General features: G+C 61.3%; 104 protein-coding genes and 2 tRNA genes (2 of these 106 cut by a window edge). 48 read left to right on the forward strand and 58 right to left on the reverse strand.

The window, feature by feature from the left end:
* From HKD28_RS03940 to infC, 3 genes are all read left to right on the forward strand, one after another.
* Positions 1–47 carry the end of a glycosyltransferase family 2 protein gene (locus tag HKD28_RS03940; RefSeq protein ID WP_194267031.1) on the forward strand. 1,009 nt of this gene lie to the left of the window's left edge, so the window shows 47 of its 1,056 coding nt (coding positions 1,010–1,056); its start codon lies beyond the left edge, outside the window; its stop codon occupies positions 45–47.
* A 113-nt stretch (positions 48–160) separates the two neighbouring features.
* Complete coding sequence (gene thrS, locus HKD28_RS03945) at positions 161–2,098, forward strand: threonine--tRNA ligase (RefSeq protein ID WP_194261169.1); 1,938 nt, start codon at positions 161–163, stop codon at positions 2,096–2,098.
* Positions 2,099–2,251: 153 nt separating this feature from the next.
* On the forward strand, positions 2,252–2,773 hold the full coding sequence (gene infC / locus HKD28_RS03950; protein ID WP_194253940.1) for a translation initiation factor IF-3: 522 nt from the start codon (positions 2,252–2,254) through the stop codon (positions 2,771–2,773).
* Between the two features lie 77 nt (positions 2,774–2,850).
* On the opposite strand, the gene HKD28_RS03955 is transcribed toward infC, so the two are convergent.
* The 13 genes from HKD28_RS03955 to HKD28_RS04015 all read right to left on the reverse strand — a co-directional run bounded on the left by HKD28_RS03955 (position 2,851) and on the right by HKD28_RS04015 (position 15,909).
* Complete coding sequence (locus tag HKD28_RS03955; RefSeq protein ID WP_194267032.1) at positions 2,851–4,365, reverse strand: tetratricopeptide repeat protein; 1,515 nt, start codon at positions 4,363–4,365, stop codon at positions 2,851–2,853.
* A gap of 99 nt (positions 4,366–4,464) precedes the next feature.
* Positions 4,465–5,202, reverse strand: coding sequence for an SIMPL domain-containing protein (locus HKD28_RS03960; RefSeq protein ID WP_194267033.1), 738 nt, complete (start codon positions 5,200–5,202; stop codon positions 4,465–4,467).
* A 70-nt stretch (positions 5,203–5,272) separates the two neighbouring features.
* Positions 5,273–5,617, reverse strand: coding sequence for a hypothetical protein (locus tag HKD28_RS03965; RefSeq protein WP_194261166.1), 345 nt, complete (start codon positions 5,615–5,617; stop codon positions 5,273–5,275).
* Positions 5,618–5,675: 58 nt separating this feature from the next.
* A complete protein-coding gene (locus tag HKD28_RS03970; protein ID WP_194267034.1) occupies positions 5,676–7,094 on the reverse strand; it encodes a sensor histidine kinase in 1,419 nt (472 codons plus the stop codon).
* A 6-nt stretch (positions 7,095–7,100) separates the two neighbouring features.
* Positions 7,101–7,781 (reverse strand): winged helix-turn-helix domain-containing protein, encoded by a 681-nt coding sequence (locus tag HKD28_RS03975; protein ID WP_011252400.1) that lies wholly within the window; start codon positions 7,779–7,781, stop codon positions 7,101–7,103.
* A 101-nt stretch (positions 7,782–7,882) separates the two neighbouring features.
* A complete protein-coding gene (locus HKD28_RS03980) occupies positions 7,883–8,092 on the reverse strand; it encodes a hypothetical protein (protein WP_194267035.1) in 210 nt (69 codons plus the stop codon).
* Positions 8,085–9,341, reverse strand: a complete 1,257-nt coding sequence (locus HKD28_RS03985) for a S1C family serine protease (RefSeq protein WP_194267037.1) — start codon at positions 9,339–9,341, stop codon at positions 8,085–8,087. The genes HKD28_RS03980 and HKD28_RS03985 overlap by 8 nt, the downstream gene beginning before the upstream one ends.
* Positions 9,342–9,416: 75 nt before the next feature.
* A complete protein-coding gene (gene hrpB / locus HKD28_RS03990) occupies positions 9,417–11,915 on the reverse strand; it encodes an ATP-dependent helicase HrpB (RefSeq protein ID WP_194267456.1) in 2,499 nt (832 codons plus the stop codon).
* A gap of 129 nt (positions 11,916–12,044) precedes the next feature.
* A complete protein-coding gene (locus HKD28_RS03995; RefSeq protein ID WP_194267039.1) occupies positions 12,045–12,875 on the reverse strand; it encodes an NADPH-dependent oxidoreductase in 831 nt (276 codons plus the stop codon).
* A gap of 22 nt (positions 12,876–12,897) precedes the next feature.
* Positions 12,898–13,437: an adenine phosphoribosyltransferase gene (locus HKD28_RS04000; RefSeq protein ID WP_146861550.1), complete on the reverse strand. Its 540-nt coding sequence runs from the start codon at positions 13,435–13,437 to the stop codon at positions 12,898–12,900.
* Positions 13,438–13,514: 77 nt separating this feature from the next.
* A complete protein-coding gene (locus tag HKD28_RS04005; protein WP_194267041.1) occupies positions 13,515–13,865 on the reverse strand; it encodes a response regulator in 351 nt (116 codons plus the stop codon).
* A gap of 13 nt (positions 13,866–13,878) precedes the next feature.
* Positions 13,879–15,147, reverse strand: coding sequence for a multidrug effflux MFS transporter (locus HKD28_RS04010; RefSeq protein ID WP_194267042.1), 1,269 nt, complete (start codon positions 15,145–15,147; stop codon positions 13,879–13,881).
* 51 nt (positions 15,148–15,198) lie between these two features.
* Positions 15,199–15,909, reverse strand: coding sequence for a TVP38/TMEM64 family protein (locus HKD28_RS04015; RefSeq protein WP_235993286.1), 711 nt, complete (start codon positions 15,907–15,909; stop codon positions 15,199–15,201).
* A gap of 190 nt (positions 15,910–16,099) precedes the next feature.
* On the opposite strand from HKD28_RS04015, the gene HKD28_RS04020 reads away from it, so the two are divergent.
* The 3 genes from HKD28_RS04020 to HKD28_RS04030 all read left to right on the forward strand — a co-directional run bounded on the left by HKD28_RS04020 (position 16,100) and on the right by HKD28_RS04030 (position 17,707).
* Entirely contained in the window at positions 16,100–16,903 is an 804-nt protein-coding gene (locus HKD28_RS04020; protein WP_235993287.1) for a PadR family transcriptional regulator, read from the forward strand.
* 51 nt (positions 16,904–16,954) lie between these two features.
* Complete coding sequence (locus HKD28_RS04025; protein WP_194267043.1) at positions 16,955–17,332, forward strand: hypothetical protein; 378 nt, start codon at positions 16,955–16,957, stop codon at positions 17,330–17,332.
* 81 nt (positions 17,333–17,413) lie between these two features.
* Entirely contained in the window at positions 17,414–17,707 is a 294-nt protein-coding gene (locus tag HKD28_RS04030) for a putative quinol monooxygenase (RefSeq protein ID WP_194261158.1), read from the forward strand.
* Positions 17,708–17,710: 3 nt separating this feature from the next.
* Here the strand turns inward: HKD28_RS04030 and HKD28_RS04035 are convergent, their stop codons facing one another.
* A complete protein-coding gene (locus HKD28_RS04035) occupies positions 17,711–18,223 on the reverse strand; it encodes a hypothetical protein (RefSeq protein ID WP_194261157.1) in 513 nt (170 codons plus the stop codon).
* 78 nt (positions 18,224–18,301) lie between these two features.
* The gene (locus HKD28_RS04040; RefSeq protein ID WP_194267044.1) at positions 18,302–18,880 is read right to left on the reverse strand and encodes an NUDIX domain-containing protein; all 579 of its coding nucleotides are present in this window, start codon (positions 18,878–18,880) and stop codon (positions 18,302–18,304) included.
* Positions 18,881–18,930: 50 nt separating this feature from the next.
* Here HKD28_RS04040 and dinB point away from each other — a divergent pair, with 50 nt between their 5' ends.
* The 3 genes from dinB (at position 18,931) to HKD28_RS04055 (ending at position 21,919) form a co-directional block, all read left to right on the forward strand.
* Positions 18,931–20,022, forward strand: coding sequence for a DNA polymerase IV (gene dinB / locus HKD28_RS04045; protein ID WP_235993288.1), 1,092 nt, complete (start codon positions 18,931–18,933; stop codon positions 20,020–20,022).
* A 116-nt stretch (positions 20,023–20,138) separates the two neighbouring features.
* Positions 20,139–21,332: an MFS transporter gene (locus HKD28_RS04050; RefSeq protein WP_194267459.1), complete on the forward strand. Its 1,194-nt coding sequence runs from the start codon at positions 20,139–20,141 to the stop codon at positions 21,330–21,332.
* 32 nt (positions 21,333–21,364) lie between these two features.
* Positions 21,365–21,919 carry an LOG family protein gene (locus HKD28_RS04055; protein ID WP_062107559.1) on the forward strand — a complete coding sequence of 185 codons (555 nt, stop codon included), beginning with the start codon at positions 21,365–21,367 and terminating at the stop codon, positions 21,917–21,919.
* A 25-nt stretch (positions 21,920–21,944) separates the two neighbouring features.
* Here HKD28_RS04055 and HKD28_RS04060 read toward each other — a convergent pair whose 3' ends face one another.
* Complete coding sequence (locus HKD28_RS04060; RefSeq protein ID WP_194267045.1) at positions 21,945–22,421, reverse strand: GAF domain-containing protein; 477 nt, start codon at positions 22,419–22,421, stop codon at positions 21,945–21,947.
* Between the two features lie 221 nt (positions 22,422–22,642).
* Between HKD28_RS04060 and HKD28_RS04065 the strand changes: the two genes are divergently transcribed.
* The gene (locus HKD28_RS04065; protein WP_194267047.1) at positions 22,643–24,118 is read left to right on the forward strand and encodes a mannitol dehydrogenase family protein; all 1,476 of its coding nucleotides are present in this window, start codon (positions 22,643–22,645) and stop codon (positions 24,116–24,118) included.
* Positions 24,119–24,203: 85 nt separating this feature from the next.
* On the opposite strand, the gene murA is transcribed toward HKD28_RS04065, so the two are convergent.
* From murA to HKD28_RS04105, 8 genes are all read right to left on the reverse strand, one after another.
* Positions 24,204–25,460 (reverse strand): UDP-N-acetylglucosamine 1-carboxyvinyltransferase, encoded by a 1,257-nt coding sequence (murA, locus tag HKD28_RS04070; protein WP_194267049.1) that lies wholly within the window; start codon positions 25,458–25,460, stop codon positions 24,204–24,206.
* A 39-nt stretch (positions 25,461–25,499) separates the two neighbouring features.
* Positions 25,500–26,051, reverse strand: a complete 552-nt coding sequence (gene dcd, locus HKD28_RS04075) for a dCTP deaminase (RefSeq protein WP_099285777.1) — start codon at positions 26,049–26,051, stop codon at positions 25,500–25,502.
* Between the two features lie 89 nt (positions 26,052–26,140).
* Positions 26,141–27,055, reverse strand: a complete 915-nt coding sequence (locus HKD28_RS04080; RefSeq protein ID WP_328749054.1) for a DMT family transporter — start codon at positions 27,053–27,055, stop codon at positions 26,141–26,143.
* 6 nt (positions 27,056–27,061) lie between these two features.
* Positions 27,062–27,241, reverse strand: a complete 180-nt coding sequence (locus HKD28_RS04085; protein ID WP_194261151.1) for a hypothetical protein — start codon at positions 27,239–27,241, stop codon at positions 27,062–27,064.
* A complete protein-coding gene (locus tag HKD28_RS04090) occupies positions 27,231–28,415 on the reverse strand; it encodes a glycosyltransferase family 4 protein (protein ID WP_194267051.1) in 1,185 nt (394 codons plus the stop codon). The genes HKD28_RS04085 and HKD28_RS04090 overlap by 11 nt, the downstream gene beginning before the upstream one ends.
* Before the next feature lie 191 nt (positions 28,416–28,606).
* Positions 28,607–30,826 carry a pyrroloquinoline quinone-dependent dehydrogenase gene (locus tag HKD28_RS04095; protein WP_194267052.1) on the reverse strand — a complete coding sequence of 740 codons (2,220 nt, stop codon included), beginning with the start codon at positions 30,824–30,826 and terminating at the stop codon, positions 28,607–28,609.
* Positions 30,826–31,206, reverse strand: a complete 381-nt coding sequence (locus tag HKD28_RS04100) for a glycerol dehydrogenase (RefSeq protein WP_194261148.1) — start codon at positions 31,204–31,206, stop codon at positions 30,826–30,828. Before HKD28_RS04100 ends, HKD28_RS04095 begins: the two co-directional genes overlap by 1 nt.
* A gap of 151 nt (positions 31,207–31,357) precedes the next feature.
* Complete coding sequence (locus tag HKD28_RS04105; protein WP_194267053.1) at positions 31,358–32,506, reverse strand: hypothetical protein; 1,149 nt, start codon at positions 32,504–32,506, stop codon at positions 31,358–31,360.
* A 282-nt stretch (positions 32,507–32,788) separates the two neighbouring features.
* Between HKD28_RS04105 and dnaK the strand changes: the two genes are divergently transcribed.
* The gene (gene dnaK, locus HKD28_RS04110; protein ID WP_194261146.1) at positions 32,789–34,693 is read left to right on the forward strand and encodes a molecular chaperone DnaK; all 1,905 of its coding nucleotides are present in this window, start codon (positions 32,789–32,791) and stop codon (positions 34,691–34,693) included.
* Between the two features lie 145 nt (positions 34,694–34,838).
* Positions 34,839–35,981, forward strand: coding sequence for a molecular chaperone DnaJ (gene dnaJ / locus HKD28_RS04115; RefSeq protein ID WP_194267054.1), 1,143 nt, complete (start codon positions 34,839–34,841; stop codon positions 35,979–35,981).
* 72 nt (positions 35,982–36,053) lie between these two features.
* Here dnaJ and aroE read toward each other — a convergent pair whose 3' ends face one another.
* Entirely contained in the window at positions 36,054–36,908 is an 855-nt protein-coding gene (gene aroE, locus HKD28_RS04120; RefSeq protein WP_194267055.1) for a shikimate dehydrogenase, read from the reverse strand.
* Positions 36,909–37,007: 99 nt separating this feature from the next.
* On the reverse strand, positions 37,008–37,475 hold the full coding sequence (locus HKD28_RS04125) for an RrF2 family transcriptional regulator (protein WP_194267057.1): 468 nt from the start codon (positions 37,473–37,475) through the stop codon (positions 37,008–37,010).
* Between the two features lie 80 nt (positions 37,476–37,555).
* On the opposite strand from HKD28_RS04125, the gene HKD28_RS04130 reads away from it, so the two are divergent.
* On the forward strand, positions 37,556–38,737 hold the full coding sequence (locus tag HKD28_RS04130) for a globin domain-containing protein (protein WP_194267060.1): 1,182 nt from the start codon (positions 37,556–37,558) through the stop codon (positions 38,735–38,737).
* Positions 38,738–38,739: 2 nt separating this feature from the next.
* Here the strand turns inward: HKD28_RS04130 and HKD28_RS04135 are convergent, their stop codons facing one another.
* The gene (locus tag HKD28_RS04135; protein ID WP_194267063.1) at positions 38,740–39,345 is read right to left on the reverse strand and encodes an FMN-dependent NADH-azoreductase; all 606 of its coding nucleotides are present in this window, start codon (positions 39,343–39,345) and stop codon (positions 38,740–38,742) included.
* A gap of 91 nt (positions 39,346–39,436) precedes the next feature.
* On the opposite strand from HKD28_RS04135, the gene HKD28_RS04140 reads away from it, so the two are divergent.
* Positions 39,437–39,874: a winged helix-turn-helix transcriptional regulator gene (locus HKD28_RS04140; protein WP_235993289.1), complete on the forward strand. Its 438-nt coding sequence runs from the start codon at positions 39,437–39,439 to the stop codon at positions 39,872–39,874.
* Positions 39,875–39,898: 24 nt separating this feature from the next.
* Entirely contained in the window at positions 39,899–40,645 is a 747-nt protein-coding gene (dapB, locus tag HKD28_RS04145; RefSeq protein WP_194267066.1) for a 4-hydroxy-tetrahydrodipicolinate reductase, read from the forward strand.
* 62 nt (positions 40,646–40,707) lie between these two features.
* Here dapB and HKD28_RS04150 read toward each other — a convergent pair whose 3' ends face one another.
* Positions 40,708–41,496, reverse strand: coding sequence for an SDR family NAD(P)-dependent oxidoreductase (locus HKD28_RS04150; RefSeq protein ID WP_194267068.1), 789 nt, complete (start codon positions 41,494–41,496; stop codon positions 40,708–40,710).
* A gap of 337 nt (positions 41,497–41,833) precedes the next feature.
* Here HKD28_RS04150 and metK point away from each other — a divergent pair, with 337 nt between their 5' ends.
* From metK to HKD28_RS04185, 7 genes are all read left to right on the forward strand, one after another.
* The gene (gene metK, locus HKD28_RS04155) at positions 41,834–43,018 is read left to right on the forward strand and encodes a methionine adenosyltransferase (protein WP_099285788.1); all 1,185 of its coding nucleotides are present in this window, start codon (positions 41,834–41,836) and stop codon (positions 43,016–43,018) included.
* A 28-nt stretch (positions 43,019–43,046) separates the two neighbouring features.
* Positions 43,047–43,742, forward strand: coding sequence for a tRNA (guanine(46)-N(7))-methyltransferase TrmB (gene trmB, locus HKD28_RS04160; protein ID WP_194261330.1), 696 nt, complete (start codon positions 43,047–43,049; stop codon positions 43,740–43,742).
* A 49-nt stretch (positions 43,743–43,791) separates the two neighbouring features.
* The gene (locus HKD28_RS04165; RefSeq protein WP_194261137.1) at positions 43,792–45,432 is read left to right on the forward strand and encodes an electron transfer flavoprotein-ubiquinone oxidoreductase; all 1,641 of its coding nucleotides are present in this window, start codon (positions 43,792–43,794) and stop codon (positions 45,430–45,432) included.
* 106 nt (positions 45,433–45,538) lie between these two features.
* A complete protein-coding gene (locus tag HKD28_RS04170; protein ID WP_194267461.1) occupies positions 45,539–46,288 on the forward strand; it encodes an electron transfer flavoprotein subunit beta/FixA family protein in 750 nt (249 codons plus the stop codon).
* Complete coding sequence (locus HKD28_RS04175) at positions 46,288–47,193, forward strand: FAD-binding protein (protein WP_194267071.1); 906 nt, start codon at positions 46,288–46,290, stop codon at positions 47,191–47,193. The genes HKD28_RS04170 and HKD28_RS04175 overlap by 1 nt, the downstream gene beginning before the upstream one ends.
* 135 nt (positions 47,194–47,328) lie before the next feature.
* Entirely contained in the window at positions 47,329–48,036 is a 708-nt protein-coding gene (lepB, locus tag HKD28_RS04180; protein ID WP_194267074.1) for a signal peptidase I, read from the forward strand.
* A 60-nt stretch (positions 48,037–48,096) separates the two neighbouring features.
* Positions 48,097–48,173, forward strand: a tRNA-Pro gene (locus HKD28_RS04185).
* A gap of 128 nt (positions 48,174–48,301) precedes the next feature.
* On the opposite strand, the gene HKD28_RS04190 is transcribed toward HKD28_RS04185, so the two are convergent.
* Together HKD28_RS04190 and hemH are read right to left on the reverse strand one after the other, a co-directional pair.
* A complete protein-coding gene (locus HKD28_RS04190; RefSeq protein ID WP_194267077.1) occupies positions 48,302–49,612 on the reverse strand; it encodes a glycoside hydrolase family 68 protein in 1,311 nt (436 codons plus the stop codon).
* A 352-nt stretch (positions 49,613–49,964) separates the two neighbouring features.
* Positions 49,965–50,996, reverse strand: a complete 1,032-nt coding sequence (hemH, locus tag HKD28_RS04195; protein WP_194267079.1) for a ferrochelatase — start codon at positions 50,994–50,996, stop codon at positions 49,965–49,967.
* 458 nt (positions 50,997–51,454) lie between these two features.
* On the opposite strand from hemH, the gene HKD28_RS04200 reads away from it, so the two are divergent.
* Positions 51,455–51,877: a host attachment protein gene (locus HKD28_RS04200; protein ID WP_194267081.1), complete on the forward strand. Its 423-nt coding sequence runs from the start codon at positions 51,455–51,457 to the stop codon at positions 51,875–51,877.
* A 26-nt stretch (positions 51,878–51,903) separates the two neighbouring features.
* On the opposite strand, the gene HKD28_RS04205 is transcribed toward HKD28_RS04200, so the two are convergent.
* From HKD28_RS04205 to HKD28_RS04225, 5 genes are all read right to left on the reverse strand, one after another.
* Complete coding sequence (locus tag HKD28_RS04205; protein WP_194267462.1) at positions 51,904–52,989, reverse strand: anhydro-N-acetylmuramic acid kinase; 1,086 nt, start codon at positions 52,987–52,989, stop codon at positions 51,904–51,906.
* Between the two features lie 29 nt (positions 52,990–53,018).
* Positions 53,019–53,906, reverse strand: coding sequence for an N-acetylmuramic acid 6-phosphate etherase (locus HKD28_RS04210; protein ID WP_194267082.1), 888 nt, complete (start codon positions 53,904–53,906; stop codon positions 53,019–53,021).
* Positions 53,903–54,970, reverse strand: coding sequence for an aspartate-semialdehyde dehydrogenase (locus tag HKD28_RS04215; RefSeq protein WP_194261130.1), 1,068 nt, complete (start codon positions 54,968–54,970; stop codon positions 53,903–53,905). The genes HKD28_RS04210 and HKD28_RS04215 overlap by 4 nt, the downstream gene beginning before the upstream one ends.
* Before the next feature lie 23 nt (positions 54,971–54,993).
* Positions 54,994–55,632 (reverse strand): 2OG-Fe(II) oxygenase family protein, encoded by a 639-nt coding sequence (locus HKD28_RS04220; RefSeq protein ID WP_194267083.1) that lies wholly within the window; start codon positions 55,630–55,632, stop codon positions 54,994–54,996.
* A gap of 80 nt (positions 55,633–55,712) precedes the next feature.
* The gene (locus HKD28_RS04225) at positions 55,713–56,036 is read right to left on the reverse strand and encodes a hypothetical protein (protein ID WP_194267084.1); all 324 of its coding nucleotides are present in this window, start codon (positions 56,034–56,036) and stop codon (positions 55,713–55,715) included.
* A 175-nt stretch (positions 56,037–56,211) separates the two neighbouring features.
* Here HKD28_RS04225 and HKD28_RS04230 point away from each other — a divergent pair, with 175 nt between their 5' ends.
* Positions 56,212–57,174, forward strand: a complete 963-nt coding sequence (locus HKD28_RS04230; protein ID WP_194267085.1) for an alpha/beta hydrolase — start codon at positions 56,212–56,214, stop codon at positions 57,172–57,174.
* A gap of 73 nt (positions 57,175–57,247) precedes the next feature.
* Positions 57,248–59,902, forward strand: coding sequence for a 2-oxoglutarate dehydrogenase E1 component (locus HKD28_RS04235; protein ID WP_194267087.1), 2,655 nt, complete (start codon positions 57,248–57,250; stop codon positions 59,900–59,902).
* Between the two features lie 22 nt (positions 59,903–59,924).
* Here the strand turns inward: HKD28_RS04235 and HKD28_RS04240 are convergent, their stop codons facing one another.
* Together HKD28_RS04240 and HKD28_RS04245 are read right to left on the reverse strand one after the other, a co-directional pair.
* Entirely contained in the window at positions 59,925–60,086 is a 162-nt protein-coding gene (locus HKD28_RS04240) for a hypothetical protein (protein ID WP_194261356.1), read from the reverse strand.
* A gap of 111 nt (positions 60,087–60,197) precedes the next feature.
* Positions 60,198–60,273 (reverse strand) — tRNA-Lys (locus HKD28_RS04245).
* A gap of 152 nt (positions 60,274–60,425) precedes the next feature.
* Between HKD28_RS04245 and arfB the strand changes: the two genes are divergently transcribed.
* Together arfB and HKD28_RS04255 are read left to right on the forward strand one after the other, a co-directional pair.
* Complete coding sequence (gene arfB, locus HKD28_RS04250) at positions 60,426–60,848, forward strand: alternative ribosome rescue aminoacyl-tRNA hydrolase ArfB (protein ID WP_062031087.1); 423 nt, start codon at positions 60,426–60,428, stop codon at positions 60,846–60,848.
* A gap of 343 nt (positions 60,849–61,191) precedes the next feature.
* Positions 61,192–63,834, forward strand: a complete 2,643-nt coding sequence (locus HKD28_RS04255) for a TonB-dependent receptor plug domain-containing protein (RefSeq protein ID WP_194267090.1) — start codon at positions 61,192–61,194, stop codon at positions 63,832–63,834.
* 55 nt (positions 63,835–63,889) lie between these two features.
* On the opposite strand, the gene HKD28_RS04260 is transcribed toward HKD28_RS04255, so the two are convergent.
* The 4 genes from HKD28_RS04260 to gyrA form a co-directional block, all read right to left on the reverse strand.
* Positions 63,890–64,033: a hypothetical protein gene (locus tag HKD28_RS04260; protein ID WP_207728846.1), complete on the reverse strand. Its 144-nt coding sequence runs from the start codon at positions 64,031–64,033 to the stop codon at positions 63,890–63,892.
* Positions 64,034–64,252: 219 nt separating this feature from the next.
* Positions 64,253–64,738: a peptidylprolyl isomerase gene (locus HKD28_RS04265; RefSeq protein ID WP_086649281.1), complete on the reverse strand. Its 486-nt coding sequence runs from the start codon at positions 64,736–64,738 to the stop codon at positions 64,253–64,255.
* A gap of 31 nt (positions 64,739–64,769) precedes the next feature.
* Positions 64,770–65,300, reverse strand: coding sequence for a pantetheine-phosphate adenylyltransferase (coaD, locus tag HKD28_RS04270; RefSeq protein ID WP_194267463.1), 531 nt, complete (start codon positions 65,298–65,300; stop codon positions 64,770–64,772).
* Entirely contained in the window at positions 65,281–68,070 is a 2,790-nt protein-coding gene (gene gyrA, locus HKD28_RS04275; protein WP_407925763.1) for a DNA gyrase subunit A, read from the reverse strand. The genes coaD and gyrA overlap by 20 nt, the downstream gene beginning before the upstream one ends.
* Before the next feature lie 281 nt (positions 68,071–68,351).
* Here gyrA and HKD28_RS04280 point away from each other — a divergent pair, with 281 nt between their 5' ends.
* Positions 68,352–71,426, forward strand: coding sequence for a Hint domain-containing protein (locus HKD28_RS04280; protein ID WP_194267097.1), 3,075 nt, complete (start codon positions 68,352–68,354; stop codon positions 71,424–71,426).
* A gap of 138 nt (positions 71,427–71,564) precedes the next feature.
* Here the strand turns inward: HKD28_RS04280 and ssb are convergent, their stop codons facing one another.
* Positions 71,565–72,149, reverse strand: a complete 585-nt coding sequence (ssb, locus tag HKD28_RS04285) for a single-stranded DNA-binding protein (protein WP_194261122.1) — start codon at positions 72,147–72,149, stop codon at positions 71,565–71,567.
* A gap of 132 nt (positions 72,150–72,281) precedes the next feature.
* On the opposite strand from ssb, the gene uvrA reads away from it, so the two are divergent.
* Together uvrA and HKD28_RS04295 are read left to right on the forward strand one after the other, a co-directional pair.
* Positions 72,282–75,326 carry an excinuclease ABC subunit UvrA gene (gene uvrA / locus HKD28_RS04290; RefSeq protein ID WP_194267100.1) on the forward strand — a complete coding sequence of 1,015 codons (3,045 nt, stop codon included), beginning with the start codon at positions 72,282–72,284 and terminating at the stop codon, positions 75,324–75,326.
* 151 nt (positions 75,327–75,477) lie between these two features.
* Positions 75,478–76,128, forward strand: coding sequence for a TrmH family RNA methyltransferase (locus tag HKD28_RS04295; RefSeq protein WP_211586757.1), 651 nt, complete (start codon positions 75,478–75,480; stop codon positions 76,126–76,128).
* Between the two features lie 45 nt (positions 76,129–76,173).
* On the opposite strand, the gene trhO is transcribed toward HKD28_RS04295, so the two are convergent.
* Positions 76,174–77,115, reverse strand: a complete 942-nt coding sequence (gene trhO, locus HKD28_RS04300) for an oxygen-dependent tRNA uridine(34) hydroxylase TrhO (RefSeq protein ID WP_194267103.1) — start codon at positions 77,113–77,115, stop codon at positions 76,174–76,176.
* Between the two features lie 167 nt (positions 77,116–77,282).
* Between trhO and HKD28_RS04305 the strand changes: the two genes are divergently transcribed.
* From HKD28_RS04305 to HKD28_RS04320, 4 genes are all read left to right on the forward strand, one after another.
* Positions 77,283–77,768 carry a hypothetical protein gene (locus HKD28_RS04305; protein WP_194267104.1) on the forward strand — a complete coding sequence of 162 codons (486 nt, stop codon included), beginning with the start codon at positions 77,283–77,285 and terminating at the stop codon, positions 77,766–77,768.
* Entirely contained in the window at positions 77,752–78,981 is a 1,230-nt protein-coding gene (locus HKD28_RS04310) for a DUF6056 family protein (protein WP_194267107.1), read from the forward strand. The genes HKD28_RS04305 and HKD28_RS04310 overlap by 17 nt, the downstream gene beginning before the upstream one ends.
* A 10-nt stretch (positions 78,982–78,991) precedes the next feature.
* Positions 78,992–80,332: a guanine deaminase gene (gene guaD, locus HKD28_RS04315; protein WP_194267110.1), complete on the forward strand. Its 1,341-nt coding sequence runs from the start codon at positions 78,992–78,994 to the stop codon at positions 80,330–80,332.
* A 178-nt stretch (positions 80,333–80,510) separates the two neighbouring features.
* Positions 80,511–81,488, forward strand: coding sequence for a DUF3034 family protein (locus tag HKD28_RS04320; protein WP_194267113.1), 978 nt, complete (start codon positions 80,511–80,513; stop codon positions 81,486–81,488).
* 120 nt (positions 81,489–81,608) lie between these two features.
* Here the strand turns inward: HKD28_RS04320 and HKD28_RS04325 are convergent, their stop codons facing one another.
* From HKD28_RS04325 to HKD28_RS04345, 5 genes are read right to left on the reverse strand one after another with little or no spacing between them, the layout of a single operon-like run.
* A complete protein-coding gene (locus HKD28_RS04325) occupies positions 81,609–83,012 on the reverse strand; it encodes a nucleobase:cation symporter-2 family protein (RefSeq protein ID WP_194267116.1) in 1,404 nt (467 codons plus the stop codon).
* A gap of 9 nt (positions 83,013–83,021) precedes the next feature.
* Entirely contained in the window at positions 83,022–83,354 is a 333-nt protein-coding gene (uraH, locus tag HKD28_RS04330) for a hydroxyisourate hydrolase (protein WP_086649290.1), read from the reverse strand.
* Positions 83,351–83,875, reverse strand: coding sequence for a 2-oxo-4-hydroxy-4-carboxy-5-ureidoimidazoline decarboxylase (gene uraD, locus HKD28_RS04335; protein ID WP_194267119.1), 525 nt, complete (start codon positions 83,873–83,875; stop codon positions 83,351–83,353). Before uraD ends, uraH begins: the two co-directional genes overlap by 4 nt.
* A complete protein-coding gene (puuE, locus tag HKD28_RS04340; protein WP_194267122.1) occupies positions 83,872–84,771 on the reverse strand; it encodes an allantoinase PuuE in 900 nt (299 codons plus the stop codon). Before puuE ends, uraD begins: the two co-directional genes overlap by 4 nt.
* 14 nt (positions 84,772–84,785) lie before the next feature.
* The gene (locus tag HKD28_RS04345) at positions 84,786–86,246 is read right to left on the reverse strand and encodes a SidA/IucD/PvdA family monooxygenase (protein WP_194267126.1); all 1,461 of its coding nucleotides are present in this window, start codon (positions 86,244–86,246) and stop codon (positions 84,786–84,788) included.
* A 174-nt stretch (positions 86,247–86,420) separates the two neighbouring features.
* Between HKD28_RS04345 and HKD28_RS04350 the strand changes: the two genes are divergently transcribed.
* The 3 genes from HKD28_RS04350 to HKD28_RS04360 all read left to right on the forward strand — a co-directional run bounded on the left by HKD28_RS04350 (position 86,421) and on the right by HKD28_RS04360 (position 90,527).
* On the forward strand, positions 86,421–87,344 hold the full coding sequence (locus HKD28_RS04350; RefSeq protein ID WP_194267128.1) for a LysR family transcriptional regulator: 924 nt from the start codon (positions 86,421–86,423) through the stop codon (positions 87,342–87,344).
* Positions 87,345–87,537: 193 nt separating this feature from the next.
* On the forward strand, positions 87,538–89,895 hold the full coding sequence (locus HKD28_RS04355) for a TonB-dependent receptor (RefSeq protein WP_194267131.1): 2,358 nt from the start codon (positions 87,538–87,540) through the stop codon (positions 89,893–89,895).
* A 101-nt stretch (positions 89,896–89,996) separates the two neighbouring features.
* A complete protein-coding gene (locus HKD28_RS04360) occupies positions 89,997–90,527 on the forward strand; it encodes a cupin domain-containing protein (RefSeq protein WP_235993290.1) in 531 nt (176 codons plus the stop codon).
* A gap of 30 nt (positions 90,528–90,557) precedes the next feature.
* Here the strand turns inward: HKD28_RS04360 and HKD28_RS04365 are convergent, their stop codons facing one another.
* Together HKD28_RS04365 and HKD28_RS04370 are read right to left on the reverse strand one after the other, a co-directional pair.
* Complete coding sequence (locus tag HKD28_RS04365) at positions 90,558–92,654, reverse strand: protein-disulfide reductase DsbD family protein (RefSeq protein WP_235993291.1); 2,097 nt, start codon at positions 92,652–92,654, stop codon at positions 90,558–90,560.
* A gap of 126 nt (positions 92,655–92,780) precedes the next feature.
* Positions 92,781–93,872, reverse strand: a complete 1,092-nt coding sequence (locus tag HKD28_RS04370) for an SDR family oxidoreductase (RefSeq protein WP_235993292.1) — start codon at positions 93,870–93,872, stop codon at positions 92,781–92,783.
* A 109-nt stretch (positions 93,873–93,981) separates the two neighbouring features.
* Here HKD28_RS04370 and HKD28_RS04375 point away from each other — a divergent pair, with 109 nt between their 5' ends.
* From HKD28_RS04375 to HKD28_RS04395, 5 genes are all read left to right on the forward strand, one after another.
* Complete coding sequence (locus HKD28_RS04375) at positions 93,982–94,371, forward strand: winged helix-turn-helix transcriptional regulator (protein ID WP_194261107.1); 390 nt, start codon at positions 93,982–93,984, stop codon at positions 94,369–94,371.
* 138 nt (positions 94,372–94,509) lie between these two features.
* Positions 94,510–96,918 (forward strand): mechanosensitive ion channel family protein, encoded by a 2,409-nt coding sequence (locus HKD28_RS04380; protein ID WP_194267150.1) that lies wholly within the window; start codon positions 94,510–94,512, stop codon positions 96,916–96,918.
* Between the two features lie 221 nt (positions 96,919–97,139).
* Positions 97,140–97,448 carry a hypothetical protein gene (locus HKD28_RS04385; protein WP_194267151.1) on the forward strand — a complete coding sequence of 103 codons (309 nt, stop codon included), beginning with the start codon at positions 97,140–97,142 and terminating at the stop codon, positions 97,446–97,448.
* A gap of 15 nt (positions 97,449–97,463) precedes the next feature.
* Entirely contained in the window at positions 97,464–97,688 is a 225-nt protein-coding gene (locus HKD28_RS04390; protein ID WP_194267152.1) for a hypothetical protein, read from the forward strand.
* A gap of 16 nt (positions 97,689–97,704) precedes the next feature.
* Positions 97,705–98,445: an RNase A-like domain-containing protein gene (locus HKD28_RS04395; RefSeq protein ID WP_194267153.1), complete on the forward strand. Its 741-nt coding sequence runs from the start codon at positions 97,705–97,707 to the stop codon at positions 98,443–98,445.
* 38 nt (positions 98,446–98,483) lie between these two features.
* Here the strand turns inward: HKD28_RS04395 and HKD28_RS04400 are convergent, their stop codons facing one another.
* Positions 98,484–99,707: a YncE family protein gene (locus tag HKD28_RS04400; protein WP_194267154.1), complete on the reverse strand. Its 1,224-nt coding sequence runs from the start codon at positions 99,705–99,707 to the stop codon at positions 98,484–98,486.
* Positions 99,704–100,561, reverse strand: coding sequence for a creatininase family protein (locus HKD28_RS04405; protein ID WP_194267155.1), 858 nt, complete (start codon positions 100,559–100,561; stop codon positions 99,704–99,706). Before HKD28_RS04405 ends, HKD28_RS04400 begins: the two co-directional genes overlap by 4 nt.
* 138 nt (positions 100,562–100,699) lie before the next feature.
* Between HKD28_RS04405 and HKD28_RS04410 the strand changes: the two genes are divergently transcribed.
* Positions 100,700–101,197 carry a DUF2721 domain-containing protein gene (locus HKD28_RS04410; protein ID WP_194261100.1) on the forward strand — a complete coding sequence of 166 codons (498 nt, stop codon included), beginning with the start codon at positions 100,700–100,702 and terminating at the stop codon, positions 101,195–101,197.
* 283 nt (positions 101,198–101,480) lie between these two features.
* Positions 101,481–101,618, forward strand: a complete 138-nt coding sequence (locus HKD28_RS04415; RefSeq protein WP_156474507.1) for a hypothetical protein — start codon at positions 101,481–101,483, stop codon at positions 101,616–101,618.
* A 54-nt stretch (positions 101,619–101,672) separates the two neighbouring features.
* On the opposite strand, the gene HKD28_RS04420 is transcribed toward HKD28_RS04415, so the two are convergent.
* A complete protein-coding gene (locus tag HKD28_RS04420; protein WP_194267157.1) occupies positions 101,673–102,920 on the reverse strand; it encodes a multidrug effflux MFS transporter in 1,248 nt (415 codons plus the stop codon).
* Positions 102,921–103,068: 148 nt separating this feature from the next.
* Positions 103,069–104,097, reverse strand: coding sequence for a phosphate ABC transporter substrate-binding protein PstS (gene pstS / locus HKD28_RS04425; RefSeq protein WP_194267159.1), 1,029 nt, complete (start codon positions 104,095–104,097; stop codon positions 103,069–103,071).
* A 331-nt stretch (positions 104,098–104,428) separates the two neighbouring features.
* Between pstS and HKD28_RS04430 the strand changes: the two genes are divergently transcribed.
* From HKD28_RS04430 to HKD28_RS04445, 4 genes are all read left to right on the forward strand, one after another.
* The gene (locus HKD28_RS04430) at positions 104,429–106,156 is read left to right on the forward strand and encodes an OprO/OprP family phosphate-selective porin (RefSeq protein WP_194261097.1); all 1,728 of its coding nucleotides are present in this window, start codon (positions 104,429–104,431) and stop codon (positions 106,154–106,156) included.
* 148 nt (positions 106,157–106,304) lie between these two features.
* Positions 106,305–106,838, forward strand: a complete 534-nt coding sequence (locus tag HKD28_RS04435; RefSeq protein WP_194267468.1) for a GlcG/HbpS family heme-binding protein — start codon at positions 106,305–106,307, stop codon at positions 106,836–106,838.
* A gap of 161 nt (positions 106,839–106,999) precedes the next feature.
* On the forward strand, positions 107,000–108,919 hold the full coding sequence (locus tag HKD28_RS04440) for an AsmA family protein (RefSeq protein WP_194267161.1): 1,920 nt from the start codon (positions 107,000–107,002) through the stop codon (positions 108,917–108,919).
* A gap of 66 nt (positions 108,920–108,985) precedes the next feature.
* The gene (locus HKD28_RS04445) at positions 108,986–110,311 is read left to right on the forward strand and encodes a UDP-glucose dehydrogenase family protein (RefSeq protein WP_194267163.1); all 1,326 of its coding nucleotides are present in this window, start codon (positions 108,986–108,988) and stop codon (positions 110,309–110,311) included.
* Positions 110,312–110,334: 23 nt separating this feature from the next.
* Here HKD28_RS04445 and HKD28_RS04450 read toward each other — a convergent pair whose 3' ends face one another.
* The 4 genes from HKD28_RS04450 to HKD28_RS04465 form a co-directional block, all read right to left on the reverse strand.
* The gene (locus HKD28_RS04450; RefSeq protein ID WP_241009395.1) at positions 110,335–111,744 is read right to left on the reverse strand and encodes a sugar porter family MFS transporter; all 1,410 of its coding nucleotides are present in this window, start codon (positions 111,742–111,744) and stop codon (positions 110,335–110,337) included.
* Positions 111,745–111,952: 208 nt separating this feature from the next.
* A complete protein-coding gene (gene cysC, locus HKD28_RS04455; protein ID WP_194267165.1) occupies positions 111,953–113,833 on the reverse strand; it encodes an adenylyl-sulfate kinase in 1,881 nt (626 codons plus the stop codon).
* A gap of 2 nt (positions 113,834–113,835) precedes the next feature.
* A complete protein-coding gene (gene cysD / locus HKD28_RS04460) occupies positions 113,836–114,630 on the reverse strand; it encodes a sulfate adenylyltransferase subunit CysD (RefSeq protein ID WP_099285886.1) in 795 nt (264 codons plus the stop codon).
* A gap of 77 nt (positions 114,631–114,707) precedes the next feature.
* Positions 114,708–115,343: the 3' portion of a phosphoadenylyl-sulfate reductase gene (locus tag HKD28_RS04465; RefSeq protein WP_194267167.1), read on the reverse strand. It continues 45 nt past the right edge of the window; 636 of the gene's 681 nt are visible here — the last part of the coding sequence; the start codon falls outside the window, past its right edge — the gene reads right to left on this strand; the stop codon is at positions 114,708–114,710.

Genomic DNA, 115,343 nt, shown 5'->3' on the forward strand with positions numbered 1-115,343 from the left:
CCGATGATGCGCCGCCTCTGGTGATCCAGACGGACAAAGCGACCTGAAAACGGTTCGACTGTTCGTCTGGGGGTTGCGGCGGGACGGGGATTGAGGCCATTTACCCGTTCATTTTTCGGCAGAGCGATCTGCCGGTCCCACTCGCACAGGAGCGATCTCCATGCCCGCCATCACACTCCCCGACGGAAGCGTCCGCACATTCGACGGGACGGTGACGGGCACGACGATCGCCGCCTCCATCGGACCAGGCCTCGCCAAGGCCGCCATGGCGATGGAAGTAGACGGCAAGCCCGTCGATATCAGCACCGAAATCAGCAGCGACGCGTCCGTCAAGTTCGTCACCCGCAAGGATGAGGACGCGCTGGAAATGATCCGCCATGACGCGGCGCATGTTCTGGCTGAAGCCGTGCAGTCCCTGTGGCCTGAAACGCAGGTCACGATCGGGCCGAGCATCAAGGACGGGTTCTATTACGATTTCTCCCGCGAGAAGCCGTTTACCCCAGAGGACTTCCCGGCCATCGAAGAAAAGATGCGCGAGATCGTGGCGGCCAACACGCCGTTCGTCCGCGAGGTCTGGGACCGTGACGAGGCCATCCGCTTCTTTGAAGAGAAGGGCGAGGACTTCAAGGCCCAGCTGATTCAGGACCTGCCGGAAGACGAGCAGATCTCGATCTACCGTCAGGGCGAATGGCTCGACCTGTGCCGTGGCCCGCATCTGCGCACCACCGGCGATGTCGGCACGGCGTTCAAGCTGATGCGCGTGGCCGGGGCCTACTGGCGCGGCGACCACCGCAACCCCATGCTGACCCGCATCTACGGCACCGCCTGGCGCGACAAGAAGGAGCTGGACGCCCATCTCCTGCGCCTTGAGGAAGCCGAAAAGCGCGACCATCGCCGCATCGGCCGCGAGATGGACCTCTTCCATATTCAGGAAGAAGCCGTCGGACAGATCTTCTGGCACCGCAAGGGTTGGCGTCTCTACACGGTCCTTCAGGACTACATGCGCCGTGCGCAGGAGCGGAACAACTACGAAGAAGTCCGCACTCCGCAGCTCGTGGACCGTGCACTCTGGGAGGCTTCGGGCCACTGGGACAAGTATCGCGAGAACATGTTCATCGCGAGCGTCGAGGACGAAGACAAAACCCTCGCGCTGAAGCCCATGAACTGCCCGTGCCACGTGCAGATCTTCCGCCACGGCCTGCGTTCCTATCGTGAACTGCCGCTGCGGATGGCCGAATTCGGCGCGTGTCACCGTTACGAACCGTCGGGCGCGCTGCATGGCATCATGCGCGTGCGCGGCTTCACGCAGGACGATGCCCATATCTTCTGCACGGACGACCAGATCGCGGACGAAACCGCCAAGTTCGTGGCAATGCTGGCCGAGGTTTACACCGACCTCGGATTCGAGAGCTTCCGCGTGAAATTCTCGGACCGTCCGGAAACGCGGGCGGGTTCGGACGAGGTCTGGGATCGGGCGGAAGGCGCGCTCAAGAAAGCCTGCGAAATCGCGGGCGTCGAGTACGAATACAATCCGGGCGAAGGCGCGTTCTACGGCCCGAAGCTGGAATTCGTGCTGACGGACGCCATCGGCCGTGACTGGCAGTGCGGTACGCTTCAGGTGGACTATGTCCTGCCGGAACGTCTGGACGCCTCTTATATCGGCGAGGACAGCAACCGTCATCGTCCGGTTATGCTGCACCGCGCGATTCTCGGCAGTTTCGAGCGCTTCATCGGCATCCTGATCGAGCAGTATGCCGGCAAGTTCCCACTCTGGCTGGCACCGACGCAGGTTGTCGTAGCGTCCATCGTCTCCGATGCCGGCGATTATGCCAACGAAGTCGCCGCGACGCTGAAGGCAGCGGGACTCCAGGTCGAAACCGACATCCGCAGCGACAAGATCAACGCCAAGATCCGCGAACACAGCCTTGCGCGCGTTCCGGTCATTCTGGTCGTTGGTCGTCGCGAAGCCGAGGAACGCAAGGTCGCCATGCGGCGTCTGGGGGGCGCGACGCAGGAAATCCTGTCGCTCGACGAAGCCGTTGCGGCTCTCGCGAAAGAGGCTCAGGCCCCTGACATCGCGCGTGCGACAAAGGATTGAACGTAATCCCCTTGCACCGCGCGTAAGGCAGGACTATGTGCAGAAGGAACGGGATCGGAAATGGCCGTATCCCGCCTTTCTGCGTGAAGGCGGATACAGGCTGCCGGACCCGAACGAAACTGATGACAGGAGCTGACCATAGCTAGACCGCCGATGCAGGCCGCGCCCACCCGTGAAGGACCGCGCGTCAACGAGGAAATCCGTGTTCCGCAGGTTCGTCTGATTGACGAAGAAGGCGAAATGCAGGGCATCATGACGACCCGGGATGCCATGATGCGCGCTTTTTCGGTGGGTCTCGATCTGCTGGAAATCAGCCCGACCGCTGTTCCTCCTGTCGTGAAGATTCTCGACTACGGCAAGTTCAAGTATGAGCAGCAGAAGAAGAAGAACGAAGCCCGCAAGAAGCAGAAGGTCGTTGAGATCAAGGAAGTGAAGGTTCGTCCGGGTACGGGCGAGCATGACTTCCAGACGAAGCTCAAGGCCATTCACAGCTTTCTTGACGAAGGCGACAAGGTCAAGATTTCCCTGCGCTTCAAGGGTCGCGAAATGGCCCATCAGGAGCTCGGCATCAAGATGCTTGAGCGTATCCGGCAGGAAGTCGAGGAAAAGGCGAAGGTGGAGCAGATGCCCCGCCTTGAAAACCGCCAGATGCTGATGGTGATCGCTCCCCGCTAAGGGAGAGGTCATCCAGAGACTGAAAAACCGGCCTCTCCTGAAAAGGAGACGGCCGGTTTTTTTTTATGCCCTGCGTCTTAAGCCGCTTCGGCCGCGAGATTCGTCCGATACAGCGCGACGAACTGCCGCAACAGACCCGCAATTTCGGCCACGGGGGTCTCCCAGTCTCCTGAACGTGGCTGACGAAAAATTCGCATACTGGGATACCACGGCGTCGTGGACGCGGTTTCGCCCCAGCGCCAGCAGGCGTCACTCCGCGAAATCATCCAGACCGGCAAACCGAGTCCACCCGCCAGATGCACCATGGACGTATCGACGCTGATCAGCAGATCCACACCATACAGCCGGGCCGCAGTATCGGCGAAATCCACAATCCCGTCCGTGACGTCAATCACGGGCAGTCCGGTTTCAGCAATCTGGTTTTTCGCAGCACCAAGCTGAAAACTGACGAACCGGATTCCCTCCACACCCATCAGAGGGGCAAGTTTCTCCAAAGACACACTTCGGCGGCGATCCACCTGCGTGGCGACGGAATCATGAGGGCGCGGATCACCATTCCAGACCAGCCCAACGATCAGCTCGGGCTGGTCTGGCGCCTGCGCCACGCTCTGCCGCAGCGCACCACCAATGCGTTCCTGTTCTTCAGCAGGCACGGACAGATACGGACAGTCTGGAGCCGTGTCTGGTGTCAGACCCAGACGCATCGGCAGACCGACCAGCGGACAATGCAGATCCAGAGGCAATGATGATTCAAGAACCGAGATGACCCTGTCAATGCCGTCCATCCGCTCCAGAAGCCGAACCAGCGTAGGCGGAACCTGCACTATGGTCGTCGCTCCAAGCGCCTTGAGCAGGGGCACGAAACGGATGAACTGAAGCGTATCGCCATAGCCCTGTTCGTGATGGATCAGGATGGTTTTGCCTGTCAGATCCTCTCCTTCCCAATGCGGGACGGAAAGATCCGTGCGCGGCGTCTGGCTGCACCGCCAGCGCCATTCATATTCCCGCCATCCAGCCTCGAAATTTCCGATTTTCAGAAGACTGACGGCCCGTCCGAAACGACAGACGCCGTTTTCCGGCGCCAGAGCAATGGCGCGATCATAATGGGGAAGCGACTCTTCACTCCGGCCAAGGCACTGGAGCGCGTGAGCAATATTATTGATGGCCGGAACATGATCCGGGCAAAGGGAATCGCCAGTTATGGCGTTCTCCAGAGCCTCATCGAACACGCCTTTACGAGCCTGAACCAGACTCAGATCGACGTAATAAGGCGCTTCGGACGGTTTTTGCTGAATGGCGACCTTCAGAGCCCGCTCCGCCCCATCCAGATCGCCCCCTTCCAGACAGACAATTCCCAGACGGTGCCAGATCCGCGGGACATTGACGTCCAGATGCAGGCTCTGGAGATAGAAGCGCCGCGCCTGCTGCCAGTCCTTGAGGCGTTCATACAGACATCCCGCCAGAAATGCGGAATGCGGTTCCTCAGGGAGGGTCTGAACGCCCTCGTTCAGCTTTTCGAATGCAGCAGATACGTCGCCCGCATCGGCCAGAGCGAGAATATCCTGTGCCAGCACACAGAAAGAATTGGGCATGAGGGCTCCTTTTTTTCCGTGGTAGCGAAAGCGCCCTAAGAAACCCTTAAAATCCTTCTCTTTTGCGCCCTGACAAATGCCCTACCGGCAGACAAGCCATTACTGCGACAGCTCTGCCTGTACGAAGACATTCACACGAACAGTCTGTTCATCAGGGCTGCGCTGCGGGGGAGCGGAATCGGCCATGCGGGCCGCCATGAGCATGACGGGGCGCGGACCCGGCTCCTGCGAGGAAATACGGATTTCACTCAGACGCACAAGGTGCAGACCGAGCGTCTGTGCGCTCTGCTCCGCCTGGTCGCGGACCTGTTTGAGGGCCGCCGTCCGGGCATCTTTGAGAAGCTGTTCGCGGGTGGCATCGTCCAAGGACCAGTCCATCCCCTCCAGCATCAGGGACTGCGACTGGAGCTGTCCGGCCAGAGCGAGAAGCTGCACGGAATCCTTGCCGCTTAACTCAAGCTCCTGTTGGGCCGTCCAGCTTTTCGGCGCGTGCTCGGGCGTGTTCTCGTAAATGGAGTATCCCCCCGCCTTTGCTTCGATTCCTGCCTGACCACCCGCGAGTTTGAGGGCCGCAGCCATCCGGGTGTTTACGTCCTTCTGCGCCGTCGCGGCAGACGGGCTGTCGGCACGGACGGACAGGCGGATCGTCAGTTCCGTTGGCGCGGCATGAGCGGTGCCGGTCACGTTGAAATCAAGCTGGGTTGTAGCTTGGGTTGTCGTCTGGGGCATGTCAGCGGCCTGTGCTGTGGAGAACATCCCGGAAAGGGGAAGCGGAGACACGGCCAGAGCGGCCACCAGAAGCGGGGCTGGCCGGATCAGGGAGGAAAGACGGGTCATCGGATCTCCTGAAGACAGGTATCGTGTGGAACGCCCCGAAAAGGCAGCAAAGCACGTCAGCGCGGCTCGATCAGCGCGGCTCCGGAGCATGTTTCAGCAGGACCAACGCCCGACGCAGGCGTTCGATCCCTGCCCGGACATGCCCCTGTGTGCACAGCAGGTTTCCCTGCGCACGCAAATGACGCGCATCTTCCATCATCCCCAGCGCAATCGCACCGGAAGGAGCGGCCAGTTCTGCATCCACGCTTTTACGCAGCCGCGCGCAGTATTCTGCCGTTTCGGACGTGACCGAAATCGCATCGTCTGACCGCCCGGACGGCTGGTGCTGCGCCGGATGCAGAACCGGCGACGCGGCCAGACAGCCGAGCAGACAGAAAGCCGGGAGGATCACCGGCGAAGGGAGGGAAAGGCGCATTCAGGACTGTCTAACCCATTCCAGCTAAGCGCAGAGTGGGGCTGGCATGAAACTTCCGTCATCCAGCTTTCAAAGCAGGCGCCACAACCGGCAGAAACAACGTCGCGGAAAGACCCTGATCCCCGTTTTTCAGTTCAAGCGCACCGCCATGCAGGCTCATGACAGCCTGTACGAGCGACAGGCCAAGCCCGGCCCCCGGCGTATTGCGAGCCGCTTCGGCACGGAAAAAGCGCTCGGAAGCGCGGCCAAGATCGTCCTCGCTCATTCCCGGCCCCTGATCCGCAACGGTAATGGCCAGCCGATCATCCCGCATGTCCACCGACAGGGTAATGGCCGTGTCGGGCGGTGCGAACTTGATGGCGTTGTCCAGCAGATTGGCGACGGCCTGTTGCAGCAGATGCGGGTCGCCATTCACGGGCCGCACGGTCCCGGCCCTGCAGACAAGTCGTAATCCGGCATCTTCGACGGACGCCTCATAAAGCTCGCTCAGCCCTTCCAGAAGGGAGCGCACATCCAGAATCGTGAAAGCCGCCCGTCTCGCCCCCGCCTCAAGCTGTGCGATTCGCAGCAGAGCCTCGAAAATCGATGTCACCCTGTCGAGATCCATAACCGCGCGATCAATCGCGGCATGAAGTTCCTCGGCAGAGGTGGCGGTACGATTGGCGTCTTCAAGTCGGGCACGGGCGCGGGCGATGGGGGTTCGCAAGTCATGAGCAATGGCGTTGGAAACCTGTTTGACGCCGTCCATCAGACGGTTGATCCGCTCCAGCATGGTGTTGACGGTCTGCGCCACCAGATCGGTCTCGTTACCGGTCAGAGGTATACGCTGGCTCAGATCGCCCTGCGCCACCGCCGCCGTCGTGCGCGCGATGGAGCGGACGACCTGCCGGAAGATCCTGCGGATCGCCAGCGCCCCGCCTGCCGCCAGAAGCGACACCATGACCCAGGCCCAGATCAGCGTATCGGTCAGAACGTGCCGGACGAGCGGACGCCCACGGACATCGCGCCCCACGATCATCCTGAAGCCCTGCGTCAGGGCATAGGCGTGCATCTTGGCATTGGTGCGAAAGCCGTCGCGCTTGATGGCCAGCTCATAAAACTGGTCCATCTGGCTGATGACAACCGGCCATCCGGGCAGATTTCCGGCATATTTACGCCCGTCTGGGCCGACCAGAAGATACAGCTCGTCATCATCGACGTTCTGGTCCAGCCGGTCCTGAATGGCGAGGCTGAGCGCGGGCGGTCCACCCTGTGCCCAGCGATGGGAGAGATCAGTCGCATCGACCTGCACCGCCAGTTCCACCTGACGGTCCAGCTGGCCGGTCGTGTTCCACCAGATGAAGGACAGGAACGCCCCGGCCGAAATCACGAACACCAGTCCATAGGCCAGAGCAAAGTTCAGCCCGGCCGAACGGACCGGCCAGCGCAGGCGCCGTTTCAGGAGCAGCCAGAAACAGCGGACCTTACGCAGGAGCATTCCCAATCAGTCCGCCCGCAGGATGTAGCCCGCATTGCGGATCGTGTGGATCATGGGCTTGTCGAACGGCTTGTCCACCTTCTGGCGCAGGCGCGAGACATGTACGTCGATCACGTTGGTCTGCGGATCGAAATGATAGTCCCAGACGCGCTCGAGCAACATGGTGCGGGTCACGACCTGTCCAGCATGGCGGATCAGAAACTCCAGAAGACGGAACTCGCGTGGCTGAAGGTCGATCTTCTCGCCGCCGCGCTTGACGGTCCGCGACAGCAGATCCATCTCCAGATCCCCCACGACCAGCCGCGTCTGCGGCGCACTTTCGGGGCGGCCACGACGGCCCAGCGCCTCAACACGGGCCAAAAGTTCGGAGAAGGCAAAGGGTTTGGTCATGTAGTCGTCGCCGCCGGCCTTGAGGCCCGCAACGCGCTCGTCCACATCCGCCAGCGCTGACAGCAGCAGGACCGGCGTTGCATTCTTCTGACCACGCAGCGTTTCAAGAATCCGCAATCCGTCGATGCCACCCGGCAGCATCCGGTCCAGAATTACGACGTCATAGTTCTCGCTGACCGCCAGAAACAGGCCGTCCTTGCCGTTATCCGCCTCGTCAACGACATGCCCGGCTTCCCGAAGCCCCTTGAGCACGAAAGCACGGACCGTCGGATCATCCTCGACCAGCAGGATACGCATCGTTGTCTCTTTCCCTTCCGAACGCAGTCTCGCCGTTCCTTACAGGAAAGAATACCGGCTTGAAGGGCGCCGTCAAACGCCGTTGTTACAGAACAGACTGCCTAGCGGGGAATTGCGTTGTCAAACGCATCCTGCTGCGCGTCTCGCAGGGACGAGGCGCTGATCGGGCCCCATGAGAATGGGGAAGCCTCCGAAAGCCCGTCGCGATAACCGCTCTGCCCCCGCGACGGCGGCACGGCACTGCACCCGGCAAGCCCGGCCATCAGGACCAGAGCCCAAAGACTGACTGAACTGCGGGATGGCTCAGTCATCCGCATCCTGCGGACGCGGACCGATATGGATGGGCAGCGTCAAAGACTGTTTGCCGCGCCGGATGCGAAAACTCAGAACCACGCCCGGACGCGCCGCCGCGATACTGCGCAGAAGCATCCGCGCGCTGGTGACGGGAACATTGTCTACCTGCGTCACGATATCTCCGCGCCGCAGACCGCCCTTCTGGGCCGGGCCACCATTATCGACACCGGCAATCCCAATCGCCGTGTCGCCATCATCGAGCGTGATGCCAAGCCAGCCATGTTCGGCATGGCCTGTCGCCTCGATTTCCGCGACGATGGGGGCCACGATTTCGGATGGAATGCCGAAGCCGATCCCCACAGACCCGCCCGCAGGCGTCACGATGGCGGCATTCACGGCCACGACCTGCCCGCGCATGTTGAAGGCCGGACCGCCCGAATTTCCCGGATTGATCGGGGCATCAAGCTGAATGAAGTCATCGAGCGACCCAATCCCCAGATCCCGCCCGACCGCCGAGACAATTCCCGCCGTGACGGACGATCCAAACCCGAACGGATTGCCCGCGACGAGAATCCAGTCCCCGATATCGGTCTGCTGGCTGTCGCCCCAGGTGACATGCGGAAGCGGCTCGGGACTATCGACCTTGATGACGGCAATATCCGTCAGCGGATCGGCCCCCAGCAGACGCGCCGGCATTTCATGCCCGTTGGACAGAGAGACCACGACCTTGTCCGCCCCACCCACGACGTGGCGGTTGGTCACGATGATCCCGGACGGATCAACGATAAAGCCCGACCCTGCGCCGACCATTTCTTCCTGCTGACGCTTCATGCGGTCCCGGTAGCGCTTTTCCAGCGGGGTGCCACGGATCTGGGGTGGGATATGGTCGTGTCCGTCGGGGCTGTTTTGGGTGATGGCGATGTTAACCACGGCCGGGATCACCTGCCGCACCAGCGGTGCAAAACTTAAAGGACCATATTTGACCAGAAGCGGCGGCAGGGCGGGGGCCGGAGCAGGGACGACGGCGGGCTGTGTCGGGATGCCATGCGCGTCCGTGTTTTCCCCCGCAACGGTGCGGTCGGGAATGATGGTCGGAAGCAGTTTCGGCGCGGGGGCCGGCATGGCCGCTGGCTTCTGCGGCTGTTCCACGGGATGTGCAACGCTCTGCGGGCTGTTGCCATGACCGCGCAGAGCCAGCATCAGCCCCACCGTCACCACAGTGGCCGTTCCGGCACCGATCGCAGCAGCCTGCAGGGTGCGGTTCATGGGAAACAGGACAGGAACATCGTCATACCGAATCTGCTAACACAGAATTGTTCCACATCCCAAGATCCTGACGATTCAGCGCCCCTGCTGGGATTTCGAACGCGGTTTCGGCGGCTCTGCCGTCGCGGGGTCTTCGGGCCAGGCATGGCGGGGATAACGGCCCCGCATGTCCCGGCGCATATCGGCCCAGCTTCCCTTCCAGAAGCCTTCCAGATCCGCCGTGATCGCCTGCGGACGCCCGGCTGGGGACAGCAGCGCGCATTGCAGGGCAAGCTGCCCATCCGCGAGTTCCGGCGTCCGGGCCGTGCCATAAAAGGCCTGCGCGCGGGCGGAAACCGTAGGAACCGCGCCGGTATAGTCGATATCGTGCGTGCTGGCCTTCAGGGTCAGACGTGGCGGGAGCTTGCGGTCCAGCGCGGACAGATCGGCATAGTCCAGTCGCGCACGCAGGATGGACAGCAGGTCCAGCGCCCTGACCTGCGCGAGCCGGTCACAGCCTGCAAGATACGGCTCCAGCCACTCCAGAGACACCGCCAGACCGCCGTCGGACAGGTCCGGCAGATGCGGCGCATAGGTCGCGCGGGCATGGGCCACGCGGGCCTGAAACTGACGCCCAGCCTCCGTCCATGTCAGGGCCTGTGCCGGAGTCGCGGCGATCTGCTGCATCAGCAGGCTCTGCGCTTCCTCGGGGCTGATCTCGCCGTTGCGGTCACGCAGGACCAACGCCCCCAGACGGAGCCTGCGACGGGCGATGATGCGGCCCGAGGTGCCGTCCAGTGTTGTTTCAACCTGCTCGCGGGTCCGGTCCAGAAGGGTCTGAGGCAGGTTTTCAGCGTCCAACGAGGCTGCGAGCGTGATTTCCGTTGAGGTCCGTGTATGGAACGCTGCCCCGGCCAGCAATTTTTCGCGCGCCAGCGGATCATTGGCCGAAACGCGGGCACTTCCCCCGCCTGCCAGACGGAAACGCCCAAGCTCGCCTGCTGCCTGCGCCACACGATCCGGAAACCCCGCCGCCAGCAGCGCGCCCGCATGATCCGGTAAGGGAGTAAGCGGCACGTCCCGCTCTCCCATCCGACGCAGGAAGCGTTTGGCGGACTGACGCATATGGAACAGGCTGGCCCGGTCCGCGCGCGGGTCGTCACGCTCGAACAGGGCGAAGCGTACGCGGATATCGGCTCCCGGCACAGGGCCAGAAGGGCGGTTCGGGCGTGGACGGAGCGGGTCGCGCTCTTCCAGCAGAGCCGCCAGACAGGCTGCTGTCACGCGCTCCGGCAAGGTCCGGGCCGCGCACAGCATCGCGGCCAGACGCGGATGCGTGCCGAGGGACGCCATGCGTTTGCCAAGCGCCGTAATGCGGTTGGCGTCATCCAGCGCGCCAAGTTCCCGCAGGAGTTCGCGCCCGCCCGCCAGAACGCCGGAAGGGGGCGTGTCCAACAGCGGCAGGCTGTCCGGAGCTGTTCCCATGACTTCCTGCCAGGCGGCGGTGATGAGTGCGAAATCCGTCAGATCAGCCACGAGAATTTCCGACGCGTCCTGGGGGCGCAGGCTGCGCTGCGTCATCTCCGACCACAGGCGGATGGCGATACCCGGAGACTGCCGCCCCGCACGGCCTGCGCGCTGGGTGGCAGTGGCGCGGGAAATCTTCAGCGTTTCCAGCCGCGACAGGCCCGTATTCGGGTCAAGCCGCGGGGCCCGGCGCAGACCGCCATCCACGACAATCCGCACACCGGAGACAGTGACGGACGTCTCGGCAATGGACGTGGCCAACACAACGCGGCGCGTGTCTGACGGTGCGATGGCGCGATCCTGATCCTCGGTCGTCTGTTCGCCATGCAGCGGGAAAACGGGGACTGTGCCGTCCAGCAGCGCCTGCGTGCGGCGGATTTCACCAACACCGGGCAGAAAGGCGAGAATATCGCCGTCTTCTTCCGCAAGAGCCTGACGGATCGCGCGGGCACAGGCTTCGGGCAGGTCCCGCATGTGGGGAATGTCGCGGGTATGGCGGATGTCGATGGGGAACTGACGGCCTTCGCTCTCGATCAGCGGGGCGTTCATCAGCGTCGTGAACGCGCGACCATCCGGCGTGGCCGACATGGCCAGAATCCGCAGATCCGGCCGCATTTCGCGCTGCATGTCCAGACAGAACGCCAGCGCCGCATCCAGATCGAGCGAGCGTTCATGCACTTCATCGAACAGCACCGCACCCACACCCTCCAGCAGCGGATCAGTCAGCAGACGGCGCAGGAGCAGACCCTCGGTCACGACTTCGATGCGCGTTCTGGCAGACATGGCGGAATCGGTCCGCGTGCGGAACCCCACGAGGCCGCCCGGCTTCTCGCCCAGCGACGATGCCATGCGCGAGGCCGCGCCCCGAACCGCCACCCGGCGCGGCTCCACGAGGATCAGGCGCTGCGTGCCGAGCCACGGTGCATCCAGAAGGGCGAGCGGCGTCAGCGTCGTCTTGCCCGCACCCGGAGGCGCGACGAGAACGGCGTTGGGCTGCGTCTGCAACGTCGCCAGAAGCTCCGGCAGAATCGCCGTGACGGGAAGTTCGGGAGGAAGAATGAAGGTCAGAACGCAGCCCCCGCACCGGCAACACCAGCCAGCAGTTTAAAAGTTTTTGGTGAAGCTTTTTTCAAAAAGCTTCAACGCTCTCCGCCTTTTTGAAAAAAGGCGGAACCCAAAAACTTCTCTCTGTATTTTTTACCGCAACGGGAAGCCAAGTTTGTGCAGCACCGTGCGCATGACGTGCCGTCCGCTCAGGCCCTTGAAGCTGTCCACACGTTTGGCGACCGTTTCCGACCAGGCGCGCGACGTCAGGCCCTGTTCTTTCTGGTAGTCGTCCGCGATCCGGTCATAGGCCGCGATGCCTGCGGGTTCGTTTTCAGTGCTGTAGCGCTCGCGATGCAGGACCACGTCCTGACCCAGACGCGGTTTGTGGCCGTTCTGGGCTGCGGGATCGGGTTGCCCGACACACAGCCCCACAACCGCAACAGACCGCGGCGGCAGGGACAGGAGGCGTGCCACTTCTTCGGGATGGTTCCGCAGGCCGCCGATATAGACCGTGCCCAGCCCAAGGGATTCGAACGCGGTCACGGCATTCTGGGCAGCAATACCGGTATCGAGCGTCGCCATGAGGAAGATTTCTTCATAGTCGAGCGCCTCGTGTCCCGTCCCTGCCCGCTCCGCGATCCGCTCCAGCCGGGACAGATCCACGATCCATGCGAGAAACAGAGGCGCAACTTCGATATGCTTCTGGCCGCCACACAGTTCGGCGAGTCTGGCCCGCGTCTCCGGGTTTTCGACGGCTACGACGGACCAGACCTGAAGATTGCTGGAGGTCGCAGCCGAGGACGCCGCCGCAATCCCGGCCTCCAGCGTGCCTTCAGGCAGGGCATCCGGCAGATAGGCCCGGACCGAATGGTGCGACAGCAGCAGGTCGAGCACCGCATTGTCCGGCAGGGTTTCCGGCGGCGGCGTGCGGTACCGTGTCTGCCACAGTGCGGAAATCCGTTCGGAAGAGGTGCCCGACATATCGTGTCCCTTATTCGTCGCCTTACTCGTCGTACGTCATCAGAGCGTTCAGCGGAACGTCCAGTTTGTCACGGCCTTTCAGATCCGCAAGCTCGATCAGCACGGATGCACCCACGACTTCCGCGCCCACCTTGCGCAGCAGATCGATAGAGGCAGCGAGCGTGCCGCCCGTCGCCAGAAGATCGTCCAGCACCACGACGCGCTGGCCCGGCTTGATGGCGTCTGCCTGAATGTGCAGCTCATCCTCGCCATATTCGAGGCCGTATTTCAGGGAAATGGTCTTGCCCGGCAGCTTGCCCGGCTTACGCAGCATCGTGAAGCCACAGCCCAGACGCAGCGCGAGCGGAGCAGCAGTCAGGAAGCCGCGGCTCTCGATTCCGGCCAGCATATCGGGCTGCCACGCGGCGATCGCACGGGCCAGACGCGCGGTGGCGACCTGCCAGGCGTCGGGCGAGCGGATCAGCGTCGAGATGTCATAGAACAGGATGCCCGGCTTCGGAAAATCCGGAATTTCGCGGATGTAACTCTTGAGATCGAGCGGCTGGGGATCCTGAAACGACATGGTGGCACGGCTTTCATCTGGTCATGGCAAACAGCGCGGCATGTAGGGGAGTCTCCCCCCCAACTCAAGTCCCGGGCTCAAGTCCGGATCACGGCTGCCGCCTGTTCGATGGCGGCCAGAAGCCCGGCCCTGCGGAACGGTTTGGGCAGAACAGCCATACCATGCGGAGCAGTATCGCGGTCTTCATAATCGCCGGACATGAGCACGACGGCCATCTGCGGATGACGCTCGCGCAGCAGATGCGCGATCTCCAGCCCGTTATGCGATCCCGGCAGGTTGAGATCCGTCACCAGAAGATCAGGGGCGTCCTCCCCCTCCAGCGCGGCCTCCCCGTCCAGCACATGCCGGACACTCCAGCCCTCCCGCTGGAGAACCGTCTCGACCACCAGCGCAATGGCGGCATCATCTTCGACAAGCAGAGCTTTCATGACGGATGTTTCCTTAGGAATGGCGCGGAGGTTCTGCAATGACCGGCAGGCGGGGCCGCAGCAGGGCGAAGCCCATGGCAGCAACGAAAGCAAACGCCATGAAAAGCGCCATCGGAACGGCCGTCCCGGACGGCATCAGCCCGAACAGCGCGCTCGCCACGGCACCGAAAAGATACTGCATCGTGCCCGCCAATGCCGAGGCCGAACCGGCGCGATCGGATTGTTCGGACAGCGCGCCGACCATGGAGTTCGGTCCGATAACGCCCGTGGGCGCCATGGTGATGACGAGGGCAATAATGAGCGGCCACAGGAACATCGCCTTGATATGCCCCTGCGGATCGAGATCGTAGTTCGACACCAGCGCCAGAAGCAGCAGGACCGCACAGCCCGCCAGACTGACACCCAGCGCGGAAAACAGCATCCTGCCCGTACTGACGCGCCCCACAAGCTGCCCGTTAAGAGCAGACGCGCCGATCATGCAGATCGCGAACAGCCCGAACAGCATGCCGTAATGGAACGGCGACATCCCGAACACGTCCTCGAACAGCATGGGCGCTGCGGTGAGGTAGGTGAAGGTTACGAAGCCCAGAAAACTCCAGACCAGACCATTCGTGATGAAGCTGCGCGTCCGCAAAATATAGGTGTAGCGTTCGATGATGGAGATGGGTCGCAGATCGCGACGGTCCTGCGGAGCGAGCGTTTCTGGAAAGACCGTCATCAGCAAAAGGGTACAGAGCCCGCCATAAACGGCCGTGGCCCAGAAGATCATGCGCCAGTCCACAAATTTCAGCGCAAAACCGCCCAGCATGGGCGCGAGGATCGGCACGGTCCCCTGAATGACAATCAGGCGGGACATCATTTTCGACGACTCGTCCCCTTCCGTCAGGTCGCGGATACACGCATTCGGCACCACGAGCCCGGCGGACGCCATGATGGCGGAAAAGACGCGGCAGATGCACAGAAACGTCATGCTCGGCGCCATCGCGCAGCCGATTTCGCCAAGCGTATAGCCCAGCATCCCGATCAGCAGCGGCCAGCGACGACCAAAGCGGTCGGAGATCGGGCCGATGCTGATCTGCCCGATGGCCAGCCCGATCACCCAGGCCGCCATCGTCGCACTGCCCGCACCGGGTGAGGTGTGAAGCTGGCGCTCCATTTCGGGGAGAGCCGGCAGATAGACATCCGTCGAGACCGGCCCGACAGCCGTGAAAATTCCCAGCAGAACCGGAAGCCATGCGGGCAGGGAATCTCCCCGTCTGAATCTCATGGTCTGGTCTGTCATGCGCGTCTGCCTGTTCACTTCAGGTTGCGGATTGATGGTCTGATGGCGTGGTCAGGGGACGTCCCGTTCCCGTGTATCCTGTCCTCGGCCATGCTGACGCAGCAGGACAGCGCCCAGCACACCCGACACGACGAACAGGATTCCCGCAAGCCCCAACTGAAGGACATGCCCGATCCGCGTCCCGGATCCGACCAGAACGAAAATCAGCGTCTGCGGCAATCCGCCCAGAAAGGTCGCGACCGAGAACGGCAGCAGCGGCAGTTCAAACAGCCCAGCCGCCGTCGAAACCAGCAGGGCGGACCCCACAGGCATCAGCCGCAGTGTCAGCACCGCCCGGAAAGGCTTTGCGTGGAGCGTGCGGGCTAGAGCGGCATAATCCGCTTCCAGCCTGTCATGCAGCCGCGCCCGGAACGCAGCAGGGGCCAGAAGCCGCGCCCAGCCATACGCCAGAACCGCCCCCAGCATATAGGCCACAGAACACAGGACAAGCCCGCCCCATAATCCAAAGGCCAGCCCCGCCGCCACGCACAGCGCCTGACGCGGTAGACCGCACGCGCTGTAGGGCACGGCCAATAGCAGGAACCACAGCGGCGCGCCCGGCGTCTCATGCCAGTGCGGAGCGTTTTCCAGCAGATGATGGATGAACGGCAGCCGCTGGAGTGCTGCCACCAGCACCAGCATCGCGCCGATCGTCAGCGCGGCACGCCACGGCACGATCTGCCGCAATGTGCGGCGCAGGTCCGGATCGGGGGGGAGAGACATCGGGCTACCCATTCCTGCCCGATACCAGCAGCAGGCCGCCGCGGCTATGGGCCGGACCGTAAACACGTGTTCATGCTGGCGCACCCACCGTTGAAGAATGGGCATCCGAAAAAATCATCCGGCCACATTTTCCTCTTGAAGATATATCGTAAGATACTATATCGTTCGATATATCGAATAGGAGAACATCATGTTCAGACGTAAAATGGATTTTTTCAACACGGACCGTCATGGCCATCATCAGCGTGGGGGTTTCTTCGGCAGGGGCCGCCCCGTCGCGGAAGGCGACGACCAGAAAGATGGGCGCAAGAGTGAAGGCCGGGGCGGCGAACGGCCCAATGAAAGACGGGGTGGTCGTCACTGGGGCATGGATGGCTTCGGACACCGGCATGGTGGACGTGGCGGCATGGGAGGCGGACGTTTTGGCGGGCGCTTCGGAAGAGGCTTTGGCGGCGATCTCGGCGGTGAAGACTTCACACGCGGTCGCAAGCTGACGGCCGATGAGCTTCAGCTCGTCATTCTCGCTTTGCTCGCAGAAGCCCCGGCCCATGGCTATGAGCTGATCCGGCGCCTCGAAGAGCGGTCGGGCGGATTCTACAAGCCCAGCCCCGGCGTGATCTACCCCTCCCTTACCTATCTTGAGGAAGCCGGCCTCGCCGCCGTCACACAGGAAGGCAACCGCAAGCTCTACAGCCTGACGGACGAGGGAAAAGACCACCACGAGGCTCGCAGTGAGGAAGCAGCCCGCATCCTCGACGTCCTGAGCCGTATCGGTGCCCGTATGGCGGATGTCCGCGAGGCTTTCACTGGCGTCAACGACCTTGATCCCACACTGGGGCAGGCTTTTCACGATGCGCGTTTTGCCCTGAAATCCGCTCTGAAATCCCGCCGAGGCGCGGGTGCAGACGAACTGCGGCGGATCGTGGCGATCCTCAACCGTGCGGCAGCAGAGATCGCAAACCCTGCTTCCGATCAAAAGACATCGGACGAATAAGGCAGGACGCGCCTCTCCCAACGCCTGCACCGATGCCGTAAAGGATGGTCCATGATCGTTCAGGACCATCCCAATTTCTGCAACATGCCCGAGGACATGCGTTATTACCGGCCGGAGCAGTTCGAGGCGGGATTCATCGAAAAATCGATGGTGTTCCTGCTACCGGAACGGCTGAGGAAGTTCCGGCGCAACCTGTGGCATGTCCGACGCAATCCCGGCGACGATGCGGTCTATATGCCGCTGTTCCGCGTCAACTGCGTCCTGCCGTCGGAACCTGCACCCATCGGGCTTCAGGGACCGTTCGACGTCTATCCCTTCTATACCCGCACCACAAAAACCCGCAGCCGCGAGCTGGATTATTACGTCCTGTTCGTCTTCCGGGACCGCATGTCGTGGATGCGCTGCAAGGCGCTGCTCGAAAAGCCCTGACCCTCACGCAGCTTTGCCTTTGCGGACAGGCTCCGGCGGGTCAATGATGCACCATTCTCAACCACCACAAGGCTCTCCGCCATGCCCAAGACCCTTTACGCCACGCTCAAGGCCCTTCCCGGACAGCGCGAAACCCTGCGCGGCCTGCTGACGGCACTGGCAAAAGACGTCCGCGCCGAACCCGGCTGCGAACGTTTCAAGGTCTATACGCTCGCCTCAGACCCCGACCTGTTCCATGTGGAAGAAACCTACCGGGACGACGCGGCCTTTGCCGCCCATATGGCCACCGAGCACGGTAAGGTCTTCAACCAGACGATCACGCCGCTGGTTGAAGGCGGCGGATCAGAGGTTGTGTTTCTGGACGCGGTGATCTGACCGCTATTTCAGATACAGATAGAACGGGATGAACCCGAAAATCGCCCAGGCGATCATGAAAATGAACGGGGCCTGATGGGCGAACAGGGCCCCGCGCTGGGCGCGGCGCATCATGTCGCGGGTCTCGTCCTCGTTCGGAGCCAATGTAAAATCGGTCAGCCCCGGGCTCCGGGTGTGGAGATGGCGCTGCTTGCCCTCCCATTTTCCGATCGCGGCATAAGCCGCTCGGATGCCCGGCAGCGCCATCAGCGCCAGCACGAATCCCAGTAGCGAAAACAGGGGCGGCAGCAGAAGCACCATGCTGTCGCCCCATCGTTTTGTGGAGCCGGTCATGGCCGTCGCATAGGCGATGACCAGAAACGCCTGCGACCCCAGAAGGGCCTGAAGACGACCGTTCACGACTTCGGTCTCAAACCGGATTTCCGAGCGGTAAAAAGCCAGAAGCTCGTTATCGGTCGGATGCCCCTGCGCGACGATCTGGCTGGTATCGGGGGACGGTGATGCGGTGTCGTCCATCGGGACCTTCGTAATATTCTCGGTCTCCGATAGCGCCCCAGAGATGTCTCAAGTTCCGCAATTTCCAGGCAGGTCGCCTCAGATCAGGCCTTTTGCGCGGATCAGAGCAAACGCGGCCAGCGAGACCATGCATTTCAGTTCGCCTTCACGGATCATGGTCTCGAATGCCTCCAGCGTCATGTCATGGCTGGTGATGTCTTCTTCCGTGGCTTCAAGTTCCACTTCGCCGCGTGTCAGATTGCGGGCCAGAAAAACATGCCCCTTCTGGTTCGAGTACCCGGCGCCCTGATACATCGTACCGACATGGATCATCTCGCCGGCGCGCAGTCCGGTTTCCTCGCGCAGCTCGCCCAACGCGAGTTCGACCGGATCGACGTTCTCTTTCGTCTCCCACATGCCCATCGGCAGCTCCAAAAGCCGCTCGCCCACCGGATAGCGAAACTGCTGGATCAGCGTGACCTTCCCGTCAGCATGCAGGGGCAGGATCACAACGAACTCGCCCCGCTCCACGATGCCATAAAGGCCCTGCTTGCCGTTGGGATGGACGATGATGTCCTCACGCAGGGCGGTCCAGGGATTGCTGTAGGCCAGCCGGGTCGAAAGCGTCTGGAAACCGGCGTCCCTGCGGGCGTCTTCGATGGTCTTATCGGTGCTCATGGACGGCTCCTGATCTTGTTTCGTTCTTTCGAATCGGCGACACTCACATCATGGAGCAACGCCGGATCGTGCATATCGACATGGACGCATTTTACGCGTCTGTCGAACAGCGGGACGACCCCTCCCTGCGCGGCCGTCCGCTCGCGGTTGGGCGGGGCGAAGCGCGGGGCGTGGTCGCGGCCGCAAGCTATGAGGCAAGGCGCTTCGGCGTCCGCTCGGCCATGCCGTCGGTTACGGCCAAACGCCTCTGCCCTGAACTGGTGTTTGTCCCCGGACGCTTTGACGTCTATCGGGCTGTTTCGGCCCAGATTCATGACATTTTCTCCCGCTACACACCGCTGATCCAGCCGCTGTCGCTCGATGAAGCCTATCTGGACCTGACGGACCATCTGGGCGCTTATGGCTCGGCCACATTGGTCGCGGACCGCATCCGCGCGGATATCCACGCCGAAACCGGCTTAACCGCCTCGGCTGGCGTGTCCTACAACCGATTTCTGGCCAAGCTGGCCTCGGATTACCGCAAGCCCGACGGGCTGTTCGTGATTACGCCCGCCATGGGGCCGGATTTCGTCGCAGCGCTGCCCGTGGATGCGTTTCACGGCATCGGTCCGGCCACCGCCCGGAAAATGCGCGCCCTCGGGATCGAGACAGGCGCGGACCTGCGGACACACGATATCGAGACCCTGACCCGGCATTTCGGCAAGGCGGCGGCCTTCTATTACGGCATCTCACGCGGCATTGATCATCGTCCCGTCGTTGTGAACCGGGAGCGCAAATCCCTCGGAACCGAGCAGACCTATCTTCAGGATCTGACCGCCGAACCCGACGCACACATGGCCCTGACGCAAATCGCCGCCAAGCTGTGGGGCAGTCTGCAACGGCGCCAGCTTCAGGCTCGGACCGTAACACTGAAGGTCAAATACGCCGATTTCCGCCAGATTACCCGCGCCCGCACGCTGCCTGCACCGGTTCCGTCCGAAGACGTCCTGCTGCAAACGGGCCAGAGCCTCATGATGCCGCTGTTTCCTTTTGTGCCGGGCGTCCGTCTGCTGGGCCTGACCCTTTCGGGCTTTCATGCCCCCGCCCCCACGTCGTCCGACCAGATGGAACTGCTGTTCCGAGACGCGCCCGACCCCTCATAAGCGCCCTCCACGCGGAATTTATGACCCAAAGACAGGGCCGCCCTCGTGACGGCACCCGTCATCTGGCCTATGCCATGGGGGATCTTTTCACAGATAAGCCTCAGGAGAGCAGAGCCATGACCGCGCAGGAAACGTCGGCGGCCTCACCGACGAAACGCGTTCTTGCCGTCGTCCTGTTCAATCTGCTGGTCTATATCGTGATCGGCCTGCCCAATGCCGTTCTGGCGATTTTCGTCCATCAGGGGCTGGGCTACAGCACCACTGTCGCGGGCATCACGTTCTCGCTCCAGTATTTTGCGACCTTCGCCGCACGCCCCTCCGCCGGACGACTGGTGGACCGGATCGGCCCCAAACCCGTCGTCATCGGCGGACTTGTCACCTGCGTGCTGTCGGGACTGCTGATCGCAGGGTCCGGGCTTTTAGCCGCCACGCCGCTGCTCTCTCTGGCTGTGCTGCTGTCCAGCCGCCTGCTGCTGGGCTGGGCGGAAAGCTGGGCCGCGACCGGGGTAATCGTCTGGAACATCCGTCGCGCCGGGGCGGAGAATACCGCCATCGCCATTTCATGGAACGGCATCTGCTCCTATGGCGGAATCGCGCTGGGCGCACCGGTCGGCGCGAAACTCTCTCTGCTGGCCGCGCCTTATGGCGGGCTGGTCTCGGTCGGTATCCTCTCGGCCGCCCTCCCCCTGTTCGGCCTTGCGATCATCGGATTTTATCCCGCCGTCGAACCCCTTCCCGCGACCAGCAAGCCCATCGCTTTTTCGCGCGCCCTCAGACTCGTTCTGCCGCATGGATCGGCGCTGGCGGCCGGGTCCATCGGATTTGGCGCCATCTCGTCGTTTCTGGCCCTGTATTATTCCGTCCTGCACTGGGAGGGCGCCGCCACTGCACTGGCGGTTTTCGGGTTCATTTTCGTCGTCATCCGCTTTTTCTTCGCCTCACAGATTGCGATCCGTGGCGGCGTGTTCGTAGCGATCGTCTCGCTGCTGGTGGAAGCGCTGGGACTCGCCACGCTCGGCCTGTTCCAGACGCCGTTCGCAGCCCTCGTCGGGGCCGCGCTGACGGGAGCAGGCTTTTCTCTGCTCTTCCCCGCACTCGGCGTTCTGGCCGTCAATAGTGCCGGTCCGGAGAACCGCGGGGCGGCACTGGGCGCCTATTCCATCTTCATTGATCTTGCCATCGCGTTCTCGGGGCTGTTTCTTGGACAGGTCATCGAGTTCGCGGGCTACAGAACGATGTTCGCCACCACCGCAGTCTGCTGTCTGGGCGGTGTGCTGATCAGCCGTTCGCTGGGCCGCCGGATTTCCTGACAGATCCTTGCTTCAACTGACACGGACCCGACATGATCATTCGTTCCTGCGCCGTTTTCTGTGGTTCCCGCTTCGGTAACTCCCCCGCTTACGCTGAAGGGGCAACAGAAATCGGAACGGCTCTGGCGCAACACGGAATCACGCTGGTTTATGGCGGCGGGCATGTCGGACTGATGGGCACGGTTGCGGATGCAGCGCTCAAAGCGGGCGGCAAGGTCATCGGCGTCATCCCCGAATTCCTCCATGCCCGCGAAGTCATGCACAAAGGCGTCACGCAGCTTGAAGTTACACCAGACATGCACACCCGCAAGGCCCGCATGTTCGAACTCTCCGACGCCTATGCCATTATTCCCGGCGGCCTCGGCACGTTCGACGAACTCATGGAAATCATGACCTGGAAGCAGCTCGGCCTGCATCAGGAGCCGATCTATATCGTCAATATCGGCGGCTGGGCCACATCACTGGTCGACACGCTGAATGCTGCCGTCGATCAGGGGTTTGCAGACCCGTCCGCCCGCCGTCTGTTCACGGTTGTACAGGACGTGCCGGAACTGATGGAACACCTCTCCGTCAACGTCCCGGCCTAAGTTCTGGAGCGGGGCGCGTCCCCGCTCACCCCTCCAGCGTCGCCACCAGCAGAGCGACGATGTCTTCCAGCCGCACACGGTCCGCGTCTGAAAACCGGTCCTTCACCGGGCTGTCGATGTCCAGCACGCCCACAAGCGCGCCCCCCGCCACGACCGGCAGCACGATTTCCGACTCCGATGCCGCATCACAGGCGATATGGCCGGGAAACGCATGGACGTCTGGGACCACGAGCGTCTCGCGGTTCTGCGCAACCGTCCCGCACACGCCCCGGCCCAGCGGAATCCGCGTGCAGGCCAGCCGCCCCTGAAACGGCCCCAATACAAGCTGCTGTTCCGCCTCTTTCCAGAGATAGAATCCTGACCAGTTGATCTGCGGCAGGGCCTCGAACAGCAGGGCCGCGATATTGGCCATGTTGGCGATCATGTCCGTCTCGGTCGACACGACGGACCGCACCATCGGAACAAGCTCGTCAACGCTCAGGCGATGGATGGGAGCACTCATAAAAAGACAGTCCTGCAAAAACAGAAGATTAGAACCACCGATCATAGGTCAGATCGGAAAAAACGCGAAAGGACGCCATTTTTAATAGAAAAGCGTTCGTTTCCCGTAATGCTCCCGGGTCTGCGAGAATTATTAGAAATTATTCACAAAATAAAAAACAGTTTCTTCAAATGAAGAGACTTCTAAAAGAAGCCGGTCCTTTCGTCTGAAAGATCCTTTCCATGATCCTGACATCCCAGACCCTTCCGACTCTGCCGGACTCCATCCTGACCTCGCCCTATGATCGGGCAAACGTCACACCCGGCATTGTCCATCTCAGTGTCGGCAACTTCCACCGTGCCCATCAGGCCGTCTATACGGACCGCGCTCTGGCCCTTCCGGGACAGTCCGACTGGGGCATCGTGGGCATGGGCCTGATGGACCTTCCCGGCGAAGTGGCAAAGGCCGAGGCCCTGCACGCACAGGACGGCCTCTACACCCTGCGTGCCTGCCCGCCGAACCGGCCCGATACGGTCCGCGTCGTCAAGTCACTGGTCGAATACATTCATGCCCCCGCCGACCGCGAGGCCGCTCTGAAGCGCCTGACGGACCCCGCCATCCGCATCGTCAGCCTGACCATCACCGAAGGCGGCTACTATATGGACGAGGCGGGCCTGTTCATGACCGAACACCCCACCATCGCCGAAGACCTGCACCGCCCGGTCCCACAGACCGCCTTCGGCATGATGACCGAAGCCCTGCGCCAGCGCCGGGACGCCGGGATCGCGCCCTTCACTATTCTGTCCTGCGACAACGTGCCTGCGAATGGCGATGTCGCCCGCAATGCCGTGCTGTCCTTCGCCCGTCTGCGGGACGCGGAACTGGCGGCGTGGATCGAAGCTGAAGTGGCCTTCCCGTCCTGCATGGTCGATCGCATCACCCCGGCCGTTCATCCTGCCGACGTGGCGCGACTCAATGCCCAGAGCGGCATCGAAGACCGCGTTCCGGTTTTCTGCGAAGACTTCATCCAGTGGGTCGTGGAAGACAACTTCCCCGCCGGACGCCCGGCCTGGGAGCAGGTCGGCGTTCTGTTCACGGACGATGTCGAGCCTTACGAACAGGTCAAGCTGCGGATGCTGAACGCGTCCCATTCCATGCTGGCGCTGCCCGGCGTGCTGATGGGATACCGGCTGGTCGATGAAGCCATGGGCGACGAACATCTCGCGGCTCTGCTGGAGCAGTTCCTGCGCCACGACGTCGCCCCACAACTGACGGCCCCTCCGGGCATCGGCCTATCGGACTATGCAGCCCTGCTTCTGGAGCGGTTCCGCAACCATGCCGTCAGTGATCAGCTTCTGCGCATTACGTCGGACAGCACATCCAAGCTGCCGGTCTTCCTGCGCGCCACGGCGGAAGACGTTCTGAAAAATGCGCAGGACCCGCGCCGGATCGCCTTCGGCCTCGCCTGCTACTGTGCCTATCTGGTGGGCCGCGACGACGTACAGGCCAGCTTCGCCGTCACCGAACCCCGCCTGAGCGCGGAAGACCGTGCTCTGGCGCTGGACCCGAACCCGGCCAGGGCGCTGGACATGACCGTGTTCGCCGGATGGGGCCTTGAAGACTCCGCCGAGTTCCTCACGCGCTTCATCCAGACACGCGAAGACCTGAAAACACACGGCACAGCAGCCGTCCTGAAGGATCTGGTAGCAAACGTCTGAAAGTTTTTGGGTTCCGCCTTTTTTCAAAAAGGCGGAGTTCTTTGAAGCTTTTTGAAAAAAGCTTCACCAAAAACTTTTATCGCTGTTAGTCCGAAACGCGGGCGATATCGGCACCGCAGGCGGCGAGCTTGCGGTCCACACCTTCGTAGCCCCGGTCCAGATGGTAGATGCGGCTGAGCTGCGTCTCGCCTTCGGCTGCCAGACCCGCGAGGATCAGCGAGAAGGATGCTCGCAGGTCAGTCGCCATGACCGGCGCACCCGACAGCTTCGACACGCCACGGATAATGGCCGAGCGTCCATGCACATTCACACGCGCGCCCATCCGGTTGAGTTCGGGAACATGCATGAAACGGTTCTCGAAAATCGTCTCGGTAATCATGGACGCCCCTTCCGCCACGGACAGCATCGCCATGAACTGCGCCTGCATGTCCGTCGGAAAACCGGGATACGGCTCGGTCATGATGTCCACGCCCTGAAGTGTGCCGCTGCGACGGACCCGCAGACCGCGCGCCTCTTCCACAACCTCGACGCCTGTTTCTTCCAGCGTACGAATGACAGAGCCCAGATCATCGGCCCGTCCGCCCACAAGCAGCAAATCCCCACCCGTAATGCCAGCCGCGCAGGCATAGGTGCCGCATTCGATGCGGTCCGGCATGACGGCGTAATGCGCGCCGTGCAGCTTCTCCACACCGTCAATGACCAGCGTGCCCGAGCCTTCGCCCGTGATCTGCGCGCCCATCGCGTTGAGGCAATGCACCAGATCGCTGATTTCAGGTTCACGCGCGGCGTTGACGATATGAGTGCGCCCCTTGGCCAGCGTTGCGGCCATCAGCAGGTTCTCGGTCGCGCCCACACTGGCGAACGGCAGGATGATCCGGTCACCCTTCAGCCCGTCCGGAGCAGTCGCATTGATATAGCCGTTTTCCAGCCGGATCACGGCCCCCAGCGTCTCAAGCCCCTTGAGATGCATGTCGACCGGGCGCGTGCCGATGGCGCAGCCACCGGGCAGCGAAACCTTCGCCTCACGCGCCCGCGCCAGAAGCGGGCCGAGAACCAGAATGGAGGCGCGCATCTTGGAGACGATGTCATAGGGCGCCTCGACGGAACCGATTTCGCCGCCGATGGACAGCGTGCGCGGCCCGACGTCTTCAACCGCAATGCCCAGTCCCAGCAGCAGGTCGCGCATCGTCTGGATATCCGCGATGCCCGGCACATTGGACAGCACCAGCCGCTCGGACGTCAGAAGCCCCGCAACCATGAGCTTGAGGCCAGAGTTCTTGGCCCCCCCGATCTCGATTTCGCCTGTCAGGCGGCGGCCACCGCGAATGATAAAACGGTCCATGGTGCGATCCTTGAGAAACGGGCCTTGAGAAGCGGAGGGTTAAAGGCGGGGCGTGGTGACGCCGGACTGGCGCATGTATTTTCCGGCACGGTCGGCATAGCTGACCTCACAGGGGCTGGCGCCCTGAAAGAACAGGAACTGGCAGATGCCTTCGTTCGCATAGATCCGCGCGGGCAGCGGCGTGGTGTTGCTGATCTCGATCGTGACCTGCCCCTCCCATTCCGGCTCCAGCGGCGTGACGTTCACGATGATGCCGCAGCGCGCATAGGTGGACTTGCCGAGACACACCACCAACGTGTCACGCGGGATGCGGAAATACTCGACCGTATGCGCCAGCGCGAAGCTGTTGGGCGGGATGGTGATGTCCCCTGTACGGGTCACAAAACTGTTGGAGGCAAAATTCTTCGGATCAACAATGGCGCTGTCCACATCCGTGAAGATCTTGAATTCATCGGCCACACGCGCATCATAGCCATAGGATGACAGCCCGTAGGAAATGACGCCCTCGCGCTTCTGGGCCTCCACGAACGGCTCGATCATGCCTTTTTCCCGGGCCATCTGGCGAATCCATGTGTCGGGCATGATGGGCATGAAAGCACTCCTGAGCGGGGCGACAGAAATCGCCGTGCGTCTAACCCACCTGCTCTAGCGAGCGACGCCCGATCACGCAATGTGTCAGATCAGTCATTTTTCGTGAGCGCCTGTGACGAACGGCCCAGCAGGGCTTCCAGCCACTGCGGACGCAACTCACTGGTCAGCACACCGCCCACGATCAGCACAGCCCCCAGCAGCGTCGCAGGAGGCAGATGATCGCCTGCCATCCATCCCACAAGCCCGCCCCAGACGGGCTCTCCGGCATAGATCACGGCTGCTTTTGTGGGAGAGATGGATTTCTGCGCCCAGTTCATCACGACCTGCACCAGCGCACTCAACCCACCCAGAGCCAGCGCACAGGCGATCCAGACCCATGAAAAGGCCGGAAGCACTTCCCCTGAAACCGGGACCATCAGCCCGGCAAACAGACTACCCGCGAAAAGCTGCATGACCGTTATACGCAGACTGTCCACACCGCGCGCGTAAAGGCTGATGAGAACGATCTCGATCGCAATGGCAATCGCGGCACACAGCGTCAGCAGATCACCACGCCCAAAAGACAGCGACAGCGCCGCCGGTCCGGCAAGACAGACCAATCCTGCGAATGCCAGACCGATCCCGAGCCAACTCATGAGATGCGGCGCCCGGCGCAGGAACGCCCACTGAAAGATCGGCACGAGCGGAACGTAGAGCGCCGTAATAAAGGCGGAACGGCTGCTTGTGATGTCGTGCAATCCCGCACTCTGCAACACATAGCCGGTCGCAAGAGTAACGCCGATCAAGGTTCCGGCCCAGATTTCCCGCCGGTTGAAATCCAGCAGTTTCCGCCCGGCCAGAAGGCCGACGAAAACTGCAGCCATCATGAACCGGACAAAAACGAAAAACCGCGGTCCGCAATGCTGCATGGCGGTATGCAGCACGAGGAAGGTCCCACCCCACAATACTGTCACGCCCGTAAGCGCCAGCTCCTCTGGGGACGGCATGGGAAACTTGCGTTTCACGGGCTCTCAGCGCTCGTCGGGAGCGGATGAGGGAGCCTCATCCTGCGGACGCGCACGCTGCTGCTGTTTGCGGCGCATCAGATTGGCCCGTAGCGCCTTGGCCTCGCGGCTTTCCCGCTCTTCCTTTGCGGCCGCAGCGCGGTCACGGATGATCTGCTCCGTGGGTTTTGCGTCCTTACCGGTCATGGTTCTGTTCCTCGAATGTCGTCCGCAGACGGGTGCCCAGAAGCTCGTCATACACACCGAGCGTGCGGGCCTGCATCAGCGCTGTCGTATAATGGGCGACGGCATGGGTGCGGGCCTTGTCCATCATCCGGTCCTGCATGTCCCAGTCCATAAGCAGGATGGTTTTAAGGGCCTCGGCCAACGCCTCCGCATCACCGGGCGGCACGACCAGACCCGTCTCCCCGGGCAGGATCGTTTCCATCATGGCCCCCTGCGCCGTGCCGATCACCGGACGGCCCATCATCTGCGCCTCAACCAGCGTGCGACCGAACGGTTCAGGCCGGAGCGAAGGCGCTACGACAACAGTCGCCAGATCACAGGCCGCAGGCATGTCCGTACAGGTTCCGGCAAACCGGACACGATCCTCAAGACCAAGTTCCCGCACGCGCTGCTGCAATCGACGCGAGAACTTCCGGTCACCCTCCGGCCCCGCCAGAACGCAGATCCATCCTGTATCCGCCCGATCCCGCAAGAGCGCCAACGCCTCAATCAGAACGCCCTGCCCTTTCCACTCCGTCAACCGGGCGGGCATGAAAATGACGTCTTCACCGTGCAACACACCCCAGGCTTCAGCAAGTTTCTGCACACGCTCGCCGGAAATCACGCCGGGTTCGAACTCCTGCGGGTCCGCCCCGCGCGGAATGACACGAAGACGGCTTTCCGGCACGCCGTATTCGCTCCGCAAACGGTTCGCAATGAACTCCGAAATGGCGATGACGCGCACGCCCCGCGCCAGCACGGAATTATAGAGTTTCTTGCCCCACCATGTCGCCTCATGCACGCCATGCCATGTCGTCACGAGCGGGATGTTTTCGCGGCGACAGGCGATCCATGCTGCCCAGGCCGGAATGCGCGAGCGCGCATGGACCAGATCCACGCCTTCACGCCGGATAATCGCCTGAAGATCCCGCGCCCGGCGCAGAACGGCGAAAGGGGATTTTTTCTTCAGATCAAGCGCGATATGCCGCCCGCCCGCATGACGGAGCTGCACCAGAAGACGCCCCGGACGCGAAGCCACAAGCGCGGTCCCGCCGCCTTGGGTGATGGCAGACGCAATCTCGACAGCCCCGCGCTCCAGACCGCCGGTGCCCAGCGCCGGAAGAACCTGAAGGATGACGGGAGAGCGGTCGGTCATGAGGGTTCTGCGGGGCCTGTTCCGGAAGGGTATTTTCAGATGAAAACAGCCTGTAGCCGGGTCTGCCTCCCCTTCCCACCCGAAAAATGAAAAACGATCGCCCTGAACGACAAAAGGGGCGGCCTCCGTGCCATTTCCGGCACGAAAACCACCCCTTCCGCCTGTATCGGGAGCCTCAGCCCCCGGTTTTATCAGCCCTTGTGATCGGGCAGGGCGTAAACCACGAGCTGGTCGCTAACCGGCGTCATCATGAAGTGATGTCCACCTGCCATGATGGCGACGTACTGGTGACCATTGGCCTCGTAGGTCATCGGGTTGGCCTGTCCGCCGCCCGGCAGAACCGCGCTCCAGACCACCTTGCCGGTGTGTTCGTCGATGGCGCGGATCTGGTTATCCGTAGCCGCACCGATGAACACCAGACCACCAGCCGTCACGACCGAACCACCATTGTTCGGTGTGCCGATTTCCCATGGCAGACCTGTCGGCAGACCCCAAGGACCATTGGCGCGGGCCGTTCCCAGCGGGTGCTGCCACAGCACCTTCTGACCATGCTTCATGTCGATGGCCGTGATCATGCCGTAGGGCGGACGGTTGCACATCATGCCCGTGTACTGGTTCCAGAACGGGGTCACGACGATACCATAAGGCGTGCCGTCCATGGCGCCGTTACCTTCGGCTCCACCGCCACCCGGCTTGTAGTTCGGGTCGTCGATCGGCATCAGGCCAAGCTGGTCAGCCTTCTTGCGGGTCACGAGCTGGTCGTACATCGGGGTGATGTTCCAGTTCGCGATCAGGATGCCGCTCTGCGGATCATAGGACATGGAGCCCCAGTCACTGCCGCCGTTATAGCCCGGATATTCGATCCACGGCTTGTCGACGCTCGGCGGGGTGAACTCGCCCGTATAGTTCGCACGGCGGAACTTGATACGGCAGAAGAGCTGGTCAAGCGGAGACATGCCCCACATGTCCGTCTCTTTCAGATCCGGCACGCGCAGGGCGGGCATCCCCGTGGACCAAGGCTGCGTCGGCGTACGCGGATCGCCCGGAATCACACCCGGAGACGGAGCAGGACGCTCCTCGACCGGCAGGATGGGCTTGCCGTCACGACGATCGAGCACGAAGGTCTGACCGCGCTTGGTCGGCATGATCAGCGCCGGAACGGTCTGGCCATCCGGGCCAGGCATGTCCATCAGCGTCGCCTGCGAGCCAATGTCGTAATCCCAGACGTCCTTGTGAGCCGTCTGGAAGACCCAGCGCGGCGCGCCTGTCTTCACGTCGATGGCAACAACTGCGGAAGACACCTTGTTCTCTTCGGGGCTCCGCAGCGCACTGTAATAGTCCGAAGCCGAGTTTCCGGTCGGGACGTAAACGAGACCAAGCGCATTGTCGCCCGTCATCGCAGCCCAAGAGTTCGGCGTACCACGGCTATAGTGATTGTTACCGGTCGGCTGGCTGTGATCGTTGGGATTGTTCACATCCCACGCCCACAGGAACTTGCCGCTTTCGGCATCATAACCACGGATCACACCCGACGGCGCCCAGCGGCGCTGACCATCGAGGACTTCGTGGTTGACCACGACCACACCATTCACAACCGGCGGCGGCGTCGTCATGGACACGAAGCCGGGAACGGACTCGCCCATGCCCTGCATCAGGTTGACCTGACCACCATGCCCGAAGCCTTCGCACAGATTGCCGGTCGCGGCATCAACCGCGATCAGACGCATATCGAGCGTGCCTTCGAGAATACGATTGTGGCAGGGCTGGCCTTCCGGCACCTGCGAGGACGTGAAATACGTCACACCCTTACACGCGGCGGTGTAGGGAATGGCTTCGTATTTCTCGTTGATGTTGTGACGCCAGATCTCCTTACCCGTCGCCGGGTCGAGCTTCATGATGTCGTTCTGTGCCGAACACATGTAGAGGCCATCACCAACCTTGATCGGCGTGGTTTCGGCAGCCCATTTGTTCGTCTGTCCCGGACGCGGATAGCTGCCCGTGTGATAGACGAAAGCAACCTTGAGCTGGTCGGCGTTCTGCGGCGTGATTTCCGACAGCGGCGAATAGCGCGTCTGGCTGTCATCACGACCATAGGCGGACCAGTCTCCCTGCGCGGGAGCAGCACTCTGCTGCGGCACCATCTGCGGAACGTCGTTCGGGTCCATGGACCCGATATCCGGCAGATTGGCAGCATTAACACCCGGAGCCTGCGGGGCGTAGGGAGAAGGACCGGAGAAGCGGCTCGTACTGGCAGGAGTCGTTGCCGTCGGCTCGTCGGCATTGCCGGGGCCGGGCACCGAAGCCGTCGGCGAACCGCCACTTCCGGCAGGAGCAAACTGGGCGTTAGCGGCCAGCGGAGCACAGGCCAGCGTGACGCAGGCTGCGGTGGCGAGAAGATGGGATCTGCGCATCAGACGGCTCCCCTCAGGGTGCGGCGGGTTTCCAGTCGGCGAAGAACAGGAATGGTGAGAACGACGAGGATACCCAGCAGCGTGGGGCCAAAATCGCGCGGCAGAAGATCAACCGGGCTGAAACCCACTTCCCACAGCGACCAGACCCATGTGTAAGCCAGCGCGCCCAGATAAAGGAAGGCACCGAGCGTACGGCCCAGAACCATGAACACGCCGCTGGCAACCAGCACGACGCCACAGATCAGATAATAGACGGAGCCGCCCAGCATCGCGAGTTGAGCCCCGCCGATAACAAAGAACAGCCCCACCAGAACGATAACAACCCCGAGCACGAGCGTGAGCCACTCGGTCAGGGTTCTGTTGCCATAAGTATTTGGCATCGGTGAAAGCCTCCTGCACTGATACCCCGGACGGTAATTCCGGACTTTCAGGAAAGCTACGGCTCTTTTGCAATATTCCCCTGTTTTATTCTAACAAAACCGTGTGCGAATACAGTTTCATTATGGTGAATTCAAATAAACGTTATTCCAATTACCCAGCCGGAATCGTGACAACCGCGCCACCCGTATGGTTGGTCGCTGCAAGGGCCGCCAGAACCTGCACCATCGTAAAGGCCAGTTTGCTCTGGAAATCCCGATCGCTGATCCAGAACCACGCATTGTGATAACTGACGGCGGCATAAGGGCCGTCCGGCTCGTCCTTGCCCGAATGGATCACGACTTCCGGCCGGTTTTCAATTCCGACCTGCCCGATCGTTGGCGGGGTCCGACCGGCCTTGATATCGCCTTCCGGAACCTCGACCTCATAGGCAAGCTGCGTGAGCATCGCGAGCATCGAGCGCGTCAGAATTGCAATCTGGCCCGGATGTTTGGGATACGGTCCATAGACGATCTCGGCCTCTTCCGCCGTCGGATCGAGATGCAGCAGACGACGCACTTCGGCCTGAATCGCGAGCAGATTGCTTTCCGAAGTGGATGTCAGAACAAGATAGGACCGCTCAGGCCCCGGCCCGCTGCCACCGCCGTTACTGTCGGACTTGCCACCGTTCTTCTTGCTGTCCGTCGGTGTCGCAGGATCGGTCGTGATGCGGATGGTCATGGCCCCCGCAACCTGAAGCTGTCTCAGATCATGCAGCAGCAGATAGAACCGTACGGACCCGCCGCCAAACGGTCCCGCGCCGAGGCCCCGCACATTGGACAGGCCATCAATGGACTGCGCCGTCAGACGCAGCAGCGTGTCGATCGGCAGACCGCCAAGGCTGAGCGGCATGATGACGGTCGGCGAGATCGGCCGGACCACGTTTTCGGCGTATTGCTGCCCGGTGACGGGCTGATAGGTGAAAGTCGGGCTTTCCCCCAGCGACATCGTCCCTGTGCCGAACAGGTAGTTCCCGACCGCCGTGGCCGGATAGGCATAGAAACCGCCGCTGACGCTCTTGGAGACGCTGTAGCCCGCAATCACCTGTGTTGTGTCGAGGAAGGTCGGCGGATCGGCATAGCGCAGCCGCACGATATTGAGCAGCATCTCGTGCTTCTGGGTATCCCCCAGCGCGCGGGAGTATTCGAGCTGGTCGTTACGCAGCTTTCCCGGGCCCATGGGACCACAGGCAGAGAGCCCGATTGCGGAAAAACAGGTCAGGGCAGCCAGCAGCGTGGCACGAAAGTAGGAAGGATTCGGCATGGCTGTATGAAGACTGTCCCATTGGCAGGCAAAGCGGAAGGCCCGACCTTACTAAAGGGCGGTGGGCATATCTGAAACCGCCATATTTCTTTTGAATGCCCTTTTCACCGCGCGGCAGGACAAGATTCTCGACGAAATGTGTCGTCCAAGTGCTTGAAACACCCTCCAGCCTTGCCTAGATCAGTAGTCGAAACACAGGCCCGTGAGGGTCTGGGGACGTCAATAGGGTTCGATCCGGTGCCTCACAGGGCCGGGACGGACCGCTGAGAGGACTGATTTTACATGAGCAAAGTCATTGGCATTGACCTTGGTACCACCAACTCCTGCGTCGCCGTACGCGAGGGTGACGAAACCAAGGTGATCGAAAACAGCGAAGGGGCTCGCACGACGCCGTCCATGGTCGCTTTCACCGACAAGGGTGAGCGTCTCGTCGGACAGGCCGCGAAGCGTCAGGCTGTCACCAACCCCGCCAACACTCTGTATGCCGTCAAGCGCCTGATCGGCCGTCGTTACGACGATCCGACTGTCCAGAAGGACAAGGAAATGGTGCCGTACGGCATCGTCCGTGGCGACAATGGCGATGCATGGGTCGAAGCCCGCGGCGAGAAGTATGCCCCGTCGCAGATCGCAGCCTATGTTCTGGGCAAGATGAAGGAAACCGCCGAAAGCTATCTCGGCGAGACCGTCTCCCAGGCCGTCATCACGGTTCCGGCCTACTTCAACGACGCCCAGCGTCAGGCCACCCGTGACGCTGGCAAGATCGCCGGCCTCGAAGTCCTGCGTATCATCAACGAGCCGACCGCAGCAGCCCTCGCCTATGGCCTTGGCAAGCGCGATTCCGGCACGGTGGCCGTGTATGACCTTGGTGGTGGCACGTTCGACGTCTCCATCCTCGAGATCTCCGATGGCGTGATCGAAGTGAAGTCCACGAACGGCGACACGTTCCTGGGCGGTGAAGACTTCGACAACCGCATCATCGGCTTCCTCGCCGACGAGTTCAAGAAAGAGCAAGGCATCGACCTGCGTGGCGACAAACTCGCCCTGCAGCGCCTCAAGGAAGCCGCCGAAAAGGCCAAGATCGAGCTGTCTTCTTCCAAGGAGACTGAGATCAACCTGCCGTTCATCACGGCTGATGCCTCCGGCCCGAAGCACCTCGTCGTCAAGCTGTCCCGCGCCAAGCTGGAAAGCCTCGTCGATGATCTGGTGCAGCGTACCCTCGGCCCGTGCCGCGCAGCCATCAAGGATGCGTCTGTCTCCCCGAGCGAGATCGACGAAGTCATTCTCGTTGGCGGCATGACGCGTATGCCGAAGGTCATCGAGACGGTTAAGGAATTCTTCGGCAAGGAACCGGCCCGCAACGTCAATCCGGACGAAGTGGTCGCCATCGGTGCTGCCGTTCAGGGCGCTGTCCTGAAGGGTGACGTCAAGGACGTTCTGCTCCTCGACGTGACGCCGCTGTCGCTGGGTATCGAGACGCTGGGTGGCGTGTTCACCCGTCTGATCGACCGCAACACGACGATCCCGACCAAGAAGAGCCAGACCTTCTCCACGGCCGAAGACAACCAGAACGCCGTGACCATCAAGGTCTATCAGGGCGAGCGTGAGATGGCAGCCGACAACAAGCTGCTGGGCAACTTCGACCTTCAGGGCATTGCGCCTGCACCGCGTGGCGTGCCGCAGATCGAAGTCACGTTCGACATTGACGCCAACGGCATCGTGAACGTGTCCGCCAAGGACAAGGCCACGAACAAGGAACAGCAGATCAAGATCCAGGCTTCTGGCGGTCTGTCCGATTCCGACATCGACCGCATGGTCAAGGACGCGGAAGCCAACGCAACCGCCGACAAGGCCAAGCGCGAACTGGTCGAGCTGCGCAACAGCACGGAAAGCCTCATCCACCAGACCGAGAAGTCCATCACCGAAGGTGGCGACAAGGTTCCGGCGGCTGACAAGTCCGAAGCGGAAGCCGCTATTGCCGAAGCCCGCGAAGCTCTGGGTGGCGAAAATCTCGACGCCCTGAAGGCTGCCAGCGAGAAACTGACGCAGGCTGCCATGAAGGTTGGTCAGGCTGTCTATCAGGCTGGTCAGGGTGCTGAAGGCGCTGCGGCTCCGGAAGCTGAAAAGAAGGACGACAACGTCGTCGATGCCGACTTCGAAGACCTCGAAGACGACCACAAGAAGCACTGATCGGGTGACTTTCCCGGATGGAGCGCAACGCTCCGTCCGGCCCTGTTTTCCGAGGGCGCCCGTTCCCGCAAGGGGGTGGGCGCCATTCTTGTTTTTCCGGCCCATAACAGGGACCGCCTTCCGGAACGCCCCCTAAGGACCGAACATGGCCATCAAAATCGACTATTACGAATCCCTTGAAGTCTCCCGCACGGCCTCGCCGGACGAGCTGAAAAAAGCCTTCCGCAAGCAGGCCATGCGTTATCATCCCGACCGCAATCCGGGTGATGACGCCGCCGAGCAGAAGTTCAAGGAAATCAACGAAGCCTATGATGTCCTGAAGGACTCGCAGAAGCGCGCGGCCTATGACCAGTACGGCCATGACGCCTTCGAAGGTGGCATGGGCGGAATGGGCGGCGGCTTCGGCGGTGGTTTTGCCGGTGCGGGCGGTCTGGGCGACATCTTCGACCAGATGTTCGGAGACATGATGGGCGGCCGTCGGGGTGGTGGACGCCGGACCGGGGCGGATGTCCAGGTTCAGGTCGAAATCACGTTGATGGAAGCCTTCACGGGCGTGAAGAAGGATGTCGAGGTCCGCACCCGCGTGGCCTGTGAATCCTGCCACGGTTCGGGTTCGGCTGATCCCAAGGCGGGCAGCACCACATGCCCAACCTGTCACGGTGCGGGCAAGGTCCGGGCGCAGCAGGGCTTTTTCCTCGTCGAGCGCCCCTGTCCAACCTGTCATGGTTCGGGACGGACCGTCGCCAATCCGTGTAAGGCCTGCCACGGCACGGGTACACAGGCGAAGACCGAGACCATCAGCATCGACATCCCGGCTGGCGTCGAGGATGGCACCCGCATCCGCATGGCGGGCAAGGGCGAAGCTGGCGGTGAAGGCGTGCAGCCGGGCGATCTGTATGTCCACATTTCCGTCCTGTCGCATGACATTTTCCAGCGCGACGGTGCAAACATCTATTGCCGCGTTCCGCTGCGCATGACGCAGGCAGCTCTGGGTACGGAAGTGGAAGTGCCGGTTGTGGATGGTGGCCGAAGCAAGGTCCGCATCCCTGCCGGAACCCAGACGGGCGAGACGTTCCGTCTGCGCGGCAAGGGTTTCTCGGTCCTGCGGTCTTCAGCACGCGGGGACATGTATATTCAGGTCTCGGTCGAAACGCCGAGCCATCTGACGAAGCGCCAGCGCGAACTTCTTGAAGAATTCGAGAAGGAAGCCGGGGACGACCACGCCAAGGGCAGCCCCGAAAGCAGCGGCTTCTTCGCCAAGGTCCGCGACTTCTTCGACGGCCGCTGATCTTTATCAGGCTCACGAAAAACCCCGGTGCCCTCCCTGAAGGCACCGGGGTTTTTTTGTCAGTTTTTTATATCAGGCCGCGCCGAAAATATCCTTCAGGGTTTTTTCCATCACCCCGGCATCCAGCGTCTTGCCCAGCCAGTGCTCCACGCAGATCACGCCCTGATTGACCAGCATGCCAAGCCCGTCCAGCGCGGTGCAGCCCTTGCCTTCTGCTTCCCGCAGCAGACGCGTTCTGGGCGGGTTCGGGATCACATCCGCAACGATCAGGCCCTTACGCAGGGTTTCGACCTTCAGAGGCGGCATGGTTTCGGAATCGCCCAGACCGATGGATGTCGCATTGATCAGAATGTCCACGTCTTCCGGCACGCTGGCATCACCGTTCCAGGCCTGAACATCCGACTTGGCCGACGTATTGTCCCGGACGAGGGCGGCGATGGTCTCGGCTTTCTTCGGATCGCGGTTCATGACGGTGATATGGGCGACGGAGGCCAGACCCAGTTCCACGGCAATGGCGCGTGCGGCCCCACCTGCTCCCAGAAGCAGGACCTTCTTGCCGGACGGGTCCGTGACCTTTTTGAGAGAGGCCAGAAAGCCCTTGCCGTCCGTATTGTCGCCGATCAGACGGCTATCGCGGATGGAGACGCAGTTCACGGCCCCGATGATCCGGGCGGATTCGGCCACTTCGTCCAGATGCTCGATCACCTTGACCTTGTGCGGCAGGGAACAGTTGAACCCGACCCATTCCATGGCCCGCGCGCCTGCTACGGCGTCTTTCAGACCCTCGGCCTTGACGTCACAGTTGATGTAGCGGGCATCGATGTCGTGGTGCTGATAGGCGGCCTCGATCATGGCGACGGTCGGGTTGTCGTCGCAGGGTGTCGAGAACGATCCCGTCAGGATGCTGCGGAAATTCTGCTGGCTCATGAGAGGCTCCTCGGATCTGTGCAGTCTTGCGTTCACACGACATGACGCACGAGAGCGCAGAAGGTCCATTCACATTCCGGAAATCCCCAATTTTCTGTCTCAGTCGTCGACGGGCACAATCAGACCCAGAAGGGCCGCCTCCCGTCCCGTCAGCAGATCGGCGAGCGTATAGCCGTCCAGAACTGCCAGGAACGCGCCCAGCGCATCGCCCAGCACGCTCCGCAGCACACAGGCCGGAGACAGCACGCAGGGCCGTCCATCTGTGCTGTTACGGCCCTCGCAGTCCACCAGCGCCATGTCGTCTTCGGTAAAGCGCACGACTGCGCCCACGTTGATTTCCGCAGCCGGCCGCGCGAGTTCCAGCCCGCCGCCCCGTCCACGGACGGTGGTGACGAAACCGCCCTGCCCCAGACGATGGACCACCTTCACCAGATGGTTTTCAGAAATACGGTAAGCCTGCGCGATCTCACGGATGGAAACACGGCGTGAGGCATGGGCGCCCGGATGGTGAATCCCCAGATGGATCAGCACGCGCAGGGCGTAGTCAGTGTGCAGTGTCAGACGCATGGCGACTCCTCTGCCAGATTGACAGGATCAGGTCACGTTTATAAAGATGTATTTTATATACATCTTTTAGGGGACCGCTCATGTCCACTTCCGCCGACCGCAGCCTCACGCCAGACATCATCGCCATCATCAAGGCCACCATCCCGGCACTTGAAGCGCATGGTGTGGCCATCACATCCGAAATGTATCGTCGTCTTCTGGCCGATCCGGCGATTGCGGAAATGTTCGATCCGACCCATCAGTCGACAGGAATGCAGCCCCGCGCGCTGGCCATGGCCGTGCTGGCCTATGCGAAAAATATCGACAATCTGGGCGTGCTGGGCGGGGCGGTCGAACGGATCGCCCAGAAACATGTCAGCCTCGAAATCCAGCCCGAACACTATCCGCATGTCGCAACAGCTCTGCTCGGCGCGATTTCAGCCGTTCTGGGTGATGCCGCAACGCCGGAAATCCTTGATGCCTGGGGCAGGGCCTACTGGGCACTGGCCGATATCCTGATCGGTCGCGAGCATCAGCTTTACGACAGCAGCGCCCATACCGAAGGAGGCTGGACGGGTTGGCGGGCTTTCCGCATCGCGCACGCCACGGCAGAATGCGCGACCGTCACGTCGCTCGAACTGGAGCCTGTGGACGGCAAGCCGGTCATCAGCGCCGTTCCGGGTCAGTATCTGGGTGTTGATCTGGACATTCCGGGCCATGGCCGGACCCGCCGCAATTACAGCATTACCTCCAGCCCCAACCGGACGGGCTATCGCATCAGCGTGCGTCATGTTCAGAACGGCGTTGTTTCAGGCTGGCTGAACAGCAACGCCTGCGTCGGCACGGAACTCCTGCTTTCACCGCCTGCGGGCAATTTCGTCCTGCCGGAAAAAATCGAAGGACCGCTGGGCTTCATCTGCGCCGGGATCGGCATCACACCCATGATCGGAATGCTGGAAACACTGGCCGGACCAGACATCACGACGCCTGTTCAGGTCGTACAGGTTGCCCATTCCACCGAAACTGCGCCCTTCGCGGCGCGTCTGGCGGAACTGTCCCACAACACGGCAGGGCGCATCCGGGTCGTGACACGTCTGACTTCAGAAGACGGACACCCGACCGCAGCCTGGGTCGCAGAGCAGCTGCCGGATGGCGTCTCGGCCTATCTCTGCGGCCCGACAGGCTTCATGCGCGACATGGTGCAGGGACTGCCGGGCGCCGGAGTTCCGGCCAACCGCCTGCGTTACGAGACGTTTGGACCGGATACCGGCGTGACGGACTGACTTTAGAGCGCGCTGGCCTTCTGTTCCGCGTCCGACAGGATGCGTGCACGGTCAGCGCCGCCATTGGTGGCGAGGCCCTCGGCTTCGATCACGGTGATGTCCGTAATGCCGATCATGGTGAAAACGGATTTCAGGTAGCTGAGCTGATGCTCGAAGGAGGCTGCGGGCGAGCCTTCGCCATACAGGCCACCACGCGCCACGGCGAGCACGACTGTCTTGCCCTTGGCCAGACCTTCAATGCCGGACGGGCCATAGCGGAAGGTCTGACCCGCCACCATGATACGGTCGATCCAGGATTTGAGCTGGCTGGGAATCGACAGGTTATACATCGGCACACCGATGACGACGATGTCCGCCGCCTTGAAATCACTCAGGGCTTTGCCGCTGGCAACCAGTTCGGGGCGGGCCGACACATCCGGCGTCAGTTCCTTGCCGAGCCATGACAGGGCTTCGACGTCGAGATGCGGCAGCGGATCGCTGGCGAGATCGAGGGAAATGACCTCGACGGACGGATCTTTCTTGCGAAACTGGGCGACGGCGGCAGCGCTGACCTGACGGCTGGCGGAGCTGTCACCGAGAATGCTGGAATCGATGTGAAGAAGTTTCATTTTGATCTTTCCGGTTCCTGATCGTAACCAGCACCAGATAAGGAACCTTTGAACCCCGCCGCAAGAAGGCACATTCCGGAGCCATAGGCACATGGATGTTCGCGTCAGTGACACCACCCTTCCCCAGAAGCTGTCCGTAAAGCCGGGTACGACGCCTCTGGATTGCGCGCAGGACAGCAGCGCCTGTGCCGTCATCCGCTCCATTCTCGCCCGCACGACGGACAAATGGAGCATCCTGATCGTCAAATCGCTCGGACGCGGGCCACACCGTTTCAGCGAACTGCGCCGCGCGATCGACGGAATTTCACAGCGGATGCTGACGCTCACCCTCCGCAATCTGGAACGCGACGGCCTCGTCCTGCGGACCGTCACCCCGACGACTCCGCCGCGCGTGGATTATGAACTCACGACGCTTGGGGAATCGCTCTGGACGCTGACGGAAGCCTTCGGTCAGTGGGCCATGTCAAACCGCCCCGAAATCGAGGCGGCCCGCGCCCGCTTTGACGCCCGGCTTGACGCCGATCTCTGATCTTTTCGCACGCAAGGCTCCATCATGACCCTGATTTCCGCCCCCCGTATCGGTATTGCCGGCATCACGGGCCGACTTGGCACCCTCTGCGCCGAGGAAGCCGGAAGCGCCCTCGCAGGCGGCCTCTCCCGCACGGCAGATGTCTCGCGCAACATCACGACCGACCCTGGCACGCTCGCGAAAAGCTGCAATGTCGTGATTGACGTCAGCCATGCCACGACGGTCCCCGCCCATGCGGCCGCCTTCGCGCAGGCTGGATGTGCGTGGGTTCTGGGGACGACGGGTCTTGATCATGGCGCGCAGGATGCCGTGAACGCGGCGGCGCAGCATATTCCCGTCCTTCAGGCCGCCAATTTCTCCCCGGCGCTGACGCTGTTTCTGGAACTGGCCCGGCAGCTTAGCGCGGGCCTGCCGGATTATGATGCGGAAATTCTGGAGGTCCATCACCGCCAGAAGCTGGACGCCCCCTCGGGCACGGCGCTGGCGATCGGTAAGGCCGTGGCGGAAGGACGCGGAGTCGCATTCGAGGATGTGGCCCGAACCGATCAGAACAGTCTGCGCCCGGACGGGGCGATCGGATTCGCATCCCTGCGCGGCGGGCAGATCGTGGGCGAACATGATCTCGTCCTGATGGCGGCGGACGAACAGATCACCCTGTCTCACCGCGCACTGGACCGGAGGGTCTTCGCCAGAGGCGCCCTGCTCGCCGCAAAATGGCTCGCCGGACGCCCCGCAGGCCTCTACACAATGGCAGACGCCTTAAAACCCTAACCCCGAATCAGGGTGCAGGGATCAAGATCCCTGCCGGGCCCGGGCAGAGCCCGGACACCCCATCAACCACCAGCGATCGGCAGATTCACCCCCGTCATAAAGCTGGAATCGTCCCCCAGCAGAAACGCCACCACACCGGGGATTTCGTTGATATCGCCATAGCGGCGCATCGGCACGCTGCCGATCATCTGCTCGGCGACGATTTTGGGGTCGGTGGAGAAATACTGGCTTCCCACCTTGGCCTGAAGCTCGACCTGACGCTCCCACATGAAGCCGGGCCCCATATAGCCGGGGCTGATGGCGTTCACACGGATGTTGTAAGGCGCAAGATCCAGCGCCGCCGTTTCGGTCAGGGCGATAATGGCCCCCTTGGACGCGCCATAGGCCGCCATGTTCGGCGGACCTTTCACGCCCGCCATGCTGGCGGTGTTGACCACGCGACCGTAATTCTGCGCGATCATGTGCCGCACGACGGCCTTGAGGACGTGAAATGCACCTGTGACATTGATCGTCAGCACACGCGCGAAATCTTCGGACGGGTAATCCTGCACAGGGGCAAAAGCGCCCTGATATCCGGCATTGTTGAACAGGAAATCGATCTTCCCGAAATCCCGCACCACGGCCTCCACGGTCTCTGTCACAGCCTCTTCGGACGTCACGTTACAAACATAAGACCGAGCTTCGACACCCTTTTCCCGCACGGCGGCTTCGGCTTTCTCAAGAGCCTCCAGGTTCATGTCCAGCAGGGCGATGGCCGTCCCTTCCCCGGCCAGACGAAGGGCGGTCGCAAGACCGATATTGCCACCGGCACCAGTGACGAGACAGACTTTACCGCTAAAGTGATTCGACATTTCAAATGCCTCAAATTCTCTGTTTTTCCCGGACTCGACCGTGGGCGGCGCCTGTGACGGGCCATGACGGTCACGGGAACACAAACGCAGCATGACCGGTGTCGTTGAAAAATGAAACGGGGGCCAGCGCTCTCTTTTTCGTAATATCCGTCTGGTTTTTTTTGCAATTTCAGGCCGGTTCTCGGGACTTTTCCGCAGAAAACCGCGTTCAGACCTCACACGGCCCCTTGACCCTTGCGCCCAATTCCGCCAAGCCGTCCCCTCCCTGAATGCCACAGACCGCCTGCCAAGGCACACTGTGGCCCTTCTCACCACTCATTCCCTGCGAGGTCCCTGAGTGCGCAATCACGGCGATTTCCTTTTCACATCCGAGTCCGTTTCCGAAGGCCATCCCGACAAGGTGGCGGACCGCATTTCCGATACCGTTCTGGACGCCTATCTTCAGGCCGATCCGGAAGCGCGTGTTGCCTGTGAGACGCTGGTCACCACCAACCGCGTCGTCCTGGCCGGTGAAGTCCGCGGCCCCAAAGAGGTCGAAGACACGCTGATCGACCGCGCCCGTGAAGCGATCAAGGACATCGGCTACGACCAGGAAGGTTTCTCCTGGAAGAAAGCCGAAATCACCTCCTATCTGCACGCACAGTCCGCCGACATCGCTCAGGGCGTCGACAGTGCCGGTGATAAGGACGAAGGTGCTGGCGATCAGGGCATCATGTTCGGCTACGCCACACGCGAGACCGAACACCTGATGCCTGCGCCGCTGTTCTATGCGCAGACGATCCTCGAGCGCATCCGCGACTACCGCAAGAGCGGCGACGCCCGTGGCGTTGGCCTTCTGCCGGATGCCAAGAGCCAGGTCACGTTGCGTTATGTCGACGGCAAGCCCGTTGGCGTCACGTCCGTCGTGATTTCCACGCAGCATGTCGAAGGCATGAGCCAGCACACGATCCGTGAGACGCTGCGCGACGTGGTCAATGGCATCCTGCCCGAAGGCTGGAACTGCCCGGAAGACGAGTTCTATGTGAACCCGACCGGCAACTTCGTCATCGGCGGACCGGACGGCGACGCAGGCCTCACTGGCCGCAAGATCATCGTCGACACCTATGGTGGCGCAGCCCCGCATGGTGGTGGCGCATTCTCCGGCAAGGACCCCACGAAGGTGGACCGTTCGGCAGCCTATGCCGCGCGTTACCTCGCCAAGAACGTCGTGGCCGCCGGTCTGGCCGACCGCTGCACGATCCAGCTCAGCTACGCCATCGGCGTGTCCAAGCCGCTCTCGGTCTATGTTGACCTCGACGGCACGGGCAAGGACGTGGACGAAGCCCGTCTGGGTGCGATCCTCAACGACGTTGTGGACCTCTCCCCGCGCGGCATCCGCAAGCATCTGCGCCTGAACCGTCCGATCTATGTTCCGACCTCCGCTTACGGCCATTTCGGCCGTGCGCCGGATCCGGTTCTGGACAACTTCACCTGGGAACAGACGGATCTGGTCACCACGCTGCGTGGCGCCCTGAACCGCTAAGTCTCACCGGTAATCTGGCAGAAAACCCCTGGTCGAGTCTCTCAAACCCCAGCCGGAGCGGCTTTACGGCCGTCAACGCGGCCATCCGCTCCGGGCCCGGCAGCAGCATCTTCTTGAGAAGGCGCTGCCCCGGCTTTCCTTTACCTCACCGGAAAATCCCGCCGCGGGATTCTCCGATGCGGTCTCGCGCGTCTTTCTCGAAATCGGTTTTGGCGGTGGCGAACATGCCGTTGGCCAGTCCGAACTGAACCCGGATGTCGGCTATATCGCTTCCGAGGTCTTCGAGAACGGCCTGTGCTCCCTGCTGTCGCGCCTCGTGCCCGAAGGCGAGGAAGACACAGCCACGCCGCCTCCCCATTTCCGCATCTGGGCCGAAGACGCCCGCCTGCTGCTCAAGGACATGCCCGACGCATGCCTGGACCGGGCCTATCTGATGTTCCCGGACCCGTGGCCGAAGGCCCGGCACGCCAAGCGCCGCTTCGTGCATCCGGAAAACATCAAGCAGATGCACCGCGTCCTGAAACCCGGCGCCATCTGGCGCGTCGCCAGTGACCATCCCGTCTATCAGGAATGGGTCACAGAAGTGATGGGCAAGCAGGACCTGTTCGATGCGCCGCCCCCGGCGAAGGAACGTCCCGAAGGCTGGTCACCAACACGCTATGAGGCCAAAGCCTTCCGCGAAGGGCGCGTGCCGTTCTACTGGACTTTCACGCGCCGTCCCTGAAACGCACACCAAACCCCTCTCTCAGTTATTCAGCGAGTGTCCTGACATCATGACCCAGATCGAACGCGAAGAAATGGAATTCGATGTCGTGGTGGTCGGTGGCGGTCCCGCCGGTCTGTCCGCCGCGATCCGCCTGAAACAGCTGATGCCGGATGCGGGCGTCTGCCTGATCGAAAAGGGCAGCGAAATCGGTGCCCATATCGTCTCGGGCGCCGTCATCGAGCCGCGCACGCTTGATGAACTTCTGCCGAACTGGCGCGATCTGGACGCCCCGCTGCGGACGCAAGTGACGGAAGAGCGGATGCTGTTCCTGACCGAAACGCGTTCCTTCGCCGTTCCATATCTGGACCGCGTGATGCCGCAGATGGCCAATCATGGAAATTACGTCGTCTCGCTCGGCGAAGTCTGCCGCTGGCTCGGCGAGCAGGCTGAGGCTCTGGGCGTTGAGATCTATCCGGGCTTCTCGGGTGCGGAACTGTTCATCGAAAATGACCACGTCGCTGGCGTCATCACGGGCGACATGGGCATCGAGCGCAACGGCGAACACGGGCCGAACTTCACGCCCGGCATGATCCTGCGCGCGAAGCAGACCATCCTGACCGAAGGTGCGCGCGGCTCCCTCACCGGCCACGCCATGAAGCGTTTCGGCCTGCGCAAGGGCGTGGAGCCGCAAACCTATGGCCTCGGCATCAAGGAAGTCTGGGAAATACCGGCAGAAAAGCACCGTCCCGGCCTCGTACAACACAGCTTCGGCTGGCCGCTCGACGACAACACTTATGGCGGGGCGTGGCTCTATCATTTCGGGGAAAATCTGGTCAGCTTCGGCTTCGTGACCGGCCTCGATTACGCCAACACCTATCTGTCCCCCTTCGAGGAAATGCAGCGCACCAAGTTGCACCCGGCCTTCCGGGAGCATTTCGAAGGCGGCAAGCGCCTGATTTACGGCGCACGTGCCCTATCGGAAGGCGGATTCCAGTCCATTCCGCGCCTGACTTTCCCCGGCGGCGTTCTGGCTGGCGATTCGGCAGGCTTCCTGAACGTGCCCAAGATCAAGGGCACGCATACGGCCATGAAGTCCGGCATGATCGCGGCTGAGGCCGTGGCCGAGGCTCTGGAAAAGGACAAGAAGGAAGCCGCCAGCATGACGGCGCGCGTCCAGCAGTCCTGGCTGTGGTCCGAACTGCGCGACGTCCGCAACATCCGCCCGGCCTTTGCGAAATGGGGCATGAAGCTCGGCGCGCTCTATTCCGGGATCGACAGCATGATCCTGCGGGGTCGTGCGCCCTGGACGCTGCATCACCCGCACGCCGATAACGAGACGCTGCGTCCGGCCTCGGTATGCACGAAAATCGACTATCCCAAACCCGACGGGAAGATCACCTTCGATCGCGTCAGCTCGGTCTTCCTGAGCAGCACGAATCACGAGGAGAATCAGCCGGTTCACCTCAAACTCCGCAACGAGACCGTCTGGCAGACCGTCAATCACGACGTGTTCGATTCGCCGGAGAGTCGCTACTGCCCGGCAGGCGTGTATGAACAGGAACAGACGGGCGAAAACGCCTGGCAGCTTCGGATCAACGCCCAGAACTGCGTGCATTGCAAAACCTGCGACATCAAGGACCCGACGCAGAACATCGACTGGTGCACGCCCGAAGGCGGTGGCGGTCCGAATTATCCGGTCGGGATGTAATTTTCTTCCCGCAAGAGGGCACCGCCAGAGCGGAATGTGACTTTTCCGGTCAGTCCCGCTACGGTGACGCCCGTTTTTGTGGCGGCGACAGCAGCGAAAGATGACGATGAAAGTTCTGGTCCCAGTCAAACGGGTGGTCGATTACAACGTCAAGGTACGTGTAGCGGCTGATGGCAGCGGTGTCGAAACGCAGGGCGTGAAAATGTCCATGAATCCGTTCGACGAAATCGCAGTCGAAGAAGCAGTGCGCCTGCGTGAAAAAGGCGCGGCCAAGGAAGTCGTGGTCGTGACCGTCGGCGCGCAGGCCGCGCAGGACGTGCTGCGCACGGCCATGGCGATGGGCGCGGACCGCGCCATCCTCGTGCGCACCGACGACACGCTTGAGCCGCGCGCCGTGGCCAACGTGCTCAAGGCGATCGCCACGCGCGAAGACGCCGGCCTGATCTGCATGGGCAAGCAGGCGATCGACGACGACATGAACGCCACGGGCCAGATCCTGGCCGCGAAGCTCGGTTGGCCGCAGGGCACATTCGCCAGCGCTGTGACGGTTGCCGATGGCCGTATCGAAGTTGCCCGCGAGATTGATGGCGGCACGGAAGTCGTGTCCCTCACGCTCCCGGCTGTGGTGACGGCGGATCTGCGCCTCAACGAGCCGCGCTATGCGTCCCTGCCGAACATTATGAAGGCGCGCAAGAAGCCGCTTGAGACGGTCGAAATCGACAGTCTCGGCGTTGATACGGCGTCGCGCCTGACGGTGGTCTCGGTGGCCGAGCCCGCCGAGCGCAAGGAAGGCGTGAAAGTGAACAGCGCGGCCGAACTGGTCGAGAAGCTCAAGACAGAAGCGAAGGTGATCTGATGACCGCTCTTGTTCTGGTTGAAGTCGAAAACGGCGCGGTCCGTCAGGCTTCCCGTTCGGCTGTTGCCGCTGCCTCCCGCTTTGGTGCGGTCGATGCCATCGTATTCGGAGACGGCGCACAGGCCGCTGCTGCCCTGCCGGGCGTAACGCGCGTTCTCAGCGTGCCGGGTCTGGTCAACGATCTGGCCGAGCCCGCCGCCGACCTGCTGGCTGCCCGCGCGAAAGACTACAGCCACATCGTGGCCGCAGCCTCCGCCACCGGCAAGAACATCCTGCCGCGTCTGGCAGGCCTGCTGGACGTGCAGCCGATCCCCGATGTGGTCGAGATCAAGGACGCCGACACCTTCGTGCGCCCGATCTATGCCGGAAACGCACTGGCAACGGTTCGCTCCGCCGACAGCATCAAGGTGCTGACGGTCCGCGGCTCCAATTTCGATCCGATTGCTGCCGAAGGTGGGTCCGCTGCGATTGAAACGGTCGAAGCTCCGGCCAGCGAGAAGTCTGTTTTCGTGAAGGTCGAGCTTTCTGCCTCCGACCGTCCGGAACTGGAATCTGCCCGCGTGGTGATTTCCGGCGGCAAGGGCCTGAAGGACGCTGCAAACTTTAAGCTGCTCGAACCCATCGCCGACAAGCTGAACGCCGCCATCGGCGCATCCCGTGCGGCCGTGGATTCCGGTTTTGCTCCGAACGAAATGCAGGTCGGCCAGACCGGCAAGATCGTAGCGCCGGAACTCTACATCGCCGTCGGCCTGTCGGGTGCGATCCAGCATCTGGCTGGCATGAAGGACAGCCGCGTCATCGTGGCCATCAACACCGATCCGGAAGCGCCGATTTTCAAGGTCGCCGATTACGGCATCGTGGGTGATCTGTTCGAGGTCCTCCCGACGCTCGAAAAAGCGCTGTAAGGCACCGTTTACCTGAAACGACAAAAAGGGGCGCCCCATGACGGGACGCCCCTTTTTTCATGACAGGATCTGACGCAGGTTTAACTGGCACTCCGGTCCCCATGAGGCACTCTGTCGGGCACGGAGACCCTCATCATGACCCTGCGCAAGTTCATCCGCGACATCCTGTCCTGCCTACCCGTTCTTCTGGGCTTCCTGACCATTCACAGCGCCCTCGCCGCCGCTTACATCGTGCCTTCGGCCTCCATGGAGCCGACACTGCGGATCGGCGACCAGATCGGCGTTATTGTCCCGTCCTACGGTCTCAGCACGGCCAATCTACCGTTCGGCGATGCCTTAAAGCCTTCTTCCGAAACGGAAAGCCGCCTGTTCGGGCATCTGCCCCATCGCGGCGATGTGGTCGTGTTCCGCGCACCCGCCAACCTGCACCAGACCTGGATCAAGCGCGTGATCGGTCTGCCGGGCGACACGGTGGCCCTGGTGCATGGTCGGATCATCCTGAACGGAACGGTGCTTCCATGGAAAGACATGGGGCCAACCCGCGAGGAAAGCCGGAAGAACGTCTGGCGTGCGGCAGAACGTTATGAAGAAACCCTCCCGGGAAACATCCACCACGACATTCTCAAAATGTCGCAGGACGGAGAGCTAGATAATGTCGCGCCCTTCACCATTCCCGCCAATCATCTGTTCGTTATGGGCGACAACCGTGACAACTCCGCCGACTCGCGCGTCAGCGTAGCGGATGGGGGCGTCGGGCTGCTTCCCGTCTGGAACCTTCAGGGGCAGGCCCGCGCCGTCCTGTGGTCATGGCGGGATATCGGCAGAACGGCGCTCGTTCTCTGATTTTTCGCCCTAACCCTCTTGCAGGAAAGCATTAACCCCTGTAGGAGAAGCGCCGTCGGCCGGAGTGTAGCTCAGCCTGGTAGAGCACTGTGTTCGGGACGCAGGGGCCGGAGGTTCGAATCCTCTCACTCCGACCAGCCGATAATTTTTCCAGAAATCGCTAAAACAGTTTCAGGCCCGCAGGCCAGCGCATTTCTGCGTCTGAAATGCAGACCCCGAAAACGCAAAAAATGCCCTCCCCCTTTCGGGAGAGGGCAAAACGACTTCAGGAGCGCTTGTCAAAGGCCGAAGAGGTCGGCCAGACGCCCTGGGCATAGACCTGCCCGTAAGCGTGAACTTCCGTCAGATAGGTCCGCTCACCTTCGAGGACGATCTTCACGGTCGGGGCCAACGTACCACCGATGCGATAGGTCGTCGGGTCCTGCGGGTCAGCCGAACCGGGCTGCGGCAGGGTGTCGATGAAGGACTGCACGTAACCGGCAGGATCGACGAAGTGCGAGTAGGTCTCGTACGGAGCAGCAGACGGATTGCCAAGCACGAGGCCCGAACCGTTCAGCGGCGCATACGGACCGAAAATGCCGTTTCGGGACACGAAACCATACACACCGTCCGGACCCGTGCTGTTGCCGGTGAAGGTGGAGTGATGAGAGATCGTGAACAGATAGGTCAGACCATCCTGGAAGACGACATGGGGGCGCTCCGTCTGGTCATTGACGCCAAGCGCCGTGACGAGGGCTGGCAACATTTCCCATTTGGAGAAATCGCCCCGCGTAGAGTCGGATGTCAGACGGGCAATGCCGATGGCTGCAGCGCCATACTGCGCGCCAGCCGGAACGGTCGTGGCGGGCGGAACCGGACCCATCTCGTCGGAACCGATGGTGAAGTTCCCGCGCATGCCCGGAACATTGCCTTCAAACAGGGCATAGATCTGGTTGTCGTCAGGATTGCGGAAGATATGCGGATCGCGGAAATCCCAGTAAGCGTCTTCGACGATGTTGGCATAGTTCACGCCGTCTGCCTGGAACATGTCCGTGCAGACATCGAAGCCCTCGAACCAGACGCCGGTGGCATCTGCCAGAATGCGGCCCGTCGTGTAGGACGGAACAGACTCGGACGGCGTATCGTTGACGGAAGTATAGAACAGATCGACCGTATTGGCGCTGTTCTCGCGCATGACAGCACAACCGGACCATTCCCAGCTGCGGGAGTTGGCACCTTCCTTGATGACGCGGCCACCGAACTTCCAGTCCGCGCCATTGCCGGTGCGGCTGTAGTAGTAGCCGATATAGGAATAGTTGTTGCGGCTGTGCCAGCCCTCGGTCGTATCGCCCGTGGCGGCACGATCGGCAACGAGGGCGAACATGACGTACCAGCCCTTGAAGGTGACGGTCTTGCCGTGAATGTCGCGCAGCAGCCAGGTGTCCCACTGCCACACATCGGAATCGATGACGGGGAACGCGTAGTCGATGACCGGCATGGTCGTGGTCGGATCATCGGTACGGATCTTCATCGCATCAGCGATCGTCCAGCGCGAACCCGACTGGACTGCGCTCTGCGTGCTGGAAACAGCGTTCATGAGTTTTCCTGTAGCTGAAAAGAGAAAAGCCAGACGCACGCCAGAATCCGAACCCTTGTTTCAGGCCCGGATGCTGGAGAAACGTCCGAATAGAAAGATCAAGTCCTGTACTGAGCCGTAATTTTCACGCAGAAAAACATGTCTTGTTTCTAAAATGCGCAACAAAAAAGGCCGCTTCTTGTGGAAGCAGCCTTTCTAAAATTCTTTGACCTGAAATTATTTTTTGAACCAGTAATCATTAACGTTTAATGGCTCAGTGCCACAGTTATAGGAAAAAGCTGCGCGCGATGCAAGCAAAAAAAACCCACCCGTCATCGGGTGGGTTTTCAGAAGGTTCAGAAGTCCGCAAGCCTCAACGGCGCTGAAAACCCGCCAAAGCAGAACGCGAGAGCTCTTCCAGAAGATCAATCGCGCCTTTCGAGTCGTTCAGGCAGGGCACGAGAGCAAACTCTTCACCCCCTGCTTCCATGAATTCTTCCCGAAGCTCGTTCCCGATTTCATCCAGCGTTTCGATGCAGTCCGTCATGAAGCCTGGCATGATGACCGCAATCTTCGTAATGCCCTGTGACGGAAGAGCTTTGACGAAGGGCGCCGTATAGGGCTGGATCCATTCAAGCGGCCCGAAACGGGACTGGAACGTCAGAGGCATCTGCGATTCACTCAGCCCAAGAGCCGTCCGCAGTCCGGCGATCGTCCGCTCACATTCGTCGCGATACGTATCACCCTTTTCGATGCAGGTTTTGGGAAGGCCATGAAACGACGCAACAATCTGCTGCGGCTTGAAGGACAGTTCCGCCAGCGTGTCCTGAACGGACGTTTCAAGCGCGCGGATGAAAGCAGGGTGATCCGGAAAGGACGGAACCGTCAGAACGGCTGGCTGCCGGCGTAGGCGCATAAGCGCACGGAAAAGCTGGTCATTGGCCGTGGCGGTCGTGGTTGCGGAATACTGCGGATAAAGCGCAATGCTGACGATCCGGTCACAGCCCTGATCCATCAGGCTTTCCAGCGCTTTTGCAACGGAAGGACGACCGTAACGCATGCCCCATTCCACCGGCACACCATCAGCCCTCAGCCGCTCAGCAAGCCCTTCGGCCTGCCTACGCGTATAAACACGCAACGGAGAAGCATTTTCGTCCCGATCCCAGATCCGCGCATAATTCGCGCCGCTGGCGAAAGGACGTTTTGTGAGGATGATGCCCTGAAGAATGGGCTGCCAGATCAGAGGAGGACTCTCGATGACGCGACGGTCAGAGAGAAATTCGCTGAGATATCTTCTGACTGAGAAATAGCCTGTATCGTCAGGCGTCCCCAGATTGATCAGAAGTACACCCGTCCTGCCTTCTGGCGGAGGGGTGATGCGGGGGGTTTTATGTAAAAAAGCCATGGTGCCCTCTACTGTGGAACCGGGCACGCATTCAGGTAAAGAGGGAAAACGTCTGGAGATACGCGTCCCTTGCGGGACGCTATCGTCGGTGCCTTACTTTCGCATAGGAAACATCCGGTTTCCGCACCTCGTGCAGGAGAGTATAGGCACACACCGCAACTGCGGCAGCCATCGGACCAACATACGGCAGAAGAGTATTCGTCAGAGCCATACTTGCCTCCTTTGAGCCTTTGGAAAAGATTTTCCGGTAAGCTCAATTTAGAGATTGAGCACATCTCTTCTGCATTTCAAGAAAAAAATCGAAATTCTTCAAAAAACATTCAAAAAAATGAAATAATCTCCTTTTTTCAATACCTTAAGCGCATACGACTCTGCATCACCTTGGCAGCTTTACGCAACCATCCCATCTCAGAGGGGTTACAGACGCATCGTCCGATTTTGATTAAGGATTTCCAGACATGGCTACACAGGACCCCGTCATTTACGTTGTTGCTGACGGCGAAAAAGCCCGTTTTCTGCGCCTTGAAGGCTCACAGCTCCGGACCATCGAAACCTTTGACCTGCATAAAGGCTCCAGTGCGGAAAAGGACGTTGCGTCCATCAAAGCTCCGCATGAAAACCCGCGGGAGCAGCTCAAGGTGCATTTCACCCGCGATCTGGCCGCCCATATCAACAAGGCCGCACAGAGCAGCGATGTCGAAGGTATTCTACTTGTCGCTCCTCCGCAGGCTTCACACGAGATCCGCGAACATCTCGACAAGCCGACCACGAAGAAGCTCTTCAAGACGCTGGTCAAGGATCTCGTCAATACACCGGACCACGACCTGCTGAAGCATCTCGACCGCCCGGAAACAGGCTGGCCGGAACTCGCCTCCGTCTGATTGCCATCAGACCGTGGGAAGGATCGTCAGACAGTCCTTCCCGCAAGACAGGGCTGCCTCACCCCGGTCGTCCCCGGCCAGGAGGACGGCAGCCCGCGCAGATAGCGCACGGCCAGAAGCCCGAAACATTGCGCTTCCAGAGCATCCCCGTCCCATCCCAGATTGTCCACGGATGCCACAGGCCCTAGCCGCCGGTTCAGTCCATCCATCAGGACCGGATTGTGACGCCCGCCTCCCGCCAAAAACCACAGTTCCGGCCTCACCGGAAACGCCGTTCGGGCCACGGATTCAACCGTAAACGCCGCCAGAGTCGCTGCACCATCTTCCGCGGAAAGATCTCGCACAAGCGCCATGGCTTCGGGATGAAAACTCAACCTGTCGAGTGATTTGGGCATAGGGCGCGCAAAATATGGCATCGCCAGAAGCGCTTCCAGAACATCCTGACAGACCGTTCCCGAAGCCGCCAGTGCGCCACCAAAATCACAGGGTCGGCCCGTATGCTGGAGCGCCCAGTCATCCAGAAGCGCGTTTCCCGGCCCGGTATCGCAGGCCCACACGCCTCGCTCCCCGGCCGGATCCTGCGCTCCCAGAACCGTCACATTGGCGACGCCACCAATATTGAGAACCGCAACAGGACGACTTTCCTGCCCAAGCAGAGCGGCGTGAAACACAGGAACCAACGGCGCGCCTTCCCCGCCATTTTCCAGATCCCGCGCCCGAAAATCGTACACGACTGGAACGTTGCACCGCTCCTGAAGGAGCCGGGCATCCCCAATCTGCCAGCTTCGGCCCAGTTCCGGCTGATGCAGGATCGTCTGACCATGAAACCCGATCACCGCAGGCTCCAGATCCGGTGCCTGCTCCCGCAACAGACGCACCGCCTCCACATGCTGCAAAGTCAGATCCCGGGCGATCGCCAGAACGTCGGGATCATCCTCCGCCAGACCCGCCGCACGATCCAGAAGCGACCGCGTTTTGGCCCGAAGTTCTGGGCTGTAGGGCAGTGTCAAAGAGGGCCCGATGCGCCCGATTCGCACGCCATCCGTTTCGATCAGAGCGGCATCCACCCCGTCCAGAGACGTCCCGCTCATCAGTCCAAGCGCCCAGACCATCCCAGTCGCGCCCGCGTTGGCCGCAGCGTTCAAAGCCCGGCGAGCGCCAGATGCAGATTGCCCTGACACCGCTCCAGAAGCGGCTCGATCTCCGCCAGAGCCACACCATTCCGCAGCAGAACGGCCCGTTTCGTGTTTCCTTGCACGAGTTTCAGAGCCTCACGCGCCTCTTCGGCTGTTCCTCCGGCCAGTTCCATGACCATACGTTCCGCGCGCACCTGAAGCTTGTCGTTGCTAATGCGCATATCCACCATGCGCCCACGATAGACATGCCCCAGACGCGTCATCAGCGCGGTGGAAAACAGGTTCAGCGTCACTTTCTGCGCCGTTCCAGCGGCCATCCGTGTCGAACCCGCCAGAACCTCGGCTCCGGTCGGAATGCAGATCCCGAACTCCGCTTCCCGCAACAGACGCGACTCCGGGTTGCCACTCACGCCGATCGTCAGGGCTCCGACTTCCCGTCCGAGCTGGACAACCGCACAGGTGTAAGGCGTGTTGCCGCTGGCCGCGACGCCGATCACCACGTCATGTTCGGTCGGGTGATAATCCAGCAGATCAAGCCGCGCCTGATCTTCCCGGTCTTCCGCACCTTCCGCCGCCTGTGTCGTAGCCCCGGCGCCACCCGCCAGCAGCAGAACCAGCTTTTCGGGCGCAACACCAAAGGTCGGCGTCAGTTCCACGCCATCCTGCAAGCCGATGCGACCGGACGTCCCGGCTCCCGCATAGACCAGCCGCCCCCCGGCCTGAAGCCGGGGCACAGCCGCCTCAACGGCACGTTCAATGGACGGCAAGGCTTTCTCAACCCGATCCAAAGCCGCCTTCTGCGATGTCAGAAGCCGCTCCAGAAGAGCATCGAGCGGCAGACGCTCGATATCCTCATTGATCGCAAGAACCGTCTCTGTGCGGGAATTTGTCATTCGGCTTCGTCTTCGTCCGGAATTTCATTGCGACGGAAAAGCTGCCCGTCCTTCAAAAGCCCCTGCTCCACAATGCTTTCTGCAATCTGAACTGCATTGAGGGCTGCACCCTTGCGCAGATTGTCGGACACACACCACAGCGCCAGACCGTTCTCGACCGACGGATCAATCCGCAGACGGGACACATACGTCGCATCCTCGCCCACACATTCGATCGGCGTGACATAGCCGCCGTCTTCGCGCTCATCGCGCAGAATCACACCCGGCGCCTTGCGCAGTGCCTCACGCGCCTTCTTCAGATCGACCGGCTTTTCGCACTCGATGCTGATGGCTTCCGAATGCCCGATGAACACCGGAACGCGCACGCAGGTCGCCAGAACCTTGATGTCCGGGTCCATGATCTTGCGGGTTTCGACGGCCATCTTCCATTCTTCCTTGGTCGCACCGTCGTCCATGAAACGGTCGATATGGGGAATGACATTGAAGGCAATCTGCTTGGTGAACTGAGCGACCGTTGGCGGATCGTTGACGAAGGTGCCCTTGGTCTGGGCGAACAGCTCGTCCATCCCGTCCTTGCCTGCGCCTGAAACGGCCTGATAGGTCGAGACCACGATACGCTTGATGCGGAACAGGTCATGCAGCGGCTTGAGCGCCACAAGCATCTGCGCGGTAGAGCAGTTCGGGTTGGCGATGATGCCCCGGCTCGCCTTGCCGATGGCGGCGGCGTTCACTTCCGGCACGATCAACGGGATCCCCGGCTCCATACGGAAATGGGACGTGTTGTCGATCACGACGCATCCGGCAGCCGCAGCCTTGGGCGCATAAACAGCCGAAACCGAACCGCCCGGGGAGAACAGCGCAATATCCCAGCCCTTGAAATCGAACGTCTCAAGGTTCTGAACCTTCAGGACCGTCTTGTCCCCGAAGGAAATCTCGCGCCCTGCCGAACGCGGCGAGGCCAGCGCCACAACCTCATCGACCGGAAATTCCCGCTCCGCCAGAATTCGCAGCAGTTCACGCCCGACCGCACCCGTGGCGCCAACAACCGCAACCCGATAACCCATGATCTTTTCCCGTTCCCTGAAAATCAGCCCGAAAAGGGCAGACGCTTTAAAAGCGCCGACAGACGGTGCCGCCGCAGTTCGTAGCGGGCCTTGCGCCCCGTCGCCATATAGTTGAGCTGGATCGCATAGCGCGTTCCGACAAACTGCCGATGTCCGTGCCAGGTGGCCGGACCGTTCGGAAACACCAGAAGCGTCCCTTCCGCGGGTGTCACCTCAACATCGAAATCCTCGACATCATCCGGCCCGTTCAGCAACCGCAAACAGCCATCGCGCGAGGCCCAGTCCTCGCCGCGCGGATTGAGATACAGCAGGATCGTGACCAGCTTGGCCTCGGAATCCCGATGGATCCGCCCGTCCTTTTCCCGCGTGCGCCCGCGCACCGTCAGCATGGTCGGCGCTTCCGCCAGATCCAGCCCGAATTTCTCCGCCACCAGCGCCTTGAGCTTCGGCCCCTGCAATTCCGCAATCATGCCCGCAACACGCGGCGTCAGCTTCAGGGCTTCCGGCGGAAAGGAACCACCGGATTTCATTTCCGGCAGATCGGAGACAACCGCCTTCAGGTCATCGTTGCCGATGAAATGCGGCACCACCAGATGCGGAAACGGTTTTTCCGCAACGGGTGCGCTCTCGAACGCATCATAATCAAGAGAAATCCTGCTCATGGCGCGGAAGGCTAGACGCGGCCCACGCCGGCGACAAGGCCTATTCCACACATGTGAGACCTGCCTTTTACGAAAGAATATTACCCCCGCAGCGGCTTATGCGCCCTTACCATCCGGCTCGTCGCCAGATAGCGGACATATCCTGCCCCCAGACGGTTCGCCCCGCCCGTGCAGACATGTGGCCCCGGCAGGGACGAAATCCTCCCGTCCCACACGGTATGAAGCAGACGCGGATCCGTTCGGCATTCCAACGTCCGATGATCCACTCCCGACTGCCCCACATCATCCGCCAGAACAGAGTGCGCGGAAAGATCATTCCGACGCGGCTCCTGTGCTCCCGCCGACAGATCCGTCAGCGCCAGACCACTTCCCGTCAGAACTGCAAGCAACAGCAGAGCACGCATCAGCGAAACTCCCATCCAACAAGGCCGGCTCAGGACCGGTCGGTTAACAAGACGACTCTCGGGCATTAAAAGTTGCGGCAACTTTGTGGCGGGGCGAACAGATTTTTGCCTTCAAGCCGTCCGACCACTGGGCGTACAGATGGTTTTCCTGCCTCCCCAGTGCAAGGTGATGCCCATGAACACCCGGACCCTCGTCCTCCCCGAACTTCTTCCGCTCCTTGAAGAAATCCCCACCGTCGATCTCTCGCCCGACTCCCTCCCCGCCTTCCGCGACGGACTGGAACAGGCCGCCGGACAGTCTTTCCTTCAGGCCGAAGACTATCCCGTCATCCTTGAACGACTGACCATTCCCGCCACGGACACCGCGCCCGCCCTCCGCCTCCTAAGCGTTCGCCCCCGCAAGGACGCCACCGCGCCACGCCCGGTCCTTCTGCACCTGCATGGCGGCGGCTATTTCGCAGGCCAGCCCGAACTCACAGCCACCCAGCTCTGCCAGTTCGCTCAGGATCTGGACTGCGTGGTCATTTCCCCGGATTACCGCCTCACCCCGGAACATCCCTTCCCGGCAGCCATTGAAGATGCCTACGCGACACTCTGCTGGATCACGCGCAACGCCGACACACTCGGAATCGACGCCTCCCGCATCGGCCTGACCGGCGAAAGCGCGGGCGGCGGGCTCGCAGCCGGACTGGCCCTTCTGACCCGGGACCGCGAGGGCCCGACGCTCCTGTTCCAGAACCTCGTCTACCCCGTGCTCGACGACCGCACGACGACGGGTCAGCCCAACGCTTCCCCGGTCGGAGGCGAGTTCCTGTGGACCCGCGCCAGCAACACCTTCATGTGGACGGCCCTCCTCAATCCCGTAGCGCCCGGCTCTGCTGACGTCTCACCCTACGCCGCGCCCGCCCGCGCCACCGACCTGTCCGATCTGCCCCCGACCTATCTGTCCGTCGGCGCGCTGGACCTGTTTCTGGACGAAGACCTCGCCTACGCGCAGCGCCTGATCCATCAGGGCGTTTCGGTAGAACTGGAAATCGTGCCCGGCGCCTGCCATATCTTCGACCAGACAGACACCCCGGTCGCCACCCGCTCCATCGCACGCCGTATCGACGCCATGAAACGCGGATTCGGTCTCTGAAGAGTGCGCGGCCAAAAGACAGGCCCCGGTTCCCATCATGTCACAGGGGCCGGGGAGACAGGAGAACAAGTTCATGGGCGACCATCGCGATGACCGGGACGCCATCAACGGCGAAAACACCGTCTATCTGGCGGAGCTGCACGCACGCTGGCAGCATGACCCGGCCTCCGTAGACACGGCCTTCGCCTCCCTGTTCGAAACCCTTGGCTCTGACCGCCTGCCCGCGGAAACAACAGAGCAGACCGACGCCAGCGCCGAAAGCCTGAAATTCGCCTATCGCCTGCGCGGACATGCCATCGCAAAGCTGGACCCGCTGGGCCTGGCACCCGTTCCCGACATTCCCGAACTGAACCCGCCCGGTGCCGACCGAGACCTGATCGCCCGTCTGCGACGTGCCTATTGCGGCACCACAGCCGCCGAGTTCATGCATCTTCAGGACCCCGCCCAACGCCAGTGGTGGATCGACCGTCTGGAGACGCCGGTTCCCGGCCCGTCGCTGGACCAGAAGCGCCTCCTCCTCGCCCTGACCCGCGCCGAAGCCTTCGAGCAGTTCTGCCAGAAACGCTTCATGGGCATGCGCCGTTTCGGCCTTGAAGGCGGTGAGAGCGTCATTGTCGCCCTGCGCACCCTGATCGATGCCGCCGCACAGGACGACGTGCGCTCCGTCTCGCTCGGCATGCCCCATCGCGGCCGTCTGAACGTAATGGCCAACATTCTGCGCAAGCCGTTTGCCGCCATTTTCAGCGAATTCGCAGGCACCGCCTTCAAGCCCGACACCATTCAGGGCTCGGGCGATGTAAAATACCATCTCGGCACCGCCACAACGCTCGAACATGCAGGCCATACCGTCCGCATTTCGCTTCTGCCCAACCCCTCGCATCTGGAAGCGGTGGACCCCGTTGTGCTGGGCCGTGTCCGCGCCGATCAGGATCGCGAAAAGGACCACGACCGCCAGCATCATCTGGGCATTCTCGTCCACGGCGATGCTGCCTTTGCCGGTCAGGGCGTCGTGTACGAAACCCTGAGCCTGTCCAAGCTGGAAGGCTACCGGACGGGCGGCACGGTTCACGTCATCATCAACAATCAGATCGGCTTCACCACCGTCCAGTCCGACGCCCATTCCGGCATCCACAATACCGACATCGCCAAATCCGTTCAGGCCCCGATCCTGCACGTCAATGGCGATGACCCCGAAGCCGTCTCCCGCTGCGCTTTTCTGGCGCATGAATGGCGCCGCACCTTCCAGTCCGACATCGTGCTGGACGTCGTCTGCTATCGCCGTCACGGCCATAACGAAGCCGACGAACCCGCCTTCACGCAGCCCGCGATGGTCCACGCCATCCAGTCCCGCGCCACGACACGCAGCCTCTACGCCCAGCACCTGACCCGCACGGGCGTCATGACCGAGGCCGAAGTCGAGGAGATGTGGAACCACTTCCAGAACCGTCTGGAAGAACAGTTCGAAACCTCCAGAACCTATCGACCCAACAGCACGGACTGGCTCGACGGCCCCGAAGATCCGACACGCCTGCAGGATGAGCAGGACCGCATCCAGCCCATGACCGGGGTGCCGCTCCGCCGCCTGCGGGATGTCGGAGACGCTATCGGAACGATCCCCGAAGGTCTGGCCGTCCACCCCCGTCTGGCCCGCCAGATCACCGCACGCGGCAAGGCGGTAGCCGATGGCGGTCCACTCGACTGGGCCACGGCGGAAGCCCTCGCTTTCGGCACTCTGTCCATGGACGGCCACCCTGTCCGCCTGTCAGGTCAGGACAGCCGTCGCGGCACGTTCAGCCAGCGTCACGCCGTGCTGTTCGATCAGGACACAGGCCGCGAAGACACGCCCCTGACCCATATCGCGCCCCATCAGGCCCCGCTGAACATCTGGAACTCACCGCTCTCGGAATATGCTGTTCTCGGCTTTGAGTACGGCTATTCCCTCGGCGATCCGGAAGCTCTGGTTCTGTGGGAAGCGCAGTTCGGCGATTTCGCCAACGGTGCGCAGATCATCCTCGACCAGTTCATCGCATCCGGCGAAACCAAGTGGCTGCGGACCTCCGGCCTGACCCTGCTTCTGCCGCATGGCTATGAAGGCGGTGGCCCGGAACATTCTTCCGCCCGCCCCGAGCGCATTCTTCAGCTCTGCGCCGAAAACAACATGCGCGTGTGCAACATCACGACACCCGCCAACTACTTCCACGCCCTGCGCCGTCAGATCGCACGCCGCTGCCGCAAGCCGCTGGTCGTTTTCACACCCAAATCCCTGCTCCGCAACAAGGACGCGGTATCCATGCTGGACGAAATGGGACCGCACACCCGTTTCCAGCCCGTCATCGCAGACCCAGCCAAGGAAGAAGGTGCACGCCGCGTCATTCTATGCACGGGCAAGGTCTATTACGATCTGGTCGCCGAACGCACGCGCCAGAACCGTGACGATGTCGCCATCATCCGCATGGAACAGCTCTATCCCTTCCCGCACCATGCACTCATGGAGCAGCTCGCCCGCCATCCGGACGCAGAACAGGTCGTGTGGTGTCAGGAAGAGCCCCTCAACAACGGGGCATGGATTTTCGTGGACCGTCGCATCGAACGCGCCCTGCGCGCCTGCGAGCATCGGGTACAGCGCCCGGACTATGCAGGCCGCGACAGTGCCGCCTCGCCCGCAACCGGACTACCGGGCGTGCACGCCGCCCAGCAGGAAAAACTGGTTCAGGACGCTCTGTCCTGAACCACCCCAAAAAGGAAAAACCTCAGGTCGGGCCGCCCTGATAGCCATAGCTGCTGCGGCCCGCTCCGACATTCCCGTAATCATCACCACGGAACTGCCGTGAGCCCTGCCCGCCATAATCCGGCCCACACGCCGCCAGCGCCGCCAGGAGTCCAAGCGCTATCCCAATCCGAACCCGCATCATCAGCATTTTCCTTGCGTATCAGCCTGTTGCGACATCATAGGCCGCAAAATCCCGGCAGACCACCAGCGGATAGCTGTTTGATGTAGGGGCATCTGCTCTTTTCGGGAAAAATGGTGAACCGGCTGGGACTCGAACCCAGGACCATTCGATTAAAAGTCGAATGCTCTACCAACTGAGCTACCGGTTCATCCGCACGCTGGCTACCCCACAACCTATAGGGCGTCAACCTCACAACCGCGAAAAACAGGCCCAGTGCCTCTCCAGACATGGTCTCTCCTCGCAAAAGAGGCTATGGGCGCCACACACTTCGTCTCTCTCAGTCCCGAAAGGAAGAAACAGATGCCCATCCAGATTCTTCCCGGTCTCGCACTCGAAGACGACGAACTGAAGGTGACCTATATTCTGGCGTCAGGCCCCGGCGGTCAGAACGTCAACAAGGTGGCGACGGCCGCACAGCTCCGCTTCGACGCCGCACGATCTCCCGCCCTGCCAGACCGGATCAGAACCCGCCTGATCGAACTGGCAGGGAGCCGGGCCACGCAGAATGGCGAAATCATCATCACTGCACGTCGCTTCCGGACACAACAGCGCAACCGCGAAGACGCCATCGAGCGTCTGGCAGAACTGATCCGGAAAGCGGCCCATCGCCCTGCGTTCCGCGTCGCCACACGCCCCGGAAAGGCCGCCAGACAGCGCCGTCTGGACGGAAAATCCCACCGGGCGGGGATCAAGCGCAACCGGACAGTACGTCTGGACGACTGATTAACGTCATCGGCGATATCCATGCCGAACAGGACCGGCCACAGCTTTTTTCTTCCCCCACGATCTCATCCGATACGGTCAAATAACATAAATTCGGACCCAGAACCGGTCCCTACAAACATCACCGAAACGAACAATTCTATATTTCTCCAGAAAACATCAATCTGGAATTTAATTTCCCCAACCCGAACCGTAAAATCTTTTTGTTGCTAACCTGCAACAGGGAGAAAAACAGTTTCAAAAATCATTTTTGCTACTTTCCCGTAACAAGTTTTTGTCATTACTCTTTCTAACCCCCCGCTGAACCCAAGGGCGGTGTCTTATGGAGGTACAAAGAGTAATAATGAAATCCCGGCACCGCATCTCCCTGCTCGTGACAACAGCCTTTTCTGTCATGCCGTGTCTGTCCGCTTTCGCCGCGACGACAACCCCTCATCCTGTCCGTCACCACAGCACCAAGACTGGCAGCAGCACGCACGCAACTGCACATCCCGCCAATACTCCAGTCGCGAAGACTGCGAGTGCCGCACCACGCAAGAAAAAGACTGACGTCAACTTCGCGGGTGAAGCCGAGACGATCAACGTCACCACCGGCACCCACGCGACGAACCGCAAGGCCCGTGAAAGCACGTCCCCCGTCACCGTGGTCTCTGCCGCGACGCTCCGCCGCTCTGGCATGCTGAACCTCTCGGACGCCCTGACCCGGACTTATGCCTCCATCAACGTGGTCGCGATGGGCGCGGATTCCGCAGCCCTGACGTCTTCCATCCAGATGCGCGGCCTCGGCCCGAACGAAGTGCTGGTTCTGGTGGACGGCAAGCGCCGCCACAACACCGCGAACATCACCGCCGATGCAGGCCCGCAGTTCGGCTCCACGGGCGCCGATCTGAACACAATCCCCGCAAACGCCATCGACCATATCGAAGTGCTCGAAGACGGCGCGGCTGCGATGTACGGCTCGGACGCCATTGCCGGTGTGGTGAACATCATCACCAAAAAGCAGGCCCACGGCATGCAGACCTCCGTGCAGACCGGCGCAAACGCCTATAATGGCGACGGCTGGCAGTACAAGGTCGGCGCGGATGGCGGCGTAAAATGGGGCAGCGACGGCTACCTGCATCTCAGCGGCGAAGTCTATCACACGGATCACATGGTCGTCGGCGCGCGGGACCACCGCCTGATTGGTAGTTGGCCCACAAACGCCACAACCACGGGCTACTATAACGGTATCGTTCCGAATGCGATGAACGTGCCGACCAATTCCAACAAGATCATGAGCACACCGGAAGAAACCCGCGAAAGCCTCGCCATTGACTTCGGCAAGACCATTACTGAAGGCGTGAATTTCTACGGCCTCATCACCTATATGCACCGCCATGGCGAAGCGTATGAAAACTACCGCACGCCCGTCATCGCGCCCACCATGTATCCGGCTGGCTTCTCCCCGCTCGAAACCTCGGAAGAGAACGACTACGCCGCCACGCTGGGCCTCAAGGGCGACAACTTTCTGGGCTTCGATTGGGATCTGAGCACCACATACGGCGCCGATGGCAACAAAATCGGCAACAAAAACACCGTCAATACCGGTATGCTGGCCAGCACATGCTCCACAGTTCCGGGCTCGGCCTATTATTCCACCGATGGTTGCGGCTGGTCCCCCAACACGACGCGTGCTGAAACCTATCGTATGGCGCAGTGGACCAACAATCTGGACTTCCGCCGCCACTTCAATATCGCCAACGTCGTGCCCATGACGCTGGCCTTCGGTGGCGAACATCGCCTCGAAACCTATGAGATCAAGGCAGGCACCCCGCCCTCCTATGAACTGGGCGGCACGCAGGGCTATGCCGGTCTCGGCCCCAACAGCGCCGGCAACTGGAGCCGTGACATCTGGGCCGCCTATGTCGATGGCGACTTTCACCCGCTCCCGCACTGGGATCTCGATTTCGCAGGGCGCTTCGAGCACTACACGGATGTCGGCAACACGGAAAACGGTAAGGTCTCGACCCGCTACGACGTGAGCAAACGCATCGCGATCCGTGGCACGATCAGCACCGGCTTCCGCGCGCCGACGCTGGCCGAACAGCACTATAGCGCCATGAACGTGGACCCGACCGGCGCCTCCGGCCTGCTACCCGTCAACTCAACAGCCGCCCGCATTCTGGGTGCCAGCGCCCTGAAGCCGGAACGCTCCGTCAGTGCCAGCGGTGGCATCGTCCTGGAGCCCGTGAAGAACTTCCACGTCGAGACGGATGTCTACCAGATCAATCTGCGTGACCGCATCGTGGGCGGTGGTACCGTCAACGGTCAGCCCGCCGTCGATGCCATCGAAGCCATGGGATATTCCCTGCCTCTGAACAGCATCACGCTCGACAACGTCTCCGCCTACTACATGACCAACGGCGCCAGCACCCGCACGCAAGGCCTCGACATCAAGGCGGACTACATGTTCCGCTTCCATAATGCTGGCAACCTGAACCTCAGCATGGCACTGGACCTCAACCGGACACGTCTGCACCACAACGGAACGGACACCAACGGCAATGTGCTGCTGAACGCACAGAACATCGGCTACATCACGACCGCCTATCCGCGCAGCAAAATCATCCTGAACGCGTTTTATACGATCGGAAAATGGGACCTGAACGTGCGTCAGACCCGCTACGGCGAGACCACGGACATGCTGACCTACTATGACTGGACGGATAAGACGCTCACCTGCCCGAGCGGCGGCAAGCTGGCCTATTCCAACAGCTGCTTTGCGCAGTTCAAGAATACGCCGCGCTGGCTGACCGATATCGAAGTCGGCTACCGCTTCAACAGCCACTGGCATCTGGCGATCGGTGCGAACAACGTCTTCAACGTCCGCCCCCGTCGTGTTCCGCAGATCAACAACTCCCGCGGCGCCCAGATCTACGACCAGTTCTCTCTGCAGGTTCCCATCACCGGCGGCTACTATTACGGCCGTATCAACGCCAGCTTCTAAAATCCACTTTCAGACCGTTTCATAAGAAAGGCGCCCCGCTACAGGGCGCCTTTTTTTAGAAAATAGCCCGATCCGGAATACTTGCAACATCTGGTGTCGTGATCGCGACAGTATTGGCGAAATGACTGCGCGCATCCTCTCCATGAACCACGCCACTCGAACAGGCAGACAAAGCCAGCGCACAGGATAGAACCATCACATCCAATACCAGAGTTTATTTCCTGATTATCATTTTATTCTTCCTTTTCTGATCCTGACGACCATACGATCAGAAAAAATATCCGTGAAATCTTATGTTTCTATCTGTTCATAAGAACGATTTATAAAAAACCTTGCCTATCACGCGACATAAATCAGCAACAAAAAAAGCCGGCGCATCACTGCACCGGCTTTCGTAAAATCCGCTTTTACGCAGGATTCAGGCTTCGACATAGGCCTTGACGATGATGTCGGGGTCCTTAACCACACCACCCGCGCCGGAACCACGCTTGAGCTGGTCCACATATTCCATGCCTTCCGTGACCTGACCGACGATTGTGTACTGACCGTTCAGATGCGGGCTGGCAGCGAACATGATGAAGAACTGGCTGTTGGCGGAGTTCGGGGCCATCGTGCGGGCCATGCCGACCGTGCCACGCTCGAACTTGGCAGCATTCGTGAACTCGGCCTTGAGGTCCGGATAGGAGCTGCCGCTCGTGCCGGTTCCCGTCGGATCGCCGCCCTGTGCCATGAAGCCCTCGATCACGCGATGGAACTTCACGCCATCATAGAAGCCTTCGCTGGCCAGCAGCTTGAGGCGCTCAGCAGCCAGAGGCGCCAGATCGGGGCGCAGCTCGATGACCACCTTGCCAGTCTTGAGCTCGAAAACCAGCTTGTTGCCGTCGGGCACTGCAGTATCGGACATCTTGGAACCTTCCAGAAATCGTTGAAGGTTCCTATGTCGGCCCTCGGCCCAGTTTCGACAAGACGATATGTGCAACATCTTCGCTGACGAAGGGTGAAATATCTCCCCCCAGCCGCGCGATTTCCTTCACGATGCGACTGGCCGTGCTGCGATGTTCTTCAGACGACAGCAGGAAAACCGTCTCGATTTCCGGCGCCAGACGACGCAAAGCGCCGGAAAGCTGGCTTTCGTAATCGAAATCTCCACCGGACCGAAGGCCGCGCACAACCGTGCCCGCCCCCGCCTGACGCACGGCATCCACTAGAAGCGTATCGAAGCCAACAACCTCGATCCGCTCTCCATGGGGCAGCTTGTCCACCTCGTATCGCAGAGCCGAGAGCCGCGCCTCCAGATCCAGCAGCGGCTGCTTGCCTTCATTGACCGCCACCCCGACCAGCAGCCGGTCGAACAGCGCGGAGGCCCTGTGGATGATGTCCAGATGCCCGAACGTGACCGGATCGAACGTGCCGGGATAAAACCCGACACGCGGATCCGTCCGCGCCTCAGGCGTCAGGTGCAGCATCATCACCTGCGGCGGGAGCTTCAGAGACCACAGTCTCGTCGGCATCGCCCTCTTCCGTGTCATCTTCCAGAACCGGGAAAACACAGATGACGGTTTCGCTGTCATTCAGGCGGAACAGTGTCACGCCGCTGGCCTGACGCGCCATGACGCGGACCTGCGACACCGGAAGACGGATCAGACGCCCCGTATCCGTGACCAGCATGACGTCCGTGCCATCAAGCGTCGGCAGCGTGCCCACCACTTCCTTGCCGCGACGGTTCGCGGAGAAGGTCATGTTGGTAATACCCTGACCGCCACGGCCCGACACACGGTAATCATAGGCCGAAGAGCGACGGCCAAAGCCACCATCCGTCACAGTCAGAAGGATTTCTTCCTGCTGTTCCAGTTCCTCGAAGCGCTCCTGCGTCAGATCGCCGGTGATTTCGACGGTTTCCTCGTCACCAGACACGGTTTCGTCTTCGGCACCGTCCTCCAGAGCGGCATTTTCAGCACGCCGCTTGGCATTGGCCATCCGCAGATAGGCAGACCGTTCCTCGACGCTGGCATCGACGTGATTGAGGATACACAGCGAAATCACCGCATCCCCGTCGCCCAGACGAATACCCCGCACGCCCGTGCTGCCACGACCGGCAAACACGCGCAGCGTCTCATCCGTGATCTGGAAGCGGATACAGCGCGCATTCTTCGTTGCGAGGAACACATCCTGACCTTCACGACAGGTCGCCACACCGATGAGGGAATCCCCCTCGTCGAGCTTCATGGCGATCAGGCCAGACGCACGGATATTGCGGAAATCGCTCAGACGGTTCCGGCGCACATTGCCGCTGGCTGTCGCGAAGGCAAGGTGCAGGTCGTCCCACAGTTCCTCGTCCTGCGGCAGCGGCAGGACGGCCGTGATGGAATCCGTTCCCAGTTCCGGCAGCAAGTTGACCAGCGCACGGCCCTTGGCGGTCGGCGCGGCTTCCGGCAGATGCCAGACCTTCATCCGATAGGCCTTGCCGCCCGAGGAGAAGAACATCACCCATTGATGCGTATGCGCGTTGAAGCTGCGGATAATCACATCATCGCCGCGACGCCCCGAGGCCGTACGACCACGACCACCCCGGTTCTGGGACCGGAAAACCTCCAGCGGGGTCCGCTTGATGAAGCCGTCTCGCGTGATGGTCACAACCATCTGCCCCGGCTCGATCAGGCTTTCATCCGTCTGATCGCCAAGTGAATCGGAAATTTCCGTCGCACGCGGGGTCGCGACTTCCGCACGGGCCGCCAGAAGCTCCTCGCGCATGACTTCCATCCGGCGCGGACGGCTCTCGATGATCTGAAGCAGCTCACCGATCTTGACGGCCACGTCTCCCAGCTCACCCTGGATCTTCTCGCGCTCCAGACCCGTCAGGCGTTGCAGACGCAGCTCAAGAATACCGCGCGCCTGCGCTTCCGTCAGACGAACCTTGCCATCGATGATGACATTGCCTTCGTCGTGGATCAGTTCCAGAAGCGGAATAACTTCCGAAGCATCCCACTCACGCGCCATCAGCGATTCACGCGCCGTCGCGGCATCCGGGGCCGCACGGATCAGCGCGATCACCGCATCAATATTGGCAACCGCAAGAACCAGACCGACCAGCAGATGCCCACGATCCCGTGCCTTGTTCAGATCGAACCGGGCGCGACGGAGAATGACTTCCTCACGGAAGCGCAGGAAAGCTTCCAGAATGTCCTTCAGCCCCATCGTCCGCGGCTTGCCGTCATCGAGCGCCAGCATATTAGCGCTGAAGGACGTCTGAAGCTGCGTGAAACGATAGAGCTGGTTCAGCACCACATCCGGCGTCGCATCGCGCTTGAGCTCGATGACAACGCGCATTCCCGAGCGATCTGACTCGTCGCGGATGTCGGAAATGCCTTCGATTTCCTTGGCCCGGACCAGATCGGCGATCTTTTCCTGCAACGTGGCCTTGTTCACCTGATACGGGATCTCGGTGATGATGATGGCCTGACGGTCCTTGCGGATTTCCTCGATCTCGGCCCGCGCCCGCACCGGAATGGACCCGCGACCCGTCTCATAGGCACGGCGGATGCCGCTGCGCCCCATGATGATGCTACCCGTCGGGAAATCCGGCCCCGGGATGATCTGCATCAGCTCGTCGAGTTCGATGTCCGGATTGGCAATCATCGCCAGCGTGGCATCAATGACTTCACCCGGATTATGGGGCGGAATATTGGTCGCCATACCAACGGCAATACCGGCAGCACCATTGACGAGGAGGTTCGGAAAAACCGCCGGCAGAACCTTCGGCTCGTTCTCGCTTTCGTCGTAGTTCGGCTGAAAATCGACGGTATCACGGTCGATATCATCCAGAAGGAACGACGACGCCTTGGCCAGACGCGCTTCAGTATAACGCATGGCCGCCGGGCTATCGCCATCGACCGACCCGAAATTGCCCTGACCGTCGATCAGCTTGACGCGCATCGACCAGTGCTGCGCCATCCGGACCATGGCGTCATAAATCGAGCTGTCACCATGCGGATGGTATTTACCCATCACGTCACCGACCGCACGCGCGGACTTGCGATAGGGCTTGTCGGCCGTGAAGCCGCTTTCGCGCATGGCATAGAGAATACGGCGATGAACCGGCTTCAGACCGTCCCGTACATCCGGCAGCGCGCGCGATACGATCACGGACATCGCGTAGGCCAGATAGGAGGAGCGCATTTCCTCCTCGATCGTCACAGGAAGACGACCGGAAGGGGTCAGATCAGTCGGCTCGGTCAGCTCGGTCAAGACAGGTCACCACGCTAGAATTCAGTTTTTCCAGCATACCGCATGCGTTACCATCATGCCAACCTAGTCCAGCACAACACACCCTCGTGGTTCAGAAGACATTATTTAGCGAATTCGACAAAAAAATCGCCAACACAAAAAAATGACAAAATTATCTAATCGACGAATTTAATTTACACCTTATTAACTTGCGAGCAGCAATCAAATCCGTTAGCAATTCTCAAACACACTCCGGCGAGTCCGTGCCGGAAATTTTTCGGAAAGATCTGATCATGGCCGATACGACCACCGACGACATCACGCCCGCCGGCAGTGATAACGCCAGCTACAACGCCACTGAAACAAGCTACCATCAGCACGACTATGTCTGGCGCTGGGTTGGCTCTGCAACGGGCGGAGACTGGACCGATCCCAGCAACTGGGTTCTGACCGATGCTGGCAATCCGGTTGATACGTCCTCCGACGCCTTCAGCGGCTATCCCATTCCCCAGAGCGAGCAGAATGCTGACGTCAATGTCGGCTATTCCGGAAACGAAACCCCGAACGTCGTCGTCTCCAATGCCGTTCTCTACAACCAGATCCGCAGCCTCAGCATCTGGCAAAACAGCACCCTGAAAATCACCGCACAGGGTGGAAACGGAAACGTTTTCGCAACAGCCGGTTTTGAGAACTACGGCACCCTCATTATCGACACCCCCTCCAAAGTCGAACTTGGCGGCGTGACAACAGGTAACGGCACCCTGACGATCCTGAACAACGACGGCAATGTGATATTAGACGATGGGCAGCTGAACAACGGCACGCTCAACCTCGTCAACTCGACCCTCGGCACCCTTGCAACGCCCATCAGCGTTTCCGGCGGCACGATCAACCTTCAGCAGAACAGCACGCTCATTACGAACCTGTACGGCGAAGGCTCCACGATCAACGTTGACCCGGCAACCACCAACACGCTGTATGTCAACGATCGCTTCTCCAACAATAGCGGCTCCGTCCAGAACACCGTCATCAACGGCGTTTCCGAGAACACCCATTTCGGCATCCTGAGCGGCTCCTCCAAGCCGGTCTCCGCAACGTATGAAGCCAATGCCGACGGCTCCTACAAGCTGACGATCACGCTCGATAACGGCCATGCCATCACCTACCCGACGGTCAATGTCGCAGACGGCTACACGCCTGCTGCCCAGGCCACGATCGTGCAGGACGGCTCGAACGGCTGGCTCATTGAAGACGCAGGCACCTCGACGGCTCCGGCCTCCTACGTCAACAGCGATCTGCACCAGCAGCTTGCCGCCACAGCCAGCGCAGCAGCCGCAGCCGGTGGCGACACCTCGCAGTACAGCAGCAACGCCGTCAGCTACCACAACCATGGCAACACATGGCGCTGGAGCGGCTCCGCAACCGGCGGTGACTGGTACGACCCCAAAAACTGGACGCTCTATGACGGCCACGGCAATGTCGTGGACACATCAGGCGATTCCTTCAGCGGTAACGCTGTACCACAGAGCGATCAGAACGCTGACGTTAACGTCGGCTATGTCGGCAACACCACGCCCAACGTCGTCGTCGCCGATGCGCCGTCCTACAACCAGCTCCGTAGCCTCAGCGTCTGGCAGAACAGCACACTTGAAATCACCGCGCAGGGCAGCAGCACTTATAACGGCTATGTCTTCACAACGGCCGGTTTTGAAAACAGCGGCACGATCCTGATCAACACCCCGTCCAAGGTTGAACTCGGCGGCATCGGGGTCAACCGTGAAGACGGCACGATCACGATCATGAACAACGACAACAACGTCGTGTTCGATACAAACAACGTCAACAACGCCGGCACGATCAACCTGATCAACGCAACGCTGGGCGCTGCCACCAACCCAATCTCCGTTTCCGGCGGTACACTCAACCTCTCGCAAGACAGCAGCCTGTTCCTGTCTCCGGGCGAAAACATCAATACCATCAATGTTGATCCGAACACGATCAACACGGTGTACGTTCAGGCTAACGGCCTGCTGCACACAGACTCATCGAACACCCAAAGCGTCGTGATCAACGGCGTCTCCGCCAACACGCATTTCGGCATCTCCGGTGTGTCTTCCGCTCCGACGGCTGCCACCTACACGCCGAACGCTGATGGCTCCTACACGCTTCAGATCACGCTGGCTGACGGTCGCCTGCTGACATTCGGCGACCTGCATATGGCAAACGGCTTTGTTCCAAGAACCAACGCCACCATCGTCCAAGACGGCAGCACTGGCTTTCTTGCGGAAGATTCAGAGGCAGGCTTTTTTATTATCGAAGCCATAGCTGAAGGCCCCTGCTTCCTCGCAGGCAGCATGATCCGCACGCCGGAAGGCGATGTGGCCGTTGAGACCCTGCGCCTCGGCAGCACGGTTCTGGCTTTCGTGAACGGCGAAACCGTCGAGCGCAAAGTCACCTGGGCTGGTCGTTCCCACATGATCGCCAAGGCCGGTCTGGCCGACGCGGAAGCCGGTTATCCGGTCCGCATCATGCAGGGCGCACTCGCGGAGGGCGTGCCTTACAAGGACATGCTGGTCACGCCGGAACACTGCCTGTTCATCAATGGCGGTTTCATCCCGGCCCGTATGCTCGTGAACGGCCGCTCTGTGGTCTATGACCGTACGATCGCCGTCTATGACTACTTCCATGTGGAAACGGTCGAACACTCGGTCATCATGGCAGACGGCATGCTGACGGAAAGCTACCTCGACACCGGCAACCGCCAGTCCTTCCGTCAGGACGGCAGCGTTGTTGCTCTGGGTGGCCGCGAGCGCAACTGGAATGACGACGCAGCAGCTCCGCTGTCCGTCAGCCGGGACGTGGTCGAGCCGATCTTCCGTGAGATCGAAGCCCGCGCCATTGCAGCTGGCCTTGAGAACACGGTTGCCGCTCCGGCTCTGACCGAAGACGCCAACCTGTACCTCGTCGCCAGCACGGGCCAGACCATCCATCAGGTCCGCACCGCCAATGGCCGCGCGATGTTCATGATCCCGTCCGACGTGACAGGCGTTCGCATCGTGTCCCGCACCTCCAGCCCGAGCGAAACGGTCGGACCGTTCGTGGACGACCGTCGCCAGCTCGGCGTTCTGGTGGGCGAAGTCACGCTGTTCGACTCTGGCAACACGATCCGCATCGATCAGCACCTGACGGACGCAGACCTGAACGGCTGGGATGTTCAGGAAAACACCCCAGTCCGCTGGACGAACGGTAACGCCATGCTGCCGCTGACGGCCCGTCAGCCAAACAGCCTCGGCATGCTCGCCATCCAGATCCTGGCCGCCGGCCCCTATCTGGCAACGTCGGAAGCAGACGTCGCCCTGACCGCCTGAAACCAGCCGGTCTGAAACGAAAAAGCCTCACCCTTTCGGGGGTGAGGCTTTTTTTTGTCTGCACCACAGTCAAAAAAAACCCGGAGGCCTGAGGCTCCGGGGTTTTTCAGTCTTCAGAAACCTTAGACGGCTCTGAACTCAGAACGGGATTTCGTCGTCCAGATCATTGTCCGGCGGAGCATCCCAGCCGCCATTGCCGCCACCCGAACGACCGCCAGAAGCCCCGCCGGAATTCCCACGCGAACCGCCGCCAAAGCCGCCGCCCGAACCACCAGCAGAGCCACCACGGCTGCCACCGCCGAAGCCGCCGCCATTGCCCCCGCCATAGCCGCCACCATTGTCAAAACCGCCATCATCGCCGCCACCGCTGCGATTGCTGTCGATCAGCACCAGATCGCCACGGAACCGGTCAATCACGACTTCGGTCGTGTATTTTTCCTGACCGGACTGATCGGTCCACTTCCGTGTACGCAGCTCGCCTTCAATATAGACCTTGCGCCCCTTGCGCAGGAACCGCTCGGCCACATCCGCCGTCCGCTCGTTGAAGATCACCACACGATGCCACTCGGTGCGCTCCTTGCGCTCCCCGGACTGACGATCGTTCCAGGTGTCCGACGTCGCAACGGTCAGGTTGACGATCTTAGACCCCGACTGCGTGTTGCGGACTTCCGGATCCTTGCCCAGATTTCCGACCAGAATCACCTTGTTGACGCTGCCTGCCATTCCCGTCCCAACCAATTTTCTCGAATTGTTCTTTTCATACGTGCGTAAGTTCCCATCTAATGGGGAACAATCCAACGCCATTCAAGCGCGTTCGATCTCACAACTGCCTTTTCTCCACATTCCGGGGTCTCCGTGAGCTTTCCAGACAATCATTCGATCCGTGTCCGTGGGGCCCGCGCCCATAATCTCAAGAATATCGACGCCACGATCCCGCGGGATTCCCTGACGATCATCACGGGCCTTTCAGGCTCCGGAAAATCCTCTCTGGCTTTCGACACGATCTATGCCGAGGGGCAACGGCGCTATGTGGAAAGCCTGTCCGCCTATGCCCGCCAGTTCCTTGAGCTGATGGGCAAGCCGGACGTGGATTCCATCGAGGGTCTTTCCCCGGCCATCTCGATCGAGCAGAAAACCACGTCCAAGAACCCGCGCTCGACTGTCGGCACGATCACGGAAATTCACGATTACATGCGGCTGCTCTGGGCGCGCGTGGGAATCCCCTATTCCCCCGCGACCGGCCTTCCCATCGAAGCGCAGACCGTCAGCCAGATGGTGGACCGCATCATGGCGATGCCCGACGGCATGCGCCTGATGCTGCTCGCCCCCGTCGTGCGGGACCGCAAAGGCGACTGCAAGCGTGAACTGGCCGAGCTGACGCGTAAAGGCTTCACGCGCGTGAAGATCGACGGCGAACTCTACGAAATCGCCGAGGCCCCGGAACTGAACCGCAAGACGCGCCATACCGTCGAAGTCGTCGTGGACCGGATCGTCGTCAAGGAAGGCCTCGAATCCCGCCTCGCCGACAGTTTCGAGACCGCCCTCGAACTCTCTGACGGCCTGGCCTATGCCGAGGAAGTCAAACGTGCAGGCGAGAAAGAAGCCCCGGCGCATGTCGTGTTCTCGTCGCGCTTCGCCTGCCCGGTCTCCGGCTTCACGATTGAGGAGATCGAGCCGCGCCTGTTCTCCTTCAACGCCCCGATGGGCGCCTGCCCGGTCTGTGACGGCATCGGCACTGAAACCCATTTCGACGAAAACCTGATTGTCCCGGATGACAGCCTGACCTTGGCCGAAGGCGCCATCGCCCCTTGGAAGGGTGCGAGCACGGACTGGTATGACCAGACGCTCGCCGCCCTCGCCCGCCATTGCGGCGATGATATGCACACGCCCTGGTCCGACCTCCAGCCCGCTACGCGTGACCTCATCATCAACGGTTCGAAAGAGCCGATCGACATTCCCTATACCGATGGCGGGAAGGTCCATATCGTCACCAAGCCGTTCGAAGGCGTGCTGAAGAACCTGCGCCGCCGCATGGCCCAAACTGACAGCATGTGGGTCCGCGAAGAACTGTCGCGCTACCAGTCCGAAAAACCCTGCCATGCCTGCCACGGCGCACGCCTCAAACCCGAAGCCCTGTGCGTGAAGGTCAAGGATCTCAACATCGCCGAAGCCTCGGACATGCCGATCCGCAAGGCGCTCGACTGGTTTTCCGGCGTGGAAGCGACCCTCACGCCCCAGCGCGCCGAAATCGCCCGCCGTATCCTGCGTGAAATCACGGATCGCCTGCACTTCCTCGACGATGTCGGGCTGGATTACCTCACCCTGTCGCGCGGCTCCGCAACCCTGTCCGGCGGCGAAAGCCAGCGCATCCGTCTGGCGTCGCAGATCGGTTCGGGCCTGACCGGCGTACTGTATGTGTTGGACGAACCCTCCATCGGCCTGCACCAGCGCGACAACGAACGCCTGCTCGGTACGCTCGAACGCCTTAAGCGCCTCGGCAACACCGTCATCGTCGTCGAACATGACGAAGACGCCATCCGCGCCGCAGATTATCTGATCGATATGGGCCCGGGTGCGGGCAAGCTTGGCGGACAGGTTATCGCCGTCGGCACTCCCGCAGAAGTCGCCAAAAACCCCAACAGCATCACCGGCGCCTATCTGTCAGGCCGCAAGGTCATTCCCGTTCCGACCGAGCGCCGCAAGCCCAGCGGCATGCTCACCCTGCACGGCGCACGCGGGAACAACCTCAAGGATCTGACGGTCGATTTCCCGCTCGGCACCTTCATCGCCGTCACGGGTGTTTCGGGTGGCGGCAAATCCACGCTGGTCATCGACACGCTGTATAAGGCGCTGTCCCGCCAGCTCATGAAATCGAGCCAGACACCGCTCCCCTATGACCGTTTGGAAGGCGTGGACAATCTCGACAAAATCATCGAGATCGACCAGTCCCCGATCGGCCGCACCCCACGCTCCAACCCCGCAACCTATACGGACCTGTTCGCCCCGATCCGCGACTGGTTCGCCGAACTCCCCGAGTCCAAGGCGCGCGGCTACAAGCCGGGCCGCTTCTCCTTCAACGTGAAGGGCGGGCGCTGCGAAGCCTGTCAGGGCGACGGTGTTCTCAAGATTGAAATGCACTTCCTGCCGGACGTGTACGTGACCTGCGACACCTGCAAGGGCGCGCGCTACAACCGCGAAACGCTGGAAGTGAAGTTCCGCGGCAAATCCATCGCAGACGTCCTGTCCATGACCGTGGACGAGGCCCTGCCGTTCTTTCAGGCCGCGCCGAAGATCCGCGACCGTCTCGCCATCCTGCAACAGGTCGGACTGGGCTATGTCGCCCTCGGCCAGCAGGCCACCACCCTCTCGGGCGGCGAGGCCCAGCGCGTCAAACTGTCAAAGGAACTGGCCAAGCGCGCCACTGGCCGCACGGTCTATATCCTTGATGAGCCCACAACCGGGCTGCACACCGAAGACGTCCGCAAGCTGCTCGAAGTGCTGCACACCCTCGTCGATCAGGGCAACACGGTGCTGGTGATCGAACACAATCTGGAAGTCATCAAAACCGCCGACTGGCTGATCGATATTGGCCCCGAGGGCGGTGACGGCGGCGGTCAGGTCGTTGCAGCCGGAACGCCAGAAGACATCGCCGCGTGCAAAGCCAGCCATACCGGCCGCTTCCTCGCCCCGCTTCTGGACGCACCGGGCGCCAGACAGCCGCGCAAAGTCACGACCACCAAAATCACACAAGCCATGCTCGCCGCCAGCCTACCACCGCCAAAAGCCGAGCGCACAGCCGCGAGAAAGGCAAAAGCCGCTAAGGAAAAAGCAGCGGAAAAGACTCCCGAAAAGAAGCCCAGAGGCCGCCCCGCCGGGTCCCGCAACAAAACCAAAGCCTGAACCCGATTACGTCTTTCAGAATACGCTGAAAAGACAACAGATCATGATGCATGGCCTTTCCTCACTGAAGAGGCCACCCATCTGATCCCGACTTTGGACAGCAACCAACATCGTCGCTAGGTATGGTGCCCGGACGGTGGAGGGCTTGAGTGTGACGATCGAACGCAAGCAGACAGACAAACCAACCGCCCGGAAACGGGCGGACGCGATACGAGACTTCCGGTGCAAAAACCTCATCGTTGTTATCGAAGACCCGGAAAACCCACGAAATATTGGAACCGTCATCCGGAACGTGAACGCTTTCGGCGCAGAAAAGGTGTACGTCATCGACCCTCGTGGAGTTCTTTCGGACGACTGGAATGAATTGCGTACCGAACCAAAACTCTCGAAGCTATCAGTTTCCGCCGTCAAATGGACATTCGTAAAGCGCTTTGACAGCACAGAAGAGTGCCTCGCACATTTGGAAAAAAACCACTTCGTCTCGATCGTCACGTCACCCCATCGAAAGGGCATGTCCAATGTTTTGTTGGACGAAGGCGATTTTACCGAACATGCCAAACTGGCAGTCTGGTTCGGAAGTGAAACTAAAGGAATCAGCGACATTGCCGCCCAACGAAGCAGGCAATGTGTATCCATTCCCATGTTTGGAATGATCGAAAGTCTCAATCTGGGAACAAGTTCGGGAATTGTTTTGTATGAAATAACAAAACAACGTCGACAATATCAATCCCACAATAGGCTCCGCGCCTCTCGGGAAAATCTTAAAAACCCTACTCCCGCTTTGATCGTCGAGGAAAGTTAGGAGCCCTTTCAGCGAGAGTATCTTCTCTTCCCCGCCCGGCCACACTTACTTCTGCCGAACACCCAGATGCCCAACCTTTCGCGCCTGAGCCAGCGCTTCCTGACGCTCACGCTCGGCATAACGATGGCGCTGCTCTTCCGTCCGCTCGTTGTGGCAATGCGGGCACGACACACCCTGCACGAACAGCGGCGAGGCCTTGTCGTGCGCATTTAGCGGGCGACGACAGGCATGGCAGACATCATGCGTCCCGATCTCCAGCCCATGCTTCACCGACACACGCTGGTCGAACACGAAACACTCGCCTTCCCACAGACTCTCTTCCTCGGGCACGGTCTCCAGATATTTCAGAATACCGCCCTTGAGATGATAGACCTCGTCCACACCCTCCGCCCGCGCAAAGGACGTTGATTTTTCGCAGCGGATACCGCCCGTGCAGAACATGGCAATCTTCGGCAGACGGCCTTCCGCTTCCAGTTCCTGCCGCCGTTTGCGAAACCATTCCGGGAATTCACGGAAGGATTTCGTCTTCGGGTCTTCCGCGCCTTTGAACGTGCCGATCGCCACTTCATAATCGTTGCGCGTATCAATCAGGATCGTATCGGGGTCGGAAATCAGCGCATTCCAGTCTTCCGGCGCCACATACCGCCCCACGCCCTGAAGCGGATCGATATCCGGCTCGCCCATCGTGACGATTTCCTTCTTCAGCCGCACCTTCATGCGGCGGAACGGCAGTTCAGGCGCACGGGAGTCCTTGCTTTCCAGATCCGCACAGCCCGGAAGTGCGCGAATATGCGCCATCACGCGCTCGATGCCCTCATCCGTCCCGGCAATTGTGCCGTTGATCCCTTCGCGCGCCAGAAGCAGGATTCCCCTTATCCCCTCACGCTCGCACAATTCCAGCAACGGCCCGCGCAATGCGGCAGGGTCCACGAACGGCGTGAAATGATACAGCGCGACAATACGGATCGGCTCGAGACTATCGGACATGAGGCAGGCATCCGGCGACCGGGACCGCAGACACAGCCGCGATCGGATGAAAAAGACAGCCCCGGAAATATCAGGGCCAAAGCCTCGATACCAGCCCGAAAGGCCGCATGGACAGGCTGCTGCCCGGATGGCAGACAGGACATCTCCCGAACGGCCAAAGCAGACCGATGAAGATACCCGATGCCCTGCATCAGAGCCTCATACTTCTGAAGACCCATGCCTTTGTGCTCGGGATAAGCCTCTCACTTCTTCTGACGCTGGCCATCGGCCATGCCTGGACGGCACACAGAGCCTTCAGTCCGGACAGTTTCACCTCCGCAGACGATCCCTCCCTGAAAGCCCGCGTGGAGACCTGTCACATCACCCCGAAATTCATCTCCGTTTCCGGCTGGGTTCTGTCAGATCTCTGGCCCGGCCCCAAAGCGTCTTTCGTCCTCACGGCCGGAGACGGAGCGCAGGAAGTGTCCATTCCCTACAGGCTTCAGGAGCGACCTGACATCGCACACGCCACCCATACGGACGGCAATGCGTTTCACAACCGGTACGGCTTCACCGCCATCGCCCGCATCCCTGAGGGACTAACCCCAGACGTGCACCTGAACATCATTGCAGGACACACGCTCTACAGGATGTCGCATGTCTGCCGCACTTAAGCGCAACGGCGCCTTCATCGCCTTCCTTCTGATCGCGACCTTCTGGATCGACACCCATATCAACCGGTCGATCTTCATCGACAACGACATGTTCCGCCATGCCCTCGATCACCGGAGCCTGCTGTCCTTCCTGCGCATGCGTTACATGACATGGTCCGGCCGGATCGTCATCGAGGCCGCACTGGCGGAAACCATCCCCTATGCGCTCTTTTGGAAACTCCTCATCCCGTTCTGCACGGTTCTTCTGGCCTATGCCATCTGGTCCTGCACCCTGCGATCGTCCCTGAAACCCGCTTTCGGAATCCCGCTCGTCATGGGGCTCTTCCTGCTCCTCCCGCACGAGGTCACGGAGGAGTCCGTTTACTGGCTCTCAGGCTTCTACAATTACCTGCTCCCGGTCTCCTTCGCCTTTTTCTCGATCAGCGTGTTCCTGCGACAGGAGGAGGCTGGAAACATGCTGCGTTTCCTGTCGCTCGCAGCCCTGCCCATCGGCTGCTCGATCGAACAGTCCTCCCTGCTCCTACTGTTCTGCACAGCCATGTCCACAGCCCTGTCCGCCTTGGGCCGCCGAACGGTTTCTCTTTACAGCGCCCTCTACCTGACGCTCGCCGCCATCCTCTCAGCGATCGTCCTCGCCGCCCCCGGAAACGGCCGACGCTATGTCGCGGAAATCGGCAACTGGCTGCCGGAATTCCCCCAGTACAGCACCCTTCAGAAACTCTCCCTCGCCCTCGACCGCATCCACCGCACCAGCATCAGCCCGGACAACCACATCCTGCTCGCAGCCCTCGTGCTGTCCCTCTGCTTTCTGGCGTTCGTCAAACGGAACCAGGGCTTTCAGGATATGGCCGCCATGGGCGTGATGCTACTGGGTCTCCTGCTCATGCTTCCCACACAGCTGCTCGGGGCCGTGCGCTGCGACCGGTTCCTCTATGATCTGAACTGGGTCTCTCTCAACACCTATGTCGCGTTTTTCCTCACGCTGTGCCTGTTCGTCTCGATCCTGTGGTGCGCCCTGTCCCTGAAAAACGCCGCCACTCTCCTGTCCTTCCTGACCGGAGGGTTCATCATCACGCTCCTGACGGGCCTGTCCCCCACAATCTACGCTTCCAGCCATCGCATCCTGCTCGTGCTGGACCTAACGCTGCTCCTCTATACCTGCGGCCTGATCCATACCCTTCTGACGCAGACACGGGTGCGTTTCCTGCGGTAAAGGATTTCCCATGACCGAGAGCAGCACTCCCCACACCATTTCCCAAAAGGCCATTCGCGGCCCCTTCCTGACCTTCCATGCCGATCCCTTCACCACCGATCCCATGGACGCCCTGCATTACGAGTCCGACGGCCTGATCCTGATCGAAAACGGCCGCATCACCGCTGCCGGTCCCTGGGACAGTCTGCGCGACACAATCCCCACAGGCACACCCATCGACCACTACCCCGACATGCTCATTTCCGCCGGCATGATCGACACGCACGTCCATTACCCGCAGCTCCCGGTCATCGCATCCTATGGCGAGCAGCTTCTGGAATGGCTGGAACACTATGTTTTCCCCGCCGAAGCCCGCTACGCGGATCTGACTTATGCCCGCACTGTCGCGCGGCAGTTCCTGAACGAACTCCTGCGCGTCGGCACCACGACGGCCGCCGTGTACTGCACCGTCCACCCCCAGTCCGTGGACGCCTTCTTCGAGGAATCCGAACGCCTCAACACCTGCATGATCGCAGGCAAGGTCCTGATGGACCGTAACGCCCCGGAAAACCTGCGCGATACCGCCCAGAGCGGCTACGACCAGTCCGCGGACCTCATCGCACGCTGGCACAATCGCGGACGCCAGCTTTACGCCGTCACGCCCCGCTTCGCGCCCACCAGCACCCCCGAACAGCTCGATCTCGCAGGCGCCCTCCTCGCCACGAAACCCGACCTGTTCATGCAGACGCATCTGCTCGAAAACCGCTCCGAAATCGCCTGGGTCCGCGAACTTTTCCCCGATCGCAACTCCTATCTGAACGTGTACGACAAGGCCGGTCTCCTGCGCCCCCGCGCCATCCTCGCCCACGCCGTCCATGCCGAAGAAGCCGATTTCCAGCGCTGTCACGACACCGGCTGCTCCATCGCGCACTGTCCCGGCTCAAACCAGTTCCTCGGCAGCGGATCTTTCCCGCTTTTTGAAGCCCTCAAACCCGAACGCCGCGTGCGCGTCGGCATCGGCAGCGACATCGGCGCCGGGCCGTCCCTGTCGCTGCTTCAGGTTCTCTCCGACGCCTACAAGGTCGCACAAGGCCTCCAGACCAAACTCCATCCCGCACAGGGGCTCTGGCTCGCCACGGCGGGAGGCGCACAGTCCCTCGGCCTTCAGGACAGGATCGGCAGCATCCGGCCCGGCCTCTATGCCGATCTCTGCGTCTTCGATCCCGCCGCCACACCTCTGGGCCGCATCCGCGCGCAGACAGCCGAAACCCTCGCCGACCGCCTGTTCGCCCTCACCATGCTGGGCGACGACCGCAGCGTCGCCGCCACCTATGTCGCCGGGGAACTCCGCCACCAGCGCAACGCAACCTGACGCCACAAGCCCACACATTACAGAAGGAGCGATGTCATCTTTTGACACTGAATTTTTTCAAAATCGCGCGGCCATCTTAATTATTTATCAGTATTTCCACAGTCATACTGACAGCAGTATTTAACCTGCGAGAATACTCCTGGCTCACCCTCGGGCTCGCGACCTAAAAGCAGGACCCATGCACCGCTTCTCCTCATCCGCACAGGCCGTCCGATCCCTGATGTCCCTGACTGCGGTCCTGTCCCTCAGCACCCTTCTTCCAGACCACACCGCCCACGCCGCAGACAGCACAGCAGAGACGCCGCAGGTCACCCTCGGCAATGACGGCAACAGCAAATCCCTGTTCCGCACCCTCTTTGACGGACAGCGCGCAATCGGCACCGGTGGCATGACGTCTCTTGAAGGCTCAAGCGGCGGCGGCCTCGCAACCTGGGCCACCATCAGCGGCTATGGCAGCGACAAGAGCGCAGGCATGGCCTTTCACTACAGCTACGTGAACGTCACCAATTACTGGGACCAGAACGTCGGCGCCTCAATCGGTCTTTTCGACCGCGTTGAGCTTTCCTACACCCATAATTTCTTTCAGACCCGCGCCACAGGCGCCAAGCTCGGCATTGGCAACGGTTACCAGTTCGATCTCGACGTCGCAGGCGCGAAAGTCCGCCTTTTCGGCCATGTCGCCGACAATACCCTAATCCCACAAGTCGCCATCGGCGCCATGTACAAACATGATAGCGACAGCCGCATCATTCACATGGTCGGCTCAAAACACACCGATGGCGCAGACGCCTATCTCGCCGTCACCAAGCTATTTCCAAAAGTTGGCATCCTGATCGACACCACCGTCCGCTTCACCAAGGCCAACCAGTGGGGCATCATCGGCTTCGGCGGCGACCTCGACAACAATTACCACGCGCAGTTCGAAGGCTCTCTCGGCTATCTGCCGCCCTTTCTGCCCGGCCTCATTGTTGGCGTTGAATACCGCACCAAGCCCCGCAACCAGCGCTTCACCGACGAAAGCAACTGGTTCGACGTCTACACCAGCTATTTCATCAACAAGCACCTGAACATCACGCTCGCTTACGTGTCGCTTGGCACGATCGCGACGTTTAAAAACCAGACGGGCTTTTATTTTTCCGCTCAGACCGGGTTCTGACAAGGCGTTCCGGGCTCTGCCCGGACCCGGCAGGGATCTCGATCCCTGCACCCTGATTACACGAATCGGTGTCCAGAGGCCTCCGGCCTTTGGCGGGTTTCAGGGCAGAGCCCTGATCCCTCACCCCTCCCGGATACGCTCGTCGATCAAAGACTCACGCGGCACATCCGTCGCATGCGTTGCCTCGTGAATCGTCCGCTTCACATTGAAAATCAGATGCAGCGAAATCGCCGACAGCGATCCAAGCGTAATCCCGCTTCCAAAGACGATCTTCGCCCACATCGGAAACGTATCGGAGATATGCGGCTGCGCCGTCGCCAACATACTCAGTCCAATACTGGTCCCCACGATAATGACATTGCTCTGCCGGTTGAAATCCACCCGTGACAGCGTCTGCACACCCACGACCGCCACGGTCGCAAACATTGCCAGCGCAGCACCACCCAGAACCGGCAGCGGCACCGCAGCCACCAGCGCGCCCAGACGCGGCAGACACCCCAGCAGCATCATGATGACCGCCGCCGCCGCCACAACCCAGCGGCTCTTCACCGCCGTCATCCTCACCAGCCCGACATTTTCAGCAAAGCACGTATAGGGAAACGAGTTAAGCACCCCGCCCAGCATGGTCGCGATGCCATCGGCCCGAAGCGTGCGGGCGATATCTTCGGACGTGATCGGCTTGTCCACGATTTCACCCGTCGCATAGACGTTGCCGATCGTCTCGATCATGGAAATCGTCATGACGATCACCATCGACAGGATCGAGACCGGATGAAATGTCGGCATCCCGAAATAGAACGGATGCGTGATGGACAGGACCGGCGAGGACGACACTTCTCCGAAATTCGCATCGCCCAGTATCCAGGCCACCAGCGTTCCCAGAACCAGTCCGATCAGCACGGCAATCGTCGCGATAAATCCGCGAAACAGCCGCTGGATCACCAAAATGGACGCCAGCGTCCCCAACCCGTACCAGATGCTCCGCAACGGAACATGATCCTGCATGACGGACGGACTGGCCCCCGAGACGATATCATTCGCCGCCACCGGCAGCAGCGCCAAACCGATGATGAGAATGATGGACCCCGTCACGACCGGCGGAAAAAACCGCACCAGCCCGGCGAAATGCCGCGCCATCAGCAACGTCACGAATCCCGCCACGATGACCGAGCCATAAATGGACAGCAGCCCCGGCGTCCCGCCTCCCACGGCAGAGCCAATGGCAATCATCGGCCCCACGGCGGTGAACGTCACACCCTGCAACAGCGGCAGCCGAACCCCGACCGGCCCGAACCCTACTGCCTGAAGCAGCGAGGCAATCCCGCAGGTGAACAGATCCGCATCAATCAGATGGATCAGCGTCTCGCGCGGCAGATGCAGCGCCCCCGCCACAAGGATCGGCACAATAACCGCCGCCGAATAGAACGCCAGCACATGCTGCAACCCGTAGGCCCCAAGCCGCCAGACCGGCAGTTTCTCGTCAACGGGATGCAGACCGGTCATCGCGGCATTCTCGGCAGTCATGAAAAGCCCTCAGCTTCCGCGATAGGTGGAATATCCGAACGGCGCCGCCAGTAGGGGCACATGCGCATGGGCCTCCGCCGCCAGCCCGAACACGATCGGCACCACATCCAGAAACGGCGGATCAGACAGAACCTGGCCGCCTTTTCGGAAGTAATCGCCAATCCGGAATTCCAGACAATACGTCCCTTTCGAAACTGCAACATCCCGCAGTTCCGGGCAACGCCCATCTGCATTCGTCTGGCCTTCGAACAACACCCGATCCCCCTGCAACAAACGCAGGCTCACACCCGCGGCAGGCTTGCCAGACACCGTATCGAGAACATGCGTGGACAGAGAACTCATGCCGTCACCAGATCTTTCAGACGAAGCCCTGCAATCGCATCAATCTGCGCCAGCGCCTCGGTCAGTTCCTGTTCGGGAGTGCCAGAAAGACGGCGCTCCATTTCATCCATAATCACGGTCTTCGCTGCTTTTCCGGGTGCAGCGACCTTGCGCACGCAGATCACGAACGGCACGGCAAACTGCGTGCGATACGCGTCATTCAGCCCCCGGAACCGCTCATATTCCGCAGGCGTCAGCCGATCCAGCCCGGCGGACGCCTGTTCCGAGGCGGAATGTTCCGTCAGATCCGGATCAATCCCCGCCCGGTGCCCAAGCTCCGGATGCGCCCGCACCAGCGCAAGCTGCGCCTCCACGCCCGCAGACCGCACAACCTGCGCAAACGCGGACAGCATCGCATCCCCATCCACAAAAGGCCGCGCCTTCAACGCCCCTTCCGCCACCCAGGGCGAATGTTCGTAAAGCCCACCGAACCGGGCAACAAACGCCTCGGCCGATAGTGCATTGACGTCTGAAATCTTCATACCGGATGCACAGACTGCCAGTGCCGCGCAATATCCAGCCGCGTCGCCACCCACACGCCTTCGCGCTTCTGAATATGCTCCAGAAACTTCAGCAACCCCAGCGCCCGCGCTGGCTTACCCGCCAGACGGCAATGCAGCCCGATCGACATCATCCGTCCGCCCTCGCGATACAGCATGTCAAACGCATCGCGCAGATAGGTGAAGAACTGCTCGCCTTCCGTAAAACCGTTCAGTGCCGCGAACTTCATGTCATTCGCGTCCAGCGTATAGGGTACGATCAGCTGCGCCCGGCCATGGGTCCGATCGTAATACGGCAGGTCATCCGCATAGGAATCGGCGTCGTAAACAAACCCGCCTTCCTCCGCAATCAGACGCGCCGTGTTCGGGCTCGTGCGCCCCTGATACCAGCCCAGCGGCCGCTCTCCCGTCACTTCGGTATGCAGCGCAATCGCCTCGCGGATATGCGCCCGCTCCACGTCTTCGGGAAAATCCTGATAATCAATCCAGCGCAGACCATGGGACGCAATCTCCCAGCCGCTCTCCTTCATGGCCGCCACCGCATCCGGATTACGGGCCAGTGCCGTCGCCACGCCAAACACCGTCACCGGCATCCCGGCTTCATCGAACAGACGCCGCAGACGCCAGAACCCGGCCCGGCTGCCATATTCGTACAGGCTCTCCATCTGCGCACAGCGCGCGCCGATGATGGATTTCGTGCCCACCATTTCGGACAGGAACGCTTCGGACCCCGCATCCCCATGCAGAACCGAATTCTCCGCGCCTTCCTCGTAATTGATGACGAACTGCACGGCGATACGCGCGCCATTCGGCCATTTCGGATCCGGCGGCGTGCGGCCATAGCCGATCATGTCCCGCGGGTAGCTGTCCTGCGTCATGGGCGTCTCCCTTCTCAAAGAACCGGCGGATCGAGGCTGACGAGTTCTTCCGTATCATAGGCCAGAAGGCTCGCCAGATGCCTGTCGCCGTCCTCGACGAACAGATCGCGCGCAATGCCCCGCGCCAGCTTCTCCACACCAAAACGCATCCCGCTGATGGAGGCGCCAGAAAGCCCCATGCTCGGCATTGCCCCGAACGTGAAATTGTAGATCGCCGCCAGCATCGGCGCCTTCGGATCGGCCTTGTCTTTCGGCAGGAACTGGAACCGCGCACCCAGATACGGATGGCTCCCCAGAAGCGCACTGTCTTCCCCGGCAGGTGGCGTGAAATGATCGCGCCACAGCATCACCGAAGACGCAAAATCCCGCGTTTCCGGACGTTGCGACAGGTCGATCGTGAACCCCGTCCCGATGATCAGGAAATCGAAGCGCATCTCGCCCTGCGGCGTCGTCACCACGATCTCGTCGCCATCCATCCGCGTCGCCGTCCAGGGCGTTCCGGGATGAAAAGCGAAGTTCTCATGACGGCGGCAGCGCCAGAACGTGTCCTGCGGCGGCGGCTGGTTCAGGCTGTAGATCTGCCGCATGAAGCGCCAGCGCGTCAGATCCGGCAATTCCGAGAAATGCGCCAGAAAGCCCGCATTTTCCATCCAGCGATACGGATTGATGGCCGGGATTTTCGCCCGACGCAGGCACAGATCCACCCGCCCCGCGCCCTTTTCCAGAGCCGTCGCCGCATTATCGAACGCGGAGGCTCCGGCCCCTAGGACACCGATCCGCTTGCCCTTCAGCGCTTCGAAATCAATGTCTTCATGCGTATGGGCATAAACGGACTTCGGCAGTGTCTCGGAAATGAAGGACGGCACATGCCACGTCCCGCCGCCGTCAATGCCCGTCGCCAGAACCATCCGCCGCGCCAGACGCACCGTTTCCTGACCAGCCGCATTGCGGAATGTCAGCCGCAGCAGCCCCTCGTCCCAGCCGACATGCACCAGTTCCTGATCGTTCACGACCGGGATGTCGAGCGTCTGCCGCACCCAGTCCAGATAGGCCTGCCAGTCATGGCGGGAAATCTTGTCCAGATCCTCCCACGCCTGCGCGCCGTAACGCGCCTCGAACCAGGATTGCGGCGTGAGGCTGGGAATACCCAGATCCGGCCCCGTGACATGCCGGGGCGTGCGCAGCGTAATCATGCGCGCAAACGTCACCCACGGACCTTCGCCGCCTTTCGCCGCTTTTTCAAAGACCTGCACATTGGTCACACCCTGCCGCCGCAGACCGAAGCATGACGTAATGCCCCCCTGCCCCGCGCCGATGATCGCCACATCCAGAACCGCTTCCCCGTCACGATCCTGCGTCAGGCTCCAGTTTCCCGTCGCATAACGGATTTTCGCCAGATCCTCCCGCACACGCTCCGAAAGCGCAGCCAAAGCCTCCAGAACCGGAGCATCGACAGGAGAAACGGTGGATGTCATGTGGTCAAACCCCAAAGAACCGGCACGGACAGGGCAGTCTCCGGAGGGCGCCGGAGTGTCTTTCCGTATCAAAAACGACAGGTCACCTGTCGGGCGGGATAGTTTCACACCGCCTCAAGGTCGTATACTCCATAAAAACGCTCCTCCCGTTCGCAAAAAGAGAGCAGTTCTTCCATGCCTGTCTTCTCACGCTTCCTGCGCTACTTCCTCGCCGTCGCCCAGCACGGTTCCATCCGCCGCGCCTCCGAACATCTGCGCATCGCCGCCTCCGCCATCGACCGGCAGATCCTGCAGGGCGAGGAATCCCTCGGCACGCCCCTGTTCGAGCGCCTGCCCACCGGCCTGCGCCTGACCGCCACGGGCGAACTCCTTTATGCACATGGCAAGCAGTGGTCACGGGACCTGACCAATATGTGCGTCCAGATCGAAGATATGCGCGGCCTGCGCCGTGGGCAGGTGGATATCGCAGTCCCCGACGCCCTGACCCGTGGCTTTCTACCGCGCCTGCTCCGCGCCATGCGTACGACCCATCCCGGCATCACCATCTGCACCCATGTCCTCGACAACAGCCGCATTCAGAACACCCTGATCGACGGTTCGGTCGATCTCGCTCTGCTGCTCAACCCGACACACGCCCGCGGCCTTCTGGTTCGCGCGCACAAGGATTTTCCACTCGGCTTCGTCTGCCTGCCGAACCATCCCGTCGCCGAACGTAAAAGCGCCCGTTTCAGTCTGGCGATGAATTATCCCATGATTATGCCAGAGCCCCCGCTCGCCCTGCACCGCCAGATCGACATTCTACAGATCGAAAGCAATCTCAACATTCACGCCGCTGCCTCCTCCGACAATATCCAGATGATCAAGTCTCTGGTTCGCGAGGGCATCGGCCTCGGCATTCTCAGCGCACTCGACGTCATGGAAGAGGTCACACGCGGCGAACTGGCTTTCATTCCAATTTCCAACCACGACCTCGCCCCTCTGACGCTCGCCCTGTGCGTGGACCACTCCCGGCAGCTGTCCGGCGCCGCCCGACTGGTGATTTCCGAACTCGAAAAAGAGTTCCTCTCCCCCACTACACAGCCCCACCCCGCGACCTGATTTCCCGCCCCGAAAAACTGCGTCATACGGGAGACATAGACTGTCACATTTTTGCACCACCCTAAAAACGGCAATGCCCCGGCCTTCATTTTATCTTTGATGGAGATAGGCCATCCGTTTTACATCCACGTTTCGAATAAATACCGTTTCCAAAGTGAACCTTTTGGTGCGACAGACGCAGGAGCCCGGCAGCATGAAAGACAACCATCAGTCCCGCAGCTCCGGATCACGCTCCGGCTCACTGGGCTACAGACGTCAGCTGCTCGCCGTAACCTGTCTCGCCGGCAGCGTGCTTGCCGCCTTCGCAACGCCAGCCCGCGCCGCGCAGCCAACGAAACACCACACCCCCCGCCACCAGACCTCCAGCCGCAACGCTCCAAAAACAGCCCGGACGCCGTCGCGCACAGCCGCTGCACCGCGCGCACCCCATGCGCTTGATGCGTCTGCTGCCGAAACGGTTTCCGTCACGTCCTCGCGCCGCGCGCTGAACGGCGGCGGCGGTATGATGCGCGTCGAAACCGCCCCCCATGCCGTGCAGACCGTCACCAAGGAATTCATCGACATGCGCGCGCCGACCAGCACGGCGCTCGACCTGATCCAGAACCTGCCAAGCCTCAACGTTACGACGCCGGATTCGTCGGGCATGCAAGGCGGGCAGATCCAGTCCCGCGGCCTGACGGATCTCGATATGGGCCTTCTGGTGGACGGTGCTCCGGCAGCGGCGGCGAAATATCTGAGCGAGAATGTCGACTCCGAAAACGTCGAGAGTGTCAGCGTCACGCCCGGCTCCTCAGCCACGGATCTTCCCGTCATGTCCGCCGCCGGTGGCGTCATGAACGAGGAAACACGCACCCCGTCGCAAAAACGCGGCGGCCTGATCGACTTTTCCTACGGCACCAACAACCTGTCGCGCGAGTTCCTGCGCCTCGAATCCGGCGAAATCGGTCATAGCGGCGTGCGCGGTTATTTCTCGTTCTCCAACACCCATGCCCGCTCCTGGATGGGTGCTGGCACCAACCAGCGCAAACACATCGATTTCGGCCTCCAGAAAGACTGGCATAACGGCTCCAACGCCAAGTTCTTCCTGTCCTGGAACTCCGCCGACTTCGTCATCGACAACTACCCCACCTCCGACCAGTTCTTCCGCTACAAACACACCGGACAGGGCTATGGCCGGACGGACGATCGCAAGAGCAACAACTACTGGGGCAACAACAACGACCACTGGAACCAGATTTTCATCTCGGCCCCGGTTCATATCGTGCTCCCCTCGCACCTGTCGTTCGACATCCATCCCTATTTCAGCTTCGGGCAGGGCTGGGACGCCTCTCCGGGCGGCACGACGACCGATGCCGCAGGCGTTACGCGCGGCCTGACGAACTACTTCCTGCAAAACGAATACCGTTCGGTCGGAACGATCACGAAACTCAACTGGGAAATCGACCGGCACAACACGTTCTCGGTCGGCTACTGGTATGAAAACACCCAGACGATCCAGTCCTATCCCAGCAGCTACCAGATGGCGGACGGCAACGCGCCAAGCCCCAACTGGGCCGCGTACCAGATTTCCGCTGGCGACAAACAGACGGCCGGTTACGAAATCCAGTCCCTGTTCGTGCATGACACCGCCAAGTATTTCAACGATCACCTGACGGTGGATGCCGGGTTCAAGTTCGTCATGACGAACATCTGGAACAAGGACTATTACGGCCGTCAGGAAGCCAACCGCACGGCCCCGCTGCCGCAGCTTTCAATCGGCTACCGCATCAACAATCACCATCAGGTCTACCTAAACGTGGAAGGCGACTACCGTCAGCCCAGCGCGGTCGATCTCGGCTGGCTCTACACCAGCGTCGCCATCCCCAAGAACCAGTATTCCATCAAGGAAGAACTCGGCTATCGCTACCACGACGATTACATCGTCGCCGATGTCGCGTTCTTCAACTACAACCTCACCAACCGCATCGTGGACCAGTATGTCGGCATGAACAGCTACAAGCCGTTCAATATCGGCAGCCAGCAGATGCGCGGCTTTGACGTCATGATCGCCGGGCGCCCGATCCACGGCTTCAGTCCTTACGCCTCCGTCGAATATCTGCATGCCTCACAGGACAGCAACGTCTTCGATCCGTATCTGAACACGATGCTGCATTCCAAGGGCACGCAGGCCGTCATGGCCCCGCATGTCATCGCGAATTTCGGCCTCACCTACACCTATAAAGGCTTCTTCGCGAACGGCACCGTCCACTATACCGGCCCGCAATCCGTCAGCATTGCAGGCGACCAGCGCATTCCGGGCTACGTCACCGACACACTTTCGATGGGCTATCACTTCAAGCCCTTCATGTTCGCGCAGTCCCCGACCTTCCGCCTGAACTTCACCAACCTCACCGGCTCCATCGTCCGCACCGGCGCCATGGGCGCGGTCTATAGCGCCAAGGACCCAAGCACGGTCCATAGCGGCAATCTGGCGCCCTATACCGGCTACGGAAACTCTTTCATGGTTTCCCCACGCTTTTCCATGACCGGAACGATCTCCACCGCCTTCTGACCGGAAGGGACGGGGCACGCGCCTCGTCCCAAAACCACGTCTCCTCCGCTGCGTTCCCGCAACACGGCCCCACATCCCTGTGGAACGGAGGAGACCCCCCAATGCCCTTCGGCATGATTTCCAGAAAACAGTCCGCCAGCTCAGCCCTACTTTTCGGCACAGCGCTCGCATTATTCTCGGCAGCACAGGCTGCCCCGATCCCGACCGAACCCGCGCAGGACAACTCTGGCGTTACGATCATTCAGGGTTCGGATGCCGTGGCATGGCAGCCCGCGCCCGCCATGTTCCCGCACGGAACGAAAATCGCCATCCTGACAGGCGACACCACAAAACCCGGTCCCTTCACCCTGCGCGTCATGATGCCAGCCGGATCATTCATCCCGCCCCACACCCATAATCTGGACGAAATGCTGACGGTCATCAGCGGCAACATCCAGCATTTCGTGGGGCAGAACATCGACACAACACAGCAGCGCGCGCTCGGCCCGGGCGGCTTCGTCCATCTGCCGGTCAACGTCCCACACGCCATCAAGGCCGGACGTCAGGGCGCCGTCCTTCAGGTTTCGGGAACGGGCCCGTTCAGCATGGCCTACGTCAATCCGCAGGACGACCCGCGCAATACGGGCCGCTAAAGCCTTTCAGACGGCCCGAATATCGCGACGTCATTTCCCGATTGTCGAGAGCACGATGCCCGGCGTCAGGATCTGCGGCAATACAACGCCATCCTGATGCGGTGCATAATAGATATAGAACGGCACACCGTCGCGCCCATGCGCCTTGAGGAACGCACCGATCGCCGCATTACGGTTCGTCCAATCGCCCTTAAGGAACACGATCTTCCGGTCCCGGAACGCCTGCTGAACGGACGGCACATCCAGCGCCACACGTTCATTGACCATGCAGGTGATGCACCATGACGCCGTCATGTCGATGAACACCGGCTTGCCCTGCGCCCGAAGCTCGGCCAGACGCGCTTCCGAAAACGGCTCAATCCCGGAATCCGATGCACCCACAACCACAGGAACCGGCGCGGCCCGCAGCCCCTGCGCCAGCGCGCCCCCACACACCACAACACACAGCACGGCCACGATCCGGCAGAACGCCACTGTCCCACGGCCGCCTTCCAGCATGGACCGACGCTGCCCAACACCATAAATCCAGCCCGCAAAGCCCAGAAGCACAATGCCCCCAGCCGTCAGCGCCACAAACGTCACGCCCCGCTGAATTGCCGCCACCCAAAGCAGCCATACACAGGTCGCAAATAGCGGAAACGCCAGAACCTGCTTGAGTATTCCCATCCAGGCCCCCGGCTTCGGCATCCGCGACGCCACACCCGGAACCCCGGCCACAAGAATATACGGAAAGGCCAGCCCCAGCCCCATCGACAGGAACACCAGAACGCCCATCACCGGCGGCCCACCCAGAGCCCCAGCAATGGCGACCCCCATGAACGGCGCCGTGCAGGGTGTCGCCACAATAACCGCCAGCAGGCCCGTCATCATGTCCCCGCTCCGGCCGCCGCCTGTCTGAACCTGCCCCAGACGCCCGGCGCTGACCTCAAACACGCCGAGCAGGTTTAGCCCCATCAGGAACAATAGCCAGCACACGCCGACCACAAATCCCGGCGACTGGAACTGAAAACCCCATCCTGCCGCAGACCCGGCCAGACGCAGCCCGATCATGACAATGCCCAGCGCCGCAAAAGCCCCGGTCACGCCCAGCGTATAGAACAGCGCGCTCTGAAGCTGCGCGCGCCGTCCGGCACCGCCCATTTTCGCCAGAGACAGCGCCTTCATCGCCAGAACCGGAAACACGCACGGCATCAGGTTCAGAATCAGCCCGCCCACAAAAGCAAACAGCAGAACCCGCAGCCAACCAGCCCCGGTTGGCACATCCGAAGCCGGTGCCGCATCCGCCTGCACAGGAGCCGCAGCAGACGCCCCACCGACCGGGCGCGCCTCGATCTGCAACGGGCTTTCCTGCCCTGCCGCATCCTTGAGCACGACCACGCCCACAAGCGGCTTGTCCCGATGCGCGGATTTCAGGAATTTCAATCCAAGCGTCAACTGGCCGTCCGAAACATGCAGCTTCTGTTCCGCCACCTGATCGATCACGCCCCCATCCTGCGGCAGGAACCACGCCTGCGACACGGATGCCGCAGACAGCCCCTTGCCTGAGAGCGTCAACACACCATCGCCCGACACGCTGGCCGCAAACGGCGATGCCACCGGCGTGGCAGCCTCAGCCTTGCGGAACAGATCCGCCTGCGCGCCGCCTTCCGGCACATCGGCCGTGGAAGCCGGAAGCGTCAGCGTGAAATCACCGCTCTCGGGAATGCAGACCTGCGCGCAGACAAGCCATTCCGCATGAGCATGAAGCGTCGTCCCACCGGAACCTTTGAGAACCAGATCCTCCGGCAGCGTCACCTCATTGATATAAGCGTAGGACATGAGGCCGCCCTCGCTGATCCGCACGGGCACTGGCCAGTGGATCGGGCCGCCCTTGCCCGTCGCCCCGCCATCAGCCGTCACATCCAGCGTCGGCGTGTCTCCGGCATCACCCGGATTAATCCAGTAGGTGTGCCAGCCCGGCTTGAGCTGAAGCCGCAGCCCAACCCGAAGATGCTGGTCCGGCCCGACCGCATCGCGATCCGTGACCAACGTCGCGGTGTCGTTCGCAGACGCAACCGGCGCACTTTCCGCCGCCCGTGCGGACACGGAACCCAGACCCAGAACCCCTGCCAAGAGCAGGGCCGACATGCTGAACATTCGATGCAAGACAGGCTCATTCCACGTTTTCAGAAAACAGCCCTCACCATATCACTGACTGAAACGAAAAGCAGGACCCTTCCGGTCGTGAAACCGGAAGGCCCTGCAAACCCCGTGTTACGGGATCAGCTTCTCAGCCCGCAGCCGCGTGAACAGATCGGTGAAAGAGTCCGGCGTGTACTGATATCCCGCAAACCCCGCGAGGCGGCTTTTGCTGATATCCGTCACACATTCGACCGGCCGCCCCAGATCGGCATCCGTATGCCAGGCCGAGGCCAGCCGCTCGATCCGGCTCTCCGCAAGCCCGTATTTCGTGGCAATCCGCTCCCAGAGCTCCGCATCCCCGACAAGAGTCTCTTCGAGGGATGTCGCATCGCCGGGATACGGCGCCGCCTCGATTCCGAACCATTCCGCCAGACGCGGCCAGAGCCATTTCCAGCGAAACACATCCCCATTCACAATATTGAACGCCTGATTGCGTCCCCCCGCCTCGGTCGAGGCCCAGAAAAGCTGCCGCGCCAGTTGCCGCGCATCGGTCAGATCCGTTAAGGCGTTCCATTGCACGGGAGATCCCGGAAAAACGAAAGGCCGTCCCGTCTCGCGACAGATCGTCGCATAAACCGCCAACGTGCTGCCCATGTTCATCGCATTGCCAACCGCATAGCCGATCACGGTATGCGGACGATGCACACTCCACGAAAACCCGTGTCGTGCGGCGGCCTCATAAAGCGCGTCTTCCTGATCATAATAGAAATTCGGCAGATCCAGCCGGGGCGCGTCTTCGCGGAACGGCGTCACCGGCGGCTCACCGGACGCATAGGATTCAAACGGACCAAGATAATGCTTCATTCCCGTCGTCAGCGCCGCGTGAACCAGAAGCCCCGGCTCCGGCAGAGCGGCAAACACATTGCGGATCATCGCGGAATTGACGCGGCAGTTCTCTTCCTCCGTCTCCTGACGCAGCCAGGAGCAGAAAAACACATGGCTCGGCCGCAGATCCCGCAGCGCACGGGTCAGCGTCGGCAGATCCAGAAGATCGGCCTCAACCGGCAGCACGCCCGCCATATCATGACGCGGCCTGCGCGCCAGACCATGCACGGTCCAGCCTTCGGCCACGAGACGCGCCGCAATGTTCTGGCCAACAATCCCGGTCGCCCCGACGACCAGCGCGGTCCGAGCTGAAACCATGGCAGGAACAGAAGATGTCATGGGATTTTTCCTTTGCAGAAAACAGGGTCTGCTCCACATCTTGGAGACGATCAGCATTTCCACCAGACGGCACCTTTTCGTGCCCTGGTGACCAAAAGGTTCCCACTTCATGACCCCGCCACTGCCCGAACATTACCGTCAGGCGCCCTTCGCCGAAGACTGTGCGCCCCGCCGGATCCTGAGGCTTTTCAGCGGAAAATGGACCACCATGATCCTGCACACGCTGCATCTTCTGGGCGGCACGGCCCGTCCCGGAAAGCTCCAGCGCAGCATCCCCGGCCTGTCGAAAAAAATGATGACCCAGACCCTGCGCGAACTCGAAACGCAGGGCCTCATCCGCCGCAACGTCCGCCAGATCATGCCGCCCCATGTCGATTACAGCCTAACGGATCTGGGGCAGACCTTCGTGGAACCGGTGGAGCTTCTCTATCACTGGGCCATCAGAAACGCCGAGGCTCTCGACCGGCTGATGCCCGACGATAGACCCCTTTCCGAATAAAACACCCACAGGAAGAGGGGTAGGACAGAGGCACCCCCCTGTGCCATGTTCGCACCTAACAACCGCCCTCGGCGGACCACCCGGCGCGGATATCAGACCGCAGCCCAGAACGCGTAATCTCAAGGACCCAACAGACCGATGCCGTCGATCCCCCGTCCCGATCCGTCCGCCTCACCCCGCCCGCGAACCGGACGTGCCGTCCTCGGCCTCTTCCTCTTTCTGCTCCTGGGTTTTCTGGCGCCCGCCCTTCCGGCAAAAGCCGCCGACAGCACCCATCCCCTCAGCCAGCAGGAAGCCCAGCAGCTCCTCAACGTCCTGAACAACCCCAAGGAACGGGACGCCTTCACCCACACCCTCGACCTGATGGCCCGCGGCCTTCCAGTCGCAGCCTCACCCCCTGCCACAGCCCCCGCAAAAGCCGCACCCGCCAAAACCGTCGCTGATGTGCCGCCCGACATCCATACCGGCCTGAGCAGCATCCGCCTTCAGGCCCTTGGCTATCTGCATAATTTCCTCGATCTGTTCAGCGACCTCGGAATCGTTGGCCGATGGGCTCACACGACCCTTGCCTCCCCCGATACCCGCAGCACAATCCTGCATGCCTTCGCAGGCGGCATCGTGGTCATGCTCTGCGGCGTGGCCCTGGAGCGGATCGTCGCCTTAAGCCTGCATAAACCACTGGTCCAGCTCACGCAGAACGCCGAAAACCGCGAACAGCGCAACACCGTCGCGAACGAAGACGCCGCAGCGCATGACCCCATCGTCGATGGCTCCAGCGAAACCCGCGCCGCCGACCAGCGACGTCAGGTCGAAACCCTGCGCTTCCTGTCCCGCGTCCCCTATGCGCTCGGACATTTCGCGCTTAAAGCCATCCCGGTCCTCGTTTTTCTGGCCGTCGCCTATCTGGCCGTTCTGGTCCTCCCCTGGAGCACCAAGACCGACAACGTCATCATGACGCTCGCCAACTGCTACGCCGCCGCCCGGATTCTCTATCTTTTCGTCGAAACCGGATTCGCGCCCCGCTCTCCCACGATCCGCCTCCTGCCCGCTACGGACGCCACCGCCTTCCTGCTGACCCGCTGGTGGAACGTGCTGGTCGCAGCCCCCGCCATCGTCTTCTGCCTGTCCACACTGGGCAGCCAGTTCAATCTCTCGCCGCGCGGCACGGATGCGATGATCCGCGGCATCATCCTGATCGAACACATCCTGATCGCCGTCTTCATCTGGCGGGTCCGACACCTCGTTAGCAGCGCGCTTCAGCCGCGCGCCGTCCCCAACACCGCGATGTGGACCTTCATTGTCGCCATCACGCGCCTGTGGTGGGTCCCGGCCATGTTCCTCGATGCGTCCCTCTGGATCGTCTGGGCCGCCCATCTTCCGGGGGGCTATCGCTGGATTCTCGACACCACCGGCATCACGATCGGCATTCTCGTCGCATCCCGTCTGATCGCCGTGCTCGCCTACGGCCTTCAGGACCGCTTCTTCCGCATCAACCCCGTCCTGACCGAACGCTTCCCCGACATCCAGAAACGCGCCGACCGCTACTACCCCTTCGCCCGTCGCATCCTGACCGGCGCCATTCTCTTCCTGACCCTGATCGCCATGACCGAAGCCTGGGGACTGCCCACGTTCGGCTTCTTCATCAAAAATGCCGTCGGCCGCCATCTGCTCGACGCCGTCCTGACCATGCTGGTCGCCCTGAGCATCGCGGTCACGATCTGGGAAATCATCAACGCCTTCCTCAGCCAGCAGCTCACACGATTCGAGAGTTCGGACCAGTTCGCCCGTGCAACCCGCCTGCGCACGGTGCTGCCCATCATCCGCACCGTCCTGCTGGCCATCATCATCATCATCGTCGCGGTCACGACACTCTCGCAGATCGGCATTAACGTCACCCCGCTGCTCACCGGCGCTGGCATCATGGGTGCGGCCATCGCTTTCGGTTCGCAAAGTCTGGTCAAAGACTTCATCACGGGCTTCTTCATGCTCGTCGAAGACGCCATTCAGGTCGGTGACTGGGTCACGACCGGCGGTGTTTCGGGAACGGTGGAAAACCTCTCGATCCGCACCGTAAAAGTCCGCGACATCAACGGCGATCTTCACATCATCCCGTTCTCGTCCGTCTCCTCGATCGCCAACACCGCCCGCGGCTACAATCAGGTCATCGTCAAACAGCAGCTCGACCTGTCCGAAGACCTGCCGCGCGTGACAGCCATCATGACGAAAACCCTCAAGGAAATGCGCGACGATGCGGTCTTCGGCCCCATGATCCTGTCGGACTATAACGATCTGGGCGTGGACAACAGCGACAGCGGCGGCGCCACCCTCCTCGGCAGCTTCCGCACGGCACCAATGATGAAATGGAAGGTCAAACGCGAGTTCTACCGCCGCATCACCAACCAGCTCGCCGCCGCCAGCATCAAATTCTACACCGGCACGTCCTACTTCACGACACCGCCCGGCAACGCCATGCGCATCACCACAGATGCCCCGCTGCCCATCCCGGCCAACGACGCCCCCGGAAACAACGCACCCGGTCAGGCCTGACCCCCCAACCGGCTCCTCTCAGGAGCCGGTTTTTTATTGCCGGGAAGCCTAACCCTTAATCATTTAAATAAAGTCTTGCATTGTCGTGCGGACAGGCTCATTCTGCCCACACATTATCGAGAACCCTCCTCCCGGTTCCCCGCAGACGATTTCCCGGCCCGATCTTCCCGTGGCCCCGCATCGCCCGCCGATCGGCGAGGATCATGCCAAGGAATTCAGCGATGTCTCTTGTCCTGGTCTCACCAGAGCCGTCAGCCCCCGATCAAACCACTGCCACGGCCCCCACCGAAACACCGATGGCCCGCCCCGATCCCGCCGCTCTCGCCGAAAAGAACCGTCAGGAAGAGCAGGTTCTGAAGAAGCGTTTCATCGGCATGGTCCTCGGCCTCGTCTTCGCGCATGTCTACGTCGCACTCGCGCTGGCCTATTCCTATATGGACAACCTCAACCACCTGCACACCTGCTGGCTGCCGCTCTTCGGCGCCTTCATCTGCGGGATGATCTTCGTCTTCCACGTCTCGATCTCGTAAGCCGGAGCACCCCTCATGTCCCGCACAGTCCGCCACGCCTGGCTCCAGCCCTTTTTGTCCACAACATTATGGACCCTCGTCCTGATCGACATCGCCGTCATGACCTATCTGGAAAATCAGGATTTCTTCAAGGATTACGCCGACTGGGCCTGGCCCTCCGTCCTGATCACCGGAATCATCGGCTATTTCATCGGCCCCGCGATTGATCGGCTGTTCACCAGAAAATCTCCAAGCCAATAAGCCCGAGCCAATAAGAATGACCGCCCCATCAGACCTGCCGGATCAGGAATACCGCCGCCTCTTTCCACAACTGGCCAGCTACGGCGCCGGTCCGTTCGGGGAGGATGTCGACACATTCGGCGAAACCCTGATGGATGTCATTCAGGACGTGACGGAAACCCGGACTTTCCTCACCCGGGCCGCCGCCATCCGCGAACTCGAAACCCTGCTGGCCTACAACGAGACCGATCTGGCCCGGATCACATGGGCCCTGATCGCCTTCGATCCGGTTGCGCGGTTCAATGACCAAACTGCCTGGCTCCCGGAACACGCGGCTCCGTTTCCCTGCCTCCGCGACTTCTGGACAGCCCTGTTACAGAGCCTGCAAATCGGACCTCCTCCCTGGCCGGACACGTCAGCCCGCCAGCTCGGAGGCTGCGTTATGGACCGGCATATCGCCCTGACAGACTCGGACATTGAAGAACGGTTTACCTCCGAAAAACTCCGCTCTGTTTCCTTCTTCCACACAAAGGAAGACGCAGAGCAGGCCATTCTCCAAACGCTTCAGATCAACGGGGACGCAATCGACGCATGGCTTTCCGAAACGCCTGACGGTATGCGCGGAAGCTTCGAACAGGATTTTCCCGAAGGCATCGGCATTGTCATCACGGAACAGGATCGCCGCCCGACACCCGGCAAAACACTGTCCGTCACCCTGACCAAGCGCGAACTCCGCGGAATGGCCTATTACATCGAGACCATCAGGATCTACGCCTGACAAAAAAGGGGGAGCAGAACGCTCCCCCTTTTCAGACCTTACCGCAAAATCCCCGTATGCCCGACGCTGTAGCGTCCCGGCTGCGGCCAAACCGTCAGGCCATGCGGCTCCGCGCCAACCGGGATCTTGCGCATCGCCCCCGTATCGGTGTCGATCGCATAGACCACATCGTCAAACCGGCCCGACAGCCAGAGCAGCTTGCCGTCCGCGCTGACATTGCCCATGTCCGGGCTACCGCCACCGGGGATCATCCAGGTCTTAACGACCTTGTCCGTCGCAAAGTCTATGACCGACACGCCACCCGGCCCATGCTTCGGACCATGAATGCGGTGTGACCCACGATTGGCGACATACATCATCTTGCCGTCACGGCTCGGATACAGGCCATGCGTACCGATACCCGTCGGAATGAAGCCGGTTTCCTTGAAGGAATCCCCGTCCACGACGAACACACCGTCCGCCATCATGTCCGCGACATAGAACTTGTGACCATCCGGCGCCGTCAGAATGTCCTGCGGCATCCCGCCTTTGGACAGCTTCAGCATCCCGATCATCTTCAGATTCACCGTATCGACCTTGGCAACATAACCGCCAAACTCGCAGGTAAAGATCGCGTATTTCCCGTCAATGGAGAAATCAGCGTGATTGACGCCCTTGCATTCCGGCGTCTCGACCGAACCCTTCAGCTCCATCGTATGCGGATCGCGGAAGTCCAGACGCTTGTGCGCCTCGGCCACCGTAATTGCGTATTTCCCGTCCGGCGTGAAATACATGTTGTACGGATCATCCACGGCAATGGACGGACCCGGCTTGGCCGTCGCCGGATTGATCGGCGTAAGCGACCCGTCCGGACGGCCTTCGCTGTTATTCGTCACCCACAGCGTCCGCAGGTCCCAGGACGGCACCACATGCTGCGGCGAATGGCCGACCGGGAACGTGTCCACGACCTGAAAAGACGCCGGATCGATCACGGAAACGCTGTCCCCGCGCAGGTTCGGCACATAGACACGCGCCGGGTCCTGCGCGATCGCGGGCGAGATATGGGACGGCGTCGTCTCGCTATAGATGTTCTTCGAATCAATCACCGGCGGCATCCCCGGAATCGTCTGGATGCCGGACGCCGCAACTGGGGCGGCCGCAGCATCAGCCGGAACCGGTACCATCGGCGCGCTCGGAGAATAGTCCTGCGCATGGGCCGCGGCAGCTCCCAGGGTAGTTCCCAGCAGCGTCATCGCCACCAGAAGAGGAGTCTTGAAGGTCATGGATGGCTCCTTTGGAAAGACTGGATTGCCGCAACCGCGGTCCGGATCTGCATGTCCGTGCCGATCCGGCCGAGTCCGGCCGATGCCCGCCGCGGATCGCCACCATAGACGCCCTCGGCCACACCCGGTTTCGGAGCCTTGCGCAACGCCTCCTGACGCACAAGCGACGGATCAACCGCCAGCATCAGCGACGTATCGCTCAGCTCCGCATGAAGCCCCACTTCCGCACCATAACCCTGCCCACGCAGGGCATCGGCATACTGATGGGGCACGACTTCATAATAATCCCGCACATAAAGCACGGCGGCCTGGCCTTTCCAGGCCCGGTTCAGCTCCTGCACCACCTGCGCCATGAAAGACTGATAGCCCCCATGGTCGCCCAGCAGCACGATCCGCCTGAACCCCTGAACGCGGAAACTCTCCGCAGCGCCCTTGAGCAGCCCCTCGAATACGGCAGGCGGCACGGAAATCGTGCCCGGAAACTTCATGTGGGACGTGCGCGGGCTCGTCGAGCCCTCCGGCACATAGGCCACAACAGGCGCCACCAGCGTATGCCCGGCCTGAACCGCAATCATATCGGCCAGAACCTGAGCCCGCACATTATGCTTGCCGACCGCAATATAAGGCCCGCTCTGCTCGGTCCCGCCGACAGGAATAATGACGGTATCGGTCCCCGCTTTCACATCCTGCGCCACCTCGGTCCAGCTCCGGCACGCAAATTCGGCCTGAAGCGCAAGCCCGGTGCAATGTGCGCCGCCCTCGTCCAACCCCTGCGCCTGCGCGAAACCCGCAGACAGCCCGATCCCCGCACAGAAGAGGGCAGAACGACACGACAGGCGAAGCAGGTTGAACATCAGGGCCGGAACACCTCTGGCAATGGCTGCCCTTCCCTACCCCATCTTCCCCTTCCTGTTCCAGAGGCTGCGTCTCCAAAGCGCTCCTTTCAGAAGACGCCGGTCTTTTCGCAAACGCATCATGCAGTATAAGACATCATGCCTTTTCCGATTTCCTACGACCCCGATCCTGTCGACAGCGCCGCCCACCTGATTCAGGTCGCGCTTACGCCGGTTTTCATGCTCTCCGGCATCGGCACCCTCATCAACGTCTTCAATACCCGTCTGGCCCGCGTCACGGACCATCTTGAAGACGTCCGCAAGAAACTCGGCACTCCGAAAACGGACGACACCCCCGTCGATCCCATCGACACGCCTGCCCGCCTGCGCAACCAGCAGGCCCGCCTGCATCGCCGCGTCTTCGTTCTGGACGCCGCGATTCTCCTGAACGGGATCGGCGGCGCCTCAACCTGCGGCGCGGCCATGGCGCTGTTTGTAGGCTCTCTGCGCGATGCTTCGACCTCGGCATGGCTGCTGGCGTTTTTTGGCATAGCTCTCGCCTGCACCGTCGGATCGCTCATGTTCTTCCTCGCCGACACCCTCCTGAGCTGGCACGGCCTGCGCCATGACAGCGATCTGAGCCTCAACGCAGAATAAGCCGTCGCGCAACTTTATTTCAAAAACCACCGGGAACGGTACTGTTTTCCGAAAGAAATCCGGGCAATTCCCCGAATCGCGCTTTACTTTATCCTTGATGAAATAATCGCATCTTCGTAACGGAAACTTCCGTTCCACAAAGACGGCGAAAGTTTAAAAAGCCTTTATGCAGGAAATGCAGGTCTGACCCTGCATCTGTATTTGTTGCTTCGAACATCGATTCTGGAGTTTCTCCCGCTGCACGCCGCAAAACGGCACACAGATCCACACGGAGATTTTCCAGATGACGTCCATGACCCTGATCCACCTGATCGGCCTTCCCACCAGCCTTCTCGCACAGTTCTCGATGGTTGCCTTCGTTCCGATGATCGGCGCCCTGATGATCGCTACGGTTGCCGCCGACCGCGTTTCCGAGAGCTGATCACAGTCTTCTCGGGACAAGCCCGGCCTCGCGCCGGGCGTCCCGCTCCGGCCCTTATTGCCGGACAGACAGATAGGATTGCGGATCCAGCCGGCGGCGCCACAGATCGCACAGCCAGCAGAAACTGATCCCCACCAGCATTCCAACCGATGTTGACCCGACCCAATCCGGCGGCAGAAACGACATCAGCACCCCCGCCAGACCGGCAATCGTCCAGTTCAGCGTCCCCATCAGCGCCGCAGCCGCGCCCGCCTGATGCCCGTGATGCGTCAGCGCCAGAATGCCCGCATTCGGCCCGATAAAACCCAGCGAAAATGTGGTGCACCAGATCAGCGCGCACAGAATCCACGGATTCTGCGGCCCCGCAAATCCGCTCAGACACACCACCACCGCCAGCGCACAGAACAGCAGAACCGCCAGCATCGCAGTCTCCATCACCCGCGTGAACAGGAAACGGTTTGCCAGTTTGGCATTCACCTGCGAACCGATGATGAAGCCGATCCCGTTCAGCCCGAAGAAAATGGCGAACAGATGCGGCGAGAAATGCAGAATATTCTCGAACAGCGCCGGTGCATTCGACAGATAGGCAAACATCGTGAAGGTCGCAAAACTCACGACCATGACCGCAGAACAGAACAGCGGCTCACGCAGCAGATCGCGGTAACGCGCCACCATCCCGCTGACCGGCAGTGCAAAACGCCGGTCCAGGGGCAGTGTCTCGGGCAGCAGACACAGCGTACAGAAAAACATCACGACGCCGAAAACGACATTCGCCCAGAAAATCAGCCGCCAGCTTCCCCAGTCCAGCAGAAAACTCCCGATCGACGGTGCCAGCAGAGGCCCCAGACCGAAAATCAGCATCAGCTGGGACATGAGCTTCACGCCCGCCGACCCGGTCGCCACATCCCGCACCATTGCCCGCGGCGCCACGGAACTGATCGCCCCGCCCAGAGCCGCCACAAAGCGCAGCGTGCAGAACATGTGAAAACTGGTCGTCAGGGCCAGCCCGACCGAGGCAAGGGCATACACCACAAGCCCGAACAGGAGCGGCAGCTTGCGCCCATACCGGTCGCAGAGCGGCCCCAGCGTGAACTGCCCGATCGCCAGCCCCGCCAGCCACGCTGTCAGCGTGAGCTGCGCCGAACCGGCCCCATGCCCCAGATCGTGCTCAAGTTCCGGAAAGGCCGGAAGATACATGTCCGTCGAAACAGGCCCCAGAATGAAGATCACACCGATCAGCACACGGGTCAGGCCATTCATCCCCTGCGGGGATGTCTGTTCGGAAAGCGACGTAACGGACACGCGGGCACCACGACTCAACAGAGCAAAAAACAGAAAACGGGCTTCTCCCACACAGGAGAAGCCCGTTCCATACTCAACGCCTTTTTATCCTGACTGACCAGCCCTGAAATTCAGGTTCGGCCCGTCATTGCGGAGACAGACGCAGGACTTACTTCGGCCAGTTGGCCAGAATGTCCGTGCGCACGCTCTGCGGCAGGCCAACATAGTCGAGGCGGGCATTGTCCACATCGCCGTGCTGGAAACCCCAGGTAAAGAAGTCACGAACAGCCTTGCCGGACTCCTTCTGCGCCGCATCGACCGGCACCAGAACGAACGTCGCCGTCACGATCGGCCAGGAAGACGCACCATCCGTGTCCAGCAGGTTCACGGCATAATGATCGGCATGAACCCAGTCAGCAGCCTTGGCGGCTTCCGTGAAGCTGGCCAGCGTCGGAGCTACGAAAGCACCGCTGTGGTTCTTCATCTGGGCAATGTTCAGGTGGTTCTGGGCGGCATAGGCGTACTCGACGTACCCCAGACCACCTTCCGTCTGACGCACCAGAGCGGCCACACCGTCATTGCCACGCGCACCCGAACCGCCCGGCCAGGCGATGGACGTACCGGCACCGAGCTTCTGCTTCCAAGTCGGGGAGACCTGCGACAGATAGGACGTGAACACAAAGCTCGTGCCCGAGCCATCGGCACGGTGAATCGGAGCCACATCCGTATCCGGCAGCTTCAGACCCGGGTTCAGGGCCTTGATGCGATCGTCATCCCAGGTCGTGATCTCACCGTCATACAGCGCAGCCAGTGTCGGACCATCCAGACGGAGCTGGCCCGGAGCCAGACCCGGCACATTCGCCACAACCACGATGCCGCTCATGACGGTCGGGAACTGGTACAGCTTTTCCTTGGCCAGACGCTCACCGTTCATTGGCTTGTCGGACGCACCGAAATCAACCGTACGGGCGATAACCTGATCCTGACCGGCGCTGGAGCCCACGCTCTGGTAGTTCACGGAAATACCGGCCTGGCTCTTTGCAGCCGTGCCCCATGCACCATAGATCGGTGCGGCGAAGCTGGACCCTGCGCCAGTGATGTCCGCAGCCTGCGCCGACGACACGAACGGGGTCATGGCAACAGTGCCAAGGGCCGTGGCGACGAGAAGACCGAATAGCGGAGCTCTGCTCTTGATCATGGGAATCCCTTATGGGGCGTGAAAACTGCCCCTTAGTAACGCTGGCGCGGATACAGAAACAGTGGGACCTGCGTGATAGTTTCATGACAGCCCCCGCACACCCCTAAGTGCCGAAATGTCACACCCCTCCTGCCCCGACCCGCCGGTCAGCGCTCCCTTCGCAACAAAACTGACATATGAAATCCCGAACTCCCTGTTTTCCGGGGCTTTTCACGCCTTCTGTCATGGAACTGTCATGTTCCCGTCATGAAACCTTCCCATTATTTCAAAAAGCGAATCAGATACCTGAACTGCGGAACACACGCCCTCCCCAGAAGGACGCACCGCAGCAATGGCTTTCTCTTTCCGTCGGACCACAGGTCTTCCCAAGGCCCTTTTGGCCACAACGACCCTGGTTTCCCTCCTCCCGCTTTGTGGTCACGCCCGGGCCGCCGACCAGATGCAGATCATGGAACGGCAGATCCAGGCCATGCAGGCCCAGCTCACCAGCATGAAGAAAGAACATGCTGAAGAAGTGAAGCGCGCCCGTGCCGTTCTGGCCCGCCAGCGGGAAGAAGCCGAAAACAACCCCTACGCCCAGCGTGGCCGTTATATCGGCCAGCCCCGCACGGCCGCGCAGCCTCTGATCAGCGTTCGCCCGGCCAAGCCCGGCGCCGATGATGGTCGTCCGCCGTCAGACCGCGCTGACGTCTCCTCTTGGGCCGACTTCCAGCGCGCAACCGCCCAGGACGAAGAAGTCAGCGTCGGCGGCATCAAGGTCGGCTTCCCGGGCGGTCGCCCGACGATCCAGTCTTCGGACGGCGCCTATGCCCTCTCGATTGGCCTCGCCTATCATGAAGACTTCGGCGGCTTCTTTAATTCCGGACCTCGCGGCAATGACACCCGTGGTGCTTTCAACAGCTTCACCACCAACCAGCGCCGCCTGCGTATTCCGTTCATGTTCCGCTACAAGAACTGGGTCGCGGCCGTCACGCCTGATTTCGGCGCCAACCATAACGATGGTTATGTCGGCCTCTACGAAGGCAACCTGAACTACACCGGCTTCCGCAACACCATCCTGACGGTCGGCTATTTCCAGCCCCGCGTGACGGAAGAGGACGCCGAAAGCTCCAACGACTTCATGACGCTGGAACGTCCCAGCATCACGGATATGGTCCGTAACATCGCAGCGGGTGATGCCCGCTTCGTGGTCGGCGGCCTGCATTACGAGAAGCGCTGGTGGGTTGCCGGTTACTTCACCGGCCAGGAATGGGGTCACCGCAACGCCTCTGACATGAGCTCCACCTATTACGGTGGTGGCAGCGGATCCACGATAGACAGTCAGACGGGCGGTATGCTCCGCGCCGCTGGCCGTCCAATCGCCACCAAGGATGTGGATCTTCACGTCGGTGTATCGGCGATTGCCGCTTTCCGCCTCGCCTGCAACACCGGAGCTAACGCCAATTACTGCTCTCGTACGACGTCCTTTGGGCAGCGTCCGGAATTTGATATTGGTGAAGCCAGCCTCGTAGCGACGGGTTCAATCACCAAGGCTGCCCAGGTCTGGGCCGCAGGCCCGGAACTCGGGTTCCGCTGGGACCGCTTCCTCGTGAAGGGCGAATACTATCACGTTGGCGTTCAGCGTTCGCAGGCCAACCTGCCCGCGTTCAACTTCCAGGGCTGGTATGGTGCCGCTGCCTACACGATTTTCGGCAAGCCCCGTATGTATAACATCAAGGAAGGTGCATTCGGTGCACCTGGTGTCGGTGCGGATCAGGAATTCAACCCTGCGCTCAACCACTGGGGTGCCCTCGAAGCCGTGGCCCAGTACAGCGGCTTGGACCTGAACAGCAACATCAATGCCGCAACGGCCGGGATCACCAGCCAGAACGGCGTCAGCTACGTCCGGGGCGGCATGCAGAATGTCTATACCGGCGGCCTGAACTGGTACCCGAACCGCCATTTCCGCTTCATGGTGGACTACAGCCATTTCGTCACGTCTCGTAGCGTAGCCTCTGCCACCAACGTTTCCGGTCGCTCTGGCAACTCTTTCGCAGCCCGTATTCAGGCTGCGTTCTAAAACAGACCCGTTCCCCTCTCCCGGACCCCGGTCCGGGAGAGACCCCCAGCCCCCCAGCAAACACCATTGCGTGCACCCCCGCATTCCCGATTGCGATCCACGCCCCGCACACACCATGCTTCTGGTTCCACAACGAGAGAACCGGCTGATGCTCCCCAACGCAAAAACAGTTCTGCCCGCAGCAGCGCTCATCGCAGCCCTTCTGAGCCCCACCACCCGCGCGCAAACACCCTCCCATATCGTCACCAGTCAGAAACTCGACTGGGAAACCGCCGCTGCCCTCGCCGCCGAAGCCGTGCGCCTCTGCGCCGCACAGGGCTATTCCGTCACCGCCACCGTCGTGGACACAACCGGTCATGAACAGGCCGTCGTCAAAGGTGATACGGTCCCGCTGCAATCGCTCTCCGTGTCCTACCGCAAGGCCTACACGGCCTATTCCTACGGTCTGGCCTTCAACAAAAACACAACCAGTGAACTGATCGCCGCAGGCGTCACCGGCCCTGCAAACGGCGCCCTGAACACCATCCCCGAAGTCCTGTTCGTGCCCGGCGGCGTTACCCTGCGCAGCGCAACCAATCATGCCATTCTCGGCGGCCTCGGCGTCTCCGGCGCCCCCGGCGGCGACAAGGACGAAGCCTGCGCCCTGCATGCCGTCGAAAAATTCCGCAGCGTCTTTCAGTAACGCGGCCATCAACCACACAATCAAAAAACCACGGTCTTTTTATTGCAGCAGAATTTTCAGAAATATTCCGTGTATCCCCCGGCCTTTACCGTGGAGTTCCCCTTTGAAGAACTTCCCGGTATTGTCCGGATTCATTGAATATGCCCTGAAAGACTGTCCTCTTGCTGCGCTGGTTTCTGGTTTCCATCCTGTCCCTCACCGTTCTCCTTCTGGCCCTGTTCGGCGCAGGATGGATCTGGATTGATCACCGGGACCTCGCCACCTTCGCCACGCCAAGGCTGGAGAAAAAGCTCGGCCGCACCGTCCATATCGGCGCCCTTCACATTCATCCGGGCACATGGCTGACCATCGACGCCGACGACGTCTCCATCGCCAATATCGCCAACGGCACCCGCCCGCAGATGATGACGCTCGGCCATTTCGCCGCCCAGATCCGCCTGACCTCCCTGATCTGGGGTCCGCCTGAAGCGCGCAATATCGTTATTTCAAAGTTCTCCGGCCTGTTCGAGCGCACGCCCGCCCATCTGCCCAACTGGCGCTTCGGCCCCTACCAGAACGAGCCCCGCGCGCCCCTCACCCCCGAGGAACAGGCCAAAGCAGACACACCGCCCGATCTGAGCAACGCACCGGGCCTGCGTAACGCCACGATCCTCGACAGCGACGTCACCTACCGCTCGGCCAATGGCGCGTCCTACAGAACCACGCTTGAAAAGGTCACGTTCGCTTCCACCAGCGACAGCAGCCCGTTCACCATGACCCTGACCGGGGCCTATAACGACACCCCCGTCAGCATTTCCGCCGAAATGGAGCCCATCAGCGACCTCCGCAAGACGCCCCACCGCCCCTACGCCACCACAGCCCATGTCACCTCCGGCGACATGACCTCGGACTTCACCGGCACCCTGACGGACCCGATGAATTTCGAAGGCGTGGAAGGCCACACCACCGTCACCACCTCCACCTCCGACACCTTGTTCAGCGTTGCGGGGATCACAGGCGACCACGCCCCCGTCAAACTGGCCCTGTCCGGCGATTTCAGCCATTCCGGCGATGACTGGCACTTCACCAAAGCACAGGGCACCATCCAGACCAGCACGATGGAAAGCGGCGACTTCACCCTGATCGAAGGCAGCCATGGCAAACCCGATGACGTCACAGCCAAAACCGGCTTCGGACGCCTCGACATCAACGGCCTGATGCCCATCCTCGCCCCGCCGGGCGCAAAGGGCACCAAAAAAGGCCCCTCCACCCTGCACGCGGACCTTCTGCTCATCACGCCCCCCGATCCGGACCCGCTGGTCCATTTCGAGCTGACCGCCCGTCAGCTGATCTACAACGCGCTCAATTTTACCAACCTCAGGATTCAGGCCGCCCAGACCCCCAACCGGATTGAATTTCCCCTTCTGCGACTGGACTATATCGGCGCGTCCCTCAGCGCCGATGGCCGGATCGAAGCCGACGGAAAATCGTCCCGCGTCGCAGCCGACGTGGTCCTGACGCATGGCGACATCGACCGCCTGCGCCGCGTCGCCGGTCTCGCGCCCGTTCCGGTCAAGGGCAGCCTGAACTTCCGCATCACCGCCGGTTCCAAGAACGTTCATACCCTCAACGAAGCCATCAGCCGCGCCGACATGACCGCCGCCGTCAGTATGGAAAAAGGCGAAATCGCAAAGGAAATCGTCGAGGCCGCCTCGATGGATCTGCGCCTGCTGTTCCGTCACGCCAAGGGTGTGACCCCCATCACCTGCCTGCTCGGCGTCCTTCAGATGCATCAGGGCATCGGCACCGTCATCCCGCTCCGCCTGCGCACAGGTGAGGGGACAATCGCGGCCAAGGCGAATTTCGACCTCAACCGCAGATGGCTCGATCTCGTCTTCGCCAGCCGCCCCTTCTCGACGAGCTTCTTCGCGCTCGATGTTCCCGTGCGCGTCAGCGGCCCCTTCGACGCCCCGACCCTCTCCCTCGCCACATGGTCGAAGGTCGGGCGCGACATGCTCGCGGATTCCAACGCGGTCACGAACCTCCCTCCCGCCCTTCAGGGTTTCGCAGCTTCAAACGCCTGCGCCCGCCCCACGCGTTAAGGCCCGATTTGCACCTCATCCTGCCCCCGGCTATGCACGTCGGACCGTAAAAGAGAGGGTCCAGAGATGCGTATTGCAATGGTCGGTGGCGGATATGTCGGTCTCGTCTCGGGCGCCTGCTTCGCCGAGTTCGGAGCGGACGTCGCCATCGTGGAGCGGGACCCGAAAAAGCTCGCGGCCCTCCATGACGGCCGCATCCCCATCTACGAACCCGGACTGGACGCCCTCGTCAGCAGCAATGTCGCCTCCGGTCGCCTGACCTTCGGAGACGACCTCGGTGCGGCCATGGAAAACGCCGATGCCGTGTTCATTGCGGTCGGCACCCCCACCCGGCGCGGCGACGGCCACGCGGACCTCACCTATGTCTATGCGGCCGCGGAAGAAATCGCCCGTGCCGCCCGAACGGACCTTCTGGTCGTCACGAAATCGACCGTCCCCGTCGGCACGGGCCGCGAAGTCGCCCGCATCCTCCGCCAAACCCGCCCGGACCTGACCTTCGACGTGGCCTCAAACCCCGAATTCCTGCGCGAAGGCAACGCGATTGACGATTTCATGCGCCCGGACCGGGTCATCGTCGGCATCGACCGCTCCGGCCCGGATGGCGGCAGCCGCGCGCAGAGCCTGATCGAACAGCTCTATCGCCCCCTCACAGCCATTCAGGCCCCGATCGTCCTGACGGATCTGGAAACGGCGGAACTGACCAAATACGCCGCCAATGCCTTCCTCGCGATGAAAGTCACCTTCATCAACGAAATGGCCGATCTGTGCGAAAAAGTCGGCGGCAATATCCATGACGTTGCCCGCGGCATGGGCCTCGACCAGCGGATCGGCAGCCGCTTCCTCAGCCCCGGACCAGGCTATGGCGGCTCCTGCTTCCCCAAGGACACCCGCGCCCTGACCGCCATCGCACAGGACGCCGGGGCCCCCACAAAACTCGTGGAAGCCACAGTCGCCATCAACGAAGCCCGCAAAACCGGCATGGCCGAGCGCATCATCACACAGGCGGGCGGAACCCTTGAGGGCAAAACGGTCGGCATTCTCGGCCTGACCTTCAAACCCGATACGGACGACATGCGCGAAGCCGCGTCCCTGCCCATCCTTGCCCGCCTGCACGACGCAGGAGCGACCCTTCAGGTCTTCGACCCCGAAGGCATGGACGCCGCCCGCTCGCTCCTGCCTGACGGCGTGCGCTACTGCGAAGACGCTCTGTCAGCCGCGCAGGACGCCGATGTCGTGGTCGTCCTGACGGAATGGAACATGTTCCGCGCCCTCGACCCCCTCCGCCTGCGTGACGCGATGCGCGGCAAAGCCATCGCGGATCTGCGGAATATCTGGAGCCCCGACCTCATGCGCGAGGCCGGATTCAGTTACCAGTCCATCGGCCGTCCCTGAAGGGACGGCCTTAAGAACCTGCCTTAGCGGGCCTGAGCTTCAGCCCGGGCCGCAGCACGATCCACCGGCGCAAACGTCCCGTTCTTCAGACGCCGCTCGAGTTCCTCAAGCGACTGCCCCTTGGTCTCCGGCACATAGCGCAGCACGAACCAGAACGCGAAGGCATTGACGGCGGCAAACAGCCAGAACGTCCATCCCGCACCCAGAACCTGCACCAGAGACAGCGTCGTCAGCGAAATCACCAGATCCGCGCCCCAGTGCCCACCAGCGACGAGGCTCATGCCCTTGCTGCGGCAGGACAGCGGATAGACTTCTGCACCCACCAGCCAGATCGCAACCGACAGACTGCCCGTATTGAAAATGGTGTAGGCCATCACCGCAGCCACCGTGATCCACGCCCCGACACCACCCGTCAGATGCATCGCAAACGCCGTCCCCAGAACGACCAGCGCCACCACAGCTCCCGGCAGCAGACGCAGCAGCAGCGTGCGCCGTCCCCAGTTATCAACGGCCCAACCGCCAAACACCGTCGCAAACACCATGCCCACACCCACGGCCACAGATGTCAGCAGCGCTGAATCCTGACCAAAGCCCGCATCGGCAAAAATCGTCGGCGCGTAATACATGACCGCATTGATGCCCGTGAACTGGCACAGCAGCGCAATGCCTACCGAAGCCATCAGCGCAGGCCGCACCCACGGCTTCGCCAGCTCGGACCAAGGCGCCTGCACATCGTGGTTCTCGAGAATGCCGTCCAGTTCCCGATCCGCAATCTCGTCGGTCGCCCGCACCCGCCGCAGAACCATCCGCGCCTCTTCGGTCTGACCGTTCAGAGCCAGCCAGCGCGGACTGTTCGGCAGAAACGCCATGCCCAGAAACAGGATCAGCGCCGGAAGCATCCCGATTCCGAACATCAGACGCCAGCTCGAATCTCGCAGAAGATAGCCGGTGATAAAGGAAATCGTCACACCGGACACCACCGCAAGCTGAAACCCCACGACAAGGCGCCCACGACGCTCGGGAGGGGAGATCTCAGCGATATAGATCGGTACGATCTGCGACGCCCCGCCAATCGCCAGCCCAAGAATCAGACGTGCGAGGATCAGAACAGCCACGCTGTGCGCCGAGGCCACGATGACCGTTCCCACAAGGAACAGCGCCGCCGCAATCATCACCGTCCGCCGACGCCCGAGCCGGTCAGAAATTCCACCCGCCACCAGACACCCGATCAGAGCGCCCAGAATAATGGCGGATGTCACGACTTCCGCGCCAAGCGTATCCAGATGAAACTCATTGCGAAGCTGGAGCAGCGCGGAGGAAATGATGCCGGTATCATACCCGAACAGCAGCCCGCCCGTTGCCGAAATCGTTGCAATGAAATTCGTCAGAGCATTCCCGCTCAACCTCATGGACCCGTTCGTGCCCTGCATCATAAAACCTTCCGCCGCGAAGCCGCAGACCGTTATTGTGTAAACAATCCGTCCTCTTTAACGCTCCATCTCACGGAAGTAACATCACAAAAGTGACGGTTTTCGTTTTTTACGTGAAATTTTTCGTGTCCACGTCCTTTCTCCAGACATGAAAAAACCCCCTTCCCAAATGGGAAGGGGGTCTGACACCACATCAGCAGCAAAAAGAGCCTTACGGCTGGACAATCCGCAGAATGAACGCCGTCAAAGTATTCACGGCATCATGCTCCAGACGGTCCGCAGCCAGACGCAGCTCCGGCGACACCGGTGCCTCATAAGGCGCGGAAACGCCCGTAAACTCCGGGATTTTTCCCGAACGCGCCGCCGCATACAGCCCCTTGGGGTCCCGCTTTTCGCAGGTCTGCAGCGGTGTATCGACGAAGACTTCATGGAAGTTCTCGCCCACGATCTGCCGCGCCTGCGCCCGGTCCGCCTCAAGCGGAGACACCAGCGCCACGATCACGACCTGACCGCTCTCGGCCAGAATTTTCGCCACATGCGCCGCACGGCGGATGTTTTCGCGACGGTCTTCCGGTGAGAAGCCAAGATCGCTGCACAGCCCGGCCCGCAACGTGTCCCCATCCAGAACGGTCGCATTGATCGCCTGTTCCGAAAGGGCCAGCTCTGCCGCCCGCGCCACCGTGCTCTTGCCAGACCCCGGCAGCCCCGTAAGCCAGAACACGCCGCTCTTGTGACCGCGCGTCTGGACCTGACGGGCCGCAGACACACGGCTGGCTGTCGGATGAATGGCATGTTCGCCGTCCGCCAGTTCAGCCGGACCGATCAGCGGCGCACCGCCGACGATGCGCTGGTAACGATCCACCAGAACACCACGCCCATCACCAAAGCCCGGCGCGAACGGATCGAACAACACAGCATGAGACGCCGCCAGCGTGATTTCCGCAAACCCGTCCGGCGGCACGCTGTCGCCCTCACGCAGGGTCAGATCTTCCAGATCCACCACGGCATCGATGGACGCCACCGTCACATCATGCTCGGCCGTCGCCAGACGCAGCGTGAAGCTCTCGCCCACCCGCAGCGGCTCACCCCGCAGCCAGAACAGGCGCGTGCGAATCCGAGCCGAACGCTCCGGCGCCGCAGCCTTGTCATCTGCCGGGAACAGCAGATCGCCCCGATCCGGAACCAGATCCGGCTCCAGACGCAGCGCGATGGACTCGCCCGCACCCGCAACCGGAAGCTCCGGCGCATGCCAGCGGCAGACTTCCGCAACCGTCGCAACCTGCCCCTGCGCACCAATCGTCAGACGGTCGCCCGCACGGACGGTTCCGCGTTCAATCCGCCCCGCCACATAGCGCACGCCATCAAAACGATAGACATCCTGCACCGGCATCCGGAACGGCAACGCAGCGCGCGAGGCCGGCGGCGGCACATTGGCCAGAGCCTCCACCAGCGTCGGCCCCTTGTACCAGAGCGAACGCTCGGAACGGCTGGCGATGTTATCGCCATCGCGCGCAGACGCCGGAACAACAGCCTCAACCTCGATTTCCAGACGGCCCAGAAGCTGGCGCACATCGGACTCGACCTTGACGATCTTCGCTTCGTCAAAGTCCAGCAGATCGGACTTGTTAAGCAGCACGATCACATGACGAATGCCGATCAGACGCAGCAACATGGCATGACGCCGTGTCTGCTCCTGCGCGCCCTCCTTGGCATCGACGACCAGCACGGCGGCCTCCGCATCGGCGGCCCCGGTAATCATGTTGCGCAGGAACTGACGATGGCCCGGCGCGTCCACGATCACGAATTCCCGCGACCCCAGACGGAACGGAATCCGCGTGGAATCAACCGTCACGCCCTGATCGCGCTCGATCTGAAGGGAATCGAGCAGGAAGCTCCACTCCACCGCCAGCCCACGCTTGCGGCTGCTCTCGACGATCTGCGCCAGCTTGCCGTCCTGAAGGCTGTCGGTGTCATACAGCAGACGCCCTATCAGCGAGGACTTGCCATGGTCGACATGCCCGACAATGACGATAGGTGTTGCCGCAGCACGATGGGTCTCGGAATACTGTCCGATCACGATATTATCGCCCATTGTCACAGATACCCCGCCACACGCAGACGCTCGAACACGTCTTCGGATTCATGATCCATCGCACGCCCCGCACGCTCGGACGTCCGGCTGGTTTCCAGTTCGGCAATCACTTCCGCCACGGTGGACGCATTGCTCTCGATCGGATTGGTGATGTCCTGATCGCCCAGCGAGCGATACCGCTTGCCGTCTTTCGCGAAATACAGATCCACCAGCGGGATGTTCTCGCGCTCGATGTAGCGCCAGATGTCGATCTCGCGCCATGACAGCAACGGATGGACACGGATATGCATGCCGTCTTCATATGGCGTCGCATACTGGTCCCAGAACTCGGGCGGCTGATTGCGCACATCCCAGCGATGCCCCGCACCACGCGGGCTGAACACGCGCTCTTTCGCCCGTGTCGCCTGCTCGTCACGACGGATACCCGCAATGACGCCACGCAGCTTGTGCTTCTCGATCATCGCAGCCAGACCAGCCGTCTTGCGCGCGGCAGAGCGGGCAGCAGGCGGAAGCGACGGGTCGATTTCCTCAACCGGCGGGCAGTAGCCCAGAAGCAGGTCAAGATCCCATTTCTTCGTATATTCGTCGCGGAACGCATACATTTCCGGGAATTTCTTCTCGGTATCGACATGCATGACCGGGAACGGCACACGTCCCATGAACGCCTTGCGCGCCAGCCACACCATCACATTGCTGTCCTTGCCCAGCGACCACAGCAGGGACAGGGGCTTCAGCTTGCGATAGGCCTCGCGCAGAATGAAAATGCTCTGGGCCTCAAGCTGGTCCAGATCATCCATGATCCGTGGTTGTGCCAAGCTTGTGGTGGACTGATCCCGCGACAGGATCGGTGTCTGCGTCATTATCCGCTCCGTAGTCATGCCGGCCTGTGAATGCCACATTCCGTCTTGGCCAGACCGGCCCACCGGCCCGCCCGTCCATCTTCACCATCCTTGACCGCCCTTGTGCACGGAGCACAACCGATCGAGGTGTAACCTTTTGCAACCAGGGGGTGCCGCGGCAGATCCCGGCGCTGCATCTGCGCCTCAATCTGCGCCGGGCCCCAGCCCGCCAGCGGGTTGAGCTTCACGCTGCCATCAGGCTGTGGGTCCAGAACCGGCAACGCCGTGCGCGTTGCGGACTGGCTGCGCTTGCGCCCCGTAATCCAGACATCGAATTCCGGCAGCACCAGATCCAGCGGCTCAACCTTGCGCAACGCACAGCACGCATCCGGATCGAACGCAGCCAACTGGTCCTGCGGATCACGGTCATGCAACGCTTTGGGCATGGGCGAGAGGATCCGCACATCAGACAGACCCAGACTGCGCACCAGACGGTCGCGATACTCCAGCGTCTCAGGAAAATGCCGCTTCGTATCCAGAAAAAACACCGGAACAGACGGATCGATCTGCGCCACCAGATCCAGCAGAACCGCCGACTCCGCCCCGAAAGACGACACCACAGCAACACGCCCGCGCAGCCGTGTCAGCGTCTCCTGCAAAATCCGGTCTTC

It is taken from the genome of Gluconobacter cadivus, from assembly GCF_015244745.1.
GTDB classification, from domain to species: Bacteria; Pseudomonadota; Alphaproteobacteria; order Acetobacterales; family Acetobacteraceae; genus Gluconobacter; species Gluconobacter cadivus.

What these genes read in the sequence shown, in the direction of transcription:
- HKD28_RS04215 (WP_194261130.1), bottom strand. Translation starts at nt 54,970, where the DNA reads ATGGGTTATCGGGTTGCGGTTGTTGGCGCCACGGGTGCGGTCGGGCGT.
- HKD28_RS04280 (WP_194267097.1), top strand. Translation starts at nt 68,352, where the DNA reads ATGGCCGATACGACCACCGACGACATCACGCCCGCCGGCAGTGATAAC.
- thrS (WP_194261169.1), top strand. Translation starts at nt 161, where the DNA reads ATGCCCGCCATCACACTCCCCGACGGAAGCGTCCGCACATTCGACGGG.
- HKD28_RS04200 (WP_194267081.1), top strand. Translation starts at nt 51,455, where the DNA reads ATGGCTACACAGGACCCCGTCATTTACGTTGTTGCTGACGGCGAAAAA.
- dcd (WP_099285777.1), bottom strand. Translation starts at nt 26,051, where the DNA reads ATGCCCATCATGCCCGACACATGGATTCGCCAGATGGCCCGGGAAAAA.
- HKD28_RS03995 (WP_194267039.1), bottom strand. Translation starts at nt 12,875, where the DNA reads ATGTCGGGCACCTCTTCCGAACGGATTTCCGCACTGTGGCAGACACGG.
- ssb (WP_194261122.1), bottom strand. Translation starts at nt 72,149, where the DNA reads ATGGCAGGCAGCGTCAACAAGGTGATTCTGGTCGGAAATCTGGGCAAG.
- murA (WP_194267049.1), bottom strand. Translation starts at nt 25,460, where the DNA reads ATGGACCGTTTTATCATTCGCGGTGGCCGCCGCCTGACAGGCGAAATC.
- HKD28_RS04055 (WP_062107559.1), top strand. Translation starts at nt 21,365, where the DNA reads ATGATCATTCGTTCCTGCGCCGTTTTCTGTGGTTCCCGCTTCGGTAAC.
- HKD28_RS03980 (WP_194267035.1), bottom strand. Translation starts at nt 8,092, where the DNA reads ATGACTGAGCCATCCCGCAGTTCAGTCAGTCTTTGGGCTCTGGTCCTG.
- HKD28_RS04450 (WP_241009395.1), bottom strand. Translation starts at nt 111,744, where the DNA reads ATGATGCAGGGCACGAACGGGTCCATGAGGTTGAGCGGGAATGCTCTG.
- HKD28_RS04350 (WP_194267128.1), top strand. Translation starts at nt 86,421, where the DNA reads ATGCCTGTCTTCTCACGCTTCCTGCGCTACTTCCTCGCCGTCGCCCAG.
- HKD28_RS04435 (WP_194267468.1), top strand. Translation starts at nt 106,305, where the DNA reads ATGCTCCCCAACGCAAAAACAGTTCTGCCCGCAGCAGCGCTCATCGCA.
- infC (WP_194253940.1), top strand. Translation starts at nt 2,252, where the DNA reads ATGCAGGCCGCGCCCACCCGTGAAGGACCGCGCGTCAACGAGGAAATC.
- HKD28_RS04095 (WP_194267052.1), bottom strand. Translation starts at nt 30,826, where the DNA reads ATGCGCAGATCCCATCTTCTCGCCACCGCAGCCTGCGTCACGCTGGCC.
- HKD28_RS04390 (WP_194267152.1), top strand. Translation starts at nt 97,464, where the DNA reads ATGTCCCGCACAGTCCGCCACGCCTGGCTCCAGCCCTTTTTGTCCACA.
- HKD28_RS04100 (WP_194261148.1), bottom strand. Translation starts at nt 31,206, where the DNA reads ATGCCAAATACTTATGGCAACAGAACCCTGACCGAGTGGCTCACGCTC.
- guaD (WP_194267110.1), top strand. Translation starts at nt 78,992, where the DNA reads ATGACCGAGAGCAGCACTCCCCACACCATTTCCCAAAAGGCCATTCGC.
- dnaJ (WP_194267054.1), top strand. Translation starts at nt 34,839, where the DNA reads ATGGCCATCAAAATCGACTATTACGAATCCCTTGAAGTCTCCCGCACG.
- HKD28_RS04165 (WP_194261137.1), top strand. Translation starts at nt 43,792, where the DNA reads ATGACCCAGATCGAACGCGAAGAAATGGAATTCGATGTCGTGGTGGTC.
- uraH (WP_086649290.1), bottom strand. Translation starts at nt 83,354, where the DNA reads ATGAGTTCTCTGTCCACGCATGTTCTCGATACGGTGTCTGGCAAGCCT.
- cysC (WP_194267165.1), bottom strand. Translation starts at nt 113,833, where the DNA reads ATGGGCGATAATATCGTGATCGGACAGTATTCCGAGACCCATCGTGCT.
- HKD28_RS04035 (WP_194261157.1), bottom strand. Translation starts at nt 18,223, where the DNA reads ATGGACGACACCGCATCACCGTCCCCCGATACCAGCCAGATCGTCGCG.
- HKD28_RS04325 (WP_194267116.1), bottom strand. Translation starts at nt 83,012, where the DNA reads ATGACTGCCGAGAATGCCGCGATGACCGGTCTGCATCCCGTTGACGAG.
- HKD28_RS04400 (WP_194267154.1), bottom strand. Translation starts at nt 99,707, where the DNA reads ATGACCTTCAAGACTCCTCTTCTGGTGGCGATGACGCTGCTGGGAACT.
- HKD28_RS04005 (WP_194267041.1), bottom strand. Translation starts at nt 13,865, where the DNA reads ATGAAAGCTCTGCTTGTCGAAGATGATGCCGCCATTGCGCTGGTGGTC.
- coaD (WP_194267463.1), bottom strand. Translation starts at nt 65,300, where the DNA reads ATGCTGCACCTGACGCCTGAGGCGCGGACGGATCCGCGTGTCGGGTTT.
- HKD28_RS04265 (WP_086649281.1), bottom strand. Translation starts at nt 64,738, where the DNA reads ATGTCCGATACTGCAGTGCCCGACGGCAACAAGCTGGTTTTCGAGCTC.
- HKD28_RS04365 (WP_235993291.1), bottom strand. Translation starts at nt 92,654, where the DNA reads ATGTCGGCCCTGCTCTTGGCAGGGGTTCTGGGTCTGGGTTCCGTGTCC.
- HKD28_RS04085 (WP_194261151.1), bottom strand. Translation starts at nt 27,241, where the DNA reads ATGACCGGTAAGGACGCAAAACCCACGGAGCAGATCATCCGTGACCGC.
- HKD28_RS04415 (WP_156474507.1), top strand. Translation starts at nt 101,481, where the DNA reads ATGACGTCCATGACCCTGATCCACCTGATCGGCCTTCCCACCAGCCTT.
- HKD28_RS03985 (WP_194267037.1), bottom strand. Translation starts at nt 9,341, where the DNA reads ATGAACCGCACCCTGCAGGCTGCTGCGATCGGTGCCGGAACGGCCACT.
- hemH (WP_194267079.1), bottom strand. Translation starts at nt 50,996, where the DNA reads ATGGCTTTTTTACATAAAACCCCCCGCATCACCCCTCCGCCAGAAGGC.
- HKD28_RS04225 (WP_194267084.1), bottom strand. Translation starts at nt 56,036, where the DNA reads ATGCGTGCTCTGCTGTTGCTTGCAGTTCTGACGGGAAGTGGTCTGGCG.
- trhO (WP_194267103.1), bottom strand. Translation starts at nt 77,115, where the DNA reads ATGTCCGATAGTCTCGAGCCGATCCGTATTGTCGCGCTGTATCATTTC.
- HKD28_RS04040 (WP_194267044.1), bottom strand. Translation starts at nt 18,880, where the DNA reads ATGAGCACCGATAAGACCATCGAAGACGCCCGCAGGGACGCCGGTTTC.
- HKD28_RS03975 (WP_011252400.1), bottom strand. Translation starts at nt 7,781, where the DNA reads ATGCGTATCCTGCTGGTCGAGGATGATCCGACGGTCCGTGCTTTCGTG.
- HKD28_RS04395 (WP_194267153.1), top strand. Translation starts at nt 97,705, where the DNA reads ATGACCGCCCCATCAGACCTGCCGGATCAGGAATACCGCCGCCTCTTT.
- uraD (WP_194267119.1), bottom strand. Translation starts at nt 83,875, where the DNA reads ATGAAGATTTCAGACGTCAATGCACTATCGGCCGAGGCGTTTGTTGCC.
- dnaK (WP_194261146.1), top strand. Translation starts at nt 32,789, where the DNA reads ATGAGCAAAGTCATTGGCATTGACCTTGGTACCACCAACTCCTGCGTC.
- aroE (WP_194267055.1), bottom strand. Translation starts at nt 36,908, where the DNA reads ATGAGCCAGCAGAATTTCCGCAGCATCCTGACGGGATCGTTCTCGACA.
- HKD28_RS04140 (WP_235993289.1), top strand. Translation starts at nt 39,437, where the DNA reads ATGGATGTTCGCGTCAGTGACACCACCCTTCCCCAGAAGCTGTCCGTA.
- dapB (WP_194267066.1), top strand. Translation starts at nt 39,899, where the DNA reads ATGACCCTGATTTCCGCCCCCCGTATCGGTATTGCCGGCATCACGGGC.
- HKD28_RS04130 (WP_194267060.1), top strand. Translation starts at nt 37,556, where the DNA reads ATGTCCACTTCCGCCGACCGCAGCCTCACGCCAGACATCATCGCCATC.
- HKD28_RS04090 (WP_194267051.1), bottom strand. Translation starts at nt 28,415, where the DNA reads ATGACCGACCGCTCTCCCGTCATCCTTCAGGTTCTTCCGGCGCTGGGC.
- cysD (WP_099285886.1), bottom strand. Translation starts at nt 114,630, where the DNA reads ATGGATGATCTGGACCAGCTTGAGGCCCAGAGCATTTTCATTCTGCGC.
- HKD28_RS04220 (WP_194267083.1), bottom strand. Translation starts at nt 55,632, where the DNA reads ATGAGCAGGATTTCTCTTGATTATGATGCGTTCGAGAGCGCACCCGTT.
- HKD28_RS04430 (WP_194261097.1), top strand. Translation starts at nt 104,429, where the DNA reads ATGGCTTTCTCTTTCCGTCGGACCACAGGTCTTCCCAAGGCCCTTTTG.
- HKD28_RS04000 (WP_146861550.1), bottom strand. Translation starts at nt 13,437, where the DNA reads ATGTCGTTTCAGGATCCCCAGCCGCTCGATCTCAAGAGTTACATCCGC.
- HKD28_RS04230 (WP_194267085.1), top strand. Translation starts at nt 56,212, where the DNA reads ATGAACACCCGGACCCTCGTCCTCCCCGAACTTCTTCCGCTCCTTGAA.
- HKD28_RS03960 (WP_194267033.1), bottom strand. Translation starts at nt 5,202, where the DNA reads ATGACCCGTCTTTCCTCCCTGATCCGGCCAGCCCCGCTTCTGGTGGCC.
- HKD28_RS04025 (WP_194267043.1), top strand. Translation starts at nt 16,955, where the DNA reads ATGATCGTTCAGGACCATCCCAATTTCTGCAACATGCCCGAGGACATG.
- HKD28_RS04135 (WP_194267063.1), bottom strand. Translation starts at nt 39,345, where the DNA reads ATGAAACTTCTTCACATCGATTCCAGCATTCTCGGTGACAGCTCCGCC.
- HKD28_RS04190 (WP_194267077.1), bottom strand. Translation starts at nt 49,612, where the DNA reads ATGAACGCTGTTTCCAGCACGCAGAGCGCAGTCCAGTCGGGTTCGCGC.
- HKD28_RS04255 (WP_194267090.1), top strand. Translation starts at nt 61,192, where the DNA reads ATGAAATCCCGGCACCGCATCTCCCTGCTCGTGACAACAGCCTTTTCT.
- HKD28_RS04125 (WP_194267057.1), bottom strand. Translation starts at nt 37,475, where the DNA reads ATGCGTCTGACACTGCACACTGACTACGCCCTGCGCGTGCTGATCCAT.
- HKD28_RS04050 (WP_194267459.1), top strand. Translation starts at nt 20,139, where the DNA reads ATGACCGCGCAGGAAACGTCGGCGGCCTCACCGACGAAACGCGTTCTT.
- arfB (WP_062031087.1), top strand. Translation starts at nt 60,426, where the DNA reads ATGCCCATCCAGATTCTTCCCGGTCTCGCACTCGAAGACGACGAACTG.
- HKD28_RS04375 (WP_194261107.1), top strand. Translation starts at nt 93,982, where the DNA reads ATGACCCCGCCACTGCCCGAACATTACCGTCAGGCGCCCTTCGCCGAA.
- HKD28_RS03955 (WP_194267032.1), bottom strand. Translation starts at nt 4,365, where the DNA reads ATGCCCAATTCTTTCTGTGTGCTGGCACAGGATATTCTCGCTCTGGCC.
- HKD28_RS04150 (WP_194267068.1), bottom strand. Translation starts at nt 41,496, where the DNA reads ATGTCGAATCACTTTAGCGGTAAAGTCTGTCTCGTCACTGGTGCCGGT.
- HKD28_RS03970 (WP_194267034.1), bottom strand. Translation starts at nt 7,094, where the DNA reads ATGCTCCTGCGTAAGGTCCGCTGTTTCTGGCTGCTCCTGAAACGGCGC.
- dinB (WP_235993288.1), top strand. Translation starts at nt 18,931, where the DNA reads ATGGAGCAACGCCGGATCGTGCATATCGACATGGACGCATTTTACGCG.
- HKD28_RS04105 (WP_194267053.1), bottom strand. Translation starts at nt 32,506, where the DNA reads ATGCCGAATCCTTCCTACTTTCGTGCCACGCTGCTGGCTGCCCTGACC.
- HKD28_RS04310 (WP_194267107.1), top strand. Translation starts at nt 77,752, where the DNA reads ATGTCTGCCGCACTTAAGCGCAACGGCGCCTTCATCGCCTTCCTTCTG.
- HKD28_RS04370 (WP_235993292.1), bottom strand. Translation starts at nt 93,872, where the DNA reads ATGACATCTTCTGTTCCTGCCATGGTTTCAGCTCGGACCGCGCTGGTC.
- HKD28_RS04235 (WP_194267087.1), top strand. Translation starts at nt 57,248, where the DNA reads ATGGGCGACCATCGCGATGACCGGGACGCCATCAACGGCGAAAACACC.
- HKD28_RS04060 (WP_194267045.1), bottom strand. Translation starts at nt 22,421, where the DNA reads ATGAGTGCTCCCATCCATCGCCTGAGCGTTGACGAGCTTGTTCCGATG.
- puuE (WP_194267122.1), bottom strand. Translation starts at nt 84,771, where the DNA reads ATGACGCAGGACAGCTACCCGCGGGACATGATCGGCTATGGCCGCACG.
- HKD28_RS04175 (WP_194267071.1), top strand. Translation starts at nt 46,288, where the DNA reads ATGACCGCTCTTGTTCTGGTTGAAGTCGAAAACGGCGCGGTCCGTCAG.
- HKD28_RS04170 (WP_194267461.1), top strand. Translation starts at nt 45,539, where the DNA reads ATGAAAGTTCTGGTCCCAGTCAAACGGGTGGTCGATTACAACGTCAAG.
- HKD28_RS04240 (WP_194261356.1), bottom strand. Translation starts at nt 60,086, where the DNA reads ATGATGCGGGTTCGGATTGGGATAGCGCTTGGACTCCTGGCGGCGCTG.
- HKD28_RS04205 (WP_194267462.1), bottom strand. Translation starts at nt 52,989, where the DNA reads ATGGTCTGGGCGCTTGGACTGATGAGCGGGACGTCTCTGGACGGGGTG.
- HKD28_RS04065 (WP_194267047.1), top strand. Translation starts at nt 22,643, where the DNA reads ATGATCCTGACATCCCAGACCCTTCCGACTCTGCCGGACTCCATCCTG.
- HKD28_RS04405 (WP_194267155.1), bottom strand. Translation starts at nt 100,561, where the DNA reads ATGTTCAACCTGCTTCGCCTGTCGTGTCGTTCTGCCCTCTTCTGTGCG.
- HKD28_RS04385 (WP_194267151.1), top strand. Translation starts at nt 97,140, where the DNA reads ATGTCTCTTGTCCTGGTCTCACCAGAGCCGTCAGCCCCCGATCAAACC.
- HKD28_RS04030 (WP_194261158.1), top strand. Translation starts at nt 17,414, where the DNA reads ATGCCCAAGACCCTTTACGCCACGCTCAAGGCCCTTCCCGGACAGCGC.
- HKD28_RS04360 (WP_235993290.1), top strand. Translation starts at nt 89,997, where the DNA reads ATGCCCTTCGGCATGATTTCCAGAAAACAGTCCGCCAGCTCAGCCCTA.
- HKD28_RS03965 (WP_194261166.1), bottom strand. Translation starts at nt 5,617, where the DNA reads ATGCGCCTTTCCCTCCCTTCGCCGGTGATCCTCCCGGCTTTCTGTCTG.
- HKD28_RS04410 (WP_194261100.1), top strand. Translation starts at nt 100,700, where the DNA reads ATGCCTTTTCCGATTTCCTACGACCCCGATCCTGTCGACAGCGCCGCC.
- HKD28_RS04445 (WP_194267163.1), top strand. Translation starts at nt 108,986, where the DNA reads ATGCGTATTGCAATGGTCGGTGGCGGATATGTCGGTCTCGTCTCGGGC.
- HKD28_RS04320 (WP_194267113.1), top strand. Translation starts at nt 80,511, where the DNA reads ATGCACCGCTTCTCCTCATCCGCACAGGCCGTCCGATCCCTGATGTCC.
- pstS (WP_194267159.1), bottom strand. Translation starts at nt 104,097, where the DNA reads ATGATCAAGAGCAGAGCTCCGCTATTCGGTCTTCTCGTCGCCACGGCC.
- HKD28_RS04355 (WP_194267131.1), top strand. Translation starts at nt 87,538, where the DNA reads ATGAAAGACAACCATCAGTCCCGCAGCTCCGGATCACGCTCCGGCTCA.
- HKD28_RS04380 (WP_194267150.1), top strand. Translation starts at nt 94,510, where the DNA reads ATGCCGTCGATCCCCCGTCCCGATCCGTCCGCCTCACCCCGCCCGCGA.
- HKD28_RS04015 (WP_235993286.1), bottom strand. Translation starts at nt 15,909, where the DNA reads ATGTCTCTCCCCCCCGATCCGGACCTGCGCCGCACATTGCGGCAGATC.
- HKD28_RS04020 (WP_235993287.1), top strand. Translation starts at nt 16,100, where the DNA reads ATGTTCAGACGTAAAATGGATTTTTTCAACACGGACCGTCATGGCCAT.
- HKD28_RS04305 (WP_194267104.1), top strand. Translation starts at nt 77,283, where the DNA reads ATGAAGATACCCGATGCCCTGCATCAGAGCCTCATACTTCTGAAGACC.
- HKD28_RS04010 (WP_194267042.1), bottom strand. Translation starts at nt 15,147, where the DNA reads ATGACAGACCAGACCATGAGATTCAGACGGGGAGATTCCCTGCCCGCA.
- lepB (WP_194267074.1), top strand. Translation starts at nt 47,329, where the DNA reads ATGACCCTGCGCAAGTTCATCCGCGACATCCTGTCCTGCCTACCCGTT.
- HKD28_RS04210 (WP_194267082.1), bottom strand. Translation starts at nt 53,906, where the DNA reads ATGACAAATTCCCGCACAGAGACGGTTCTTGCGATCAATGAGGATATC.
- HKD28_RS04345 (WP_194267126.1), bottom strand. Translation starts at nt 86,246, where the DNA reads ATGACATCCACCGTTTCTCCTGTCGATGCTCCGGTTCTGGAGGCTTTG.